Source organism: Streptomyces sp. NPDC104831, from assembly GCF_055583025.1.
The window spans coordinates 166,089-259,116 of sequence record NZ_JBVJOT010000003.1; the positions used below are offsets into that span (position 1 = coordinate 166,089).

The 93,028-nt window shown below is 71.3% G+C and carries 72 protein-coding genes and 2 pseudogenes; 39 read left to right on the forward strand and 35 right to left on the reverse strand.

What is annotated here, in order from left to right; genetic code table 11:
• Positions 1–428 precede the first annotated feature (428 nt).
• The 8 genes from ACZ63H_RS03385 to ACZ63H_RS03420 all read left to right on the forward strand — a co-directional run bounded on the left by ACZ63H_RS03385 (position 429) and on the right by ACZ63H_RS03420 (position 12,598).
• Complete coding sequence (locus tag ACZ63H_RS03385) at positions 429–854, forward strand: carboxymuconolactone decarboxylase family protein (RefSeq protein ID WP_469861661.1); 426 nt, start codon at positions 429–431, stop codon at positions 852–854.
• Positions 855–921: 67 nt separating this feature from the next.
• Complete coding sequence (locus ACZ63H_RS03390) at positions 922–2,208, forward strand: acyltransferase domain-containing protein (protein ID WP_469861662.1); 1,287 nt, start codon at positions 922–924, stop codon at positions 2,206–2,208.
• Complete coding sequence (locus tag ACZ63H_RS03395) at positions 2,205–7,100, forward strand: SDR family oxidoreductase (protein ID WP_469861664.1); 4,896 nt, start codon at positions 2,205–2,207, stop codon at positions 7,098–7,100. Before ACZ63H_RS03390 ends, ACZ63H_RS03395 begins: the two co-directional genes overlap by 4 nt.
• The gene (locus tag ACZ63H_RS03400; RefSeq protein WP_469861666.1) at positions 7,097–8,008 is read left to right on the forward strand and encodes an SDR family NAD(P)-dependent oxidoreductase; all 912 of its coding nucleotides are present in this window, start codon (positions 7,097–7,099) and stop codon (positions 8,006–8,008) included. The genes ACZ63H_RS03395 and ACZ63H_RS03400 overlap by 4 nt, the downstream gene beginning before the upstream one ends.
• Positions 8,009–8,045: 37 nt before the next feature.
• Positions 8,046–9,443 carry a wax ester/triacylglycerol synthase domain-containing protein gene (locus tag ACZ63H_RS03405; protein ID WP_469861667.1) on the forward strand — a complete coding sequence of 466 codons (1,398 nt, stop codon included), beginning with the start codon at positions 8,046–8,048 and terminating at the stop codon, positions 9,441–9,443.
• Positions 9,444–9,452: 9 nt separating this feature from the next.
• Positions 9,453–10,088: a maleylpyruvate isomerase mycothiol-dependent enzyme family protein gene (locus tag ACZ63H_RS03410; RefSeq protein WP_469861669.1), complete on the forward strand. Its 636-nt coding sequence runs from the start codon at positions 9,453–9,455 to the stop codon at positions 10,086–10,088.
• Entirely contained in the window at positions 10,085–10,954 is an 870-nt protein-coding gene (locus ACZ63H_RS03415; RefSeq protein ID WP_469861671.1) for an alpha/beta fold hydrolase, read from the forward strand. Before ACZ63H_RS03410 ends, ACZ63H_RS03415 begins: the two co-directional genes overlap by 4 nt.
• Positions 10,955–10,987: 33 nt before the next feature.
• The gene (locus ACZ63H_RS03420; RefSeq protein ID WP_469861673.1) at positions 10,988–12,598 is read left to right on the forward strand and encodes a GMC oxidoreductase; all 1,611 of its coding nucleotides are present in this window, start codon (positions 10,988–10,990) and stop codon (positions 12,596–12,598) included.
• Between the two features lie 213 nt (positions 12,599–12,811).
• Here the strand turns inward: ACZ63H_RS03420 and ACZ63H_RS03425 are convergent, their stop codons facing one another.
• The 14 genes from ACZ63H_RS03425 to ACZ63H_RS03490 are packed head-to-tail and all read right to left on the reverse strand — an operon-like array spanning position 12,812 to position 28,622.
• Complete coding sequence (locus tag ACZ63H_RS03425) at positions 12,812–13,996, reverse strand: class-II aminoacyl-tRNA synthetase family protein (RefSeq protein WP_469861675.1); 1,185 nt, start codon at positions 13,994–13,996, stop codon at positions 12,812–12,814.
• 37 nt (positions 13,997–14,033) lie between these two features.
• Positions 14,034–15,182 carry an acyl-CoA dehydrogenase family protein gene (locus ACZ63H_RS03430; RefSeq protein WP_469861677.1) on the reverse strand — a complete coding sequence of 383 codons (1,149 nt, stop codon included), beginning with the start codon at positions 15,180–15,182 and terminating at the stop codon, positions 14,034–14,036.
• Entirely contained in the window at positions 15,182–15,436 is a 255-nt protein-coding gene (locus tag ACZ63H_RS03435) for a phosphopantetheine-binding protein (RefSeq protein ID WP_469861679.1), read from the reverse strand. Before ACZ63H_RS03435 ends, ACZ63H_RS03430 begins: the two co-directional genes overlap by 1 nt.
• Positions 15,433–15,870 carry a cupin domain-containing protein gene (locus ACZ63H_RS03440; protein WP_469861681.1) on the reverse strand — a complete coding sequence of 146 codons (438 nt, stop codon included), beginning with the start codon at positions 15,868–15,870 and terminating at the stop codon, positions 15,433–15,435. Before ACZ63H_RS03440 ends, ACZ63H_RS03435 begins: the two co-directional genes overlap by 4 nt.
• A 2-nt stretch (positions 15,871–15,872) precedes the next feature.
• Positions 15,873–17,144 carry a condensation domain-containing protein gene (locus tag ACZ63H_RS03445; RefSeq protein ID WP_469861683.1) on the reverse strand — a complete coding sequence of 424 codons (1,272 nt, stop codon included), beginning with the start codon at positions 17,142–17,144 and terminating at the stop codon, positions 15,873–15,875.
• Positions 17,141–18,868, reverse strand: a complete 1,728-nt coding sequence (locus ACZ63H_RS03450; protein ID WP_469861685.1) for an ATP-binding cassette domain-containing protein — start codon at positions 18,866–18,868, stop codon at positions 17,141–17,143. Before ACZ63H_RS03450 ends, ACZ63H_RS03445 begins: the two co-directional genes overlap by 4 nt.
• A complete protein-coding gene (locus ACZ63H_RS03455; protein ID WP_469861687.1) occupies positions 18,865–20,568 on the reverse strand; it encodes an ATP-binding cassette domain-containing protein in 1,704 nt (567 codons plus the stop codon). The genes ACZ63H_RS03450 and ACZ63H_RS03455 overlap by 4 nt, the downstream gene beginning before the upstream one ends.
• Positions 20,559–21,941, reverse strand: a complete 1,383-nt coding sequence (locus tag ACZ63H_RS03460) for an SGNH/GDSL hydrolase family protein (protein ID WP_469861689.1) — start codon at positions 21,939–21,941, stop codon at positions 20,559–20,561. Before ACZ63H_RS03460 ends, ACZ63H_RS03455 begins: the two co-directional genes overlap by 10 nt.
• On the reverse strand, positions 21,938–22,729 hold the full coding sequence (locus tag ACZ63H_RS03465) for a nucleoside-diphosphate kinase (RefSeq protein WP_469861691.1): 792 nt from the start codon (positions 22,727–22,729) through the stop codon (positions 21,938–21,940). Before ACZ63H_RS03465 ends, ACZ63H_RS03460 begins: the two co-directional genes overlap by 4 nt.
• The gene (locus ACZ63H_RS03470; RefSeq protein ID WP_469861692.1) at positions 22,726–23,178 is read right to left on the reverse strand and encodes a CYTH domain-containing protein; all 453 of its coding nucleotides are present in this window, start codon (positions 23,176–23,178) and stop codon (positions 22,726–22,728) included. The genes ACZ63H_RS03465 and ACZ63H_RS03470 overlap by 4 nt, the downstream gene beginning before the upstream one ends.
• Complete coding sequence (locus tag ACZ63H_RS03475) at positions 23,175–24,497, reverse strand: histidine phosphatase family protein (RefSeq protein WP_469861694.1); 1,323 nt, start codon at positions 24,495–24,497, stop codon at positions 23,175–23,177. Before ACZ63H_RS03475 ends, ACZ63H_RS03470 begins: the two co-directional genes overlap by 4 nt.
• Positions 24,494–25,966 carry a B12-binding domain-containing radical SAM protein gene (locus ACZ63H_RS03480; RefSeq protein ID WP_469861696.1) on the reverse strand — a complete coding sequence of 491 codons (1,473 nt, stop codon included), beginning with the start codon at positions 25,964–25,966 and terminating at the stop codon, positions 24,494–24,496. The genes ACZ63H_RS03475 and ACZ63H_RS03480 overlap by 4 nt, the downstream gene beginning before the upstream one ends.
• A gap of 14 nt (positions 25,967–25,980) precedes the next feature.
• Complete coding sequence (locus tag ACZ63H_RS03485; protein WP_469861698.1) at positions 25,981–27,465, reverse strand: radical SAM protein; 1,485 nt, start codon at positions 27,463–27,465, stop codon at positions 25,981–25,983.
• 56 nt (positions 27,466–27,521) lie between these two features.
• The gene (locus ACZ63H_RS03490; RefSeq protein ID WP_469861700.1) at positions 27,522–28,622 is read right to left on the reverse strand and encodes a nucleotidyltransferase domain-containing protein; all 1,101 of its coding nucleotides are present in this window, start codon (positions 28,620–28,622) and stop codon (positions 27,522–27,524) included.
• A gap of 447 nt (positions 28,623–29,069) precedes the next feature.
• Between ACZ63H_RS03490 and ACZ63H_RS03495 the strand changes: the two genes are divergently transcribed.
• On the forward strand, positions 29,070–30,053 hold the full coding sequence (locus tag ACZ63H_RS03495) for a TauD/TfdA family dioxygenase (RefSeq protein ID WP_469861702.1): 984 nt from the start codon (positions 29,070–29,072) through the stop codon (positions 30,051–30,053).
• 32 nt (positions 30,054–30,085) lie between these two features.
• Positions 30,086–30,721 carry a hypothetical protein gene (locus ACZ63H_RS03500; protein WP_469861704.1) on the forward strand — a complete coding sequence of 212 codons (636 nt, stop codon included), beginning with the start codon at positions 30,086–30,088 and terminating at the stop codon, positions 30,719–30,721.
• Between the two features lie 98 nt (positions 30,722–30,819).
• Here ACZ63H_RS03500 and ACZ63H_RS03505 read toward each other — a convergent pair whose 3' ends face one another.
• Positions 30,820–31,926, reverse strand: a complete 1,107-nt coding sequence (locus ACZ63H_RS03505; RefSeq protein ID WP_469861706.1) for an RICIN domain-containing protein — start codon at positions 31,924–31,926, stop codon at positions 30,820–30,822.
• A 277-nt stretch (positions 31,927–32,203) separates the two neighbouring features.
• Between ACZ63H_RS03505 and ACZ63H_RS03510 the strand changes: the two are divergent.
• Positions 32,204–32,570 (forward strand): annotated as a pseudogene (locus tag ACZ63H_RS03510) (VOC family protein); the annotation flags it as partial.
• A 177-nt stretch (positions 32,571–32,747) separates the two neighbouring features.
• On the opposite strand, the gene ACZ63H_RS03515 reads toward ACZ63H_RS03510, so the two are convergent.
• On the reverse strand, positions 32,748–34,166 hold the full coding sequence (locus ACZ63H_RS03515) for a glycoside hydrolase family 43 protein (protein WP_469861708.1): 1,419 nt from the start codon (positions 34,164–34,166) through the stop codon (positions 32,748–32,750).
• Positions 34,167–34,773: 607 nt separating this feature from the next.
• On the opposite strand from ACZ63H_RS03515, the gene ACZ63H_RS03520 reads away from it, so the two are divergent.
• The 4 genes from ACZ63H_RS03520 to ACZ63H_RS03535 all read left to right on the forward strand — a co-directional run bounded on the left by ACZ63H_RS03520 (position 34,774) and on the right by ACZ63H_RS03535 (position 40,739).
• The gene (locus tag ACZ63H_RS03520; RefSeq protein WP_469861710.1) at positions 34,774–35,880 is read left to right on the forward strand and encodes a ricin-type beta-trefoil lectin domain protein; all 1,107 of its coding nucleotides are present in this window, start codon (positions 34,774–34,776) and stop codon (positions 35,878–35,880) included.
• A 1,203-nt stretch (positions 35,881–37,083) separates the two neighbouring features.
• Positions 37,084–38,442, forward strand: a complete 1,359-nt coding sequence (locus ACZ63H_RS03525; protein WP_469861816.1) for a cytochrome P450 — start codon at positions 37,084–37,086, stop codon at positions 38,440–38,442.
• A gap of 31 nt (positions 38,443–38,473) precedes the next feature.
• Complete coding sequence (locus ACZ63H_RS03530) at positions 38,474–39,475, forward strand: terpene synthase family protein (protein WP_469861712.1); 1,002 nt, start codon at positions 38,474–38,476, stop codon at positions 39,473–39,475.
• A gap of 64 nt (positions 39,476–39,539) precedes the next feature.
• The gene (locus ACZ63H_RS03535) at positions 39,540–40,739 is read left to right on the forward strand and encodes a cytochrome P450 (RefSeq protein ID WP_469861714.1); all 1,200 of its coding nucleotides are present in this window, start codon (positions 39,540–39,542) and stop codon (positions 40,737–40,739) included.
• Positions 40,740–41,091: 352 nt separating this feature from the next.
• On the opposite strand, the gene ACZ63H_RS03540 is transcribed toward ACZ63H_RS03535, so the two are convergent.
• Complete coding sequence (locus tag ACZ63H_RS03540; RefSeq protein WP_469861716.1) at positions 41,092–41,316, reverse strand: helix-turn-helix domain-containing protein; 225 nt, start codon at positions 41,314–41,316, stop codon at positions 41,092–41,094.
• Between the two features lie 248 nt (positions 41,317–41,564).
• Positions 41,565–42,476 (reverse strand): glyoxalase III HchA, encoded by a 912-nt coding sequence (hchA, locus tag ACZ63H_RS03545; protein WP_469861718.1) that lies wholly within the window; start codon positions 42,474–42,476, stop codon positions 41,565–41,567.
• Positions 42,477–43,136: 660 nt separating this feature from the next.
• Between hchA and ACZ63H_RS03550 the strand changes: the two genes are divergently transcribed.
• The 9 genes from ACZ63H_RS03550 (at position 43,137) to ACZ63H_RS03590 (ending at position 58,128) form a co-directional block, all read left to right on the forward strand.
• Positions 43,137–44,975 carry a cholesterol oxidase substrate-binding domain-containing protein gene (locus tag ACZ63H_RS03550; protein ID WP_469861720.1) on the forward strand — a complete coding sequence of 613 codons (1,839 nt, stop codon included), beginning with the start codon at positions 43,137–43,139 and terminating at the stop codon, positions 44,973–44,975.
• A gap of 560 nt (positions 44,976–45,535) precedes the next feature.
• Positions 45,536–47,185 carry a purine-cytosine permease family protein gene (locus ACZ63H_RS03555; protein WP_469861722.1) on the forward strand — a complete coding sequence of 550 codons (1,650 nt, stop codon included), beginning with the start codon at positions 45,536–45,538 and terminating at the stop codon, positions 47,183–47,185.
• A gap of 500 nt (positions 47,186–47,685) precedes the next feature.
• The gene (locus tag ACZ63H_RS03560) at positions 47,686–48,345 is read left to right on the forward strand and encodes a CBM20 domain-containing protein (RefSeq protein ID WP_469861724.1); all 660 of its coding nucleotides are present in this window, start codon (positions 47,686–47,688) and stop codon (positions 48,343–48,345) included.
• A gap of 350 nt (positions 48,346–48,695) precedes the next feature.
• Positions 48,696–51,311: a SpoIIE family protein phosphatase gene (locus ACZ63H_RS03565; protein WP_469861726.1), complete on the forward strand. Its 2,616-nt coding sequence runs from the start codon at positions 48,696–48,698 to the stop codon at positions 51,309–51,311.
• A 281-nt stretch (positions 51,312–51,592) separates the two neighbouring features.
• Entirely contained in the window at positions 51,593–52,027 is a 435-nt protein-coding gene (locus tag ACZ63H_RS03570) for a DUF8189 domain-containing protein (protein WP_469861728.1), read from the forward strand.
• A 722-nt stretch (positions 52,028–52,749) separates the two neighbouring features.
• The gene (locus tag ACZ63H_RS03575; protein WP_469861729.1) at positions 52,750–53,139 is read left to right on the forward strand and encodes a peptidase inhibitor family I36 protein; all 390 of its coding nucleotides are present in this window, start codon (positions 52,750–52,752) and stop codon (positions 53,137–53,139) included.
• Positions 53,140–53,488: 349 nt separating this feature from the next.
• Positions 53,489–55,123, forward strand: coding sequence for a ribosomal protection-like ABC-F family protein (gene abc-f / locus ACZ63H_RS03580; RefSeq protein ID WP_469861731.1), 1,635 nt, complete (start codon positions 53,489–53,491; stop codon positions 55,121–55,123).
• 78 nt (positions 55,124–55,201) lie between these two features.
• Positions 55,202–56,884, forward strand: coding sequence for an ABC-F family ATP-binding cassette domain-containing protein (locus ACZ63H_RS03585; RefSeq protein ID WP_469861733.1), 1,683 nt, complete (start codon positions 55,202–55,204; stop codon positions 56,882–56,884).
• Positions 56,885–57,120: 236 nt separating this feature from the next.
• Complete coding sequence (locus ACZ63H_RS03590) at positions 57,121–58,128, forward strand: LLM class flavin-dependent oxidoreductase (RefSeq protein WP_469861735.1); 1,008 nt, start codon at positions 57,121–57,123, stop codon at positions 58,126–58,128.
• A gap of 144 nt (positions 58,129–58,272) precedes the next feature.
• On the opposite strand, the gene ACZ63H_RS03595 is transcribed toward ACZ63H_RS03590, so the two are convergent.
• The 10 genes from ACZ63H_RS03595 to ACZ63H_RS03640 all read right to left on the reverse strand — a co-directional run bounded on the left by ACZ63H_RS03595 (position 58,273) and on the right by ACZ63H_RS03640 (position 67,380).
• Positions 58,273–58,740: an NUDIX hydrolase gene (locus ACZ63H_RS03595; protein WP_469861737.1), complete on the reverse strand. Its 468-nt coding sequence runs from the start codon at positions 58,738–58,740 to the stop codon at positions 58,273–58,275.
• A 108-nt stretch (positions 58,741–58,848) separates the two neighbouring features.
• Positions 58,849–59,340, reverse strand: coding sequence for an NUDIX hydrolase (locus ACZ63H_RS03600; RefSeq protein ID WP_469861739.1), 492 nt, complete (start codon positions 59,338–59,340; stop codon positions 58,849–58,851).
• Positions 59,341–59,369: 29 nt separating this feature from the next.
• Complete coding sequence (locus tag ACZ63H_RS03605; RefSeq protein ID WP_469861741.1) at positions 59,370–60,647, reverse strand: DegT/DnrJ/EryC1/StrS family aminotransferase; 1,278 nt, start codon at positions 60,645–60,647, stop codon at positions 59,370–59,372.
• Positions 60,640–61,203 (reverse strand): P-loop NTPase family protein, encoded by a 564-nt coding sequence (locus ACZ63H_RS03610; protein ID WP_469861743.1) that lies wholly within the window; start codon positions 61,201–61,203, stop codon positions 60,640–60,642. Before ACZ63H_RS03610 ends, ACZ63H_RS03605 begins: the two co-directional genes overlap by 8 nt.
• Entirely contained in the window at positions 61,200–62,222 is a 1,023-nt protein-coding gene (locus tag ACZ63H_RS03615) for a hypothetical protein (protein WP_469861745.1), read from the reverse strand. Before ACZ63H_RS03615 ends, ACZ63H_RS03610 begins: the two co-directional genes overlap by 4 nt.
• Entirely contained in the window at positions 62,216–63,409 is a 1,194-nt protein-coding gene (locus ACZ63H_RS03620) for a methionine adenosyltransferase (protein WP_469861747.1), read from the reverse strand. Before ACZ63H_RS03620 ends, ACZ63H_RS03615 begins: the two co-directional genes overlap by 7 nt.
• Before the next feature lie 67 nt (positions 63,410–63,476).
• Positions 63,477–64,280 carry a histidinol-phosphatase gene (locus ACZ63H_RS03625; protein WP_469861749.1) on the reverse strand — a complete coding sequence of 268 codons (804 nt, stop codon included), beginning with the start codon at positions 64,278–64,280 and terminating at the stop codon, positions 63,477–63,479.
• Positions 64,281–64,284: 4 nt separating this feature from the next.
• The gene (locus tag ACZ63H_RS03630; RefSeq protein WP_469861751.1) at positions 64,285–65,307 is read right to left on the reverse strand and encodes an inositol-3-phosphate synthase; all 1,023 of its coding nucleotides are present in this window, start codon (positions 65,305–65,307) and stop codon (positions 64,285–64,287) included.
• A gap of 111 nt (positions 65,308–65,418) precedes the next feature.
• Positions 65,419–66,189, reverse strand: a complete 771-nt coding sequence (locus tag ACZ63H_RS03635) for an SDR family NAD(P)-dependent oxidoreductase (RefSeq protein WP_469861753.1) — start codon at positions 66,187–66,189, stop codon at positions 65,419–65,421.
• Between the two features lie 204 nt (positions 66,190–66,393).
• Positions 66,394–67,380 carry an aldo/keto reductase gene (locus ACZ63H_RS03640; RefSeq protein WP_469861755.1) on the reverse strand — a complete coding sequence of 329 codons (987 nt, stop codon included), beginning with the start codon at positions 67,378–67,380 and terminating at the stop codon, positions 66,394–66,396.
• A gap of 396 nt (positions 67,381–67,776) precedes the next feature.
• Here ACZ63H_RS03640 and ACZ63H_RS03645 point away from each other — a divergent pair, with 396 nt between their 5' ends.
• Genes ACZ63H_RS03645 through ACZ63H_RS03680 form a run of 8 tightly spaced genes read left to right on the forward strand, consistent with a single transcriptional unit; the run spans position 67,777 to position 76,200 of the window.
• Positions 67,777–68,577, forward strand: a complete 801-nt coding sequence (locus ACZ63H_RS03645) for a phosphoenolpyruvate carboxykinase (ATP) (protein WP_469861757.1) — start codon at positions 67,777–67,779, stop codon at positions 68,575–68,577.
• On the forward strand, positions 68,574–69,350 hold the full coding sequence (locus ACZ63H_RS03650) for a class I SAM-dependent methyltransferase (RefSeq protein ID WP_469861759.1): 777 nt from the start codon (positions 68,574–68,576) through the stop codon (positions 69,348–69,350). The genes ACZ63H_RS03645 and ACZ63H_RS03650 overlap by 4 nt, the downstream gene beginning before the upstream one ends.
• Before the next feature lie 42 nt (positions 69,351–69,392).
• On the forward strand, positions 69,393–70,031 hold the full coding sequence (locus ACZ63H_RS03655) for a hypothetical protein (protein ID WP_469861761.1): 639 nt from the start codon (positions 69,393–69,395) through the stop codon (positions 70,029–70,031).
• 24 nt (positions 70,032–70,055) lie between these two features.
• Positions 70,056–71,231, forward strand: coding sequence for a hypothetical protein (locus ACZ63H_RS03660; protein WP_469861763.1), 1,176 nt, complete (start codon positions 70,056–70,058; stop codon positions 71,229–71,231).
• Positions 71,228–72,292, forward strand: coding sequence for a phosphotransferase enzyme family protein (locus ACZ63H_RS03665; protein ID WP_469861765.1), 1,065 nt, complete (start codon positions 71,228–71,230; stop codon positions 72,290–72,292). Before ACZ63H_RS03660 ends, ACZ63H_RS03665 begins: the two co-directional genes overlap by 4 nt.
• A complete protein-coding gene (locus ACZ63H_RS03670) occupies positions 72,289–73,782 on the forward strand; it encodes a class I adenylate-forming enzyme family protein (RefSeq protein WP_469861767.1) in 1,494 nt (497 codons plus the stop codon). The genes ACZ63H_RS03665 and ACZ63H_RS03670 overlap by 4 nt, the downstream gene beginning before the upstream one ends.
• Positions 73,775–75,019, forward strand: coding sequence for a type III PLP-dependent enzyme domain-containing protein (locus tag ACZ63H_RS03675; protein WP_469861769.1), 1,245 nt, complete (start codon positions 73,775–73,777; stop codon positions 75,017–75,019). Before ACZ63H_RS03670 ends, ACZ63H_RS03675 begins: the two co-directional genes overlap by 8 nt.
• A complete protein-coding gene (locus ACZ63H_RS03680) occupies positions 75,016–76,200 on the forward strand; it encodes an acyl-CoA dehydrogenase family protein (RefSeq protein ID WP_469861771.1) in 1,185 nt (394 codons plus the stop codon). The genes ACZ63H_RS03675 and ACZ63H_RS03680 overlap by 4 nt, the downstream gene beginning before the upstream one ends.
• Before the next feature lie 42 nt (positions 76,201–76,242).
• On the opposite strand, the gene ACZ63H_RS03685 is transcribed toward ACZ63H_RS03680, so the two are convergent.
• Together ACZ63H_RS03685 and ACZ63H_RS03690 are read right to left on the reverse strand one after the other, a co-directional pair.
• Entirely contained in the window at positions 76,243–77,376 is a 1,134-nt protein-coding gene (locus ACZ63H_RS03685) for a nucleotidyltransferase family protein (RefSeq protein WP_469861773.1), read from the reverse strand.
• Positions 77,377–77,698: 322 nt separating this feature from the next.
• The gene (locus ACZ63H_RS03690; protein ID WP_469861775.1) at positions 77,699–77,950 is read right to left on the reverse strand and encodes an acyl carrier protein; all 252 of its coding nucleotides are present in this window, start codon (positions 77,948–77,950) and stop codon (positions 77,699–77,701) included.
• 289 nt (positions 77,951–78,239) lie between these two features.
• On the opposite strand from ACZ63H_RS03690, the gene ACZ63H_RS03695 reads away from it, so the two are divergent.
• The 4 genes from ACZ63H_RS03695 to ACZ63H_RS03710 all read left to right on the forward strand — a co-directional run bounded on the left by ACZ63H_RS03695 (position 78,240) and on the right by ACZ63H_RS03710 (position 84,421).
• The gene (locus ACZ63H_RS03695; protein WP_469861777.1) at positions 78,240–79,115 is read left to right on the forward strand and encodes an HAD family hydrolase; all 876 of its coding nucleotides are present in this window, start codon (positions 78,240–78,242) and stop codon (positions 79,113–79,115) included.
• A gap of 163 nt (positions 79,116–79,278) precedes the next feature.
• Positions 79,279–81,210, forward strand: a complete 1,932-nt coding sequence (locus ACZ63H_RS03700) for an ABC transporter ATP-binding protein (protein ID WP_469861779.1) — start codon at positions 79,279–79,281, stop codon at positions 81,208–81,210.
• Positions 81,207–83,027: an ABC transporter ATP-binding protein gene (locus tag ACZ63H_RS03705; protein ID WP_469861780.1), complete on the forward strand. Its 1,821-nt coding sequence runs from the start codon at positions 81,207–81,209 to the stop codon at positions 83,025–83,027. Before ACZ63H_RS03700 ends, ACZ63H_RS03705 begins: the two co-directional genes overlap by 4 nt.
• Positions 83,027–84,421 (forward strand): condensation domain-containing protein, encoded by a 1,395-nt coding sequence (locus ACZ63H_RS03710; RefSeq protein WP_469861782.1) that lies wholly within the window; start codon positions 83,027–83,029, stop codon positions 84,419–84,421. The genes ACZ63H_RS03705 and ACZ63H_RS03710 overlap by 1 nt, the downstream gene beginning before the upstream one ends.
• A gap of 145 nt (positions 84,422–84,566) precedes the next feature.
• On the opposite strand, the gene ACZ63H_RS03715 is transcribed toward ACZ63H_RS03710, so the two are convergent.
• Together ACZ63H_RS03715 and ACZ63H_RS03720 are read right to left on the reverse strand one after the other, a co-directional pair.
• The gene (locus ACZ63H_RS03715) at positions 84,567–85,457 is read right to left on the reverse strand and encodes a phytanoyl-CoA dioxygenase family protein (RefSeq protein WP_469861784.1); all 891 of its coding nucleotides are present in this window, start codon (positions 85,455–85,457) and stop codon (positions 84,567–84,569) included.
• Positions 85,458–85,559: 102 nt separating this feature from the next.
• Entirely contained in the window at positions 85,560–86,294 is a 735-nt protein-coding gene (locus ACZ63H_RS03720; protein WP_469861786.1) for a class I SAM-dependent methyltransferase, read from the reverse strand.
• Between the two features lie 373 nt (positions 86,295–86,667).
• On the opposite strand from ACZ63H_RS03720, the pseudogene ACZ63H_RS03725 reads away from it, so the two are divergent.
• Positions 86,668–86,953, forward strand: a pseudogene (locus ACZ63H_RS03725) (transposase); the annotation flags it as partial.
• A gap of 218 nt (positions 86,954–87,171) precedes the next feature.
• On the opposite strand, the gene ACZ63H_RS03730 reads toward ACZ63H_RS03725, so the two are convergent.
• The 3 genes from ACZ63H_RS03730 to ACZ63H_RS03740 form a co-directional block, all read right to left on the reverse strand.
• Complete coding sequence (locus tag ACZ63H_RS03730; RefSeq protein WP_469861787.1) at positions 87,172–87,594, reverse strand: TipAS antibiotic-recognition domain-containing protein; 423 nt, start codon at positions 87,592–87,594, stop codon at positions 87,172–87,174.
• 153 nt (positions 87,595–87,747) lie between these two features.
• A complete protein-coding gene (locus ACZ63H_RS03735) occupies positions 87,748–87,909 on the reverse strand; it encodes a hypothetical protein (protein WP_469861788.1) in 162 nt (53 codons plus the stop codon).
• Between the two features lie 151 nt (positions 87,910–88,060).
• Positions 88,061–89,014 carry a LysR family transcriptional regulator gene (locus tag ACZ63H_RS03740; RefSeq protein ID WP_469861790.1) on the reverse strand — a complete coding sequence of 318 codons (954 nt, stop codon included), beginning with the start codon at positions 89,012–89,014 and terminating at the stop codon, positions 88,061–88,063.
• A 268-nt stretch (positions 89,015–89,282) separates the two neighbouring features.
• Between ACZ63H_RS03740 and ACZ63H_RS03745 the strand changes: the two genes are divergently transcribed.
• Together ACZ63H_RS03745 and ACZ63H_RS03750 are read left to right on the forward strand one after the other, a co-directional pair.
• The gene (locus tag ACZ63H_RS03745) at positions 89,283–90,308 is read left to right on the forward strand and encodes a zinc-binding alcohol dehydrogenase family protein (protein ID WP_469861792.1); all 1,026 of its coding nucleotides are present in this window, start codon (positions 89,283–89,285) and stop codon (positions 90,306–90,308) included.
• 404 nt (positions 90,309–90,712) lie between these two features.
• The gene (locus ACZ63H_RS03750) at positions 90,713–92,953 is read left to right on the forward strand and encodes a glycoside hydrolase family 9 protein (protein ID WP_469861794.1); all 2,241 of its coding nucleotides are present in this window, start codon (positions 90,713–90,715) and stop codon (positions 92,951–92,953) included.
• The last annotated feature ends 75 nt before the right edge of the window (positions 92,954–93,028 follow it).

Sequence of the window (93,028 nt, forward strand, 5' to 3'; positions counted from 1 at the left end):
ATCGTCGGTGCGACCGGAGGTGTGCTGTGCGCACTCCGGGAGAGACGCAGTACGTCGCCGCCGGGCAGAGCGGCCGATGGACGGAAACGGTTGGTGACGCGAGCACCCCCGGCCCGGTGAGCATGGTGGTCGGCTCCACGTCGGCGAAAGCTATGCGCGCCGCTTCTGCATGCCCTGGAACATTCGATACGAAAAAGCGTCCCCTTGTTCGCCGCAATACGCTCTTCCGGCAAAGTGGCGCAGGCCCTTCCCGTCACCGGGAAGACTGAGTAACGTGCACTCGAGGGCGCCGCTCCCGGTAGCGGCTTCTCGCGAGTTCCGCCCGCCCTCCCGACGACAGACGTATCCACTCTCTTCGATCACCTCTTTTTCCTGGCCGATGCGCGAGGTGACCGGAAAGGAGAGCAGTCCATGATTGCGGAGCACACGTGACGAGCGGAGAAGATCTTGACTCCGGGCCCGCGGATCCGTCGGCCGCCTATCGGATCGCGGCAGCGGTGGCGGGCGAAGAAGCAGTTCAGAGGTTCATCGAAGCACTGGGACCGGTCGGAGGTCATGTGGCCGACCTCGTGATCGACTTGGTCTTCGGAAGGCTGCACGGACGGCCGGCGATGAGTCACGCGGAACGGGAGATGGTCACTCTCGCCGTCATCGCGGCGCTAGGAGGGGCGGAAGAACAACTGACCATACACCTCCGCATTTCTCACCGCTTGGGAATTACCCCGGAGAAGGTCATAGAGATTTTTACGCACATCGGTGCCTACGCAGGATTTCCGCGCACACTGAGCGCCGTCGAGGCGGCCAAGGCGTTCTATGAGGAAATCGGCGTTCTGCCGCTGCAACAAGACTGTTAGACGCCGTCAAATCCCCCTGTCACCCCGCCAGAGAAAGAGTTTCTTCATGTCATTACGGACCGCGATCTTGTTTCCTGGACAAGGCGCTTACCTGCCGGGCGTCCTCGCCGACCGGGCGGATTGTGTTCCCCAAGCCGCCCACACGCTGGAAGCGATCGACGAAGTGGTCACCGCCCAGGGGCACGCTCCGATCACCCCTCTTCTCCTGGACCGGGACGCGCCGTCCCTCCAGGACCTCCTGGAGAACGACAGCGACCGGCTCGATCTGGCGATCTTCGCCATCAACGCCGTGGCGGCCCAGTTGCTCGCCGGTGTGGGGGTGCGCGGCGATGTCCTGATGGGCCACAGCTTCGGGGAGTTCGCCGCACTGTCCACCGCCAAGGCGGTGTCCGTCACCGACGTCGCGCGCATGGCATGCGCGCGGATCGAGGCGTTCCGCCGAGCCGCCCCGGAGGAGGGGGGCCTGGTGGCGCTCGACATCCCCGCCTGGCGGGCCGACCACCTGGTGGGCGTCCTGGACGAACCCGGTCTGCGGACGGCGATCGACAACGGCCCGGAACAGACGGTCGTCTCGGGGCCGTCGGCGTCCCTCGACAGGGTGGAGAAGATCGCTGTGGACCTGAATGTCCGGGCCACTCGGCTGCGGGCGAGGTACGCCTTCCACAATCCCCTGCTGAACGACGCGGCGGACTACTTCCGGCAAGCCACGGCGGACGTGGCCGTCGTGGCACCCCGCACGGCCGTCTTCTCCCCCGTGCTGGGGCGGTACGTCTCCAGCGTCGCGGACGTCCGGGAAGTCGTCGAACGGAACATGATCGCTCCCGTTCCCTTCTACGACGCGCTGTTCACCGTGTTCCGGCAGGGCACTCGCGTGTTCATCGAGGCCGGAGCGCGGCAGGCGCTCACCGGAATCGTGCGCTCCTCCCTTCCTGCCTCCGTCACGGCGATCCCGCTCCTCGCGAGCCGGGGTGACATGGAGTCCGTCGTAGCGGCGCTCGGGGCCGCCGGTGTGCGGGCCCGCTTCCTGCCCGAGGAGAGCCGTCCGGGCGACGAGGTGGCCGACGGGCCGCGGGAGGACGAGGTACTCGCGCCCCGCGGCGGGGATTCCGGCGCGCGCTCCCGACTGCTGGCCGGACTCACCGCGCTGTACGCCGAGGAACTCGGCTTCCCGGCCGAGATGCTGACCGCCGACGTCGATCTGGAGGCGGATCTGGGCGTCGACTCGGCCAAGCAGATCGCGCTTTTCGAACGCGTCCGACAGCAGTACGACCTGCCCGAGGTTCCCGGTGAACGCCGCAACGAGGCGACCACTTTGGAGCGCATCGCCGATCTGGTCGAGGAACTGCGCGGATGACGACGCCGGACAACGCCGAGGATCTCGTCGCCGTGGTGGGCATCGGACTCGCGGTGCCCGGAGCCAACAGTCCCGCGGAGCTCTGGCGGCTGCTCAACGGAAGCCACGACGCCTTCGGCGAACCACACGACCGCTTCCGCCTCGACCACTTCTGGTCCGCCGACCCGCGGGAGGAGGACAAGACCTACGCACGCCGCGCGGGTTTCCTGCACGGCTTCCGTCCCCACCCGGAGCTGCGGGAAGAAGAGCGCGCGGGGGCCGGACGGGACGACGCGTCACGGTGGCTGCGGCACGCGTTGCTCCAGGCACGCGAGCACGTCCGCACAGGAGCCGACCGCAGGTGCGCGGCCTACATAGGCGGCTGGCCGGGGGGCAGCCAGAGCCTCGTCGAATCGGTCCTCGTGGACGTCGTCACCCGCTCCCTGCCGGACGAGCAGGAAGCGGAGCAGGTTCGCAAGGCCCTGTTCGAGCACTACCGGCACGCGCTGCCGGCGAGCGAGGCGGCCACGCCCGACGCGGTCGTCCGGGAGGTGTTCTCCCGGCTGCCCGAATCGCTGACGGAGTCGTGCGTCGTGGACACCGCGTGCGCGTCGTCGCTCTACGCCGTGGACCTCGGGGTCAAAGCTCTCCTGGCCGGCGCGTGCGAGATCGCCTACTGCGGCGGCGTGACCGTGGTCGACCCGACGATGGCAGTGATGTTCGCGAAGCTGAACGGCCTGTCACGGCACGGGCGCGTCCGTGCCTTCACCGAGGCGGCGGACGGGACCCTGTTCAGCGACGGGGCCGGTGTCGTCGCTCTCAAGACGCTGCGGCAGGCGATGTGCGACGGCGACACGGTGCACGGGGTGCTGCTGGGCTTCGGAGGGGCCGCGGACGGTCGCGGCAAGTCGATCTCCGCTCCCAACCCGGCCGGGCAGCGCCGCGCGATAGAGCGCGCCCGCTCCGTCAACTCCGTGACGCCCGAACAGGTCGACTGGGTCGTCGCGCACGGGACCGGCACGGCCGCCGGTGACCGCGTCGAGTCACAGGTCCTGTCCGCCCTCGGGCCGTCCTCGGGACAGCTCTGCACCAGCAACAAGCCGGTCTTCGGTCACACCGGGTGGACGGCGGGGGTGGTGTCCCTGGCCCACGCGCTGCTCGGGCTCCGGCACGGCTGGGTCCCGGCCCAGCTGGGCGCCCGGGAGAACCCGCAGGAGTCCTCCGGCGGTCTGCGCGTGCCGCCCGGTCCCGTCCGGCTGCGCCCGCGGCACGAGGGACGCCGCACCGTCGGCGTCTCGGCGTTCGGCTTCGGGGGGACCAACGCCCACCTGCTGGTCGCCGACCGTTGCGAACGGCCCGGCCTGCGCTCCGCGCCGCACGGGTCCGCCGACGAGGGCATGGTCCTGGTGGCCTGGTCCGCGCACCTGCCCGGTGCTCCGTCCCGGTCCGCTCTGCGCGACTGGCTGCGCGGCTCGGTCCCCGCGCCGGACGCGTCGTTCCCGGACGCGTACCCCGTCCCGCAGCCGGCCGAAGTGAGGCTGTCGGCCCGTACCCTGCCCGTCGTCGATCCCGGGCAGCTGATGGGCCTTCAGGCGGCCGCCCGTTTCGTCGACGACCACGGCGAGATCTGGGCGGAACTGCGGGAGACGACCGGAGTGATAGCCGCGCACACCGGCATGCCGCGCGGGCTTGTCGGCACCGCCGTCCGGTGTTACGCCGACGACGCGGGCGCGGTTCTGCGGGCGCACGCCTCCGAACCGGGTTTCACCGCGGCCGTCGCGCGGCTGGAGGCGGCTCGTCAGTCCTCCCCAGCGTGCACGGAGGACTCCCAGGCCGGTGTGCTGCCCAATGTCATCGCCTCCCGGCTCGCCGCCCGGTACGACCTGCACGGACCCACCATGGCCGTGGACTGCGGGGTGGACAGCACGCTCACGGCGCTCCGCGTGGCACAGCGGTACCTGCGCACGGGCGAACTCGACCTCGCCCTGGTCCTGGCCGTCAACGGCAACGCCACGGCCACCAACGCCGCGGTGACGCGAACCGGAGCGACAACGCTCGCCGAGGGCGCCTTCCTCCTCGCCGTCACCACCGAACGGCTCGCCGAACGCCACGGTTGGCAGGCCCTGGCGCGGATGTCCTTCGCGGACCAGGAGGCCGAGGACGAGAGCGCGGACATCCCGGAGACTCCCGCACGCAGTTACCTGGCCGCCGACCAGGCGGTCGCCCTGTTGCGCGCGGCGGAGTCGGAGGACACCGCCGTCCGGCTGCGTGCCCGCCACCACGACGCGGCACTCGTCGTCGCACCGGTCCACGCCGGACGCCCCGCCTCCCCCGCGCCCTCCGCACCGTCCTCGCCCCACACGACCACGCGGTACGCGCGCCACCTGGTACGCGAACCGCTGCCCGCGCCCCGGGGCCGGACCTCGTCCGCGCACCTGCCACCGCGGGGCCTCGTGCTGGCAGGCACCGCCGAAGTCGCGGCCGCGGTGAGGGCCGAGGCGGAGGCGACCGGGTCCACGGTGCTGGTCCTGCCGTCCCGCGCCGGCACGCGCGTACCCGACCGGGACCGCGAGGCGCTCCTGGCTGCCGCCGACCGGTCCGCACCGCACCTGACCGTGATCGGCGACCTCGCCGCCCTGACCCTGGACCGTGCCCTCGCCCTGCACGAGATGACCTTCCTGGCCGTGCAGCGCCTGTGGGCACGCCCACGACCGGACGGTTCCCTGATCGTCCTGCTGCGTGGTGCGACGGATCCGGGCCCGGGGGCCGGTGTCGCGGCCCTCTTCGAAGGAATGGTCAAGAGCCTGCGCTGGGAACGCCCCGACGCGGTGGCGGCCACCGTGACCTCGGACGAGACCGCGGTCGCCGCACTGCTCGCCCGCGCGGCGGCCGAGCGCGCCACCCGGCCCGGCCCTCCCCCAGTCGTACGGTACGCGAACGGCGAACGCCGGATCGAGACACTGCTTCCCGCTCCGCTGCCCGCCGCGGCACCCGCCGTCGACCTGCTTCCGGACGACTGCGTCGGCGTCGTCACCGGGGGGTCGAGCGGCATCGCCCGGGCCCTGCTCACCGCGCTGCCGCAACGCCTGCGCCCGCGCCTGTGGCTCTTGGGGCGCACCCCCGTGGACGGCTCGCGGTACACCGGTGAAACCGGCACCGAGCCGGGACGACGCACACGGTCCGCCCTCCTCCGGCGGGTTCGACGGGAGCACCCCGACCTGCCGATGCGAGCCGTCGTGGCCCGGGTGGACGGCATCCTGAGGCAACGTCAGGTGAACGAGACCCTGGAGGCGCTCCGGGCACGCTTCGGGGACGATCGTGTGCACTACGCGACCTGCGACGTGACCGACGAGGGGTCCGTCCACGAGGTGATCGGAGAAGTCCTGCGCACCGAGGGCCGGGTCGACTTCGTCCTCCACGCCGCGGGACAGGTGGCCTCCGCCCTGCTGCGGAACAAGTCGCTCGAGGCGTTCCGCGCGGTCCGGGACACCAAGGTCCTCGGGCACCGTCATCTGGCCGGTGCCCTGGCATCCCGTCCGCCCCGTTGGTGGTGCAACATCGGTTCCTACTCCGGCACCGCCGGCGCGCCCGGAGACACGGACTACGCCTCCGCCAACGCCTACCTGGCCGCCGTGGCCGAGGCAGCGGCGGGAGGCGCTCAGACGACCATCGGGTTCACCATGTGGCGGCAGACCGGCATGGGCGCCGACGAACTCTTCCAGGAGCACGTCGCGCGCCAGGGCCGGTTCACCCCGGTCTCCACCGAGGAGGGCGCCGCGCAGTTCGCGGCGGAGATGCGGGCGGCACCACTGGCCGGCGGTGCGTCGGTCTATCTGGGCCGCGCGGAACGGGACCGGCTGCGCCGGCACCTGCCTGGCTTCGTTCGCGACGAGCCGCTCCGGCCCCTCGCGGTCCGCCGGCGGCCGTCCTGGTGGACGCGGCCCGCGGAAACTCCCCACGGTGCCGAATGGGCGTACCCGGTCGACCCGCGCGTGGAACGGCACCTCTTCGACCACCTGGTCGGCGGAAAACCGACCGTACCGGCGACCTTCATCCTGGACCTCGCCGCGCAGGCGGCCGAGGCCCTGGTGCCCGGCGCCGTCACGACGGGGTTCCGCGAGGCGTCTTTCGACACCTTCATCCGTCCGTTCAACCGCAAGGCGCCCTCGCCGCTGCGCATCCGGGCGCGGACGATCCCTCCGCAACCGCCGGAGACCGGCACGCCTCGCTCCGCCGTCCGGGTGACCATCCACTCGGACACCCTCGACCCCCGCGGCGGGATGCGACCGGGTGCGCTGCGGCACTTCCAGGCGGTCGTGCTGCTGGACCGGCATGAGCGGAGGCAGGCCCCACGACAGGACACCCGACCCCCGCGGTCGCCGATGCCGGCACAGGACCCCTACTCGCCCCTGCACGCACCGGTCTCCCTGCGCGGCCCGTTCCGCAACCTGTCGGACTGCCTGGTGGACTCGACGGCGGCGCGCGGCACCTGGACGCCCTCACTCGCCGGACACCCCGGGCTGCGCACCATGACAACGCCGGCGCTCCTCCTGTGCGCCGCCCTGCGCACCCTCGCTCTCAGGCCGGACCCCGTCGACCACCAGCCGCTGTTCGTGCCCCGTTCGATCGGACGCATCGAGCTGTACGCGGACGGAGCCAACGACCACGACCTGCTGCTGCGCTACGGGCACTGCCTCGGCGTGTCGACCGACGACACCGGCGTGTGCGGCGCGGCCACGCCCGACGGACGCCTGCTGGCACTCCTGTCGGAGGTCGAACTCGTCGACGTCGCGGATCCGCCGCAGACGGCGGACGCGAACCCGAACGCCTCCACCCGGCACCGGTCCGGACCACCGAGGCGGACGGCCGGGCACGCCACACGGCCCCTGGGAAGCAACGGAACGGCGTCATGAGGGGTTCACACTGTGTCGTCACCGGGGCGACCTCCGGCATCGGCAGGGAGATCGCCCACGGCCTGGCCGCCGCCGGAGCCGGACTGGCCCTGGTGTGCCGCGACCGCCACAAGGGTGCGGCCACGGTCGCCGAGTTGACCGCCCTGTGGCCGGGCGCGGACGTCCGGCTGTTCACCGCCGACCTCGCCGCTCTCGCCGAGGTGCGGGCCGTGGCACGGGAGATCCGACGTCACTGGGGACACGTGGACGTGCTCGTCAACAACGCCGGCACGCACGACCTGCGGCCCGGGGTGAGTCCCGATGGGTACGACCGGATGATCGCCACCAACCATCTCGGGCCGTTCCTGCTCACCCGGCTCCTCCTCGATCCGCTCCGGCGGGGAGCCCCTTCCCGGATCGTCACGGTGGCGTCCGAGGCGCACCGCAGCGTCCTGCGTCTCGATCCCTCCTCCTTCGCCGAGCCCCGGCCCTACGGGCCGATCGGGTCGTGGACCGTCTACGCGCGCTCGAAACTGCTGAACGTGCTCACCACGCAGGAGGCGGCACGCAGGTGGGCACGACACGGGATCACCTCCCACGCCTACTGCCCGGGGCTGGTGTCCACCGCCCTTGTCAGGAACATCCCCCTGATGCCCCGCCTGCTCGCCGCCGCCGAGCACACGCCCCTGGTCCACAGCGCGGCGGAGGGTGCGCGGCCGGCCCTCCGCCTCGCCGGGGATCCCGAGTTCGCGTTCCGAGGCGGTGGATTCCACTCCTGGATGCCCGGTGTCCGTCTGCTCCCGCCGGCCCCCTTACGGTTCCACCCCAGCCTGCAACGTGCTGTGTGGGAACGGTCGGAGGAACTGGTGGGGCTGCGACGCACCGGGCACGGCGGACCTGTTCGAGGAGAGGACGCCCCTGATGAATGACCCCCGTCCCGACGGCGGGTGGAGCTCGCCCGGTCCCATGAACGGTACGGACACCCTCTTCTGGCGGTTGAGCGGCAGTGCGCTGACCCGCCCCCATGTCACCTGGGCCTGGCTCCTGACGAGCACTCCGGACTGGGACCTGTTCGTGCGCGCCTGTGAGGGTGCCGTCGGCCGGCTTCCCCGGCTGACGCACCGTGTGGTGGATTCACCCCTGCGGACAGGGCCGCCCTCTTGGACCGCGGACCCGGACTTCCGGCTTTCCCGGCACGTGCACCGCATGCGGCTGCCGGCCCCCGGAGGGCCGCGCGAGTTGCTGGACATGGTCGAGTGGCGGATCTCGGCGGCCTTCGATCCCCTCCACCCCCCGTGGGAGATCACACTCGTCGAAGACTACGAGACCGATCGTGCCGCCGTGGTCCTCAAGTGGCATCACAGCCTCGCGGACGCGGTGACCATCGTGGCGGCGGTCCGTCGCCTCATGGAGAACCCGCCCCCGGCGGTCCGGTCGAATGCCGCACCACCACCGCCCGGCCCCGGAAGGCCGGCCGAGACGTCACACGAGGACCGTTCCGGCATTCCCCAGGTCATAGGAGCCCTCACCGAGGCCGCTCGAACGGCGGTGCGGAGCAGCGCCCGCGTCCTGTCCGGACCCGGGCCCGCCGGCGACGGGGCACAGTCCGCCGGCCGCACCGCTTCCCGGCTGCTGCCACCGGCCTCTCCTTCGCCTCTGCTCGCGAGGCGCAGTCCGGCGATCGACTGCGGCATGACGACGGTGTCCCTGGCCGGGCTCAAGGCCGCCGGGAAGAGCGCCGGAGCATCGGTGACGTCCGCCTACGTGTCGGCGGTCCTCGGCGCTTTCCACCGCTATCACGACCACCACGGGCTGGTCCGCGCGACCCTGCCGGTCCTCGTTCCCGTCAGCTTCCGGGAGGCGCACGAGACCGGCGCCGGCAATCTGATAGCCGGAGTCCTGATCGCCGGACCGATCGGTGACATGTCCGCCCGGTCCCGCATGGTCTCCGTGCACACCGCGGTCGCCGAAGCCCGCGGCTCGGCGGCCAGGGGGCTCTACACGGTGATGGCCGACCTGGGCGCCCTCGTGCCCGAACCGGTGTACAGGCACCTCGCACCCGCACTGCTGAGGAGGATCGACGTCGTGGTCACCAGCGTCCCCGGGCTGCCGGGGACCGCACAGGTCGCCGGATCGCGCGTGGTGAACGCGGTCCCCTGGGCTCCCCGCGGTGGCGCCGCCGCCAACATATCGATGGCCTCGCACGGTGACTTGTGCGGCATCGGCACGAACCTCGACCCGGCCGCGATCACGGACGCCCGGCTCTTCCACCGTTTCCTCGCGGACAGCTTCGAGGAAACGATCGGGTGCGCCCGGCACCCCGCCGGACCACCGCGGTCGGCACGGACCGGGGCCGACGGCTAGGAGAATGCGGTGCGACTCCCCCTGGAAGCGGAACTGCGGGCGGAGAGGAAACGCCTGCTGCGTACCCTGGACGCCCTGCCCGACGACGTCTTCGACGAGGGCCCCACGCTCTGCGCCGCCTGGTCGCCGCGAGACGTGCTCGGGCATCTCATCGGCGTGGACCACCCCATGACCCATTACCGCCCGTGGCTTGGCCTCGCAGCCGTCAACGACCGGCACGTGCGACGTGTCCGCCACCTCCCACGGCGCCGGCTCATGGCGGAGGCCCGTGAGTGGGCCGAACGCCCGGCCTGGAGCAGCCGCCTGGCCGTCCTCGTCTCCCTGGGAGACCTTTCGGTCCACCACCAGGACATCGTGCGCGGCCTCGGCCTCGTACGGGACATGCCCCCTTCCGTGCCCTCGTTCATCCTCTGGGACGGTGCCATGCTCAGTACCCACTCGAACCTGCGGATCCTCAGATACCGCGTCATCCCCACGGACGGACACCCCCCGCTCGGAGCCCCCGGTTTCCTGCGTCCCACGGAGGTCCTGGGCACGAGAGAGGCCCTGGGCATGTGGCTGGCGGGACGTGACGCGGTGGCCGGGGAACTGCGCTTCACCCCGGCCGGACGCGACCACGCAACGGATCGGAGTGCGGACCGGTGAGAGAACGGGAGATCAAGACCCGACGCGTGCTGGTCAACGGCATCTCCACCCGCTACTACGAGTACGGCGAAGGGCAACCGGTACTGCTGGTGGCAGGGGCCGCGTCGAGCGCCCGCGACTGGTTTCCCGTGATGCTGGACCTCGGTGACGCCTGCCGTGTCATCGCTCCCGTGCTGCCCGGGTTCAGCGGCACCGGCTCCCTTCCCGACGTCAAGCCGGCGCACATGGCCGCCTTCCTCGCCGATCTCCTCGACACGTTGCACATCGACGGCGTCGTCGCCATCGGACACTCCTACGGCGGGTGCGTGGCCGCGGAACTGGCCATCGCGCATCCGGAACTCGTACGACGCCTCGCACTGGTCGACGCCAGCGGTCTGGGCCGCGCGGCCCATCCGGCCGCCATCGCGCTGGCGATACTGCCGCCCCGCGTGGCGGATCTGCTGTCCGCGCTCGCCTCCCTGCCCGGAAGCGAGGTCGTCCTGGCCTGCTCCACCCTGCTGCTGTTACGACAGCCATGGCGCGTGCCCCTGGGGACATGGCTGGCCCAGGCGCGACTGGCCCGTTCACGGAAGTCTCTGCGGACCTCCCTGGAGATCTTCCGGGAGTGCGCGGACATCACCGGTCAGCGTCCCGGCATCCTCGTCGTGGACCGGCTCGCCCGGCTCCCGACGCCGGTGCTGATCGTGTGGGGGGACACCGACACCCTCCTGCCGGCCTGGCAAGGACGTGCGGCGGCACGCCGGTTGCCGGCCGGAAAGTTCGTACTGCTCACCGGTGCCGGCCATGTCTCCTATCTCGACAGCCACACCGACTTCATGGACGCTATCGGTCCCTTCGTGCGCGACAGCGCCGATCGCGTGCCGTGACTCTCCGCCCGCAGACGGAACAAGGGGAATCGTGTGACCGGCAAAGACACCGACGACTTCGCGCAGGCGCCTCGGCACACGCCCGCCGGCCCGAAGGGCGAACCGTCCGGGACGATCCGGCCGCCCTCGGCGGCCCGGCCGGACCGCGAGGAACGGCACGAGGTCGTGATCGTGGGCGCCGGTCTGGGCGGAAGCATCGCCGCCTACCGGCTCTCCGAGGCCGGCGTGCGCAACGTGGTACTGGAACGCGGACGGCGCTGGCCCGTCGATCCGGCGGGTACGACCTTTCCCGCCTTTCCCTCCGTGGACAAAAGGCTCATCTGGCTCGACGACGAGTCCACGCCCCTGCCCCCACTGCGCTCGACACCATGGGCGCGCCTCCTCGAAGCGATGGAGGCGGTCCTCCCGCGTTCGACCGGGCTCCTGGACGTCATCACCGAGGATGACGCGGTCGTCGTATGCGGTGCCGGCGTAGGGGGCAGCACCCTCGTCTACGGCGGAGTGCTGGCGCAACCACGGCCCGAGGCGTTCCACCGGATCTTCCCGGCGGGTCCCGACTTCGAACTGCTGGACCGCGTCCACTACCCCAGAGCGCGCCGCCGGTTGGGGGGAGCGCCGTTTCCCGCGGACCTCCTCGGCCACGAGCCGTACCGCGCGCACCGGCTGTGGGACCGAGCCGTGCGCGCCTCCGGCCTGCCGGCGGAGACGATCCGCAGCGGTTTCGACTTCGACGCCGTACGGGACGAACTCCGCGGCGACCGTCCGGCCGCCGCCGTCATCGGCCAGTACCACTTCACCGGATGCAACAGCGGGGCCAGGATCAGCGTGGACCGCACCTACCTGGCTCGGGCGGAGGCCACCGGAAGGACGTCCCTGCGGCCGCTGCACAAGGTGACGGGCCTCTCCGCCGACCGGTCCGGCCGGTACCGGGTGCTCACCGAGCGCCTGGGCGAGGACGCAACGGTGCGCGAACGCGTGGCCTTCTCGTGTGACCGGCTCGTGCTGGCCGCCGGTGTCCACACCCCCCGGCTGCTGCTGGCGGCCCGCGAGACCGGCGGTCTGACACGTCTGCACGCGTCCGTCGGAGAAGGCTGGAGCGCGAACGGCGACCACATCACCGTGCTGAGGTCGACGAGGCTGCCCGCGGGCACGCCCCAGGGCGGACCGTCCTCCAGCATGGTGCACAACGCCGCCGGCACGGTGGGGCTCATGCATTCGCCGGTCCCCCTCCCCCTGGGCGGGCGGGACTTCATGTGCCTCGGCATGAGCATCCCGGAACGCCACGGCAAGTGGCTGTGGACCTCGGACGGCCGCATCCGGCTCCAGTGGAACGCGCGCTACGACGCCGGGACACGGAGGCAGGTCGAGGAACTGATCCAGAAGGTGGCACGGAACCTGCCCGACGCCACCGGACTCGTCCTGCCGGAGTCCCGGCCACTCGTCGCCCATCCCGTGGGCGGCACCTGGCTCGGCAGAGCCACCGACCCGTACGGGAGGCTGCACGGTCATCCCGGCCTGTACTGCCTGGACGGCGCGCTCATGCCGGGAAGCACCGGCGCCGTCAATCCGGCCCTGACCATAGCCGCGGTGGTGGAGTACTGCCTGGACCACATCACCTCCGACTTCCTGGACGACACCCCGTGAACACCCTCGGCGTGACCTGGCACACGGTCAGACACCGGGGAGGCTCGGCGCCGTACGGCGGGCACGCGTGGGACTACCCACTCCGGGCGACTACCCCCTCGTTCCCGACGGAGTACCGGAGCCCCGGCAGCCATCGGCCAGGGATCCGGAGGCCGGGCCAGGGATCCGCTGCCGCCGGGCGCCGTGTCGGACCAACCAGTACGTACCGGAATGTCAGGTGCTCCACGGCCGGCGCACCTCCGGCCAGTTGCGGGGATCGGTGCCGTGCTGGTGCACGAAGGCATAGGCGAGCCGTTCCAGGCCCACGGCGACGCAGCCGGTGGAGGCCGGGGACCCGTTCGACGTGGTGATGCCGAATGCCTCGGCCAGGTGGGTGCCGTGGACGTTCACCGACGCGGCCGCGACGGTACGTCCCTCCGCGACGGGCAGCCGCAACTCGTACTTGAGCTCCATCAGGCGCTGGGACCAGACCTGGCGGGCGGTGTCGGGGGTGGCGAAGAACGGGTCGTTGGCGGATTCGAGGTGCCCTGCCAGACCCCAGTTCGTCACGATGGCCCGCAGCGCGGTCAGATAGGCCTCGCGAGCGGCGAGGACCTTGTCCTGTTCACCGAGGAGAACGGTCTCGCGCATCGTGAAGTCCCAGAGGCGTTCCAGGGAATGACAGTAGCGGGACTCGTGGCGGAAGCAGCGGGCGCGGGCGGTCACCGCGGTCAGGGGGGCGGTCAGCGCGCGGTCGCTGTGGCGGGCGTAGGTGTGGTAGCAGACAGCGGGCGGTACCGCGAGTCCCGCGTGCGTGGTGTGCGCGTCGACCACGTCGCAGGGCGGTGCCCCGCGGCCGATCGCGCGGGTGAACGCGCGATAGCCGTCGAGGTGGGGGTGGACCCGTGAGGTCAGCAGGACATGCTGGGGGAACGACCCCAGATAGCCGGCGCGGGCCAGGGTGGCGGTGGGGATGAGCTGGGGGTATTCGTGTTCCTCGGCGCCGAAGTGGTCCCGGGCCAGGTCCAGCAGCGCCCGGTCGAGATCCCGCACGAGGCCCAGCAGGGGTTCCGCGACCGTGACCTGTCCGGGCGCGCTCTCGTGCACGGCACCGCTGGCCAGCAGGTCCTGGTAGACGTTCGCGCGGCGAGCGGGACGGTGCGGGGAGCGCCACAGGAGCCGGGGGGCGACCACCCGCTGGGGCAGGACGTCGGACCGGACGAGGTCCCCGATCCTGCGGTGCAACTCCGCGGCGGCGACCGGGAGATCGGTGGTGAGCACCACTTCCGCGACGTCGGTTCCCTCGTCGGGCAGGGTGAACCCGGTGATGCGCTCGTCGGCGTGGTAGAGCCGGCTCGCCAGCTCCCCGGCCAGGGCGGCGGGCACCGGAGTGGTCAGTGGCACCGTGTACGTGGGCATTCGCAATCCCCTCGGAGCGGCCGGTCGCAAGGACGCGTCACAGCAGTCGGACGGTGGGGTCGAGCAGGGTGAGCGCACCGGTGGCCGGCCATATGCGGTCGTTGGAGTGGTTCAGCGGCGCCGAGGACAGGTCCCGGTGCAGGCGGGTGACCTGGGGGCGGTCCGCGTAGCCGGTCATGCCCGTGGCGCGCAGCAGTGCCTCGGCGACGCGCGCCGCGGTCTCCGACACCGCCAGTTTGAGCGAGTTGAGCCGTACCTGGGCGAGCGGCGTGCTCAAGGGCGCGCCGTGCCGCCGCGCGTCCTCGGTGAACTCGACCACCCGGTTCAGGTAGGTGCTCGCGAGGTCGAGGTCCACGCGCATCCGGGCGAGCCGCTCGCGTGCCACCTCCCCCGGTGGTGTCCCGGCCCCGCGCAGGTCGCGGAGCAGGGCGGCGAACCCCGCGTGCGCGGCCCCCAGCCAGCACGCCGCCCAGCCGATGTGCGCGGTGGGCACCATGCTCTCGCGCGCGATGTCACCGAACCTGCCGGGGTCCCCGACGATGTTGTGCGCGGGCACCGCGCCGGAGAGCACCAGGCCCCCGCTCTCGGTGCCGCGCATGCCCAGCGGGTCCCATGCGCCGGCCGTGGACAGGCGCAGGTCCGCGCGGTCGGCGTAGACCAGGGACACCGATCCGGGTGCGGCGTCGGGAGCCGATCGGAGGGTGATCAGGAATCCGTCGGCGTGCCGGCCCCCGGTGACGACCGGGGCGTGCCGGCCGGTGAAGCGGACCAGGCCGTCGTGGGCGGTCAGCGGGGTCTGCGCGGTGAACAGGTCGGAGCCGCGTCCGGTCTCGGTGGTGACCGATGCCAGGTAGAGCCGTCCGGACGTGAGGAGTGGCAGCAGGTCCGTGCGCAGAGCGGGTCCGGCGAACCGCAGCAGTGCGTCGGTCTGGGAGATGTGCATGGCCCACACCAGCGCCGTGGACAGGCAGGAGCCGGCCAGCCTCCGGGCGATCGCGGCGACATCGGACAGGTTTCCGCCGAGCCCGCCGTGCCGGGTGGGGACGAGCAGTGCGAGGAGCCCGCTTTCCCGCAGCACGGACAGGTTCTCCTCGGGCAGCACGGCGTCGCGGTCGGCGCGGTCGGCGTTGGCCCGCAGGGTCTGCGCGATCTCGTCGAGGGCGGGCAGGGCGGTGCTCGTCGTCATCAGGCCCCTCCCCCGCGCACCTTCTCCAGCACCGCCCACAGGGCTCCGGGCGTGGCGAAGTTGGCGTACTGGAGCAGTTCGTCCGGCATGACGATGCCGTAGGCGGTCTCGATGCGCATGATGAGCGCGACGACTTCGACGGAGTCCAGACCGTGGGCGGACAGGTCGGTGTCGGTGTCCAGGGGGATGTCGGTGGGCAGCCGGGAGGCCGCGCCGCGCACCAGTGCCTCGAACTCCTCGTCCCAGCCCGTCATGCCGGGCGGAGGGTCTCGTCGCGCACGACGGTCATGCGCTCCGCCGAGTCGATGGGGTGGTGCGGGGTGCTGAACGACAGGACGCGCAACCGCTCGCCGCCGTCGGGGCCGCGCAGCCCGTGCGGGTAGACGGCGGGCACGAAGATGGACTGGCCGCGCCGCAGCCGGTAGTCCACGCCGTCGATGTGGAGGGCGCCGGTGCCCTCCAGGACGTAGAGCAGGTGGTCGCCCTCGTGCACGTGCAGGGGGAAGGAGCTGCCGGAGCGCAGTTCCAGCAGGTCCAGTCCCATGCTGCGACCGAACGCGCTGGTCGCGGCGGCACCGGAGGCCCCGGTGATGCCGCGCACGGGTATGCCGATGTCGTCGATCACCTGCTTCTGCTCGGCGGCGGACAGGTCGATCAGGTGCTGGGCGAGGTCGAAGAGGTCTGCCATGGTCATCCTCCGGTGGGGGACGCCGCCGCGGCGGCGAGGTGGGAGACACGGTCGGTGAGTGTGTGCAGCAGGTCGTGGGCGAAGGCCCGGGTGGCGATCCCGTCCTGCCAGAGCAGGTGCAGGAGCGCGCGGTCGTGGTAGCGGTAGACCTTGAGGACGAACGGCCTGCCCCGCCGCCGGTCGCGGTCGGGGTGGATGGTCCCGTCGGGCGGGGCCGCGAGGGGTGCGGGCAGCAGGGGCGGCGGTTCGGCGGGGGTCAGCCGTTCCTGGTAGTTGAACCAGGCGGCGGTGGTGACCGGGCTCGGGTGGGCGGGCAGCAGTTCCTCCCGCAGGTCTTCCACGCGCAGCCGGTCGGCGTTGGCGGTCACCGCGCCGCGCAGCAGCCGGGGCACGAGCACGGCGGGCGCGTCGTCGCGGTGGACCAGCATCGGGGCGCGCAGGAACAGGCACGCCGCGGCCCGGCGCTGGGCGGCGCCGTGCCGGTTCGCCACGTGGGCCTGCAGCCCGGCGACGGTTTCCCCGGTGAGGTCGCACAGTGCGGAACCGTACGCGGCGGCGAACACCGCGGACACCGGGACACCGTGTCCGGCGGCCGCCGCCTCGGCGGCGCGGCCCAGTGCGGTGGACTCGGTGAAACAGGCGGAGAAGGCGGGGGCGCCGGCGGCCACCGGTGCCGGGGCGTGGTCACGCAGCGCCGTCAGGTGCGCTCGCCATCCGGCGAGTGCGGTACCGAGGTGCCTGCGGCCCGCGGGCGAGTCCTCCCAAGCGACCACGTCCCGCGGCTGGGCGACCTCGGCGGGCAGCCGCTCGCCGCGCAGCAGCCGCACCAGGTCGTCGCAGAGCACCCGCACCCCCCATCCGTCGACGACGAGGTGGTCCGCGACGACTCCGACGCTGCGGACCGTGCCGTGGGCGCAGCCCAGGACCACCCGCACCGCCCAGCCGTCGGCGAGGACGAAATCGGTGGTCAGCCACTGCCGGAACACCGTCCGCGCCTCGTCCTCGGGGGCGGCGAGGGTGATGCGGTCGACGTCGGCGGTGGTCACGGGGAGCACCTGCTGGGTGGCGTCCTCGGTGAACCGGGAGCGCAGGGCGGAGTGCCGGGTGACCAGTTCGGTGACGGCGGCGCGGGCCTGCCGGAGGGTGGTGCCCGCGGGCGCCGGGGCGGCGGTGGCCATGTTGTACTCGTGCGGGTCGACGTGGGCGAGCGTCGGGTGCTGACCGATGCGCCATCCCGCGTGCCAGTCGAGCTGTGGCCAGTTGAGCCTGGTCACCGGTACCCCCTTGCCTGGGCCGTGTAGAGGTGGGCGTAGCGGCCGCCCGCGGCCATGAGTTCGCTGTGAGTGCCCTGTTCGGCGACGGTGCCGTGGGCGAGGACGACGACGAGGTCCGCGTCGCGGACGGTGGCCAGGCGGTGGGACACCAGGACGGTGACCGTGCCGTGAAGGGCGCCGGCCTCCTTGGCGTACGAGGTGAAACGGTCGAGCAGGTCGTGTTCGGCACGCGGGTCGAGCGCGGCGCTGGGCTCGTCCAGCACCAGCAGCAACGGGGCGGGGCGGATGGCGGCGCGGGCCAGGGCGAGCCGCTGCCACTGTCCCCGGGACAGCCCGCTGCCGCCCGCCCCGAGCCGGGTGTCGAGGCCCTGCGGAAGGGCGCCGGCCAGTGACCGGGCACCGGCCACGGCCAGGGCGCCTTGGACGCGGGACTCGTCGGGCAGCCAGGGCGGGTGACCGATGCCCACGTTCTCCCGGAGCGTGAAATCGAAGGTGGCGTACTCCTGGCGGACCGCGGCGACCCGGGCCTCGAAGCCGGTCAGCGCGGTGAGCGGGACACCGTCGACGAGCACCCGGCCCGCGCCGGGGGTGCGCAGCCCGCTCAGCACGTCGACCAAAGTCGTCTTGCCCGCGCCGTTCTCCCCGACCAGTGCGACCACCGAGCCCGCCGGCAGGTGCAGACTCACCCCGTTCAGCACCCGGTGGCGCCCGCGGTCCACGCCGACTCCTTCGAGGGTGATCCCATGACCGAGCCGCTCCGGGGGCCGTGGTCCGTCGGGCCGTGCGGTGCGCGCCGCGCGCAGCCACGCGTAGTGGCGGACCACGTTTCCCGCGGCGGCAAGTCCGCGCAGACCGTCCACGACCCCCGCCGCCTGGGTCCGCAGGCCGATTCCGAGACCGGCGACGAGCAGGACGTCCCCCGGTGAGCCGGTGCCGGCGGCGACGGCCAGTCCCGCGGCGAACAGCACGGAGAATCCCGTCCAGCCCGCGCAACGCAGGAGCGCGGCGGCCGCTTCGGCCCTGTCGCGGCGTCGGTGCACTTGGGCGGCCAGGGTGTCGGCACGGGCGTCGAGCAGGTCGGCGATACCGGAGACCGCGATGTCGCGTGCGGCGGACCGGTCGAGGAACAGCGCGTGCAGGGCGTCCTCGACCCGCCGGTCGGCGGTGGTGTCCGCGACCGACCGCCGTACCAGGCGGGCGCCACGCACCCCGAGCCACAGCGGCGGCAGCGCGGCCGGTGCCAGCAGGGCCAGCAGCGGGTGCACCCCGGCGAGCAGCCACACGGAGAGGGCGACACCGACCACGGCGGCGGCCGTCTCCAGCCACACCCAGCACACCGAGGCCAGGGCTTCGGTCTCGGTGCGCAGCAGGTGCAGCCGGTCCAGGACGGCGGGGTCGTCGAGATCGTCGATCGCGGGGACGGCGGTGGCCAGCGCCATCATTTCGGCGCCGAGCTCGATGGTCGTGCGGTGGGTCAGATCGACCCGGAAGTTGTGCGCCTGACGGAGTCCGACGGCCAGGATGGCGTAGCCCAGCGAGCCCAGTGCCGCGGCGGCGAGCACCTGCCCCGGGGTGATGGCGCGCAGGAGCGCCCGTTGCGCGAGCCCGGTCAGCGGCAGGACGGCCGCCTGGAGCAGGATCAGCGCCGCGGTCAGGCAGGTGGTGCGGGGATCGAGACGGTAGGAGGTGGCCAGCACCCGGCCGGCGGTGGTGAGGCGGGTCACGCTGCCTCCCCGGCGAAGCGAGCGGCCTGGGTGCGGAAGAGCTCGGCGTACAGGCCGCCCGCGGCCAGCAGTGTCGCGTGCGGACCGGACTCGGCGACCCGGCCGCCGTCGAGCACGACGATGCGGTCCGCGCGGCGCAGGGTGGCGATCCGGTGGCTCACCAGCAGCAGGGTGGTCCCGGGCAGCGCGGTGACGACACGGTCGAAGAACGCGGCCTCCGCACGGACGTCCAGGTGCGCCGTGGGCTCGTCGAGCGCGATCAGGTCGCACCCGCCGCGCGCCGCGGCGATGGCCCTGGCCAGGGCGAGTTGCTGCCACTGGCCGCCGGACAGGTTGGCGCGGCCCGCCAGCAGCGGGGTGTCGGGGGTGTGCCCCAGCGTCGCGCCGGCGGCCGCCAGCGCCGCCTCCGCGAGATCGGGGTGAGCGGGGCTGACGTTCTCGGCGACGGTGAGCGGGTAGCGGGCGAAGTCCTGGAAGACCAGGCCGATCCGCTCTCGCCAGGAACGGGGGTCGAGCAGGGTGATGTCCACGCCGTCGGCGGTGATCCGTCCCGTCGTGGGCCGGCGCAGGCCGGCCAGCAGGGTCAGCAGTGTCGTCTTGCCCGCGCCGTTCACGCCGACCAGACCGATCACCTCACCGGGACGGATTTCGAGGTCCAGTCCGGCGAGGACCGGCGCGTGGCCACGGTGGGCGAAACCGACGCCCTCGAACCGGATCAGTGGCGCGGCGGGGGCCCGGCGGCCCGACGGGGGCCGTCCCACCGCGGTGCGCAGGCGGTCCGCCGCGGCTCGTACGTCGCGGCCGTGGTCGATGTCGAAGGCCTCCGGCCCGGGGTAGGCGATGCGGAACACACCGGTTCCCGCGACTACCGACGTGGCCAGTGCTCCGGCCTGGGGCGCGGCCAGGCCGGGTACCGCGTAGGCGGCGAACGCGGCGCCGAGCGCGACCGCCAGCAGCCATGCCTGGCGGCGGTACAGCGCGTGCCGCAGGGTCAGCACGCCGGCGAGCCCGCCGCCCGCGATACGGGCGCGTCGCCGGACGAGCCAGCGGCCGAGCCCCAGCAGCCTTACCTCGGCGGCCGGTTCGGGCTCCAGCGTCAGCCCGAGCAGGTAGTCGGCCTCGCGGGCGGCCGGGGCGGAGGCGGTCTGGGCACGCAGTACCCGGAGCCAGTCGCGGCGGGCGGCCTCGCGCATGGCGAACGCGGCGGTGAGGAGACCGGCGCCGAGCCAGGGCGAGATCCGTGCGACGACCACCGCGCAGGCCACCGCGCCGCCCGCGCGGGCGAGCAGGGCCACCCGGGCCACGGCGGCGCTCCCCCCGGTGCGCACCCGGCCGAGTCCACCGGGGGCGCCGATCAGCGTCGCGTCGCCGAGTACGGCCACGTCGTCGAGGTGAGCGGTGGTGGCGGGGGTCGTCAGCAGGGTGCGGACCAGGCGGCGCAGGCCGCGGTCGATACGCCGGGCGCAGGCGGCGCCGACGGCCTGTGCGGCCGTCTCGGCGACGGTGTCGAGGATCAACAGCACGCCTACGGACAGCAGCGGTCCGGCCAGGGCCGCGGCGTCGTCTCCGGAGCGGGCGGCGGCGACCACCCCACCGGTGGCCACGGCCAGCGCGGCGGGGACGAGCGCGCCGACGGCGTGTGCGGCCGTCAGGGCGGTGCCGAGCCGGCCGGCGCCGACGCCCGCGATCCCTACCGGCACGGGCGGCCGATGGCGTCGGCCAGGGCACGGCCGAGCAGAGCCGCTCCGTGGGCGGTCGGGTGCACCCCGTCGATCAGGCATGGCTCCGTCTCCTCGGTGAACGCCGTGGACAGGTCCAGGAAGACAGCGGCCGGGAAGCGCGCCGCGAGTTGCTTCAGTCCGTCCCGGTAGGTGCGGTACACGATGTCGATCGTCTCGGCGTAGTCGTCGAAGACGGTGGCACGGTCGGTGAAGGGGTGGTCGTAGTGACGCCGCACCCACCTGCGGGTGAACTCCTCGCCCAGGGCCGGGTGCAGCAGGGAGTGGGGCTGCAGCGCGCAGACGTAGCGGATGCCGTCCCGGGCGCAGGCGGCCGCCATCAGCGCCTGGTTCTCCAGCCACAGGCCGGCGCGCAGTTCCGGGCCGGAGGCGGGGAAGGACAGCGAGTCGAGAGGCAGTCCGCGGGTGACGGACGGTTTGCGGGCGAACGGCACCCCGACGTCCCGGCCCTCCCGTGGGGCATGCACCCGCAGGAAGTGCTGGTGGTCGTGGAAGGTCCAGTTCAGCATCGCCGCTCCGGGCCCGTTCACCAGGCTCATGGCGAAGAGGTTGTTGAAGTCGTTCCAGCCGGAGAGGCTGACGGCCACGTCGGGCCGGCAGTACCGCAGCCGGTAGAGGAGCAGCGCGGACTCGCCGCGTGACCACTCGCCGGGAGCGGCGAAACAGAGGACCTCGCTGTCGGACAGGTGCCGGTGCACCGCCGCGGGGATGGTGCGCGAGTTGTCGGGTTGCCCGAGCCCGTAGAGCACGCTGCCGCCGAGCAGCACGATTCGATGCCGTTGCCCGGGTTCCAGGGAGGCCGGTTCGGCCATGCCCGGGATGCGCAGGAATCCCAGCGGGCTGACGTCGAGTGTGCCGAGGGCGTCCACGCCCGCGAAGGCGCCACCACGCGGCAGGGCACGGCCGGTCACCGGGTCGAACAGTTCCGGTGGCTCCGGTGCCGCGGGTACGTTCCGGCCGAGCAGCGCGCCCAGCAGCGCGCCCCGTCCCATGCGCCGCCCGTCCGGCAGCAGCAGCTCCCGGGCTCCGGTACGGGCGGCGGCCCGTACGGCCGCGGCCTGGTCGAGCCGGTTGCCGTCCGCGCGGAACGCGGCGACCCCGGTGACGCCCGCGGCGCGGATGCGGTAGACCGACCGCACCGACAGCGCGCCGCTGTCCAGTTCGGTCCAGGGCACGCCGAGGACGGCACGGGCGCCGGGGTTCTGCTCCCGCCATCGGCCGGCCAGTTCGGCGGGCAGCACCAGCGGTCCCGGCTCCCGGCCCGCGGCGCGGACCCTTCGCACGGCGGCGTCGAGACCGCGCGGCCAGCCCGGGCACAGGAGTGCCGTGGTCATCGGACCTCCTCCGTGGTGTGCGCGCGGTGCCGGTCGGGCCCCGTGGCCAGCAGCCCGAACTCCCGCACGCTGCGGGCGATCCTCGCGGCCTCCCGCCCGGCGGCCGGCGTGGCGAGTCCGCCCGGGTCGTACAGGGCGGCCAGGGTGGCCCGTACGCCGAAACCCGGGTCGTCGGTGTGGAGCAGGCGAGCGAGGAAGACCGCGATGTCGTCGAAGGCGATCACCCAGCGGCTGGGGACGGTGATCCGCAGGCCCGCGGCCCGGGCCCAGGGCGACCAGCGCGCGGGCCGGGTCAGTCCGCGGCCGGGCACGTCGGCCCACACTGCTTCCAGGGCCCGTTCGCAGTCGGCCACCGGCCAACCGCGCCACCGCGTGCCCGTGGGGCGGAAGCCGGGGCCGGCACCGTCCCCGGTGAGGACCTCGATCTGCCGCTCCGCCTCGTCGAGGCTGTCGGGGCAGTGCACGAAGTTGCCGTAGATGAATCCGCCGAGCCGGGCACGGGTGGCGGACTTGTACTCCAGCAGCCGGGCCAGTGCGTCCGGCCCCTCGACCACCGCCGCCTCGACCGTCCGGCCGACCAGGTAGCGGCGCAGCAGCCCTGCGGTGAGGGCCCGTTCGTCGGGCAGGATCCGGAAGTACAGGCCGGCCAGGTGGGCCTCGGTCAGCTCGAGGCGGCGCCGGGTCGCGACCCGCAGCCCGGCCGCGCGCAGGTCCGCGATGCCCTGTTCGACCATGCCGTGTGCCACCGCGTCCGGTTTGAAGAGCAGCAACGACCGCTGTGCGCTCATTCCGCCGGCTCCCGTGCCAGTGCGTGGTCGGCGTACGCCGGGTCGCCGGTGACCTCCGCGCCGCACCACGCGGGCACGGCCAGCGCTTCGTCGGCCGCCAGGAGCTCGACCTCGGCGAGCACCGGCCCGCCATGGTGCACGTCGACCAGCCACACACGGCCGGCGTACGGGATCCGGTGGCGGCGCTTGACCGAGCGACGGACGGACGGGGCGGTGAACAGGGCCATGCCGAACTCCTCGGGCAGCGCGGTGTGGTGTTCGCGGCGCACCAGGCCGCTGCCGCTGTCCTTGACGGTGAGCCGCCAGGCCCCGTGCCGGCGGCCCACGCGCACTACGGTGCGCTCGTCGGTGAACACATAGGCCTGGACGATCTCGATGCCTTCGCTGCCCCGCACGACCGAGTGGTCGCGGACCAGGAACCGGCGCTCCACCTCCAGCCGCGCCCTCATGCGACGGCTCCTGCCGTCCAGTCGGCCACGGCGTCGCGGTAGAGCCGTGTGTAGTGCCCGACGGAGGCGGTGGCCCGGGGGCCGGTGAGGAAGTGGGCGAGGCCCAGCAGCAGCCGGACCAGCACCAGGACGCGCAGACGGCCGCCGGTCCCGTCGTGCGGGCGGCGCCCGGCGCCGCCCGCCGGGTAGAGGGCACTCGCGCCCACCAGGGAGCATGCCTCGGCCCAGCCGTCGGGCCCCAGGCACAGCCCGTCGAAGTCGATCTTGTACAGTCGGCCGCCGTCGCTGAGCGTGTTGTCGCGGTGCAGGTCGAAGTCGGCCACCGCCGCCTGCTCGGCCAGCAGGCGCGTGACCCGGGAGTCGGCGGTGAGCGCCCGCAGGGCGGCCGCCGCCTCGGTGTCCGGCCCGGCCAGCACCCGCGCGACCCGGTCCGCCAACCGGGGCAGGCCGGCGCGCAGCTCACCCGTCACGTTGGCGGCGATCCGCGCGCTGACGGCGCGATAGTGCGCCAGCAGTCGCCACTCCGTCGCGGGAGCGACGCGGTGCGGCACCGGGGCACCGGGCAGGTGACGCAGCACCACGACCGCGTCGTCCGGGCCGGGGGCGGCGGCCAGGACGGGCGCCCCGGCCGCCTGTTGGATCCGCAGGTAGCGGTCCGGTTCGCCGGTCCTGACGCGCTTGGTCACGTACCGGCCACCGGGGCCCGTGTCCACGGCGTGCACGTCGGGCCGCCACGGCTGTCCCAGCGGTACCGGACCGAGCCGCTGCCACGGATCCACCAGTTCGTGCGTGTCGCCGTGGCCGACGGCGACCGGGAGGGTACGGTCCCGGCGCGCGGCGGTGTTGACCAGGCAGCGCAGGAACGCCGCGTGGGTGACGGCGAGATGGCGTCCGCCCAGGCCGCCGACCAGGGCGAGGAACGCCACCGCCCGCGCCTGTACCCGCTCCCCCGGCTCGGCACCGGGGACGGCGTCGAGGTCGCCCCGCGCCAGCCAGACCCGGTGCGCCAGGGGATGGCCGGCCCGGGCCTCGGCGTGGGAGAGGCCCTCCAGGATCCCGGCGCCCACTTCGGCCAGAACCGGGTTGACCCGCACGGGGAGCCCCAGCCGGTCCGCGACGATGCCCGCGGTCACCTGTGCGCGCACGGCGTCGCTGCTCCACAGCACGTCGGCCGAACCCGGTGCCAGCCGGCCGGCCCAGGCGCGTGCCTCGGCCCGCCCGGCGGCGGTGAGGTCACCGTCGGCACGCCGGCCCTGGATGCGCCGGGCGGCGTTGGCGAGGGACTCGGCGTGCCGACGCAGCACGAGCACGCCGCTCACGCGCCCGCGCCCAACGGTGCGCCGGAGTGCTCCTGCCACACCTGGTGGCCGGCCGCGTGCCCCATGGTGATGAAGGCAGCCGCCGCCGACCGGCCGTTCGCCGGGTCGGCCAGCGCGGCGCGCACGTCCCGGTCGAGGACGTCGAAGCCGGGGGCGGTGCCGTCCCGCTCACGCAGATGGGAGTGGCGGGAGGTGATGCCGCCCGCGTACACCAGCATGTCGCGCAGCTCGCGCTCGTCGAAGCTGCTGGCCGACACCACGCGCAGCCGGTCGTCCGCCTTGATCCAGATGTCGTCCTCGGTTCGGTCGAGCAGCTCGAAGAGCTTGGTCTCGGGGATCGCCGTGAGGTGGTACGAGTGCACCGACCAGGGACGCAGCTCGTCGATGGTGAACCGCAGCGATTCGCGCAGCCCGTCCATGTCGTCGCCGGGCAGGCCCACGATCAGCTCGGCCCGCCACGGCACCCCGCGCGCGGCCAGGTGCGGCACGAACCGCATGATCTTCTCGAAGTGGTTGCCGCGCACGTGCTTGGGCACGTTGGGGTTGGTGGTCTGCAGGCCCATCAGCAGCTCATGGATGTTGGACTCCACCAGCAGCTCCACGAACTCGTCGTCGAGGAACTCCGGGCGCATGTAAGCGGTGAGGGCGATCTCGGGGGCGAGATCGCGGAAGGCGCGCAGGACTTCCTTGCCCCGTGCCGCCTTGCCGCCGAGGATGGGGTCGATCAGGAAGAGCCGGCGGATCCCGCGCTCGCGCATGTTCCGGATCTCGGTGCGCACGAAGTCGGTGTCGAAGGTGGCGAAGAACGGCAGCGTGTTGTGCCCGCAGAACGAGCAGTCGTAGATGCACCCGCGCGCCGTCTCGTACCAGGCGAAGTCCGTGTCGAGCGGGTCGCCGTCGAGCATGGCGTCGAACTCGGAGGAGAACAGGGCGACACCCCGCGGGAGGCTGCGGTCGCCTCGGTCGGGTACGGCGTACCGATAGGCGCGGATGCGGTCCCGGGTCGCCGAGTACACCGGCTGTGCGCAGTCCGCCTCGAGGGCCCGGCCGGCGAACGCGGGGTCCGCCGCCCGGCGTTCGCAGAGCCAGAGCAGGGATTCCTCGCCCTGGCCCATGACGTGGACGGTGTCCTGCGGCCATCGGGAGTAGTCCATCGCCCGGGTCTCCGGGCCGCCGCACACCACCAACGGGGCGTCGGCGGCGGCGCAGAGCCGCTCGGTGAGCTGCCTGGCCCGTTCCAGGGTCCAGAGATACGCGGGCACCCCGACCACGTCGAAGCCCTCGGCGAGCAGGGCCGCCGCCGCCTCGGACGCGCGGTAGCCTCGCTCGTCGAACGCGCGCAGCCGTACCTCCCACTCGGGATGAGCGGTGCGCAGGTAGGCGCCCAGCCGCATCGCCCCCAGCGAGTGGGTGATCGGGTACTCGTCGAAGCGCAGTGAGTCGAAATAGCTGACGATCGCCACCCTCATGCCCTCGCCCCCCGTCACAGCGAGTGCCGCACGGCGATCTCACGGAACGAGGAGAGCTCGTCCGGGGCCGTCGTGGGGGCGGGCAGGGCCTTCTCCGGATGGCGGGACAGGTAGTCCCTCGTGCACAGCGGGTCCTTGACGGCGCCGAACTCGCCCGTGGTCCGCTCGGGGTCGAAGCGCCCTATCTGTACGATGCGCCGGGTCGTCGATCCCGAGCGGCAGGAGTTGTGCAGGTCGCAGTCCGTGCAGCCGGCGGGCTTGCTCAGTTCCCGGCGGAAGTCCTCCAGTTGGCCCGAGCCGTTCCAGAAGTCGCGTAATCCGGTGAACTCGGAGTCGATGTTGCCCAGTTTGCGCGGGTGCATCAGGCAGGGGGTGACGCTGCCGTCGGGGTTGAGCGCGATGAGTTCCTGCCCGCCGATGCAGCCGGTGAGCCCCGGTATGCCGATGTCTCCGCACCCCGCCATGGGGTTGGAGACGTTGGTGATGCCGATGCGATCGCCATACCGGCGCTGGAGTTCCGAGATGAACTCGATCGTGTCGTAATAGGCGTCCACCTGCTGTGCGTAGAAGCCCTCCTCGTGGTGCAGGCAGCGCTCCGGGTTGGCGAACTTGACGACGTCGGCGCCGAGTTCGATGCCCAGCAGGACCAGGGCCTCCAGTTCGGACCTGGGTGTGGTGGGTTCGTAGGTGGGCTTGATGCACACCCGGGTGGACGAACCGGTCTCGTCCCGGCGGGCGACGGTCCTGCGCACCGCGGCCACGGTGCGGTCGAACAGCCCGGCGCCACGGACGGCACCGTGGGTCGCCTCGGACGCGCCGTCGATGCTGAAACTCACGGACTTCAGCCGGTTGCGGAAGATGATGTCGAGTACGGCGTCGTCGATCAGCAGGCCGTTGGTCGCCATCGAGGTGTACAGGCCGTTCTCGGTGGCCGAGTCCAGGTAGTTGGCCAGGGCCCGCTTGTTGATCGTGGGCTCGCCGCCCGCCAGGTGGACGCGCATCACGCCCCACTGGGCGAGTTCCGCCATGACCTCGCGGACCCGCTGCTCACGCAGTGTGGTGGGGCCCAGGAACTCGGCGGCGTAGCAGAAGGAGTCCTGGCCGCACTTGTGCCGGGCCAGGTTGCACAGCCAGGTGTAGTCGAAGTAGATCTCCAGTGGCCCGCTGAGCCGGTCCCGGTAGGGTGAGCGGATCTCCCGCAGACTGCCGTCGAAGCCGAGTTCCCGCAGGTCCCCGATGAGCCGGGATGACAGTCCGATCGTCCAGTCGAGGCCCTCGACGTGCCGGCGCACCGCTTCGGTGACGGCCTGGTTGTCCGCGCTGTCGCGCGACAGGAAGAACGCGTGCCTCCTGTCGCTCCACAGCAGCGGGCCGCAGAATTCGTGCCGGACCACGACATCGGTGTGCTCGACGGGGGACGCCGATGCGGTCGCGTCCAGCCGTGGACGCACGCCGAGCGGCACGGAAACGGGTGCGGACGCAGGGGTGGGGGTGGGCATGATGCTCCTCGGGCTGGGCTGGTGGGGGCCGCGGGCCGGCTGCGAGCCTTGGGGGGTCAGGTGAGAGGAATGGAGGAGGTGGCCGCCACCCGGTCCTGGCGTGAGACGTCGAAGAGACGGTCCAGGAACGGCGCCGTCCACGGGCCGGGCTTGCCGTCGAAGGTCCCGTACTCGTCCAGATAGGCGGTCTCCGCCGGCCGGAAATGGGCCAGTTCGACGGAGGGCACGGCCTCCGGGTAGAGCAACGACACGTGATGGAGAGCGTAATAGACGCTGCGCTCGGCGCCGTAGCGGAACGCGGCCGCGCGGACTGCCGGCCACTGGTTTTCGTCCGTGACCGAAAGTGCCGCGAGGGCGACATCATGAAACTTCAGCAATTCGAGATCGGAGCCGTTCTCGATGTAGTACAGACTGGTGGACTCCTTGTGCAGGTGGGTGCACAGATCAATGAAACGGTCGGCCGGGCCGAGAGCCGGGCCCGTTCGGCCGAACATGGGAAACGGAACGGAGTTCGCCAGCATTTCTTTCGTCGGGCGACCATCCCCCGAGCGCGCCGGGAAGATGTCGAAGCAGATGTCCAGGCGGTAGCTCTCGACCAATTCCCGGTTCGCCAGCTTGACCAGCGGCAACGCGTTGGGGAGGTTCACCTGCCAGAACATCCGGGTGGTGCGGCGGTAGTCCAGCAGCCGGGTGCCGGTCTCGTCGGGCCAGCCCTGCCGGTATCCCAGACCCACCAGGACGTCCACCAGGGCCGGCAGATCGGCCCGGTCGATCAGCAGGTCCAGGTCGTTGGAGCGGCGCAGCCCGGGGTCGCCGTAGAGACGGGCGACCGTCGGCCCCTTGCGGACCGCGAAGGGCGGCCCCTGCGTGGCCAAGGCGCCGATGACCGCCCCGTATTCTTCCGCCAGGACTGCCGCGCGGTCCCGGGTGGCGAGATAGGCCGCCTCGTAGACCCAGTGGTACGGGATGACGGGCATCCCGGGTTCGCCGTGGAAGAGCCGGTGCCGGGTGATGTGCCTGCCGACCAGGGGAAGCAGGCGGTGCCGCGCGGCCCGGTCGATGAAATAACCCCAGTCGAACCTCCGGGCGTCCTCGGTGAGCAGCGCCCGGCAGTCCGCCAGCGTCCTTTCGTCGAGGACCAGCCTGGCGAGAGCCAATAAGAGAGATAATTCGCCCCGCATACGGAGAACACCTTCCCAGGGTTTTCGCACGTCGGCAACGGCAGGACAACGAGGGCGGGCGCAGTTTTCACGCAAGCCCGTCGAGTAAAAGCGGAAACAGGTCGCGAACCCGACGGTGAACCAGGTCGATGCCCGGCTGTTCGACAACCCGAACGGGGGCCGTACGCTTGTGGAAGTCTGACACCCGCCCGGAAGAGGGGTCAACCCTGCCGATTGCCGGTACATGAACCAGAAACACTGCGTTAATAAAAGCCGGGCGGTCTTGACCGGCTGGAATGTCCCTGCTTGCATTGCTGGATGCACACTGCAAGCAGTAAATGCCGGGTAAATTTTTCGGCGCTGCCCACGCCTTGACGGAGTGAAACCTTGTCTCAGCAAGTTTTTACGGAAGCCCTCCCCCGCGTCCCGTTGAACGGTCCCGCGGTGTGGCGGGGAGCCGACCTGACCGCCGCACCGGAGCGATGGCTGGTGGAACTGGACGGGCACGACCTGGCCGAGCTGGAGCGATTACCCGATGTGGACGGCCCGCTGCATCTCGTCGACCCCGCCGCCTTGCGCCTGCCCCGCATCAAGGAGAAGGCGCGGCTGTGGCGCCGGACGCTGGAGGACGGCCCCGGGGTACTGCTGGTCCGCGGCCTCCCGGTGGCGGACCTGCCCACGCGTCGCTCGGCGGTGCTGTACTGGGCGCTGGGGCTGGCCGTGGGCATCCCGACACCGCAGGACAAGCGCGCGCTCTACCTGGCCGATGTCAAGGAGGACGGAGCACCCGGCCCGGACAGGTTCGCCTACCAGACCTCGGTGGAGCTCCCCTTCCACACGGACTGGTGCGATGTGGTCTCCCTGCTCTGCCTGGCCAAGTCCCGGTCGGGCGGAACCTCGCGCATCGCCAGTTCCGCGCTGGTCTTCAACGAGATCCTGCGCCGTCGCCCGGACCTCGTCGGCGCACTGGCCGAACCGCTGTGGATGAACAACCGCGATGAGGCCGACGGCGACGTCCTCCCCTACTACCCCGCCTCCCATGTCTCCTGGGCGGACGGCAAGCTCTCCTTCCGCCGGCGCCCGTCCTGGCGCAGGCGCGCGGCATCCGCGGGCAGGCCCGAATACCTCCAGGAGCCGACGGCCGACGGCCCACCGCCGCCGAGTCCCGCCCAGACCGAGGTCATGGAGCTGGTGGACCGGATCGCCGCCGAGGACGGTGTCGCGCTGACCATGGACTTCCGTGTCGGCGACGCCCAGTTCATCAACAACCACGCGGTTCTGCACGCCCGCGACGCCTTCGTCGACGGCACGGCCCCCGATGAACAGCGCCATCTGCTGCGGTTGTGGCTCACCCTGCCGGAGGGCCGTGCGCTGACTCCCGGTTACGCGGCCGGGATCGCCCGCCAGTACCACCTGCCGGCGACATGAGCGCCACGGCTGCGTGGAGGGCCCTTTCCGCCGTGGACTGGGCCGACCCGACGCACGTGGAGACGGCGCTGCGTTCCGCGTTGCTGCTGCTGCGCGACTTCGACACGCTGAACGGACTCCTCGCCGCGGCGTGCCGGGACGACCGGCTCCTGAGCCTGTCCGAAGTCCGCCCCTGGGGCAACCGCCTCACCGTCTACGACGATCCCGGCAACGGCGTCCGCCTCCGGCTGCAGCACTGGCTCGGCGGCCGCACCGACCCCCACGCCAGACCGCACAACCACCGCTGGTCCTTCGCCTCCACGATCCTGCGGGGCTCCTACGAACATCACCTCTACGGGACGGTCGACGAGGTGACCGACCGGCTGGCGGCGGGACCGGTACGCCCCTTGCACGTCAGGACCGAGGCGACGGGGAGCCTGTACGTCCTGCGCGCCGATCACGTGCACGCCGCCACCGCGGTACCCGGGACTCTCTCCTTGCTGCTGCGCGGCCCCGCCACCAGCGACCACGCGGTGCGCCTCGACCGGGACCACGCCGCCTTGTCGGAACGCAAACGCGGCGCGTCCGCCGAAAGCCCCGCCGAACGGCCGGAAGCGCAGTTCACCACCCGGCAAGCGGTCCGGCTCGCCACGGAACTGACCTCTGTCCGAGACGCGGCCGGCCACTGAGCGCTTCCCGACCGATCGGACACTCGTGCGGGACGCGGCAAGGCCGACGAACTCTTTCCGACCGCGCCCGGAACGGTGGTCGAGCGGCCTGCTCCCCACTACTCGAGGCGTGGTCCGTTGGTGGGGATGTCCTCGGTGCACTGGACGAGGTGATCACGGAACCGCGCGTGTGCGACGGGACCGACACGTCCGCTTTGATCAACATAGTAGGCGTAGTGGTTGACATTCGATTCGCTCGGCAGCATGGAGCTGTTGGGGCGGTTCGGAGCCTCTTTGCCGCCGTTGCGGAAGTCGATCCAGCCGTTCTCCGAGTTGATGTAACCCGTGTGGTACGGGTCGACGGAGATGCCCCAGCCCGGCTGCGTCCAGCTCTGACCGGAGTTGCCCGCACCCCACAGGCCGGCGTGGGCGCCTGGTGGTACCCACCCGACGACATGGTCCTGCTTGGTGTAGCCGACGACCAGTTTGGTGCCGTCGGCCAGCCGGTATTCGTTCCGCGGCGCGCGTACGCTCAGGGTGCGCCACCACGTCTTGCCCGCGGTCCCGAATTTGCCGATGGAACAGCCGACCCACAGGTGGGGCCTGCTCAGCGCCCGTTTGATGTAGAACCGCTGGTTGTCCGCGTGGTGCTCGCCATGCAACAGGATCCTCGCACCCTGGTGTGTGCTGCCACGCTCGACGTCCATCACCTGGCTGGTGTGGTAGTGGCGGATGCTGAACGTTCCGTCGCCGTGCGGTTCGAGCTCCCAGATGGCGGCCCGGTTCCGGTCATTGCCCTCGGTGCAGTCCACGAGGTGCACTTGGGAACCCGCGTGCCCGGCCCCCAGGCAGCGTCGGGGGTCCTCGGCCGATTTCAGCAAGACGACGTGCTTGTGCATCCGGCTGACGACGAACATCTGGTTCTTCCCGCCGTTGAGCGGGAACTGGATGGCGTTGTGTCCGCCGGCGATGTCCACGACCGGATTGCCGGCGTTGTGCTTGGGCACCAGTTGGTACGCCATCCCGTTGACGACCTCGTCGCTCCAGTGCTGGGCGGTGTGGGCGGCCGGAGCGGCCCCGGCCGGACCCGGCGTGAAAGGGGCGAGCTGGATGCCGCAGGCGAGCGCCGCGGCGCCGGCACCGAGAGCCGCCCTACGCGTCACACACCTGGCCGAAGAGGACCATGCTGCTGGCATCGCGGAGCCTTTCGCCGCGCCGGGCAGCAAGACCCGGCGTCCTCCCGAGACCCGTATTTCCACAGTAAGCCCCTCGCCGGGCAACCGCAGCAGCGGGACGTGTCGTCGTCCCGGTGGTCCCGGAGCGCCGTGGAAGCACCGCCCACCGACGCCGCCCAGGCCGCGATCCCCGCTCCGACGGGACGCCGCACCACCCGGGCCGGGTTGACCAGGTCTGCCGGCGCGGTGAGTCCGGTGCGGAAGCGGGCCGGGTGGAGGTCGTCGGGATCCGCGCCGTGGCACGCCGGTTGAGTTCTCGGCGACCGGGATCAGGACCAGCGCCCGATGCCGCCCGGTCGCTTGGGTTTCGGGTCTCGGCCTCGATGTCCTGTATCGGCATGCAGCGGACGGCGGCCCGGGTCGGAGTTCGCTCCTGATGGTCGGCTGGCCCGGGGCCGGCTGGCATCTCGAACTCGTGCACGATCCTGCCGCTCCCTTGGACCCACGGCCGACCGCTGAAGACCTGCTGGTCGTTTACCTCGGCGAACCGGTGTCCGACTCTCTCGTGGAGCAGCTCGAACGGCACGGCGGGAAGAGAGTGCCCGCCCATAAATCCGTACTGGGGCACCTGGGGCATGACGTTCCGGGACCCCGACGGCTACTTGCCGGTGCTGTCCAGTCGCGACTGGTCCAACCACCGCGCGAGTGCCCCAGCCGTGATCAACGGACTCGGTGGACAGGCCGCCGGGGAGGTGTCTTCCGCGGGTCGCCCCGGTTCCGGGCCCCGGCCGCATGCGGGTGGGCGCGGCAGAGCGTGGAGTCGACGTTCAGGTTCCGCGTGATCGCGTGTTCGGGCATCGCCCGATGCCAGGTCAGGGCGTGGCAGGGGTGAACTGCCACCAGTTGACGTTCAGCAGGTAGCCGCTGCCGCCGGTGAACCGGAGGTAGAGGTCCTGGGTGCCCGTGGCACCGCTGACCGGGCACGTCACCGATGTCCAGGTCTGCCAGCCCCCGGTGGGGGGCACGCCGCACCGGCCCACGACCGTTCCGCTCGCAGAGCCCAGCCGCAGTTCGACGGTGCCGCCGCCGCTGCCCGAGGCCACACGCGCGGTGAAGGAGGAAGCACCCGCCCCGAAGGCCACGCCCTTGACCTTGATGTAGTCGCCGTTGTCGATCCAGCCGACATCCATTCCTCCCTCGCCGGCCGGTTCCGTCTCGATGCCGGATCCCCAGGCGATCGTCTCGGCCTCCTGGCGTACGTACGGGTTGAGCGTGCCGACCTGCGGTGCGCCGGCGTTCGTCATGCCGATCGTCGGGATCGTGCCGTCGGCGTTGTAGGAGAACCGCTCCACCGCGACCGAGCGGGTGAAGCCGCCGCCGCCCGACAACGCGCCGTTGTGGTAGAAGAAATAGGAACCGCCCTTGAAGTCCACGATCCCGGGGTGGTTGGTGAAGCTGCTGCCCTGTGTGGGCATGACCGTTCCACGGTAGGTCCAGGGACCCGTCGGACCGGGCGCCGTGGAGTAGGCGATGAACTCCGAGCAGCACCTGGCCGCGAACACCAGGTAGTACAGACCGTTCCGCTTGTAGACCCAGGGCCCCTCCTCGTACAGCGTGGGACGGTCGGTATCGCCGGTACGGGTGCCGAACCCCGCGGTGGTGAGCGGGATCCTGGTGGGGCTGCCCGAATAGGAGGTCATGTCGGCGTTCAGCTTGACGTACCACAGGTTCGGGTTGCCCCAGTACAGATAGGCCTGCCCGTCGTCGTCGATGAAGACGGTCGGGTCGATCTCGCCGTTCTCCACCAGCGGGTGGCCGAGGGCGTCCCGGAACGGGCCGGTGGGACTGTCCGACACCGCCACGCCGATGGCCATCCGGCCGGTGGCCCGGTTCTTCACCGGCACGTACCAGTAGAACCGGCCGTTGCGCTGCACGGCCTGGCCCGCCCAGGCGTCGGCGGACGCCCAACTGAAGGTGGCCAGACTGAGCGGTGAGCCGTGATCGGTCCAGTTGACCATGTCGGCGGAGGACCACACACGCCAGTCCTTCATGGTGTAGTAGGTGGAACCGTCCTCGTCGTGTCCGGTGTAGAGGTAGACCCGTCCGTCATGGACCAGCGGGGCCGGATCCGCGGTGTAGATGTGCTGCACGATGGGGTTGTCGGCCCTGGCCGCCGTGGGCCGCACCGCGGCGGGGACGACGGCGAACACCAGCAGAAGGGCCGCGGTCCGGGCAACTGCCCGGCCGAGCCTCGTGCCGACGGCGGACGACCCTCGAACGGGGAGTGGCATCGTGGCCTCCTCAGGACGTTTCCGGACGGCTTGGCGTCGGCCGGGCACAGGCCCACCGCCACCGAACCGTCCGCCGACGGCGTGGCGAACACGGAACAGCCGCCCACCTGATCGTCTGAACACCAAGGCTCCTTCCCGGGAGGACACCACGCCACGAGCGGGTGATGCGCCAGGGACGCGGATCAAAATGTCAGGCCCGTGACATATCAATGCCAGAGGTTCGCAATTTCGAACAGCATTCGGAAAGTCGGCACCTCACGGATACTAGAGAGACCTCCGGGCATGTCAACACCGCCCATTTCGAGGCTCGTTGTGGAGCATGCGAGGAGACTTGACGAGCTCCGCCGGCCCTCTATCATCCAGGGTGCTCGCTATATCAATCAACATTCGGTATGTCGAACGTGCGGAGTCGAGCGGGTCGCGTGGTATCCCCGCGCGCTTGTGAGGCCCGTCAACGCGCGCACCGCAAGAGATCCCCCTGCACGCCGCTCTGTCCGTACGTCAGGCGGCCGTCGGCGCCGGCGGAAAGACGCCGCGGCCGAGTCGCCGGTACCCACAGTGGGCAGCCACGCCGGCCCGACCATCACTCGCAGAAGAGGACGGCCATATGAGAAAGCCCTGGATCCTCACCCTGGTCACACTCGTCGCCGCCGCGCTCGGGGTCATGACAGGAGGCGTGAGCCGTGCCTCCGCCGCCTCGAACACACCCTTGCGCGTCATGCCGTTGGGCGACTCCATAACCTGGGGTGTGGGGAGCAGTACGGGCAACGGCTACCGGGGGCCGTTATGGAGCAGGCTCTCCGCGGACGGCCATCCGCTGGACTTCGTGGGCACGTTGCGCAACGGTCCGATGGCCGACCCCGACAACGAGGGCCACTCCGGGTACAAGATCCACCAGATCGCCGCGCTCGCCGACACCTCGCTGACCCGCTACCGGCCCAACGTCGTAACGCTGCATATCGGCACCAACGACCTCAACGAGAGTTACCAGGTCTCCACCGCCACCGCCCGCCTGAGGTCGCTGGTCGACCAGGTCACCGCCGCCGCTCCCGACGCGACTGTCCTCGTGGCCTCCCTGGTCGTGTCCACCAGCGGCTCGGAGGAGCGGTACCGTGCCGCGTACAACCAGGCCGTCCCGCAACTCGTGAGAGACGAACAGGCCGCGGGCAAGCATGTCGCCTACGTCGACATGAGCGGCCTGACCACGGCCGATCTCGCCGACGCCCTGCACCCCAACGACACGGGCTACCAGAAGATGGCCGACGCCTTCCACCGCGGCATCCGGTCCGCGGACGACGCCGGGTGGCTGCGGAACCCCGCCCCCGCCCCCGCACGCGTGCAGTCCGGGATCCCCGGCAAGTGCCTGGACGTCAACGGCGCCGGCAGTGCCGACGGGACCGCCGTGCAGATCTGGGGCTGCGGCGACGGTGCCAACCAGGTCTGGTCCGCCTACACCGACGGCACCCTGCGCTCCATGGGCAAGTGCCTCGACGCCGCCGGCAAGGGCACGGCCAACGGCACCAAGGTGCAGATCTGGTCCTGCCACGGCGACGCCAACCAGGTCTGGCAGCCCTACAACGGCGGCTACCGCAACCCCGCCTCCGGCCGCTGCCTCGACGATCCGGGCTTCTCGACGGCCGACGGCACCCAGCTCCAGCTGTGGGACTGCACCGGCGGCGCCAACCAGAAGTGGACCACGCTGAGCGCCGGCTGACGGCCTGTGCCCCGGGACGGGGTCGGCCCGCAACTCCTCGTCGAGGACCGCGGCGGCCTCCGCACACGCCTGCGGCGCAGCCCCGCCGGCCTCCAGCGGGGCAAGGCGTCTGCGCCAGGGGAAGCGGTTCAGGGCATGCAGGGGTCTGCCCTCTCGGGGCAGGAGAGGCCCTGGCAGGCGCCGCCGGATCTCTGCCACGGTGAGCGGGGCGAGGGCCGATCCGTTTCCGCTGCTCCCCCCTTGCGGTGCCGTCCGGCTGGGAGGTGAAGGCAGCCGGGAAGGGTGTGGGCGAGCACGGTCAGGGCGAGGTACCGGTACCAGTCGATGGGGCGGCGGGCCACATGCCTGCCGGGCCCCCAGTCGTTCTCCGCGGCCTGCACGCGCTCCTCGGTTGCCCAGCGCTGCCGGCGTTCCGGACCAGGTCGGCGTCCTGCACGCCGGGCGGGTGCGTGGGCGAGGTGGCAGGCGGCCTCCCCCGGGCCGGACAGGCTACGGCGGAACATCCACCCAGCGGTGACATGCGGCGCGCCGGGATCGAAGGTCAGGCCGGCGGGCAGCGGCGGACGATGTCCCGGACCTGCCGCCCCTTGGAACACGAACCCCCGTTCGCCGGGGATCGCCGCCGCCAGCCCGGCACCGCTCGCGGTCGATGGTCCAGGGCCGGGGCAGTAGGACTCCCGGTCGGCCAGGGCCCGCCCCGGCCGACGTGCTGCCCTTCTTGATGCAGCCGGTGTCCTCGGTGATCGGCGCCCGTCGCGGTGGCGGCCCACCCGGCAGGCTGCCGGGCGTTCTTCCGGTCGACCGGCGCCGGCAGAGCACGCGGGCAGGTCCCGGGCCCGTCGGCGCGGATCCGCTCGGGTGACCGGCCCTGCCACCCGAGCGCACACGGACTCCGGCTCGCTGTGCCACCGGTCGGCTTCAGCTGCCGCCATACCGGGGCGGCGACGACGGCCGACCCGGGGCGCGCCATCCGCGGACGGCACCTGCCCGGACCCACCGGCAGCCTCGATCACCGGGCCCATGACCTACTGCCCGACTCACTCCGGTGTGCTCCGCCGGCCCGCTCCCGCAGTCACATGACGGATGCCCCGACGGGTCGCCGCGGAACACAGTTGGGCCGACGTCGTCGCCGTACGGCCACGCCGGAACGGGATACCGGTGGCGAACGCGGGTTTCCGGTTCCCTTCGGAGAGGTCCATGCTCATGCGCTCTACCACCGCTCCAGCGGCGGCACCCGTTGTGCCGGGCCGCCTTCCCTTGCTCGGCCATCTGCCCCAACTGATCTCCAGACGGGTGGACTTCCTGCAATCGGTCAGGGCGCAGGGCGACATCGTGAGGATATTCCTCGGGAACCGTCCGGTGTTCGTGCTGAACTCCCCGGAGGCCGTCCACGAGGTTCTCGTCACACAGAGCAGGAAGTTCGGCAAAGGGCTGCTGTTCGACGTCGCGCGGCCCTTCATCGGGAACGGCATCATCACGTCCGAGCGTGATGTCCACCGGCGTCAACGGCGGGCGCTGCAGCCCGCGTTCCACCGTGACAGCATCACCGCGTGCGTCGGCACGATGACCGGCGTCGCGGAGGGAGAGGTGTCGGCGTGGAAACCGGGCGAGGTGATCGCCATGGACCTGGTGCTGCGCCGGATGATGACGGGCATGCTCGTCGCGACCCTGTTCGGCACGGGACGCCCGGACGGCGCCGCGGGCGTGGCCGAGTTGGGTGAGCGGGTCGCGGAACACCTGACCACGGTGATGCGCGGGGTCTTCGTGGGCACCGTCCTGCCCGCGCCGATCGCGTCCTCGCCTGTGCTGGGGCACCGCAAGTACCTGTCCGCGGCCGCGGCGCTGCGCGAACTCGCCGACGCCGCCGTCCGGCAGGCCCGGCAGGACCCCGCCGGTCGCGGCGGCCTGCTGTCGGTCATGTTCGCCGGCACCCCCGGCAATCCGCGGGGGATGACCGACGCGGAGGCCCGCGACGAGTTGCTGTCCCTGCTCATGGCCGGCGCCGAGACCACGTCGACCACGCTGTCGTGGGCGCTCCACGAACTCGGCAGGCGCCCGGAGATCACCGAGCGGATCAAAGCCGAGTGCGAGGCGCTGCCCGCGGGCGCCCTGCCCAGCGCGGCGACGCTTGCCTTCACCGACCGGTTCCTCCGCGAGGTGCTCCGTCTGCACCAGCCCAACTGGCTGCTCATGCGGCGTGCGTCGGAGCCGGTGCGGGTGCGCGGCGTCGGGCTTCCGCAGGGAGCCGAGCTGATCTACAGCGCGGTGACGATGCACCGGGACCCGGCGTACTTCCCGGATCCCCTGCGCTTCGATCCGGACCGGTGGCTCAGCCGTACCGAGAAGGATCTACCACCGGGCGCCTACGTCCCGTTCGCCCTGGGCAACCGGAAGTGCATCGGGGACCACTTCGCGATGACCGAGATGCTGGTCGTCCTCCGCTCCATCGTCTCGCGGTGGCGACCGCGGCCGGTGGCGGGGCACAGGGTCCGGCCGGTCGTCCAAGCGCTGATCCGGCCCAATGCGCTGCCCATGCGTGTCTCGCCCTGGCCGGCCCGCTGAACCGGCCCCGATTCCGGAGGTGCGCCCCATCATGACATCGACGGCAGAGGCGGCCGTGTCCGCGACCGGGTCCGTGAACGAGGACGGTTCCGGGCCCCCGACCCCAATCCGCGTCCCCTTCCCCCGCCGGATCAGTACGGACTTCCGGCGCGCCCAGGAACGCCACCTCGCCTGGCCGAAGTCCTTCGGCTTCCTGTCTTCGGGAGAGGAGGAGACCCATCACCTGAAGGGCCAGTTCCCGCTGATAGCGGCCATGTTCTATCCGAACGCGACCGGAGACGAGCTGGACCTCGGGGTGGACCAGCAGAGTTGGTACTTCCTGTTCGACGACGCACTCGACGCGCAGTGGGGACGGTCGCCCGAGCGGGTCCGCCACGTCGTCGAGCTCGTCAAGGAGGGCATCGGCGGCGAGGCGTCCCCACTGCCCCTGGCCGGCGCCTTCGCGGACATGCGACGGCGCAGCTGCCGGGACATGCCCGGGGACTGGATCCAGCGGTCCGCGGCCCACTGGTCCTCCTACCTCGACCACCATGTCCACGAGGCGCTCAGCCGGCAGACCGGCACCCCCATGTCCCTGAACGCGTACCTGCGCGTCCGGCGCCACACCATCGGCGTGGCACCGGTCATCGATCTCGCCGAGCGCCTGTCCTCGTGCGTCCTCCCCGACCACCTGTACGCGCTGCCGCACCTGTCGATCATGCGCGAGATGACGAAGACGTTCATCATCTGCGACAACGACATCGTCTCCCTGGACAAGGACGCGGCTCTGGGGGAACAGGACAACCTCGTGCTCTGCCTGGAACGGGAGTACGGGATCTCCCGGCCGGAAGCGATCGGGAGGGCCCTCCGCCGCCAGGACGAAGCCCTGGAACTGTTCACCGGCGCCCACCGCGCCCTTCTCGGTGGCCCGGCCACGAGCGACCTCGACCCGGCCGAACGCGACCTGCTGCGGCGCTACTGCACCGAGGCACTGCAGACCACCATCCGCGGCGCCTACGACTGGCACCACGCCTCCACCCGGTACCGCGTATAGGCCGACGCGGGTCATCACCACGAGACCGCGTTCCCCGGATCGACACAGTTGAGGAGCATGCAGCATGCCCGATCGGCGTTCAGCGTCCTTCGTAGCCTCCGAACGGGACCGGACCTGCCCGTTCGACCCGTCGCCGGACCTCCTGCGCATGCGCGACGAGGGCGGCCCCCGGCGGCTGCGCGTCTTCCATCCGGTGCGCGGCGAGATCGAAGCCGTAGTCCTCACCAGGTACAGCGACGTCCGGGCCGCCTTCGCGGACGAGCGCCTGGTGACGGGCAACGGCATCGACCCGTCGCTGCCGCGCACCCTGTTCAACCACCCGGGTTTCCTGCCCGCGTACAGCGGTCCCGATCACGCCCGCCTCCGCCGCATGCTCACCGGCAGCTTCACCGTCCGCCGGATCGAGCGGCTGCGGCCCGCGATCGAGACGATCGTCTCCGACCACCTCGACGCCATGGTGGACCACGGCCCCGTCGTCGACCTGGTCGAGACGTTCGCCCTGCCCATCGCTTCGCTGGCGATCTGCGAACTGCTCGACGTCCCGTACGGGACACGGTCCATGTTCCAGCGCTGCTCCCAAGTGATCATGGACGGGACGGCCGACGCCGACCGCCTGGTGGCCGCCTCGGCCGAACTGAACACGGCCATGGCGCACATCGTCACCCGCAACCGGGCCACCCCCGGGAGCGGAGTGCTCGGCACGGTGGTGCGGGAGCACGGCGCGGAGCTCACCGACGACGAACTCATAGGATTCGGCACCACTCTCCTCGTCGGGGGACACGAGACCACGGCGACCATGCTTGCCCTGAGCGTGCTGGCCTTGCTCCGCGATCCCGCCCAACTCGCCTCCCTCCGCGACGACCCCACGGTGGTGGGGACGGCCGTGGAGGAACTCCTGCGCCATCTCGCCATCCCGGCACCGCTCCTGCGCACGGCCGTGGCCGACATCGACCTGGACGGGAACAGGATCAACGCGGGCGAGCACGTGTTGCTCTCTCCGCTGACCGCCAACCGTGACCCCGACCTCGTTCCCGAACGCCCCGACGGCCTCGACCTCCGTCGCCGCCCGGTCGCCCAGTTGTCCTTCGGCTTCGGTATCCACCAGTGCATCGGCCAGCAACTGGCCCGGCTGGAGATGAAGGTCGCCCTGCCGGCCCTGCTCCGCCGCTTTCCCGCCCTCGGACTCGCCGTCCCCGAAACGGCCCTCCGCTTCCGCCAGGGCTCGACGGTCTACGGCGTGGAGGCACTCCCGGTCACCTGGTGACCGCCGGCCCCGCCGGCCCACCCTGGCCCTCCGCGTTGCGCGAGTACGAGCCGCAGGACGCCGGCGGGACCATCCCGATTCACGGGTATCTCCGCGTGCGGACCGGCGCCCCGGCTCACCGGGATCGCCGGATCGCCGCCGGCCGAAGACGGACCCCGGCCGGGAAGGTCACCGACCTGTCCTGCTACGGCCGCGCGCCCGTACCGCTACCACATCGACCGGCTGAGCGCGCCGTTCGGTTCGCCGGGTTCCCCGGATGGCACGGCGGCAGCCGGCCGGCGGGGGTCCATCACCGCACCGGCGCGGCGGGCCGCCCGTCGCGGACGACTCGCCGCCGCCCGGCGGAGGACGGCTACCGGCCCGAGTGGGCGGGCGTGCCGAGGCGCCGCCGCGGCTGATCCCCGCCCCGGGCGCGCAGGGAGACGTCCGTCTCGGTGAGGACGCGGTGCACGAACCCGTACGACCGGCCGTATGCCTCGGCGATGGCCCGTATGGACCTGCCGCCCTCGTACTGCTCCTTCATCTGCCGCGCGAGCTCCTCACGGGCCTCCCCGGTGATCTGTTCGCCCTTCCGCATGGCTCGTCTCCTTCCGCGATCGGTTCCCCGGTTGTGATCGCCGTCTACCCCGGAAAGGACGCGATGCCCCTGGCCGCCACGTTCTTCCGCGGAACGGTCACCGCCCGGGGCCCGCAGCGTGTGGGCGCCGGCACCGCGCGAGCAGTGGAACAGATCGTGCGCCTCACGCGCGTACCACTGGGCTTTCTCGGCACAGTCGCCGACGCCTGTGGTGGCGGCGTGTCACCGGACGGTTGCCGAGCGCTCCCTCAGCTGCGGCTCGCGTTCGTGCCTGACGTCCGTCCGCCCGATCCGGCCGCCTCGACGAGTGCCTCGGCGGCGAGCAGACCGAGCTTGTGGGAGGCGAGAGGGCTGTCACCGGTCAGGAGCTTGCGGTCCTGGTGGATCCTGCCGGTCATGTCGTCGTTGACGACGTTCAGACCTCGCTTGCTCAGCAGATCGGCCACCAGCCAGGGCAGGCGGCCGGGAAGGTAGCCGATCTCCAGGTTCGGCCCTTCGTCGAGTGCGTCGGGAAAGACACAGAGCGAGTACCCCTGGAACGGCGACTCGTCCGCGCCGGGCGAGGCAGCGAGCAGCGCCGCCGGGCCATGGCACAGGGTGATGACGAACTTGTCGTTGGACAGGGCCCACTCGAGCGTCCGGCCCACTTCCTCGCTGGCCGGCAGCCCGACGACGGCCCCGTGCCCGCCCGGAATGAAGACGGCTATGTAATCCGACTCGTCCCCGAGGTGCCCGGCGACGATCTCGGAGAGCTTTCTCGGCTGCTTGAGCCGCGGTTTGAGGGCTTCGTACGTGCTCATGACCGCTTGGTCCTCGCGCGGCATCGCCCACAGTTCCAGCTTCGCCGGATAGCCCTCCAGCGTGGCGACGTCGACACCGAAGCCCGCCTCCATCATGTGATGAAGGGGGAGCAGCATCTCGACCGGATGATTTCCGGTGGAGAACATCTTGCCGTTCTCCAGCAGGACGTAGCGCTCCCCCGCCGCGATCACGAGCACCTTCCACTTCCCCTGGGTGTACGCGCCCTTGTGCCGCACGCCGTCGAAGTCGGTCTTCGGCGACGTGTACCGACTGAGTGAGTACGGCGACGGGAAGTACGCGTTGTCCTCGGCCGTGTCCGGCGTGGGGGTCTTGCTCAGCTCTTTCTCGGTCCGGGACATGAGGGCCCACTTTCCCTAGCAGAGATCCGAGTGCGGGTGCGCCGCCGCGTGGAGGCGGACGGCACCCGTTCGCATCGGCACTCCGCACACTGTCCAGCGCCCCCGCCTCCACGCGACACCAGCCGAGGTCCGGCCGGCTGCGCGCCGGGCCGCCGGCGGGTCCGTCCGGACGCGGCTCCTCCCCCTCAGAATCACACTGCGGCGTTTTCCCTGCATCCCGGACGACGCGCTTCCGACGAACCGCGCGCCGCCCCGTGGCGTCCGTGTGTCCGTGACCGCCGCAGAAGCGGAATCCAGGCGCCTCAGGCGGGTCGCGCAAAGTGTGTGCGGTGAGGTCCGCGAGGGCCTTGCCTTCCAGGACGGTGAACCGGATCATCTCCGGGGCGGCATGGTCGCGCCCTCCGCCTCCAGCCCCTCGCGGACCGCCGGGCACACCCGGCGCGGGACCTCTTCGACGGCACCACCTCGTGCGGCGGACGGGACGAGCCGCACCGCGTGGCGGGCGTCCGCGGTCACCGTGCGACCCGGGCCGCCGGATGAGCGGCGGTTCCAGTGGTGAAACCGCCCAACACCCGGGAGTCGAAGGCTGGTTACGGGGTAGCGTGTGCACGTGACCGGCTCGGCACGGCTGAGTCCGGCGGGACAGGGGAGGTCTCACGGATGGCGGGCGACTCTTCGGTTCGCGGCGGTGGGCTGTCGCGACGCGCACTGCTCGCGTCGTCGGCCGCCGCGGGTGGCGCGGTGTGGCTGTTGCGCGGACTGGTCCGCCCGGACGGCGCGCACGCCGCCGACGCGGTACCCGCACCGCCGGGTTTCCCGGCCGGCCCCGACGTCTACCGACGCGTCTACGAGAACTGGGCCGGTGAAATCCACACCGACCAGTTGTGGACGTGCGCTCCGCGCCACCCCCAGGACGTGCTCGACGTCGTCAACTGGGCGCACAGCGCGGGCTGGACGGTGCGCGCGCAAGGCAAACGGCACGGCTGGGCGCCGCTCACGGTGGCCGACGGCACACCCGCCGCGACCCGGGTCGTCCTGCTGGACACCACCGCACACCTCACCGCCATGTCGCTGGAGCGGCGGTCCGCCGACGGCTCGGCCGAGGTCCGCGTCCAGACCGGGGCCACCCTGGAGGACCTGCTCGCGTTCGCCGGCGGCGCCGGTCACGGCGTCACCGCCGCGCCGGCACCCGGGCAGCTGTCGGTCGGCGGCGCGCTCGCCATCGGCGCGCACGGTACGGCCGTCCCCGCCGTCGGCGAGAACCCACCGCCCGGCCACGGCTACGGCTCGCTGAGCAACCTGGTCACCGAACTGACCGCGGTCGTCTGGGACGAGGGCGCCGGCCGCTACGTCCTGCGGACCGTCGGCCGGGCGGAACCCGACTGCGACGCGCTCCTCACCCACCTGGGCCGTTCCCTCGTCACCGAGGCCGTCCTGCGCGTGGGCGCCGACCAGAACCTGCGCTGCCAGTCCTTCCTGGACATCCCGGCCACCGAACTGTTCGCCGCCCCGGGCACCGCGGCCGGGAAGCGGACCCTGGCCGACTTCGTGGACCGGACCGGCCGCGTGGAGGCGATCTGGTTCGCCTTCACCGACAAGCCCTGGCTGAAGGTCTGGAGCGTCGCTCCGCGACGCCCGCTGGGCTCCCGCGCGGTCGACGAGCCGTACAACTATCCGTTCTCCGACTCCCTCCCCGAGCCCGTCGCCCGGCTGGCCGGTTCCCTGGTCTCGGGGGCCTGGGCGAGCGCGCCGCTCTTCGGGCGCGTGCAGTACCTGCTGGCCAAGGTCGCGCTGACCAACGACATCACCGATGTCCTGCTCTCCGACGACCTCGTGCGGGAGGTGCTGACCGGTGACCTCCTGACCCAGCTGCTGGCGGGCGGGTTGCGGTCGGACCTGTGGGGCGCCTCCCGCAACCTGCTGGAGTACATACGGCCCACCACGCTGCGCGAGACGGCCAACGGCTATGCCGTCCTCGTCCGTCGCGCCGATCTGCAATGGGTGGTCAGCCGGTTCGCCGACTTCTACCGCACGCTGCTCGCCGAGTACGCGGCACGCGGCGAGTACCCGGTCAACGGCCAGGTGGAGATCCGCGTGACCGGCCTGGAGGACCCGTCCGTCTGCGGCGTACCCGGCGCACGGCCACCCCTGCTGTCCGCGCTGCGACCGCGCCCCGACCGGCCGGACGCCGACACCGCGGTGTGGATCGACATCCTCTCCCTGCCGACCACGCCCGGCCTGCACCGCTTCTACCGGGAAGTCGAGCAGTTCCTGTTCGCCCTGGACGGGGACAGGGCGACGGTCCGGGCGGAGTGGTCCAAGGGCTGGGCCTACACCGACACCGCCGCGTGGTCCGACCCGGACGTCCTCTCCCGCACCGTCCCCGCCGGCCTGCGCGCCGGAGGCGGGCCGGGTTGGGACACGGCCGTCGCGGTCCTGGACCGGCTCGACCCCCACCATGTGATGTCGAGCCCGTTCCTCGACACCCTGCTGCGCTGATCCGCGGGCCTGCCGGGGCCGGACCGGCGAATGCGGCCTCACCGGCGAGCCCGGGTGCGCTCCGCCGGATGAGGCCATGTCCGATCCCCCGGCGGGGCGAGCACCTGGCCGGGGCGTCGAAGGCATCGCTCACGGCGGCGACGCCGACCGTTCCGGTGCGGCCGGTGAAGACGCGGTCGAGGGCCTCCACGACGGGGGTCCGTGGCGTCGTAGACGTCCTGCCCCGGCCACCGCGCGGCGTTCGATGCCCCCATGTCGTACGGCCACGTCGATGAGGAAGGTCCGGTCGGGCCGTCCATTCGCTCCGGTCGCGGCCGGGGCGCCGGGGGGCGCGACGTCACGGACGGCTTCTGCACCCACGGAAACATCGTGTTCACGTCAAGAGGAATCGCCGGTAACACCCGCTTTCTAGTGTGACCGGCCGTGGGATCACAGTCGTATACAGGGCCGCCGGAACGACTCACGACGGCCCGCACGGCTCCCCCGTTTCGCCGATGACGCCGCTCGGGGCTCACCACCGCTTCACCGCACCCGCACCCAGCCCCACCGGGAGACGTGGCATGAGTACAACCGAGTCACGACAGACGACGCCGGAACCGACGAGGAGCACCGCCGAGCAGGCGGCCGACGAGACACTGGAGGACTACACCCTCCGTTTCGCGCCCCGCAGCTACCGCCGCTGGACCCCGATGGTCGTCGCCACGACGGCACTGGGCGGCATCGCCTACATGGCCGACTTCTCCATCGGCGCCGGTATCGGCCTGGCGCACGGCACCGGCAACGCGCTCATGGCGATCGCGGTCGCCGCCGTCGTCATCTTCGTCACCGGCTTCCCCCTGGCGTACTACGGCGCGCGCTACAACATCGACCTGGACCTGATCACCCGCGGTTCCGGTTTCGGTTACTACGGCTCGGTCCTCACCAGCGTCATCTTCGCCAGCTTCACCTTCATCTTCTTCGCCCTCGAAGGCTCGATCATGGCGCAGGGCCTGAAGCTCGGCCTCGGGCTCCCGCTCTGGCTGGGCTACCTGGTCTCCACCCTGATGGTCATCCCGCTGGTGGTCTACGGCATGAAGGCACTCAGCAAGCTCCAGGTGTGGACGACCCCGATCTGGCTGCTGCTGATGGTCGGCCCGCTGGTCTACCTGATCGCCACCGACCCGGGCACGGTCGACCGTTTCCTCGCCTACGCCGGCACCGACGGCGACGGCGGCGTCGACACCGCCTCCGTGCTGCTCGGCGCGGGCGTGTGCCTGTCCCTCATCGCACAGATCGGCGAGCAGATCGACTACCTGCGCTTCATGCCCCCGAAGACCGAGGCGAACAGGCGCGCCTGGTGGACCGCGGTCATCATGGCCGGTCCCGGCTGGGTGGTGCTCGGCGCGCTCAAACAGGCCATCGGCGTCTTCCTCGCCGTGTACATCCTCGCCGAGGTCGGGCCGGACGTCGCTCCGGAGCCGATCCAGCAGTTCAAGGGCGCCTTCGACGCGATGATGCCGGCCTGGCTGGTGCTCCCGCTGGCCGTGGTCCTGGTCGTCATCAGCCAGATCAAGATCAACGTGACCAACGCCTACTCGGGCTCCCTCGCCTGGACCAATTCCTTCACCCGCCTCACCAAGCACTACCCCGGCCGCATGGTCTTCGTCCTCGTCAATCTCGGTTTCGCGCTCGCCCTGATGGAAGCCGACATGTTCAGCTTCCTCAACAGCATCCTGGGCTTCTACTCCAACTGCGCCATCGCCTGGGTCGTCACCGTGGCCACCGACATAGGCATCAACAAGTACCTGCTCGAACTCTCCCCGCACGCCCCCGAGTTCCGCCGCGGCATGCTCTATGCCGTCAACCCGGTCGGTGTCACGGCCTTCGTCGCCGCGTCCGGCCTGTCCATCGCCATGTACTTCCACGCCCTCGGCGACACCCTCCAGCCCTACTCACCCGTCGCCGCCGCCGTCATCGCCTTCGTCCTCACCCCGCTCATGGCGATCGCCACCAAGGGCAAGTACTACCTGCGCCGCACGGACGACGGCATCGACGAGCCCATGCTCGACCGGGACGGCAACCCCAGCGCCCTCACCCTCGACTGCCACGTCTGCCACCAGCCCTACGAGCGCCCGGACCTGGCCGCCTGTGCCGCCCACGACGCGGTGATCTGCTCCCTGTGCCTCAGCACGGACAAGGTCGGCGACCACGTCCTGCCCGCCACCGCGTAGACACCCGGCCGGCCGCAAGGCGCCTCCCGTACGCCCCTTCGCTCACGGCACGCGTCGTCGGGGCCTATGACCAGCGGATCACGGAGCCTCTCCCCCGACGACAGCCGGCACTGGCCGCTCTCCGACTGAAAGATTTTGCGTCAACTTGCGCAAGAGGCGGACGCCGCCTGGGGAGCGGGCTAACGGCCGGGCCGGGCCTGCGACTGCGAGCCCGAGGAGCCTTTCGAAGGTGCCCGCACGCGGACGACCAGCAGGAGAGAGCCCGCTCCCGGTCGTCCGTCATTCTGTTCAATTCTTTAATGAAGTGCCTGGATTAATCCATGCAATGTGGCCGAATCGTATGACTCACTGAACACGTGAAACACTCTCGGTCACTGAGTGACTTCAACTTGTGTTGGGATGTGCATCGACGCGGCGGCGTCCGCGACCGCTTCCACCACACAAGGGGTGACGTCTTGTTGATACGTAACCGGGTAGCTTCCACCCGTCGGTCAGTGCTCATGTTCGGCTTGCTCATCGCCTGTCTGCTCACCGTCACGGCCCCCCGTGCCCAGGCAGCCACGGCGCAGGACGTCTCCGTCTCCTTCGGGGTGCGGGCCACCACCGACGGCGAGACCCTCCTGGTGTCCGGCAGTGCCCCGCAGCTGGGTGCCTGGGACCCGGCCAGGGCCGTTCCTCTGGGCACCACGGCGAGCGCATACCCGCACTGGTCGGCCGACGTCCGGCTGCCCACAGGCCTCACGGTGCAGTACAAGTACATCAAGCGCTCGCCCACCGGCACCCTGACCTGGGAAAGCATTCCCAACCGCACCCTGACCGTCTCCCAGGACGGGCCGGGCAACGACGACCGCTGGAACGTGACCCCCGTGGCGGCCACCTTCCAGGCCACCGCCACCACCGCCTGGGGCCAGAACCTCTACGTCTCCGGCAACGTCGCCGACCTCGGATCCTGGGACCCGGCCAAGGCCCTCCCCCTGACCACCGACTCCGCCACCTATCCGCTGTGGTCCGGAACCCACCAGCTGCCACCCAGCACCACCATCCAGTACAAGTACCTGAAGAAGAACCCCGACGGCACCGTCACCTGGGAGAACGGCGACAACCGCACCGTCTTCACCACATCGACCGGCAGCGTGACGCTCAACGACATCTGGCGCTGAGGTCCCGGCGCCGGCGGCCCGTGCGGCCGGTTCCGAGGAGCCGACCGCACGGGCGGAGGGGCCCGTCTCATCCCCGCCGACGCGCGCCGGGCTGGACACCGCTGAAGTGACGCGCGCGTGCCGGGGCCGATCGCGGGTGCGCCGGGGCCTGGTCGGCCGGCGGGACGCCCGGATGGGTGACTTCGTCCTTCGCGCACGCGAGCGGGGTCCTGCATGCGTGAAGCCGGACGATCCGGACCGGCTGTGGGAGGTCTCGAAGCCTGGCAGGCGCTGCCGCCGCACTTCGGCATCTCGTGGATCACGTCGTACGGGCAAGTTAGACTTCAGTCCTTATAGGGATTGATAGTGCTATGGATAGCTCTAGTCCGTCCGGAGTCCTCTTTCGACTCCTTCCTCCGGAGGCGCGCAGTGTGCCGCTGGCCCGGCGGTTCGTGCGGTCGGCGTTGCGTGGTGTCGCGCCGGAGGCGGTGGACACCGCCGAGCTGCTGACCAGTGAGCTGGTGACCAACGCGGTGCTGCACGCGCGTACCGAGGTGGAGGTGCGGGTCTGGTCCCACGAAGGGCAGGTGCACGTACGAGTCGGCGACGGCCGGCCGGACCGCCCGCTCGTGCCGCGGGAGGCCAGGCCGTATGCCGGGGCGGGGCGGGGCCTTGCCGTGGTCGAGGAACTGGCGTCCAGCCATGGAGCCCACGTCGGCGAAGGGCGCAAGACGGTCTGGTTCGAGCTATGGCCCAAGGCTCCGGCGCCGCCGACGTCGGGGTGGGAGTCCGTGCCCGTGTGCGGGCGAACCGCGACCGTGACACTGATCGACATGCCGTACATCGTCTTCCGCGCGGCGCAGCAGCACGGTGACGAGATGCTGCGGGAGCTGATGCTGACGACACGCGTCGAGGAGCGCACTGGAGTGTCGAACCCGGAGCTGCTCGTCGCCTGCGATGTAGCCAACGTGATCAACGCGTGTACGACATCCGCGCTGGAGGAGACGGTCACCAGCGGCGCCACGATGACCCTGGAGATCGCGTTCCCGCTGGACGCCGCGCCCGCCGTCGACACGTTGCGGCACGTGTGCGAACAAGGCGACGCGGCGGCGCAGCTGGGAACGCTGCTCACCCTCCCGGCCGCTCCGCACGTGCGGAGCCACTACCAGTGGGTGCTCGACCAGTTGGTCACTCAACTGTCCGGGGGTCCGCCCACCGCGTGGACGCTGCTGCCCGGCGTGCCGGACACGACCTCCGTCGAACTGGCCCCCTGGGACGCCGGCGACGTGGAGGACAGCGGTGTCCCGACGGTCGCGGCCGACGACGACGGCCGGATCATCGCGGCCAACGCCGCTCTCGCCGACCTGCTGGGATGGCAGACCGACGAGCTGATCGGCCGGCCGTTGACCGTGCTGATTCCCGAGCATCTGCGCGAGCGGCATCGGGCCGGGTTCACCGCCCTCCGGCTGACCGGCCGGTCCCGCATCATGGGCCGCTCCATTCCACTGCCGGCGTTGCACCGGGACGGCAGCCTGGTCCATGTACGTCTGCAGGTCCGCAGTCAGGAGGCGGTGGACGGCCGCACGGTACGGGTCGGTCACTTCATGCCCAGGGCGACGGCTCCCGGGGAGGACCGGCCGGCATCGCGTCCCGATCCCGTGCCCTCGGTGCGGCTGCACACCGATGCGGCCGCGGCGCCACGGGCGGGCGATGAGAAGGCGGCACGGGCCTGGGAACGCCTGACCCTGCTGGCCGACACCACCAGTGCGCTGTCGAGCACACTCGACCTGCGCGAGGGACTGCGTCGAGTGTGCCAAGTCCTCACCCGGCAGATGGCCACCTGGTGCGTGGTCGACCTGCTCGACGAGCACGGGGACGCCGAACGGGTCTGCGTCGTCCACCGCGATCCCCGGGCACTGAGCGTCGGGGTGGACCTCGGCAGACTGCCCCCGGTGTCCGAGAACGCGCGGGGACCGCTGGCCCGGGTACTGAACGGCGCGGGCCCTCTGCTGATCACCGACATCCCCTCACCGGACCAGGCGGAAAGCGCCCTGGACGCCCGGCAGCTGAGGCTGTTCGAGCGGTTGGGCGCCACCAGCACGATCATGGCCCCGCTCCGGGCCCGACGCGAGGTGCTGGGCGCCCTCATCGTCGTACGCACCGGCCACGACGACCCCTTCACCGAACAGGACGCGCTGCTCGTCGCCGACCTCGTGAAGGGCATTTCGCTGAATGTCGACAACGCCCGTCTGCACCAGCACACCCGTACCGCGGCCGAGCGCCTTCAGCGCTCCCTGCTCCCCCGCCTCCCCCACATCCCGTCCATGGAGATCACCGCCCGCTACGCCCCGTCCAGTACCACCGCCCAGGTCGGCGGCGACTGGTTCGACGCCTTCACCCTGCCCGACGGCGACACGGCATTGGTCATCGGAGACGTGTCCGGGCACGACCTGAACGCCGCCGTGACGATGAGCCAACTGCGCAACATGCTCCGCGGCATCGCCGTCGACTGCCAGGACCGGCCTTCGGAGGTACTGCGCCGTCTCGACCTCGCGACCCTCACGCTGTACCCGTACTCCACCGCGACCTGCGCCTACGCCGTCGTCAAAGGGCCTCGCAACGGCCCGTGGGAAGTGCACCACTCCTCCGCCGGACACCTCCCTGTGCTGCTGACGTGTCCCGACGGAGACACCCACTACCTGGACTCCGCCTCCGGCCTCCTCATCGGTGTGGACAGCACCCTGCCCAGGACCACCGCCCACGACCTCTTGCCGGCCCACTCCACCCTGCTCATGTTCACCGACGGCCTGATCGAACGCCCGGGGGAATCCCTCAGCGACGCCTTGGACCGCCTGCGCCGGCACACCGCCGCTCTCGCCCGGGCCACTCTCGACGTCTTCTGCGACGAGCTGATCCTCAGCCTCGGTGCCGGCAGCACCGACGACATCGCCCTCCTCGCCCTGCGTCCCACCCCGCCGGGCACCTGACCGGCGGCCGGCCCCGATGGCGCAGCCTTCTCTCACCTCGGCCACCGGGCACCGCACGAGAAAGGCCCGCGCCCCGCGAGCCGAAGCGCCGCCCAGGGACGCGGTGCCCTGGCGAGCGCCGCCGCCACGACCACCGCGGCCTGCGCCGTCGCGGCACTACTTCTGCCGGTGGTTCCGCATGGTCCGCCCTCGTACGCCCGTGATCGACTGACCGGAGGCGCTGGGGGCGGCGGATCCTCCCTTCGCCGTCAGGACCGACCAGTCGACGAAGGAGCACGCACATGACCGGATGCAGGAGTGTCCTCGGGGCAGTCACCGCCCTGGCCGCGTTCGCAGGGACGGGGATCGCGGCGGCGCCGGCGCAGGCCGCGACCTACTGCACGACCAAGGGCCAGAAGTACTTCTGCGAGTACGCCATCGCGACCACGAAGATGGCCAACGGGACGAAGGAGGAGTTCGTCGTCGGCAGCGATCACGCGGTGTGGACGAACTGGACCTACCCCGACGGCTCCTGGAACGGATGGGTCTCCATGGGCGGCTGGGTCCAGAGCCGCGTCGAGGCCGACCCTCAGCAGAAAACCAGCGACTCCCTCGTCTTCATCTCGGCCCTCGGAGCGGACGGGAACAGGTGGTTCCGGGCTCGCTACGCCAACGGTGCGTGGTCCGAGTGGCAGGTGAGCTGCCTCGTCGAACCCGACGGCCGTTTCTGCCCGTGACCGTCGTGCGCGCCCGCCCGTGGCGGAACGGGGCGGCCCCGCCCACGACCCACCGCACCACCTGCCTCCTTGCGTCAGCACTGTCGTGCCGTCGACACATGTGAGTCACCGCCTTGACGGGTGACGAAGGAAGCTGCCACGATAGCGTCACCATTTCAACCGGTGACGCGTGAAGCGTCCTCGACGAGGTGGGCGCAGGCCTGTTCACACCAGATGGGGAGCCCGGCCGTGGCCTCAACGCCGCGACGGTCACCCGACCCCCCTTGACGGCGGGTCCCGTGCCACTTCCCCCGGCACGGGGCCCGCTCCCTTCTCCTCCCGCCGCACCCGCACCGCCGACTGAAGAGCGAGGACAGGACATGGCCTCCCACACGCACCCATTCCCCCTGAAGACCGGACACCACCGCTCCGTCGCCGCGCACCCGGCATCACTACCGCTGTGGACCTGGTCGGCGAGCGCGGCGCTGTCGGGATACGGCCCGACCGCTTCGGACTTCCTGTGATGCCGGGCCCGCCGAGCGTCCCCGTTGTCATGGGCGTGGACCACCCGGCCCGGCGCGGGGGCACAACGGCACGCCCGACATCGTCGGCGACGGGGAGCGGGCCGCATTCTTCGCCCACCCCGACACCACGGCCCCACGACACCGACACCCTGCACGGAACACGTGTGTCCACTGCAAGCGGCGGACCGTCGTGTCACACCTCTGACCGGAAGGACTGCCATGCCCGTTCGTTCCCTCACTGCTCTGGCCTGCGGCGCTGTCGCGGCCTTGGCCCTCGGCGTCTCCCCCGCCGCGGCGGCGCCCGCCGCGAGCTGCGACGGCGCCCTCGTACTCTGGGACAACGTCAACTACAACGGCACCCACATCTGCTTCGGTTACTGGGAATCGGAGAGCGACCTGGGCAAGGTCTCGGCGCTTCCCAGCGGCAGCATGCAGGACAAGACCTCGTCGGTACAGAACCTCACCGACTCGGCCTTCTGCCTGTACGTCGACAACAACTACTCGGGCGACAAGTTCACGGTCTACGCCCACACCTCGATCGTCGACATGAGGGTGCCGAACTCCTATTGGAACGACAAGATCAGTTCACTGCGGCCCGGCGCCTGCTGACGGCCACGTGACAGCGCCACAGCTCCCACGCAGGCCACGGGCTCCGTCGACCTGCCGCGCAAGCTGCGGCGGACAAGACACCGAACGCCCGCACACGTGTGGAGAGGCGGACGGACCGAGCAGGCGTGGGAGCGGCAGCTGGTAAGCTGTCGCTGACCTGAATCGAGTGATCGAGGAGACGCAGACGTGGTGGGTGAAGACGACATCTCCGGGTGAGATCCGGATCTGACGGCCACCGGCCGGCGTACAGGAGCGCCGACGCCGACGTGGCCCGAATCGTCGTACCCCTTCCCCATGTCTGCCCAGGGCAGAAGTCTCTGTTCTGCCCCCGTGCCTTCGAGGTCCCTTCATGTCCGACGCTGCCATCGTCTGCTCCGGCCTCTCCTTCGCCTGGCCCGACGACACCCCCGTCTTCCACGACCTGTCCTTCACCGTGGCCACCGGCCGCACCGGACTGGTCGCCCCCAACGGCTCCGGCAAGAGCACCCTGCTCAAGCTCATCGCCGGGGAACTCCAGCCGGCCACCGGCTCGGTGTCCGTCGGCGGCACCCTCGGCTACCTCCCCCAGACCCTCCCCCTGACCGGCGACCTCACCGTCGCCGAGGTCCTCGGGGTGGCCGAGGTGATCCGCGCCCTGGACGCCGTCGAGTCCGGCGACGTCGGCGAGGAGCACTTCGCCACCATCGGCGACGACTGGGACATCGAGGAGCGCACCCGCGCCCAGCTCGACCGCCTCGGGCTGGCCGGACTCGCCCTCGACCGCAGCCTGAGCACCCTCAGCGGCGGCCAGGTCGTCTCCCTCGGCCTCGCCGCCCAGCTGCTCAGGCGCCCCGACGTCCTCCTGCTCGACGAGCCGACCAACAACCTCGACGCCGAGGCCCGCCACAAGCTCTACGACGTCCTCTCGGACTTCACCGGCTGCCTGCTGCTGGTCAGCCACGACCGTGCCCTGCTCGACCGCATGGATCGCATCGCCGAACTCGGCGGCGGCGAACTACGCCTCTACGGCGGCAACTTCACCGACTACGAGGAGGCCGTGCGCGCCGAGCAGGAGGTCGCGGAGAAGAACATCCGCAACGCCGAGCAGGAACTCAAGCGGGAGAAGCGGGAGATGCAGCAGGCCCGCGAACGCGCCGAGCGCCGCATGAGCAACGCCTCCAAGAACCTCAAGAACGCCGGTCTGCCGAAGATCTTCGCCGGCAACATGAAGCGCGGCGCGCAGGAGGCGGCCGGCAAGTCCGGTCAGACGCACGCCTCCCGCGTCAGTGAGGCCAAGTCCCGCCTCGACGAGGCCGGACGCGCGCTGCGCGACGAACAGCGCCTCACCCTGGAACTGCCCGACACCAACGTGCCCGCCGGCCGCAACCTCTTCCTCGGCGAGGGCATGCAAGTGCACCACGCCGGCCGCGCCGTCTTCACCGACGGCGGCATCGACCTGACCGTCCGCGGCCCCGAGCGCATCGCGCTCACCGGGCCCAACGGCGCCGGCAAGTCCACCCTGCTCCGGCTGATCACCGGAGAACTCGCCCCGGACGGCGGGGAGATCAGGCGCAACGACGGCCGGATCGCCTATCTCTCGCAGCGCCTGGACCTGCTCGACCTGGACCGCACCGTGGCGGAGAACTTCGCCGCGTTCGCCCCCGAGCGGCCCGAGGCGGAGCGGATGAACCTGCTCGCCCGTTTCCTCTTCCGGGGAGCCCGCGCCCACCTGCCCGTCGGCGTCCTCTCCGGCGGCGAACGGCTGCGCGCCACCCTGGCCTGCGTCCTGTGCGCCAAGCCGGCCCCCCATCTCCTCCTCCTCGACGAGCCGACCAACAACCTCGACCTGGTCAGCGCGGGCCAGCTGGAGAGCGCGCTCAACTCCTACCAGGGTGCCTTCGTGGTGGTCAGCCACGACGAGCGGTTCCTCGCCGGGATCGGCGTGAACCGCTGGCTGCGGCTGGCCGACGGCACGCTGAGGGAGACGGGAGCCCCCGTGGGGTGAACCCCGGCGTGTCACGTGGCCCGCGTCCGAGGCTCCGCGCCCGGCGGGCCGACCATCGAACACGTTGGACGGTTCCCCATGCCCCAGCCCGCTCTGCTCGCCCGTGACCTCGTCCGCGTCCTGGGCGGCCGGCGCGTCCTCGACGGCGTCTCCCTGACCGCCGCCCCCGGCCACCGCGTCGGCCTGATCGGAGAGAACGGTGTCGGCAAGTCCACCCTGCTGCGGGTGCTCGCCGGCGTCGACGCACCCGACGCGGGAAGCGTCTCCCGCCCCGCCGAACCGGGCTTCCTCCACCAGGAGATGCCCTACGACTCCGATGCCACCGTCGCCGCGGTGCTGGACGAGGCGTTGCGCGAGGCCCGCGAGGACCTCGCCGAACTGGAACGGCTCGGCGGGGAACTCGCCCGCGCCCCGCAGGAAGACCCCGGCCACCAGGAACTCCTCGACGCCTACGGCAGGCGGCTGGAGCAGGCCCAGGACCGGGAGTCCTGGGACGCCGACCGCCGCGCCGCCCTCGTGCTGGACGGGCTGGGCCTCGGCACGGTCGGCCGCGACCGCGTGCTGGGCTCGCTGTCCGGCGGGCAGCGCGGCCGGCTCGCCCTGGCCGCGCTGCTCGTGCGCCGCCCGTCCGCGCTGCTGCTCGACGAGCCGACCAACCACCTCGACGACGGCGCCGCCGCCTTCCTGGAGGAGCAGCTCCGCGCCCTGCCCGGAGCGGTCGTGGTCGCCAGTCACGACCGGGCGTTCCTCGACGCCGTCTGCACGGACCTCGTCGACCTCGACCCGGCGGTGGACGGCCCGGTCCGCTACGGCGGCAACTACTCCGCCTACCTGCGCGAGAAGCGCGCCGAGCGGGAGCGCTGGGCGCGCCGGTACGCCGAGGAACAGCAGGAACTGGCGGAGCTGCGCAAGGCGGCGGGCGTGACCGCCCACCGGGTCGCCCCGGACCGGGGCCGCACCGACAACGAGAAGATGGGCTACGGCCACCGGGCGGGCCGGGTGCAGAACCAGATCTCCCGCCGGGTGCGCAACGCCACCCGGCGGCTGGCGGAGCTGGAGCGCACCCAGGTCGCCGAGCCGCCGCGCCCGCTGCGGTTCGCGGCCGGGGAGCTGGCCGCACGGGTCGAGGAGGGGCCGCGGCCGCTGGTGGCCCTGCGGGACGTCCGGGTGCCCGGCCGGCTCGCGCTGGACACGCTGGAGATCCCGGCCACCGACCGGCTGCTGGTCACCGGCGGCAACGGGGCGGGCAAGTCCACGCTGCTCGCCGTGCTCGCCGGACGGGTGGCGGCCGGGGGCGAGGTGCGCAGGCGGCCCGGGCTGACGGTGGGACTGCTCACCCAGGACACCGTCTTCGACCGGCCCGAACGCACGGTCCGTGACACCTACGAGACGTCGCTGGGCCCGGTACGGGCCGAGCAGGTGCCGCTCGCCTCGCTCGGACTGCTGCACGAGGCGGACGCGGACAAGCCCGTCGGGCAACTGTCCGTCGGGCAGCGGCGGCGGCTCGCACTGGCACTGCTGGTGGCCCGCCCGCCCCAGTTGCTGTTGCTCGACGAGCCCACCAACCATCTCTCCCCGCGGCTGTGCGACGAACTGGAGGAGGCTTTGGGCTCCGGCCCCGGTGCCATCGTCGTCGCCAGCCACGACCGCTGGCTGCGACGCCGGTGGCAGGGCCGGGAGCTCCGTCTGGAGCAGGGAGGCCGGCCGGACGCGGGACGCGGCCGGCGAGAGGATGCGGCCACGGTCCGGTCGGGGGCCTGAGCCGGAGGCGCCGCAGATGGTGGTGCCACCGGCACCACCCGCACCTGTCAGGACGGCGATGCGACGCGCGGGCCCCCGGCGCTCGACTTCGCGGCCACTTCGCGGGCCCCGGCCCTCGGCCCGGTTCGAGGTGTTCGTGACGCCGGACCGCCCGCCGTCGTCACAACCATCTGATCCGTTTCGGCGGGAGTTCCCCTGGCAATGAAGGTGATCATCCACGAGTATCGGGGAACACTATGACTCGACAAGACTTCAGTGTCTACGGAACGGCCTACTCGCCGAACTGGGAAGAGACGGACCCGAAGGGACGCATCGTCACGCTCGCGCAACGAGCCGAGGCGTACGGCATGGACGGGCTTCTGGTCTTCTACAACCACCAGAACTTCGACCCATGGGTGATCGCCGCGACCGTTCTCGAGCACACCAGCGACATCACGCCGCTGGTCGCCCTGCAGCCCTACGCATTACCGCCTTTCACCGCGGCCAAGCTCATACACAACCTGACGGTGCTCCACGGCCGCCGGCTCGACCTGAACCTGATCACCGGCGCGGCCAAGGACGAGCTCGGACAAGTGACGGACCAGCTCGGCCACGACGAGCGCTATCAGCGGGCGGTCGAGTACGCGACGGTGGTACGCGGCCTCCTCGGCTCGAACGAGCCGTTCTCCCACGAGGGCGTCTTCTACCAGTACCGGGGGCTCAGAACACGGACGGAGCTGCCTCCCGAGCACCGGCCGCGTCTTTTCGTGGCCGGTTCCTCCGAGGCCGGGCGCAAGGCGGCGGCGGAGGTGGCCGACGTCTCCGTGACGCATCCGGAACCCGTCACGTCGTTCGCCGGTGATTTCGCGACGCCGGCGCGAGCCGGACTCAGGACCGGCATCAGGGTCGGGCTCCTGGCCAGGGCCACGGACGAGGAGGCGTGGCTCGCGGCCCGGGAACAGTACCCCAGCGACCGGCTCTCGCATCTGAAGACGGTCATGCGTCAGAAGTCGGAGTCCGACTGGAGCCGGCGGCTGGCGCGTCTGGCACTGTCCGAAGAGACCCACGACGACGTGTACTGGACCGGCGCCTACCGTGCCGGCAAGGGTTCCGCGCCCCTGCTCGTGGGGAGCTATGAGCGGGTGGCCGAATACCTCGACCGCTATCTGGAGCTCGGCGTTTCCTACGTGCTGCTGGGAGGCATCTTCACCGACGAGGAATTCCGCCACAACGCCGCGGTTCTCTCGCGGTTGCGCTCACGGTAACGAGCGGAGCGACGGGCCGGGAGATCCCGTACTGAGGTGGAATCACCCGGCCCGCGGATGTGGTGACGAAGACAGGGCCCCTCGTCGCCGGCGTGGTGGTTCCACAGGTCACGACGACGAGAGGCCCTGACGGTTCCGTACGGCTCAGTGCCGAACGAGATCTCCGACCGGGACGGGCGGCACATGGCCCGTCGCCGGAGTGGTCCGTGCCAAAGTGATGCCGACGTCGACCAGGGACGACCGGCACAGCCCGGCCACCGCGTCGAACGGCGTCCACACCGACTCGGCGGTCTCGCCGTTGGGCTCGGGACGCAACTCACCTCCGGTGATGCGGACCTGGTAGAAGATGCCGACGTTCTGGTGCTTCACGCCCGCCCGCGCGATCTCGGCCGGAATCACCCGTGAGTCCACGCCCAGCAGGCGCTCGACCACCGCCTCCAGGCCGGTCTCCTCCGCGACCTCCCGGATCACCGCGTCGAACGGATCCTCCGCATGCTCCACGCGGCCGCCGGGAAGCGTCCAGGTCGTGTCGCCTTCCGGCCCCACATGACGGGCCAGCAGCACTCGGTCCTCTTCCACGCACACGGCGTACGCCGCCAATCGGAAACTCATACCTGCACCTTATCCATGATTTCTGTTCCCTCTGCCGGGGAACGACGACCGAAACGAGGCGCGCGATTTCCGCACCACGCAGCGGAAATGCCACGGCCCCAATAGGGCTCAGGAAATTCGCAAGGGGCCGGAGGGCGGCCCGTCGGCCAGCACCGCCCGGACGAGACCGGCGAACCCGGGCGGACGGATCACCTCGACGGAGGCGGACAACTCCTCCAGCGGCCACCAGCGGGCCTCTTTGATGACTCCGCGCTCGCTCTCGGTGAGAAAGGCCCGGGACGTTTCGGTCTCGTCGCTCCGACAGAGGAAGTAGCGTTCATGGCTGAGTATCCGCCCGTGCTTCGGCAGATCCAGCTCCAGCTCGCGCAGCCATAGTTCCGCCCCGATCGACACCCGCGTCAGGCCGGTCTCCTCGTGCAGTTCCCGGGCGAGCGCCGCCTTCGCGCTCTCACCGTCCTTCACGCCCCCGCCGGGGGTCACCCAGTAGTGCAGGATGTGCGGATTGGCCGGGTCGACCGGCGCCGGATCCTCCGCACGCAACAGCAGGACCTCGTCCCGCGCGTTGAGCACCAGTCCCCGCGCCGAGCGCCGTACACGCATGGCCGTCCCAACCTTTCCTCGCTCCTCGCTCACCGGGCTGTGACGTTACCGTGCCGGCGCAGCTCGTCCGCGCCTTTCGCCACCTTGCGGAACGCCTCCGCGAACCCGGCCAGTTCCTCCGTCGACAGCGGCTGCGGGTAGGCGGGCAGCCGCCAGGCGGACGCCACATACCCTTCGCTGCGGGGCAGTTCACCGGCGCGGTACAGGTGCCGGCCCGGGTCGACCGCGAACGTCTCGATGCCCGTCTCCGCGTGGGTGAAGAACGCCTCGCGGTGCAGCGGCAGCGATGTCGGCACGGTGGCCGGCACGCCCTCGGCCCGCAGTGCGTCGACGAACAGCGAGCGGGGCAGACCGCCCCATGCCTCCGGGTCGTACAACGGCTGGTAGCTGTAACCGCCGTGGCGTGTCACATGAGCCTGGCGCGGCGCCGGGGCGAAGCCGGGCGTCGCGCGCAGCAGTTCGTCGTAGGCGGCGAACGTGGCCGCGCGCCGGTCGAGATGCTGATCGAGCCGCTCCATCTGCCCGAGTGCGAGTGCCGCTCCGAGCGGATGCATCCGGTAGTTGAGGCCGTAGCCGAGTTTCGCGAACGGCACTCGCCCCGGCGCGCGCACCTCCTGCTCCGACCGGGCGGCGAAATGACCGAGCATGACCGCGCGTTCGTACACGTCGGTGTCGGAGGTGGTGAGCATCCCGCCCTCGCCCGCGGCGACCAGCTTGCGGCCCTGAAGGCTGAACGCCGCGACGTCGCCGCGGGTGCCGACCTCCGCCCCGGCGCTCGACGCACCGTGCGCCTGTGAGCAGTCCTCCACCACTTTCAGACCGTGCCGCCGCGCGAATCGCATGGCGCGCTCCATGTCGACCGGGTGCCCGGACAGATGGGTCACCACCATCGCCCGCGTCCGCGCCGTGACGTGCCGTTCCGCGTCATCGAGATCGATGTTGCCGGTGTCCGGCTCCGCGTCGACGAGCACCGGGGTCGCGTTGCACGCCACGATCGGCATGACGGTCGCCAGATACGTGTACGTCGGCGCCAGCACCTCGTCGCCCCGCCCGAGGCCCAGTCCGAAGAAAGCGGAGTGCAGCGCCGCCGTGCCCGAACTGGTGGCCAGCGCGTGCGGCCGTCCCAGCCGGGCTTTGAACACGCCCTCCAGCTCGGCGACGAGGCCCTCGCTGGCGTCGTAGGAGATCTCGCCGCGACGGGCGGCGTCGGCGACGCGCGTCACATCGGCGTCGGTGATGACCGGCCACGTCATCGTGACGGGTGCGCGAAGGGCGGGTTCCCCGCCGAAGAGGGCCAGATCACTCATCTGTGGGCTCCTTTCGCCGGGCCGCAGCCCGCAACGCGTCGGCCAAGGCGTCCGGCTGCGGCCGCCGGACACGGATCAGTACGACATCGAGCGACGCCAGGCGCCGGAAGAGTTCCTCGTTCGCCCGACGCTGTGCGCGGTGCACGCAGAGCGCGTACCAGATGACCGATTCGCTGCCGAGCGCGTGCCGCCAGGACTCGGTGTTGCCGGCCGACCACATCGGCTCCCGCCGCCATGCGCGGCTCAGCGTGCGTCGGACCAGGCGCGGCAGGCTCACCCACAGCGGCGGGTCGACCCAGACGACCGCGTGGGTCCGGTTCGCGTGCTCGGCGACCGCGCTGCCGTACTGGCCGTCCGCGATCCACCCCGACCCGTCGAGCATCCGGGCGACCGCGCCGAGGAACGTCTCCGGGGGCGCCGGCTGCCAGCCCGCTGCCCAGAACGGATCGTCCAGTTCGACGTGCCGGACATCGAGTGCGGCCGCCAACTGCCGGGCGAGGGTGGACTTCCCGGCGCCGGGCGTCCCGACCACCCAGAAGCGCCCGGTTCCCGTCACCGCGGCTCCAGCGCCGTGACGAACCGCTCCGCGTCCGCCCAGTCCAGGTCTTCGGTCAGCTCGAACAGCGGCCCCGCGTCCGGTCCGGCCTCGATGTACGGGTCCCCGGCCGTCCACGCCACCCGCTCCGCGGAGAGACCGGCCGCCAGCAGCCTGCGGCCGAACGCGGTTTCCTCCGGGCGGATCACGGAGCCGCCCGCCGAGAAGTAGCGCGCGATCGTGGCCATACCCTCGACCGCGCCGGGAGAGACGTGCACGGCGTTGTGGCGGGTCGAGATCCGGCCCAGTCCGAGCGCGGCGGCTTCTCGACGAAGGATGCCCTTCAGCGACTCCGGCTCCGCGTCCAGCGGATCGGTCGTGCCGATGAGCGTGCGCCGGATCACCGGAAGTGCCAGCTCCGACCAGCACTCCAGCAGGGCGATGGCACCGCCGGCCGCGGTGAAGTGCGCGACCTGCTGGGGGTGGAACGGGTTGAGGATGACCAGATCCTCGCCGTCGACTTGTGCGCGGATCGCGTACGTGCCGGTGCCCAGCTTGTGCACCGGGCGGTTCCGCGTCAGCAGTTCCAGCGCGAACGGCGTCATGTCGGGGCTCTCGCCGAGGAGTTCGTAGGCTCCGACCACACGGCCCCCCGCGGCACGGAAGCCGGGGTGGGCCGCGTCCAGCCGGGTGGCGGCTGCCGGGGTGAGCGCGGCGAGGCCGGAGCGGGCGATGCGGTTCAGTGCCGGGTAGTGCGACTCGACCACGGCGTGGCGCGCCACGAAGGAGCCGGAGAGGACACGGACCGCGCCGACAGCCACGCCGCGGTCGGCCAGGACTCCGAGCACGCGGGTGAGAGGGCGCACGCCGTCGCCGGACGGGGGAAGCACCAGCTCGGGCTTCAGCATCACCAGGAACTGATGCCGGTCCGGGGAGGCCACCGGTGTGTACGGACGCACCCAGGTCTCGATCTCCGCCGACGGTTCGGCGGCGCACCGCCGGACGGCGGCGGCGATCTCGGAGGCGAGGGAAGTCACCACATCGTGATCCCCTCGAACACGAGCTGACGGGTCACGTCGCCCATGGCCGCCAGTCGCTTGGTCACGAGGGCGTGTGCGCGGGCTCGGCGCTCCTCGTCCACCTCGCCGTGCACCTCGACCACCACCTCGTCCGGCTGGTCGAGGCGCGCCTCTTTGGAGGTGAAGATGTGGGTGTCCACCGGCAGGCCGAGGGCTTCGCCGATCTCCTGGGCCAGCTGATGGGCGAGGACTCCGTACAGTTTGCCGGTGTGGTCGAGCGGGTTCTTGCCCGCCGGCGCCTCGATGCTCATCGAACGCATCGGTGTGATGAGGCCGTTGATGCGGTTGCCGCGGCCGACGACGCCGACATCCCCGGTGTCCGCGACCGAGCCGAGGGCGGTCAGGTACGGCCGGTTGTTCCGGTCCGTGGGGTTGAACAGCAGATCGGGTACCAGGCCGAAGGTCGTGTCCAGGTATTCCGCGACCTGCGCGCGGCATTCGGCCTTGCGCCGCAGGTACGTCGCCATCGAATCGATGTGGCGCGCCAGGAACGGCATGTTGACGATCATGCGGTACTCGTGGCCGCGGCGGCTGCCGAAGACCTTCACGTCCCACCCGGTGTCGGGATTGTCCGCCTTGAACTGGGCACCGTTGATGAGCTGTTCGGCGCCGTGCACCATCGCCTCGAGCTTGCTCAAGGGGTAGTAGCCGTGCAGTAGGTTGCAGTCGTTGGACACCAGGCTGGTGTCACCGATCTCCGTCAGGTCCTCCAGCGTCTGCGGCCGGTAACGCGAGTGGCCGCGCCCCGAGCCCTGGTGGTCCACGACTTCGCACCGGACCGTGAGGTGGCGCTCCGGGACGAAGCCGGTGGTGACCTCCGCGAGCGTGTCCGCGGCCGCCCGGAAGAGGATTTCTTCGAGTGGGATGGGCCGGTCACCGAAGCGGTAGGCGCCTTTTCCCGCGTACAGCACGGTGTAGGGCTTCGTCAGTTCTCCCTCGCCGAAATCGATGGTGGCCTCGCCTCCGAAGAGGACGACCTTGTCGAACCAGTGGTGGGCGACCCGGCCGAAGTGCTCGACGCAGTACTGCGAGTAGTACCGCGAGGCGCGCTCGGCTATCGCGTCGCACATCGTGTCCGGGTGGCCGACGCCCTTTCTCTCGACGAGTTCGTAGACGGGATCGCCGTCGCTCCGCGCGGCTTTGGACATGACGGACACATAGGTTTCGGGCACCGGGTTTTCTCCAGGGTTGGGCCGAACGGGAAATATGTTTCGCTTACAGCGGGAGTGCGATCCGGCGACGTCGTTCGAAGATGTACCAGTGCCGGTATCCGAGGTCGCGGAGTGTGCGGCGGACTTCCGCCTGATCCTCACCGACCCGCTGCGGGGTGTGCGCGTCGGACCCGAAGGTCACCTTGACGCCGTAATGGGCGGCCATCTCCAGGAGCGCGAGGTCCGGATACCAGCCACCGCACGCCTTGGTGCGGCCGGACGTGTTGATCTCGATCACCACGTCGGCGTCGGCGATCGCCCGCAGCATGCGCTCGGTGGCCGGCGTCGTGATGGACGACATGACCGGGCAGGCCGCCTTCACCACGTCGATGTGGCCGAGGATGTCGAACAGGCCGCTGCGGGCCGACCGGGTCACCAGGTCGCAGTACTGCTCCTTGGCGCGCAGCAGATCGTCCTCGGTGGCGCCCGCCCAGCGCTCGGGCCGGAACAGGTCGACACCGTCCATGACGTGCACCGACCCGATGACGTAGTCGAAGTCGTGGCGCGCCAGCGCCTCACGGTAGAGCCCGGCGTGCTCGGGGAAGAAGTCGGACTCGACTCCGATGAGGATGCGGATGCGGTCCGCGTACTCCTCGCGGAGGCGCCGCGCCTCCGCGACGTACCGGGGGAACTCGCTCTTCGCCATGGCGACCCACGGACGATGGTGGTCCTCGGGCTCCGCGAAGAACGGCGAGTGGTCGGAGAAACCCAGGGTGTGCAGTCCGGCGTCGATCGCCGCGTGTACGTAGTCCCGGAGCGTTCCTTGTGCGTGCCCACACCGCTCGTGGTGCGTGTGGAGGTCGAACATGCGGTCAGTCCCGGGCGACGCTGTCGACGTACGCACGGAACCGGCGGGTGCCGACGGAGTCCGTGGCCCCGACACGTGGGTTCTTGAACAGGAAGGCGCAGGCGTCGTGGACCGATCCGGCGTGGCCGTGCTCGGCGGCGGTCTTCGCGATGCGGACCGCGTTGACCAGCACGCCGGTCGCGTTCGGGCTGTCCTCGACCTGCATCCGGATGTCGAGTGTGAGTTTGGAGTTGAGGACCGAGTCCGCCTCGATGCGGATCATGCAGACCTTCTCGTCGCCCAGGTACTCCACGAATCCGTTGGGACCGGCCGAGACGGTACCGGCGTCGATGCCGGCCGCCTGCAGCGCGCTGCGCTTGGTGTGCGTCTTCCGGGCGGCGCGGCGCGGATCGGTCAGGTTCAGGAAGTCGGTGTTTCCGCCGACGTTGAGCTGGTACGTGTTGACGACGCTGAGACCGCGTGACTGCAGCAGCTCGATCAGCGCGGTGTGCAGCGTCGTGGCGCCGAGATGGCTGCGGAGGTCGTCACCGAGGAGCGGCACGCCCCGTTCGGCGAACGCCGCCGCGAGCGCGGGCTCGTGGACGACCCTCTCCGGGGTCGCGTTGATGAAGGCGACCCCGGCCCGCACGGCGGCGCGGGCATAGGACTGCACGGCCTCGGTCGCGCCGGTCGGGAGGAGACAGACCAGTACGTCCGCGCGGACCTCGGTGAGGCGTTCGGCGACGGCGTCCGTCGTCGTCTCCCGGCTCGCGGGGTGCGGTTCGATGACACCGACGAGGTTGCCGCCGATGCCGTCGAGCAGCGGACCTGCCTCGACGGAGACACCCGTCGGCTCGATATCGGTGTGCAGCACCGCGGCCACCGGTGGCGTGATGACCGCCTTCGCGAGGTCGAGGCCGACCTTCCGGCTGTCGACGTCGAAGGCGGCGACGAACCGTAAGTCGCTCACGCGGTAGCCACCGATGCGCTCGTACATGATGCCGTTGAGCGCCGCCTCGTCCCGCCGGACGAAGTCAGCCGTCTGCACGAGACTCGAAGCGCAGGAGCCTACGCCCGCGAGAGCAACTCTGATTTCGCCCATGGGTCCTCTCCGACCGATGAAGAAAATGAAGTGGGAAGCTGTGCCGGCCGGTGCCGGTCACATCGCGGTGTAACCGCCGTCGATCATCAGGTTCTCGCCGGTGACGAAACTGGCGTCGTCCGACAGGAGGAAGGCAATGGGGCCTGCGATCTCCTCAGGGTCCGCCACCCTTTTCAGCATGTGTCTGCCACCGATGTCCGGGTCCTTCTCGGCCTGCTGACGTGTCATTTTCAGCACCTCACGGTGGAAGCGCTCGTTGTTGGCGTTCCACACCGTTCCGGGGTTGACGGCATTGACTCGGATCCGCTGTTCGGCGAGATCCAGGGCCATACAGCGAGTCATGTTCGCGACAGCGGCTTTGGCGGCGTTGTAGACGACGTAGCCCGGCTGCGCGATGTGCCCGGAAATCGAGGCGATGTTGACGATGGCACCGCCCTGCACGGCCATGTGCGGCACGACGTGTTTGACGCACAGCGCCTGGCCCATGATGTTGACGTCGTTGCTGCGGCGCCACTCCTCGACCGTGGCTTCCACTCCTCGCATGACGAATACGGCGGCGCAGTTCACCAGGTAGTCGATCCGGCCGAATCGCCGCACCGTTTCCTCGACCGCGGAGACCACCTCCTCCTCCACGGACACGTCGACCTGGGCGTGCCATGCACGGCCGCCTCCGGCGCTCACCTCGGCCGCGGCCGAGGGCCCGAACTCCGGGTGTTTGTCGGCGATCGTGACGGTGACGCCTTCCTGTACGAGCCGGTTGACGACTGCCCGCCCGATTCCCTGGGCGCCGCCCGTGACGATGGCGACCTTCCCGTCCAACCCTCGCATGGCGAGGCCTCCTTGTTTCTCACCGGTCGCAGCTTGCGCCGCGGGCGCGGTGTCAACGTACCTACGTTTGCCGGACAATGTAAATACTGTTGATGCACCCTCCATCTTCTTGTCGTTTCTTTGCTCGTAAATGACAGGAAGAGGGGGGCGGGGTTCGGTCAGTGCGGTGTCCGGCGAATTCGCCCATCTGCGTTGATCACTCGGTCACCGCATCCATGCCTCGGGTGCCGGGCCCCCCGCTCCGACCGGGGGGAAGAGCATGTCGAGCCGGTCCAGGACGTCCTTGCCCAGCTCCACCGACAGGGCCCGCACCGACAGGTCCAACTGCTCCCCGGTCCTGGGCCCGATGAGGGGTGCGGTCACTCCCGGCCGCCCGAGCAACCAGGCCAGCGCCACCACCGAGGGGTCTTCTCCGAGTTCCGCGCAGAGATCCTCGTACCGGGCGATCGCGCGTCTCCCCCGTGCCAGGCCGCCGGCGACGCGGTCGCTCGTGGAGCGGACCGTGGTGCGGGCGGCCCGTCGTCTCAGCACACCGGACAGGAGCCCGCCGTGCAGTGGCGACCACGGCAGAATGCCGAGACCGAGTGCCGAGGCGGCCGGGATGACGTCGAGTTCCGCATCCCGGACGAGGAGGTTGTAGTGACACTGCTCGGAAACCAACCCGAAAAGGTGCCGTGTGTCGGCCGCGGCCTGCGCGGACACCAGATGCCAACCGGCGAAATTACAGGAACCCGTGTAGCGCACTTTGCCTTGCGTCACGAGTGTTCCCATGGCTTGCCAGATCTCTTCCCACGGGGTCGACCGGTCGACGTGGTGCATCTGGTAGACGTCGATCCAGTCGGTGCCGAGCCGTTTCAGCGACGCATTGCACGCCTGGATGAGATGGTGTGCGGAAAGGCCGCGGCCGTTCGGACCGTCGGCAGTCCGACCGTACACTTTGGTGGCGAGTATTACTTTGTCGCGGCGGCCACCGCGTTGAGCCAACCACCGCCCGATGAGCGCCTCCGTCCCTCCGCGACCGGCTTTACGTCCGTAGATATCGGCCGTATCGAATAAGTTGATGCCGAGTTCGAGTGCACGGTCCATCATTGCGTGGCTATCGGCTTCGGAGGTGTGCGAGCCGAGATTCATGGTGCCCAGTCCGAGTCGGCTAACAAGGAGTCCGGTACGTCCGAGATGCACGTATTCCATCAGTCCCGTACCACCAGTGAGTAATTTCAAACATGAGCTTTTCCCGTCGGGACGGCTCAGGTCGACGTAGAAGAGTGTCGCATTGGCTCGTGCGGCTGGACAAGACCACCTGGGAGGGCCTGCCGAGGCTGTCCAACAAGACGGCCCATGGTCTAGAGTCCCGACATCGGCGCACCGCCGACTCCCCGACGAAGGGATTTCTCGGTGTACCCGGAAGCTACCGTCACCGTTCGATGCGCTGGTGGGGTCGCAGGGACGGTTGAAGCCGAGGTGCCGGCCGGTATCTGGCCAACCATCGAAGGACACCTATCCGGATTCGTTGCCATGGAGCCACCGAGCCCCACGGGCGAAACTTGGCGCGTCGCTCTTTCCATGAAAATGGATGAAAATCGGACAATGGGTGCGCACTACGGCGACTACGACGACACCCTTGTCTGGCGGGAAATCGACGCCGAAAGGCGCGTGGTCCACCTCACCGCGGACTCCTTATCCCCCTACGCGCCGGTCCATGTGGTCCGAAACATCCGCACCCTGCTCCGCCTCGAAACGGCCGAATATGATGCGTCGGCGCTCTTCCTCCACGCCGGCATGGTCGCGTGGCACGGACACGGGGTCGCGGTCGTCGGCAACAAGCGCAGCGGGAAGACCTCGACCGTGCTGGCCGCCGCCGGCGCCGGCGCGGACTTCGTCAGCAACGACGACCTCTCCGTCCACCAGGGGGCCGACGGGCCTGTCGGACACGGCTGGCCGCGTTCGGTCTCCGTCCGCCTCGACACCCTGGGCCCGCTCGGACTCACACTTCCCGCCGGCACCACCCACCCGGCGAACCGTCATCGCACGGACGCACAACTGCTGATGCCCGAGGAGATCGGCCGCATGCTCGGCTGCCGCATCGCGCCGAGCGCCCCCCTGAAAGCCCTGCTCTTCCCCTCGTTCACGGAGGACGAGAAGTTCGTACTGCGGCGGTTGGACGGGGCGGAGGCGGCCGAGCGACTGCTCGCCAACCTCCTGACGCCGCCGGTGAAGGACGACGCTCTCTCCGCGTGTTTCACCCCGCCTCCACCACGACGACTGGCCGACCGGGCACGGCAGCTCGGCGCCACGGTGCCCGCCTTCGCGCTGTGCCAGAGCCTCGCCGGACTGGGCCTGCGCGCGGAGCTGGCGGACATGCTCGACCGGGTGGTGTCGGCGCCGTGACCGGCCCGGCCGAAGACAGCGCGCTGCGGTACGTGGACAACCTCTACTACGACGGCCCGCACTACGACCAGCGTTACGCCACGTACACCCACGACATCGGCTTCTGGTGCGACCTCGCCCGTACCAACGGCGGCCCCGTCCTCGAACTCGCGGCGGGAACAGGCCGGCTGAGTCTCCCTGTCGCACGCCTCGGCATCGATGTCGTCGGCCTGGAAGTGTCACCCAGCATGATCCAGCAGGCGCTCCGCAAGCGCGGACCGGCCGGCCCGCCGGCGTTCCGGCTGGGCGACATGCGCTCCTTCGACCTGGGGCGGCGCTTCGCCCTGGTGATGCTCGCGTGCAGCAGCGTCTGTCATCTGCTCACCGACGAGGACGCGGTGAGCTGCTTCACCGCCGTCGCGGCGCACCTGCGGCCGGATGGCGTCTTCGCGCTCGACGTCGCGTCGCCCGGGCACGAATCGGCACGGGCCGACGGCGTCTGGAGAGACCGCTTCGGCTACCCCGACCCGACGACCGGCGGCGGCGTCACGGTCCGGGGCCGGCGCACGTACGACCCCGTGACCCGGCGTCTGACCGACGACATGGCCTACACGTTCACGGCGGACGGCAGGACGGAGTACGTGCACCGCACGAGCCGGATGTACACGGTCGGGCAGCTGAGCGTACTCCTGGCCCGGGCCGGGCTGCGGGTGGCACGGGCGTACGGGGACTTCGACGGACACCCGCTCACGGACGACTCCGACACACAGATCGTCCTCTGCGAGCACGCGTGAACGTCGTCCCGGTTCCCGAAGGCCTCTACGGAAGGACACGACATGCTGTCTGAACTCGCCGGCTACCACGTCGACTGGACCGACCTCGACAAGGCCCACCAGAACAACGCGGCCTTCCTCGCCGCGTTGTCGGCGGACACCGACGCCCTGCGACACCTCGTCGACGGGGTGCGCACCGACCCGCGCCTGTGGGACATGTGTGAGCACAACCGGCTCTTCGACAAACTCGTGCTGCACGACGCCCCGGAGCGCAACTTCCGCATCCGGTTGCACGTCTGGTCGGACATGGAGGTCGCCGCGCCCCACGACCACCGCTGGTCGTTCACCACCCGGCTGCTGGTCGGCGGCTACGAGCACGTGCTCTACCACGTCATCGAGGACTCGGACGACGACACACCGGCTTTCGAGCCCCGTTTCCGCACCACGGAGCGCTCCGGCGACTCGTACACGATCCACCACGACGTGGTGCACGCCACGACCACGCAGGCACACACCGTCTCACTGCTGGTGCGGGGGCCGGCGGAGAAGAGCGTGTCGCGGCGGATGGACCCTGCCACCGGGCGGCTGTGGTTCGGCTTGGGCCGCAAGGACCAGACGGAGGCGGATATCGCCAGGCGGCGGATGACGGCCGAGCGGTTCGAGGTCGTCCGCGCCCGACTCGCCGAGACCGGCGTCATCTGAACCCCCGCTTCCAGGAGGCTCTCCATGGGTTTCTACTCGTCGCTGACCGGCCGGGCGGAACGGGACACCACCCCTGTGACGCTCACCGTGGAGTGGTACCGCACCCGGCTGCGGATACACACCCCTGACCCGGATGTCCACCGCTACCTCGCGAGTCAGCACCACAACGTCGCTTCGGACACCGCCGTGCCCGAGCCGCTCCCGGCGGCCGATCTGTGGGTCCTCGCCGACGCCGGCCCGTTCGCCGAAGGGCACCTGGGCGCACGTACCGGCCGCCGTCAGGCGTTCACCGGCGAGTGGTACGCCGAGCACCGCGGCGCCGACGGCGAGACGGTGCTGGTCGCGGAGGACACCACCACACATCCGCACGCACTGATCACACCGGACTTCCGGTCCTGGGCGCTGGTCTCCCCCGCCCCGAAGAGCCTCGGCCTCCTCGCCACCCGCACCATTCGGGAGCTGGTGCGCGAGGCGGTCCTCCATGACGGCGCCCTGATGTTCCACGGCGCGGCGGCCCAACGGCCCAACGGGCGTGGGGTGGTCCTCGTCGGTGACGCGGGGGCGGGAAAGACGTCCTCGGCAGTGTGGCTGGGCCGCGGGGGCGGCCGCGTGGTGGGGACCGACCGCACGTTCCTGGCGCCCACCGCGGCCGGATGGTGCGCCGTCGGTCTGCCGGTGTCCACACGGCTCGGCGCGGGCTCCGTCGCGGCGCTCGGCATCCTCGATGCGCTGCGCGGCCACGCGCCGGTACGGGCCATCAACCCCTTCCGATCGGGGGCGGACGCCACATCCGCCCGACGCCCGGAGCCCGGGCTTCCCCTGGACAAGGTCTGGCTGAGCAACAGCGAGGTGGACGACCTCCTCGGGGTGCCTTTCACCGCGGCCGCCCACGCGGACACCCTCGTCGTCCTGGAGCCGGCGGCGGGCGGCGAGCCGTCCGTCGCGCGGCTGGACGCCGCCGAGGCCGCCGCGGCGCTGCACCCGTACCTGCTGGCCCCGGACCCCGACTACCGGAGCCGGTGGCTGGCCGCGGACCCGGCACCCGAACGGGCGGAGACGGCGCGGGCCGGCTTGGCCGGACTCGTCCGCGAGTGCCCTGTCTTCCGCCTCCGCTGGGATCCGGCCGCCCACTGCGACGCCCGCGTGCACGACCTGGTGGCCGCGATGGACGCCACCGGGACCACGGCGGCCGGCGTATGAGCGGCTGGGACGCGGACCCCGGCCGCACGGTGCCCGAGGTCGTCGAGGCGCAGTACGGCATCCGGCCGCTGGTGGTCGAGCGGCTGGTACGCGAGAGCCTGAACGAGGTCTGGCGGTTCACCTCGGCGGACGGCCACTACACGCTCAAGCGGCTGGGGCGGCCCGGGGCGGCGTCCTGGCTGGCGTTCCAGGACGCGGCCGTCACCCGGGCCGCGGCACACGGCGTGCCGGTCGAACCCCTGCTGCACACCCTGGACGGCCTGCCCCATGCCTCCGTGGACGGTGTGCTGTGGCAGCTGCGCCGGTACGTGCACGGCCGCCACTGCACCGACGGCTCCGCCGAGGACCTGCGCGCCGCGGCCGAGCTGATCGCCGCCGTCCACGCGGTGCCGGTCGAGGGCCTGCCGGAGCCCGGCGCGAACCCGATCCAGGACATGGAGTTCTGGCTCGACGCCGATGCGAGCGCCCTCGACGTCCTCGGTGCCCTGGTCTCCGAGGCCGCCGGCCCGGCCGTGTGGGACGAGACGGGGGACGCCTACCGCGGCGCCTACCACCGTGCCCGGGCCGAACTGGACCTGGCGGCCTACCAGGCGCTGCCCGCCACGCTGACACACGGCGAACTCGCCGGTTCCAACCTCGTCTTCGACGACGACGGCACACTGATCTCCCTTCTCGACTGGGACGGCGTCGACATCCGGCCACGCGTCTACGACCTCGCCCGGGCACTGCTCTTCCTCGCCCGTACCGGCCGGGGCAGTTTCCGCGTCCATCACGGCCTCGGAGTCGACCTGCTGCTCCGCGCCGCGGGCGGACAGCCGCTGCGTCCCGCCGAATTGCGCGCCGTCGTCCCGATCCTGGAGTTGTACTTCGTGCCGACCCCGCACTACGTGCGGCAGCTGGCGGCGAGCAGTCCCGCGACGCTGCGCTGGTACCTGGGCTGGGCGGCGGACGGGGCGCGTGCGGTCCGCGCGAACGTGCGGGGGGTCGTCGCCGCGCTCGCGCCGCACGCCGGGCGGCCGGGGGCCCGCGGGCGCGCCGTACCGCTCCGGGAGGGCTCATGACCGCAGGGGCGGCGGGCACGTCGACCGAGTGTGTCCACGACCTGCTGGCCTGCGCCGCCCGGACCCGGCCCGGCCACCCGGCCGTGCGTGACCGCGGTGGCGTCTGGTCGTACGCGGAGCTGGCCGAGCAGGCGCGCCGCGCGGCCGGCTGGCTCGACGGGATCGGGGCCGGGCGCGGAACGCGGCTGCTGTGCGCGCTGCCCGGCGGCCGCGACTTCGCGGCGCTGCTCTTCGGCGCGGTTTCCCGCGGCGTCGTCGTCGTACCCGTCGCCGAGGACGCCTCCGCCTACCAGCTGCGGCATCTGCTGGACGATGCGCGACCCGCCGTGGTCGTCACCACCGAACGCCGTGTCCCCGCGCTCGCCGCCCTGACCTCGGTCCCGGTCGCGAGCCGGGAGTGGGCCGCTGTGCCGCCGGCCGCGGCCGCACCGGCGGCACGCCCGGACGATCCGGCGATGCTGCTCTACACCTCCGGGACCACCTCCCGGCCCAAGGGCATCGTCTGCCCCCACCGCGCGATCGTATGGGTCGCGCGGGCGATAGCCGAACGGGTCGGCTACGGACCGGCCGACATCGTGTACTGCCGGGTTCCGGTCTCCTTCGACTACGGTCTCTACCAGCTCTTCCTCGCCGTGCTCGCCGGAGCCGAGGTGGTGTACCCGCCGGGCAGGGCATCCGCGCGCGAGCTGATCGAGATCCGGGAGAGCAACGCCACGGTGGTGCCCGTGGTGCCGACCCTCGCGCTGCTCCTGGCGCGACTCGCCGCGCGCGACCGCCGTCCGACCTCGGTGCGGCTGCTGACCAACACCGGTGCCGCCCTCGTGGGGCCCGACGCCGCCCGGGTCCGCGCCGCCTTCCCGGGCGCCGCCCTGATCTGCATGTACGGCATGAGCGAATGCAAGCGGATCACAGTGGCCGCCCCGGACGAGGACCTCGCCCACCCCGGGACGGTCGGCCGCCCGCTGCGCGGTACCCGGCTCTTCCTCCTCGGCCCGGACGGCGTGCCGGTCCCGCCCGGCGCCACTGGCGAGATCTTCGTCGCCGGGCCCCATGTGATGGACGGGTACTGGGGCGACGCGGCCGCCACACGGCAGGACGAACGCTTCGTCACCGCTCCGGACGGCGCCGGACGGGCCCTGCGCACCGGCGACTTCGGGCACCTCGACGCGGAGGGGCGGCTCTACTTCGACGGGCGGCGCGACGATCTCTTCAAGCGCCGCGGCCGGCGGATGAGCTGCCAGGAGGTGGAGAGCGCCGCCCTGGACGTTCCCGGCGTCGAGCAGGCGGCCTGCCGTCCGCCGGGTCCCGACGGGCGCCTGACCCTCTGGATCACCGGTACCGCCGCTCCGGACGCGGTCCTCCACGGCATCGCCGCGTGCCTGGGACCGGCCGGCCGCCCCGACACGTGTGTGCGCATCGCGCGCATGCCGCTCACACCGAACGGAAAGATCGACCGCGCGGCGCTGGAGGAGGGCACGGAAGGTGACTGACCGCCGGTTCCTGACCGAACTCGCCGCCAGATACGGCACACCCCTGTACGTCTACGACCTGGCGGCGGTACGCCGCGCGGCGACCGCGTTGCGCGACGACCTTCCGGCCGGCGCACGCACGTACTACTCGCTCAAGGCCAACCCTCATCCGCGGGTGGTCGAGGCGCTGCGTACGGAGGGCTACGAGGCCGAGGTGAGTTCGGTCGGCGAACTGCGCGCCGCCCGTGCCGCCGGGCACATCGCCGACCGGATCCTGTACACCGGGCCGGGGAAGTCCGTCAGCGCGCTGCGGGACGCGTTGGCCGCCGGGGTACGCACCTTCTCCGTGGAATCGGTGACCGACCGGGCACGGCTCGACGCCCTGGCCGGGGAGGCGGGTGTCGTCTGCTCGCATCTGGTCCGCCTGAACGGCCCGGCGGGCAGCGCGAGCGGTTCGCTGAGGATGACGGGCGGCGCCTCGCCGTTCGGGGTCGACGTCGCCGACACCGCGGCGGTCCGCTCACTGCTGACGCCGCGCGACCACACCCACCCGGTCGGCCTGCACACCTACTTCGCCACCAATGTCGCCGACGAGGACGGGCTGATCGCCGAGTTCGACCAGGCGTTGCGGACGGCGGCGGCCGTCGGCCGGGACACCGGCTTCGTCCCCCGTGTCCTCGACCTCGGCGGCGGCTTCGCCGCGCCGCAGGCGGTACCCGGCGAGCCGATCCGCCACCCCCGGCTGGCCGCGGCCCTCGGGAGCGCCTTCGCGGCCCACTTCCCCGGCGGCGAGGCGCGCGGTACGCGGCTCGCCTTCGAGTCCGGACGCTATCTGGTGGCCGCGGCGGGGACGCTCGTCACCGAGGTGCTCGACGTGAAGGAAACCCGGGGGCGGGTCTTCGCCGTCCTCGACGCGGGAGTCCACACCCTCGGCGGCATGTCGGGCCTGGGCCGGCTGCGGGCGCCCGACGCCCGCCCGTACGGACTCGGCCGCTCCGCGGACGGTCCACGGGGCGCCGAGCCGTCGCCGGTCTCACTGGTGGGCCCGTTGTGCACGCCCCTGGACGTGCTGAACCGGTCCGCCGTCGTCGGGGACGCCCGACCCGGCGACCTGCTCGCCGTGCCGAACGTCGGCGCGTACGGCCTGACCGCCAGCCTGGTCGCGTTCCTGAGCCATCCGCTGCCCGTGGAGGTCGTCCACGACGGCGGCACCGTCACGTCCGTCCGACGCCTCGGGCTGGAGGAGACGCGCTTATGACACGGAAGGAAGAGGAGCCGGTGCTGAACAGTGACGACGTGGCGGAGGCGGTGGCTGTGCTGAGCGCGCACGCCGCCGACGTGGACGTGCGAAGCCGCTTCCCGACCGAGAGCTTCGCCCATCTGCGCCGCCGTGGCTACCTCGGCCTCCTGGTCCCCGCGGAGTACGGCGGCATGGGTGCGGGCCTGACCGAGTTGACCGCGCTGGCCCAACGGTTCGCGGGCGGCTGTCTGTCCACCGCGATGATCTGGGCCATGCACTGCCAGCAGACCGACCTCGTCGTCCGGCACGCCACACCGGAGTTGCGGGCCCGGCTGCTGCCACGCATCGCCGCCGGCGAAGCCTACCTCGCCTCGGTCACCACCGAGTCCGGCAAGGGCGGGCACCTGCTGTCCGCCCACGACGCCCTGCGGGAGGCCGACGGCCTCGCTCTCGACCGCGAGGCACCGGTGGTCACCGGGGGCATGCACGCGGACGGATTCCTCATCACCGTGCGCGACGGGCCCGACGCCGCGGAACACGAGGTGACGCTCGTCTACGCCGACAGCGAAGACCTGAAGATCGAACAGATCGCCGCCTGGCGGACGATGGGCATGCGCGGTACGCACAGCGTGGGGGTGCGGCTCACCGGGAAGGTGGCGCCGGACTGCGTGGTGGGGGAACGGGGCAAGTTCCGTCAGGTGGCGGCGGACAGCATGGTGCCGGTCGGGCACCTCGCGTGGAGTGCCTGCTGGCTCGGCGCGGCGCGCACGGCGTTCGGACAGCTCGTCCGCCGGATGACGGCGCGCGGTCAGAAGCCCGGCGGCCCGGACATCGCCTCTCCGCTCGTCCAGGAACGCGTCGCCCGCATCAGGCTGGACCTGGAGCTGGTCAGTGCCTATCTGGGGAAGGTCACCGAGGAGGTGAGCCGGATCCGGGCTCGCGGCGGCCGGCTCGACCTCCCCGCCGTCCAGATCCATCTGAACACCCTCAAGCTGGCCGCGTCCGAGCTGACGTTCCGCGCCGCGGACCGGATGGTGCAGCTCGCCGGGCTCGCCACCGGCTATGGCACCGCCTCGCCGCTGCCGCTGGAACGGACCTTCCGCGACCTGCGCTCTGCCGCGCTCAACTACTCCAACGACCGGCTGTGGACCGCGAACGGCACGCTCTCCTGGGCGGACCGTGCGGTGACGCTGCTGTAGAGGCGGGACGACATGACGTGTGCGCAGACCGCCGCAGGCCCCTCACGATGCCGCCCGCGCTTCGAAGGTGCACGGGGCGGGCGTCCGCAGCCGCTCGCGGATGTCCCCGCTCCACACGAGCCGCCGCCCCGGTCCTCCGCCAGCGCTCGCCAGCCACTCCGGGCGGGCCTCGGCGGTGAGTTCCAGTTCCTCGACGAGGTCGCTGCCGAAGAGCTCGTCGGTGTGGGCGCCCACCCAGGCGATCGGGGCGCCCAGACCGTACTCCGCGACGGCGGCGGCGATGGCCCGGCGGACCGTCGTCGGCTGCTGCGTCCAGTGGCGGAGGATGTCGACGAACTGCGCCAGCGAGACGTCCTTGCGGCGTGCGGTGCGCACGGTCCAGCCCTCCCGGAACACGTGCAGGCACAGGAAGAGGAAGGTGTGCACCGGCGACAGTGTCGGCAGCGTCACCTCGTCGGTGACGGCGGCCGGCACCACGCCGTCCATCACCGCGTCCATCGGCACCTGCCACTCGCTGCCGTGCCAGGTCAGGCTGTTGGCGACGTCCACGGCCACGTCCGGCACGCCCAGGTCGCCGGTGAGACGGTGGAAGTGCGGCCAGTGGTCCGGCGACAGCTGGTACATCCGCTCGTCGCTCCGGGCGAGGGGCCTGAGGTTCTTGGTCCCGGGATCGAACTCGGTGCTCGCCGCGAACCCGGCTTCCAGCAGCGCCGCACGGACGGACTCACGGTCACCGGGCGCGATCATCAGGTCGATGTCGTTGAAATTCCGGATGCCGGGCACGTCGTAGAGGCTGTTCTGGAGCACGACACCCTTGGTGAAGGCCAGGGTGAGGCCCGCGTCCGCCAGCGCCGCGGCCACCCGCGCGGCCTCGGTGGTGAGGAAGTGGGCGCGGTACTCGCTGTGGCGGAGGGCGGACATGACGGGAGCCCGGAGTCGCGCCGGAAGGTCGCGTCGGAGCCCGTGGCGGTTGAGGAAGTCGGCGAGCGCGGCCAGCAGCCCGTGCCGCATCGCCTGCTCGACCAGCCGTCCGTGGTCGAAATCCGGTCGTCTGATCAGTTCTGCTCGTTCGTCCGGCGGGGCGTCGAGGCCTTGATGTGTGGCGAGCAGTTCGATAAAGCTCCACACCTCGTCGTCGGGCCGCCCTATCGCTGACTGATGCTCTTCCACTGCCACCTGTTTTCCTCCGCTGCTCGATATGTTTTCGCGCACGGTTATCCCGCCGTCGCTGCCGCGCCGTGGACTTCGCTTATGTTCCGCGCGTCCGCGTGACACTTGCCACGACTTCTGTCGGAAAATGCACGACAGTGAAATGTTTGACACGCCCGGAAACCACGGGAGGGAACGCGTACGCAATAAGTAGGAGAACTTCCGGCGACGCGGACAATGGTGAGGTGTCGAGCGGGGCAGTGTTCCGGCGTAGTCGGCACATACTCGGCCAGGCCCTCGCCCGGACACGGTGCAGGCCCGCAGGCCAACGGCTTGACCTGCGGTTTTGTCAGCCTACTTCCTGGAGCTTCTTGTCCAGCAGGTTCACGATGCTGTCGATGGTCTCGAAGTGTTCCAGGCTGATCTCGTCGTCCGCGAAGGTGAGTTGGAATTCATCCTCGAGTACCAGCGTCAATTGGATGCTGGTCAGGGAATCGAGGCCGTGGTCCGCGAGGAGATCGGTGCCCGGGAACTCGGCCTGCGTGTTGAGTATGTTGCCGACCTGATGACGCACCTGGCGCGCTATGTCGCTTCTGTTCATGAGATCCTTACGGTCGTTCTTCGTCGATCCCGGCCGTCGTACGCCAACGCACAATGCATCTCTGGCAGTCGAGGATACTGTGGCGTCAACTGGGTTGCAATGCCTGGAAGTTGTCGACAGCGGGCACGTATGATGTGCAAATAACTCTACCCAAACGATCCAGGGCGAACGCATGAATGCGGATACCGGCCCGATGCTCCACCCAAAGGCGACTGCCCCGTTCCGCCTCCAGCCGGCGGTCACGACCCGCTCCGACCGATCCGTCCGCGCCCGACCCGGCGTACGGCCCGTGAGAGAACCGAGAAGGAGGCAGACCATCAGCGCCGACAGTGCGGACCTGGCGAACGGCGTCCCCGCGGACCCGCGCCTCGTCACGTCCCCCCGGAACGACGGCCCGCGCTTTGCCGCCTTCGACTTGGACGGCACCCTGCTCGACGCGGCGGGCACGGTGCCGCGGGCGGTGGTGGCCGGGATCGCCCGGCTGCGGGGGCACGGTCTCCTGCCCCTGCTCGTCACCGGGCGGTCGCTGCCGTCGTTCAGGCGTCTGACGGACATCGGCCCGCTGCTCGCCCTCTGCCACCCCGAAGTGCTGCTGGAGGAGGGCGACCTCGTGTTCGACCACAGCGCGGACCGCCATCGCCCGACCACGCGGATCCCCCCGCCCGCGGTGGAACGCGTGCGGCGCGACTGCGTGGACGTCGTCGCCTCGTGCGACGGCCGTCTCCTCGCCTCCACGCGCCGGGCGGCCGTCGCCTACGCCATGGCGTACGGCATACCGCGCGCCGCCGTGGACATCGGGGCGCCGGACGGGCCGAGCACGCGGCTGGTGGTGTTCGGCGAGACGCCGCCCGAACTGCCCGGCACGGACAGGCACGTGCTCCGCGCGTACGGCGCCACTCTGCTCACGGCGGCAGGGCGGGGCAAGGCCGTCGGCCTGGCCGCCCTGCTCGCCCTGCGGTTCGGTGAACGGGACCTCTCCCGCGTGATGGCCTTCGGGGACGGCGACAACGACGCCGGCCTGCTCGCCGCGGCCCGGCCCGGGATCGCGGTTCAGGGCGCCTCACCCGCCGCGCGCGCCGCCGCGCGCCTCCACCTGGAAGAACCCCTGGGCTCATACCTGGAGGCGATGGAGCTGCCGGGGTCCGGACGGAGCGATGCCCGGTGACCGGGCGGCCGAGCCCCGCCGCACGCTCCGGGAATCCGGCCCTCGCCGCTCCGGCGGCCGCCACGGTCCGCGCGGAGCCGACGCCGCGCCGGCAGGACTCGGGGACGGGACGGCAACACCTTCCGCACATCAGCAACGTCACAAGGGAGCGTGCGCTGCGAACATGGACGCCAAGACACATCGGACCCCGGCGGGCGCGGTGACCGGGGCCGTCTCGCTCGTCACCGAGCGGCTGCGGTTGCTGCGCATGGCGCTCGGCACCCGTCCCAGAGTCCTGACCGTCGCCCTGGTGGCCAGTCACACACTGACCATGCTGTGGCCCACCACCAGCGCCCTCGCCACCGGTTGGCTGGCCGCCGAGACCGCGACCGTGCTCCGGCACGACGCCTCCCCCGCCGCGGTCGGCTGGCCCCTGGCGGTGCTCGGCGCACTCCTCCTCGCCGACGAGGTCTCCGTCGCCTTCCGGGACACCGTTCAGCGGCTGGTGGCCGGGCGCCTCGACGGCCAGGCCCTGCGAGAGACGCGCCGACTCGTCCTCGGGGCACGTGACGCGTCGCTGCCACTCGTCCAGGCCGACGAGGTCAGCCGCGCATCGGACATCGGCCCGGGCGCCCGCCGCTCACCGGGCGCAGCCGCCGTCGGCCAGCTCACACTGACGTTCCGTGTCCTGTCCGCCGTCGTCGCCACCGCCCTGCTCGCGCGGTTCTTCCCGCTCACGGCCCTGTTGCTGCTCGCCGCCTCGCTGACGGCCCGCGCCACCGTGCGCCGCCAGTGGATGGGTCTGGCCGCGGTCCGCAACGCCCGCGAGGGCGAGGCACGGCGCACGCAGTACTGGTCGGACATCGGCGCGGGCCGGGCGGCGGCCAAGGAAGTCCGGCTGTTCGCCCTGGCCGGCTTCGTGGTCCGCCGCCGGACCCGCGAGGCACTGTCCTGGGCGGGCGACGTCTGGCTGGCCCGCCGCACCATCCTTGTGCGGCAGTGGGTGACCATCTGTCTGGCTCTCGCCTCGGCCGCCGCGGGCATGGCCGTCCCAGGGCTGGCCGCCCTCCACGGCGAGCTGAGCACCGGAGAACTGGTCACCTGCCTCGTCGCGGTCACCGTCGTCTTCCGCATCAGCTCGATGGGCATGGAGGCATACGACATCGCGAACGGCCTGGAGGCGGTGCGCGCCCTCGACGCGCTGCGCGCCCAGGCGGCCTCCGGACCCGCCGCGCCGGCCACCGCCGCTCTTCCGCCCGCGGCCGGGGGCCATCCGCCCGACATCCGGTTCGAGGGACTGAGCTTCCGTTACCCCGGCTCGGAGCGGCCCGTCCTCGACGGGCTCGACCTGCGCATGCGGCCCGGGGAGACGCTGGCCATCGTCGGTGACAGCGGCGCGGGCAAGACCACGCTCATCAAGCTCCTCGCCGGCCTGTACGTCCCGACGGCCGGCCGTATCACCGTCGACGGCACCGACCTCGCCTCGCTCGACCAAGACGCGTGGCGACGCCGTCTCGGCATCGTCTTCCAGGACTTCAACCGCTATCCGCTCAGCCTCGCCGACAATGTCGCGCTCGGCGCACCCGAGCACCGGGGCGACCTCGGCGGTGTCGACCGGGCCCTGCGCCGGGCCGACGCCGCGCCCCTGGCCGACGGTCTCCCGGAGAAGGAGGCCACCCGGCTGTCCGGTGAGTTCCGGGGCGGAGTGGACCTCTCCGGCGGGCAGTGGCAGCGCCTGGCCATCGCCCGTGCCCTCTTCGCCACCGCGCACGGCCGCGACGTCCTCGTCCTCGACGAGCCCACGGCACACCTCGACGTCGAATCGGAGGCCGAGTTCCATCAGCGCGTCTCGGCCGCCGCCCAGGACACCACCGTCGTCCTCATCTCGCACCGGCTGTCCACGGTCCGCCGCGCCGACCGCATCGTACGGATCGCGGACGGCCGGGTCGTGGAGGAAGGCGGCCACGACGCGCTGATGGCGGCGGAAGGCGGTTACGCCCGGCTCTTCCGACTCCAGGCAGCCAGGTTCGGCAAGGATCCGGCCGGGGCGCCGTTCCCCGCGCCCCACGACGCGGGTCCGGACCGGGACCGCAACACCGCGAAGGCGACGCCATGACCACTGACACCGCTCGCCTGGCCGGGCGCGGCGCCGTCCTGCGCCACCTCATGCGCCTGACCTGGCGCACGAACCGCACGATGACGCTGCTGCTGGCCGCACTGATGTGCAGTCAGACGGTCGCGGTCGCCCTCACTGGGCTGAGCCAGCGCTGGCTCGTGGACTCCGTCGGCCTCGGCACCCGCACCGGACTCGTGGCCGCGGTCGCCGCCGGGGCGGTCGGCTACGCGCTGACCGCCGCCTGCGGACGCATCCAGGCGAACCTCCTCGTCGACCTCTCCGACCGCGTGGACGTCAAGATCAACGAGGAGGTACTGACGGCCATCGCGACCATCCCCACCACGGACCACCTGGAGACACCCGAGTACCTCAACCGCCTCGGCGTGCTGCGCCGGGGCACGAGGGCCCTGTCCGGCTCCGCCTGGCGGCTGGCCGACGCGGGTGCCACGGTCGCGAGCGTGGCACTCTCCGTCTGGCTGCTCATGGACGTCTCCCCCCTGATGGGCCTCCTCGCGCTGCTGACCCTGCCACCGCTGTGGACCGGTCGGCGTGCGCAGGCCGTGCTCCGTGCGGCCCGGGACGCCTGCGCCGAGCACCAACGCCTGGAACGCGCGCTGCACGAACTGTGCGTGGACGCCGGGACCAGTCAGGAGGTGCGGATCACCGGCGCGGGGCCCGTGCTCGACGAGGAGGCCGACCGCGCCTGGACGGCCTCCGTCCGCATGATGTGCAGCGCCGACCTCGTCGCCTCCTGCTGGCGGCTGGCCGGATGGGCCTGCTTCACCGCCGGCTATCTGGGTGCCCTGGCACTCGTCCTGCACCTGGTGCTCCAGGGCTCCGCGACCCTGGGCGACCTGATGCTCGTCCTCACGCTGGGCAGCAGGCTCCGTACCCAGGTCCGCATCACGGTCGACAGCCTCGGCAAGGTCTCCGAGGCGGGCCAGGCGATCACGCACTACCTCTGGCTGCGCGTCTACGCCCGCGAGTCCGCACGCCACGGCGCCACCGCCCCGCACACGCTCACCGACGGCGTCCGCCTGGAGAAGGTGTCCTTCACCTACCCTGGCGCCGCCGCACCCGCACTGCGCGACGTCGACCTCACGCTGCGGCCGGGAACCACCGTGGCCCTGGTGGGAGACAACGGCGCGGGCAAGTCGACCCTGGTGAACCTGCTGATCGGGATGCACGAGCCCACCACGGGAAGCATGACCGTCGATGGGATCTCCGCCACCGGGCTCGCCCCGGAGACGTGGCGCGACCGCTGTTCGGGAGCGTTCCAGGACTTCGTCGCCTTCGAACTGCCCGTCCGCGAGGGCGTCGCCATCGGCGCGCCGGGGGATGCCGGTGCCTCTCCCGACACAGTGGAGGACGCGCTGCGACGCGCGGGCGCGGACCGCTTCGTCGCGGCCCTCCCGGACGGCGATGACACGCCACTCGGCCGCGTCCACGGCGGCGTCGAGCTGTCCCGCGGGCAGTGGCAGCGCATCGCCCTCGCCCGCGCGTTCGTCCGCCGCGACGCGGCCCTGATGGTCCTCGACGAACCCACGGCCGCCCTCGATCCGCAGGCCGAACACGACCTGTACGAGCGGTTCACCGAGGAGACCGAGGGCCGCGACGACGGCATCACCGTGCTGGTCACGCACCGCTTCTCCACCGTGTACATGGCGGACCACATCGTCGTCCTGGAGCGGGGCCGCATCGTCGAACAGGGCACACACGCCGCCCTCATGGACCGGCGGGGCCGCTATTGGAAGCTCTACACCACCCAGGCGCGCGGCTACGCGCTTCCGGAGGCCGACCAATCGGGAGAACGGTGATGGACACAGTGCACCCGGCCGAAGTCCGCCACGTCGCCTTCGACGGCGCCGCCCACGGGACTCACGGCCTGACGTGGAGTCAGGAGCGCTTCCGGCGCATGATGCTGGACCGCCCCGAGGGCCGGCACATCTACGTACCGCTGCACCTGTCGTTGCCCGGGGCCCTGCGCCCGGGGGTCGAGGAGACGCTGCGCTGTCTGCGCACCCTGCTGATCCGGCACGACGCACTGCGCACCACCTACGGTGTGAGCGCGGCGGGTGACCCGGTGCAGACCGTCGCGGGCGCGGGCACGCTGCCCGTCGAGATCTGGCCGGTGCCGGAGACGGGGGCAGCGGGGGTGCACCGGTACCTGTACGAGGGGATGCGGGAGAAGCTCTTCACCCTGGACGCACCTCCGCTTCGCGCCGCGTTGTTCACCGAAGGCGACACCGTCCGGCGCGTGGCCCTCCTGTTCAGCCCGATCACCGTCGACGACTGGGGCCTCAGCCTCGTCGAGGAGGAACTGCTCGCCCTGCTGCGGCACGAGGACGGCGCGTTGCCGCCCCGTCCCTGGCAACCGGCGCAGCAGCGCACGTGGGAGCAGAGCCCCGAGGGGCGGCGTCGCTCCGAGAGCGCGATGGCCTATTGGGCACGCCTGTTGTCGCTGCCGGCGCCGCCCCTCTTCCCGGACCATCACGGCGCCGTGCCGTCCGGCGGCCACGGCTTCCACGAGACGGTCTTCGAGTCGCCCGCTGTGTCCTGGGCGGTGCGCGAGGTGGCCGGGCACTACCGGACCTCGGTCTACACCGTACTGATGGCGGCCGTCCTGGCCGCGCTGTCGGCCCGGTCCGGGCCGGCGCACCAGCATTTCGGCACCTACGTCCACAACCGCTTCGCGCCCCGCTCCCGGAGCATGATCGGCCCGCTGTCGCAGTCCGTCACCGTCGGCGTGGAAGCGGGCGGCAAGAGTTTCGCGGACGTGGTCGGCGCGACGGCCCGGGCCTTGCTGCCCGCGTACCGCAACGCGGCGTACGACCTGGGTGCCCTGGACTCGCTGCGTGAGCGGCTACGGGAAGAGAAGGGGGAACCGGCCGCCCCGCGGTTGTTCCTCAACCTCACCAACAGCAAGAACGGTTCGGCCGCCCCGGGCCCCGGGGCCGGGGAATCCGCCGAGGAACTGGTGGCACGCTCGCGCTTCCGCCGGATCGCCCAGCCGGTGGCGGGCTGGACGGATCTCTACCTCGGGATCCGTCCCTACCGGGAGCACACCGGATTCTTCGTTCGGGTCGACAGCCGGGCCGTGCCCCGCCCCGCCGTCGACACACTGTTGCGCGGCGTCGAGACGCTGCTCGTGGCGGAGGCCGGGGGGCGGCGTCTGACCCCGGCCGACCTGCGGGCGATCGCGGGAACCTGAGGGTGGCGCCGGCCGGTGAGGGCGCGGTCCGCCGGTGCCGACCGCCTCGGCAACCAGGAGCCGGCGCGTGGCTCGGTGCGGTTCCCGGCACCCGCGGACCGGAAAGGGGCGGGCGGGAATACGCCTGCCCCTCCTCCCTGCCCGGTTACTTGTCGGCGCCGGCCGTGGAACGGCGCAGGTCGTGCGAGATGCGCATCCGCCGACGCGCCTCGGCGCGGTCGATGGGGTGGGCGTCGTCCCATTCGATCGCCTTGCGCATCAGTGCGGCGAGCGCTGGGTCGACGCTCTCCAGGTAGCCCGGTTCCCGCATGTAGGAGTAGGACGTCTGGCCGCCGGTCTCCTCCTCCATGGACTGGACGTTCATGTGGAGTGTCCGGCGGAACCGATCCGGTTCGCACGAGCCCCGGTGCACCATGTGGTGGTTCATGTAGATGACGTCACCGGCTTCGCATTCCACTCGCACCTCACCGTCCAGGGGGGCGGAGCTGTCGGTGGTGACCGCCGCGCGTTCGGCCTCGGTCAGCGGCCGGCGGTGGGAGCCGGGGACGGCCCGGAACGAGGTGTCCTCGGTGAGGCACACATTGAACTGCACGTGCCGTGACCTGCCGGCCGGGTCGTACTGCTCGTTGTCGTGCTGGTCCTTGTGCCAGCCGAGTTGATAGCTCGTCCGCTCCGGCGACCAGAGCAGATGTGCGGCCCAGAAACGCAGGTGGGGGCCGAGGACGGCATGGCTGAATTCCATGAACTTCTCGTGTCCGAAAATCGCGCCCAACTCCGGTTCGTACAGTCGGGGCGCGAACATGTTGTCGACGCCCCATGTGTCCAGCACACCTTCCGTCCGGTCGGTGTAGCGGGGGACGGTCGGGGCGTCGAAGGACTTCGGGTCCGCGCGGACCTTGCTGACGACGCGCTCGCTGGCGGCGAGCATGCGTGCCACCTCATCGGGGGTGAAAACACCTCGCATAACGGTGAACCCCTGGAGAGTGAATCGCTCCACATGGGATTCCAGGGTTTCCTCGGCAGCTACCGCAACCATGATGAGCCGTCGCCTCCATGGGGGGGGGAATGGTCGATGATCCACAGTTTGTTACCGCCGAGCACGCGCCTTACTCACTGTTCATGCGCTGCGCAGACGGCGTCATCGGGCGATGAAGGTGAACTCGAACATGTCGTTCAGTCCGCGCCGGAGAAAGCCCGCACACTCCGTGTAATGCGCGACCTGCTTTTCGTATTCCGCCACTCCCGCGAGGGCTACCGCCTTCTCCTTGTTGCGCTTGAGATTCGCGACGAAGTGTTCCAGGGTCCGGGTGTAGTGGGATGCCAAGGATTCGGAGACGCCGACGTCGAACCCGGCGCGCTCGCCGTACTCGACGATCTTGTCCCTGGGGATGACGCGGAAGATCGGGCGGTCCGCGGTCACGGTAAGCATGACCATGACGCCGCCGTCCGGCAGCAGCGAGCGACAGTGCGGCAGGAAGGACTCCTTGTCCTTGAAGATCTCGAAGGCGTTGACGCAGATGATGCGGTCGACCGGTTCGGTGAAATCCTCCCAGCGCTGCAACCGGAAATCAACGCGCCGCTTCTCCGGAATTCCTTCCTGCGTCTTGACGGCGTAGGCGTGCTGCTCGGGGCTCAGTGTGAGGCCGGTGACCCTGCCGTGGTATTCGTCCGCCGCCAGGCGGGCGGCCGCCCCCCATCCGCAGCCGACGTCGAGAACCCGGTCCGACGGCTGGATCCGGCATCTCCGCACTATCTCCGTGTTCTTGCGGAGCTGGGCATCGTCCAGCGACATGGCGTCGTGCTCGAAATATCCCGAGCTGTGGTTCAGCTGTGCGTCCATGTACAACTTGGCGTATTCCGTCTTGATCATCATCGGGAGTGCCTCGTCGGGAAGTCGAGTGGTGGGGGGATCGCGCCGGGGTTCTGTTCCCGGATACGGCGGCGCCCACATGGATGCCGGTGACCGACGGGAGCCGGCGCGGTGAGCCTTGTCCAACCTGACGCGTGCTGGGTCGTTGAGGGCGAGGAGCGGTGCCTGGACATGAAGAAACTTCTGGTGGACGGGTTCACCACCGAGACCGCCGGTTCGCCAGAAGCTTCTGTGTACTTGTCTACCCGTCCGGCATCGATGTGTCCACCATGCACCTTCGCCATCTTCCCGCCGGGCGGCGCGTGTTGCCGGTCCCGCACCTGCGATCGGGTGTGACCTCACCGCGAACTCACCTACGGCACCGGCGACGAGGCTCATGACGCCGAGGCGGCCACCCGTCCGGCCTCGGCGGCGGTTGATCGACGGCATACGGTTCCGGGTCCGGACCGGTGTTCCGTGGCGGGACGTGCCCGCCGAGTACGGACCGGGCCCGGATCTACGACCTGTTCCGCCGACGGCAGCGGAATGACACCTGGCACCGGATCCTCACCCGCCTCCAGTCCCTGGCCGACGCGGAAGGCGCGATCACATGGGACCCGAGCGCCGACTCTACGGTGTGCCGCGCTCATCAGCATGCGGCCGGGGCCCGCAAGCGGGGTGACCCATCAACGAGTGGCTGTGACCCGTGGTCTCACGCAGCGGGATCCACGTTCCACGCCGCGGGCAAAATGCTCCCGCGGAAGACGCAGACGAAGTCGTCCTCACGCACGATGTCGCCTCGGCACCGGCCCGGGACCCCGGTCTCCGCTTCCTCCGCCCAAGGGCTGCGGCAGCCCGGGGGCCCACCCCGTCCATGCATGTCCCGGCCCGTGCCGCCCGGCTACGCCGAAGCCCCGGCCCCTGCGCTGGGGGCGAACCCGCTCCCCTGCTCCGCGAACACCTTGATCGCGGCGCCCAGGAAATCCACCATCCCGGGGTGGTAGGAATCATGGAACGCCCTCATGGCCTCGTCCTCGGCGTAGAAGAGCGACATGCCGACGTAAGCCTCCCTGGAGGGGGTGTAGAACCGGCAGGCGATGTCGAAGTGCCTGCGGACGAGCTCCTGGATCCGCTGGTCCCCTGGCAGGGAGCCGCCGTCCAGCAAAGCCGTGATCTCCCGGTACAGGACGTCCCAGTCCTGGTGGACCCGCTCCCTGTCCACATGTTCCCAGTTGTTGGTCCCGGCAAGGCTCTTCGCCTGCTCCTCGGCCAATGACCGGCGACACTCGTCCTCGTAATTGTTCCCCACGGCACCGGTTCCCATCGTTTCGTCACCTCTCCGGTGGAACCCCGAGAGGCCGCCGACATGTCGACATCGACCGGCCGCCGATGATCAACTGCCGGTTCAGGCCGAACGGTGACACACAGCCACCGGGTCGGCAAGCCATTTCTTGGACCCTCCGGCGCTCCGTCCCGGTCAGCCGACGGCGAAAAGGCGCGGCTCGACCGGCGAGCCGTCGGAACGGGGCGTCCAGCCGCTCGACCGCGCGGCCCGGATTCGCGCGGTGACCTTGCGCGGCAGGACGAGTTCGGCCGGCGCCGGGTCCGGTTCCACGACGGCCGGGCGACCGGTCTCCACGACGACGGAACACCGGTCCGGACGCGGAACCGTATGCCGTCGATCAGCTGCCGTCGGGGCGGCCTCCGGGAGGGACGGCCGGTGTCGTTCCCGCCGGCTCCACCCGGGAGGCTTGAGGGACGGGGGTCGATCGCCGTCTGCGGCCGGCGGCTCACTCCCCCTCCGTCGGCCGGCGGCGGGCGGAACGCCCGGCGGGGCGCAGGCGTCTGGCGACGTGTGCCGGCATCAGCGGGGCGTGTGCGCCCAGGGTCTCCAGGAAGGAGGAGGTGACCGGGTCCGGGCTCGTGCGGGTGTACCCGGTCAGTGGCCGGTGCAGGGGCGGATCGGGACGCAGGACGGCACCGGCGAAATGCGGCGGAATGGTGTTCGCGGGGACGAGTGTGGGACCGAGGCCGGCCGCCGCGTACCCGATGGCCGACGGGGCCTGTTCCGTACGCACCGCGACCCGGGGGCGGAAACCGGCGGCGCCGCAAGCCCCTTCGAGGATGTCGGACAGGCCGCTGTCCGGGGTGAAGTGCACCCACTCCCGCTCGGCGAGATCGGACAGCCGGACGCGCGGTGCCCGGTCCGGGAGCGCCACCGGATCGTCGGACCGGGTGACGACCAGGAACTCCTCGGCCCCGATGTGCCGGGCGGTGCCTTCCCAGCCCTCCGGCAGCGGCCCTACGGCGACGTCGGCCTGGCCCGCGTCCATGGCCTGCGCCATCTCGTCGCTCCGGCGGTGTTCGAACAGCCGGATGCGCACGCCCGGGTGCTTGCGCCGCCACAGGCCCAGGACCGTGGGCAGCACGCCCGAGCTGACCGAGTAGAGCGTCGCCAGGTGCAGCTCACCGGTGGACACGCCGGCGGCACGGCGGGCGGACAGCGTGGCCCGGTCGGCCTCGGCCAACGCGGCCCGGGCGTGGGGCAGCATCGACCGGCCGGCCGGGGTGAGCCGCACGCCGCGCGGCAGCCGTTCCAGCAGCGGCCCGCCGACCTCCCGCTCCAGCGCCTGGAACTGGTGGGAGAGCCCCGGCTGGGTGACGTTCAGGCTCTCCGCGGCGCGGGTGAACGATCCCTCGTCCACGATGGCCACCAGGTATTCCAGCTGTCGCAGCGTTGCCATGCCTTCAGCTTATAGAAAGGATGTCAGAGAGTTCTTGGACTTATGACCGCTACGAGAGCACGATGAACGGGCGCCTGAGAACGGACGGTCCGAAGGGGCCGGAGAACGCCGGGCGCCCGGTCACACCCGGCATGTTTCCGCAGCTCAGGCCGCACGTCCAAGGAGCCGTCATGTCCGCCTCCCGCTGGGCGCCGCCGCGGCGGTCACGCGTCGGGCCCGCCCACCACGACTTCCTGCGAACGTCGGCACCGAAAGCGAAGACAAGCCCATGAACCAGACCACCATGCGGGCCGTCGGCTACCGCGCGAGCCTCCCCGTCGACGACGCGGAGAGCCTGATCGACGTGGAACTGCCCGTCCCCCAGCCCGGCCCGCGCGACCTGCTGGTGAAGGTCGAAGCCGTGGCGGTCAACCCCGTCGACTACAAGATCCGGCAGCACAACGACCCGGGTGGCGAGGTCAAGGTGCTCGGCTGGGACGCGGCGGGCACCGTGGTCGCCGTCGGTGAGGAGGTCGAGCAGTTCGGGGTCGGCGACGAGGTCTACTACGCCGGCGCCCTGGACCGGGCCGGCGCCGACTCCGAGTACCACACGGTCGACGAGCGCATCGTGGCCCTCAAGCCCGCCACGTTGTCCTTCACGGAAGCCGCGGCCCTGCCGCTGACCTCACTGACCGCCTGGGAGGGCCTGTTCGAGCACCTCGGCCTGGAGAACGGCGGCCTGAACCAGGACGGCGCCCTGCTGATCACCGCCGCGGCCGGAGGCGTCGGTTCCGTCACGGCCCAGTTGGCGCGTGCCCTGACCAGCCTGACCGTCATCGGCACCGCCTCCCGTCCCGAGAGCGTCGAGTTCGCCACCCGCATGGGTGTACGGCACGTCATCGACCACCGCGAGCCCTTGGTCGGGCAGATCGCCGAGGTGGCCCCGCGCGGCCTGACGCACGTGTTCAGCACCGTCAACACCGACGGCAACCTCGGTGCCTACGCGGAGGCGCTGCGTCCCTTCGGCCGGATCGTCGCCATCGACGACTTCGACTCCCTGCCCATCGGCGTGCTGAAGGCCAAGAGCATCTCCTACCACTGGGAGTTCATGTTCACCCGTTCCCTGTTCCAAACCGCCGACCAGGACCGGCAGGGGCACATCCTGACCCAGGTCGCCCGCCTGGTGGACGCGGGCGTCATCACCACCACCGCCGTGAAGGACCTCGGCCGGATCAACGCGGCGAACCTCCGCGAGGCGCACCGCGTCATGGAGTCCGGCACCGCCATCGGCAAGATCACCCTCACCGGCTTCTGAGCCGACCACCACCGACGGGCCCGCCCCTCCCGTGGCCCGTCGCGCACGGTGCACGGCGGCTCCCCGCAGGCCGCCGGCGCCGAGCGGCATGACGACCCGGTCGGGCTGGCGGCCCACCGGGCGGTGGCGAATCGTGCCGTACCCGATGACCAGGAGGCCGGCAAGAGGCATGATCGCCGGGTGGGCGACGGCACGGATCCTGCCTCCTCTCCCCAGGCCGGGCAAGGGCTCCTCGGGTCGGGCAGGCGTACGGGCCGGCCGGGAAACAGTCCCGTCCGCACCGTTGACGGAGCGTCATGACTGCAACAACGATGTTCCTCATCCGCGCTTGGGAGCGCTCCCATAGCTTGTTCGGGAGCGCTCTCGTCGCCGAGCGTCACCCGCACTCCCCGAGGAGCACAGACGTGAAACGACGCAGAACCGCCCTGCTGCCCCTGACCGCGCTGCTGGCCGCGGCGTTCACCGCCCTGCCCGCCCAGCAGGCCGGCGCCGACGAGGTCGAGCAGGTCAGGAACGGCGCCTTCGACGCCGGCACCGAGGAGTGGTGGACCAGCAACGTCACCGCCGGCCCCGACGGCGGACGGCTGTGCGCCGACGTGCCCGGCGGCACCGCCAACCGCTGGGACGCCGCCGTCGGCCAGAACGACATCACCCTGGCCAAGGGCGAGTCGTACCGCTTCTCCTTCGCCGCCTCCGGCGTCCCCGAGGGGCACACCGTGCGGGCGCTGGTGGGGCTGCAGACGGCGCCGTACGACACCTGGTACGAGGCGAGCCCGCAGCTCAGCCAGGACGGCAGCACCTACAGTTACACCTTCACCTCCCCGGTCGACAGCGCCCAGGCCCAAGTCGCCTTCCAGGTCGGCGGATCGGCCGAGCCCTGGCGGTTCTGCGTGGACGACGTGTCCCTGCTCGGCGGGGTCGCCCCGGCGCCGTACGAGCCCGACACCGGCCCGCGGGTCCGCGTCAACCAGGTCGCCTACCTGCCCGCCGGGCCGAAGAACGCCACCCTCGTCACCGATGCCACGGCCCGGCTGCCGTGGCAGCTGAAGAACGCCCGCGGCGCCACGGTGGCCCACGGCTGGACCGTGCCCCGCGGCACAGACGTCTCCTCCGGGCAGAACGTGCACTCCGTCGACTTCGGCGCCTACCGGGGGAACGGCACCGGCTTCACCCTGGTCGCGGACGGCGAGACGAGCCGCCCCTTCGACATCGGTGCGGCCGCCTACGAGCGGCTGCGGCTGGACGCGTTGAAGTACTACTACACCCAGCGCAGCGGCACCGCCGTCCGCGACGACCTGCGTCCCGGTTACGGCCGCGCGGCCGGCCACGTCGACGTCGCCCCCAACCAGGGCGACGGGAACGTGCCCTGCCAGCCCGGCGTGTGCGACTACCGCCTCGATGTCACGGGCGGCTGGTACGACGCCGGTGACCACGGCAAGTACGTCGTCAACGGCGGCGTCACCACCTGGGAGCTCCTGAGCACCTACGAGCGCGAGGCACTGGCCCGCACCGGGCAGGCGGAAAAACTGCGCGACGGCACCCTCGCCCTGCCCGAGAGCGGCAACAAGGTGCCCGACATCCTCGACGAGGCCCGCTGGGAACTGGAGTTCCTGCTGAAGATGCAGGTGCCCGCCGGGCAGCCGCTGGCCGGCATGGCCCACCACAAGGTCCACGACGAGCAGTGGACCGGCCTGCCGCTGCTGCCGAGCGCCGACCCGCAGAAGCGCGAACTGCACCCGCCGACCACCGCCGCGACCCTCAACCTGGCCGCGACCGCCGCCCAGGCCGCCCGCCTCTACCGGGCCCACGACCCGGCCTTCGCCGCGCGGACCCTGGCCGCCGCCCGCACCGCCTGGACCGCGGCCCTCGCCCACCCGGACGTGTACGCGGACCCGAACGACGCCACCGGCGGCGGCGCGTACAACGACAACGACGTGCGGGACGAGTTCTACTGGGCCGCGGCCGAGCTGTACCTCACCACGGGGGAGAAGCAGTACGAGACGTACGTCCTCACCTCACCCCTCCACAACGCCGACATCTTCGGACCCGCCGGCTTCGACTGGGCCCGTACGGCCACCCCGGCCCGCCTCGACCTCGCCACCGTGCCGAGCCGGCTGCCCGGCCGCGACAAGGTGCGCCAGTCCGTCGTCCGGGGCGCCGACCGCTACCTGGCCACGCTGAAGGCACAGCCGTACGGCATGCCCTACGCGCCGGACAACAACCTCTACGACTGGGGCTCCAACCACCAGGTCCTCAACAACGCCGTCGTCCTCGCCACGGCCTACGACATCACCGGCGGCGCCAAGTACCGCGACGGGGCCGTGCAGAGCATGGACTACATCCTCGGCCGCAACGCCCTGAACATGTCCTACGTCACCGGGTACGGGGAGGTCAGCTCCCACAACCAGCACAGCCGCTGGTACGCCCACGAGCTGGACGCGTCCCTGCCGAACCCGCCGGCCGGAACGCTGGCGGGCGGGCCCAACTCGAGCATCCAGGACCCGTACGCGCAGTCGAAACTGACCGGCTGCACCGGCCAGTTCTGCTACATCGACGACATCCAGTCCTGGTCGACCAACGAGACCGCGATCAACTGGAACGCGGCCCTGGCCCGGATGGCGTCCTTCGTGGCGGACCAGGGATAGCGGTCCCCCGACTCCGTCCCGTGGGGGGGGGGGGGGGGGGGGGGGGGGGGGGGGTGGGGGGGGGGGGGGGGGGGG

Coding starts and splice junctions, on each gene's coding strand:
- ACZ63H_RS03555 (WP_469861722.1), top strand. CDS start 45,536: ATGAGTACAACCGAGTCACGACAGACGACGCCGGAACCGACGAGGAGC.
- ACZ63H_RS03520 (WP_469861710.1), top strand. CDS start 34,774: ATGAGAAAGCCCTGGATCCTCACCCTGGTCACACTCGTCGCCGCCGCG.
- ACZ63H_RS03575 (WP_469861729.1), top strand. CDS start 52,750: ATGCCCGTTCGTTCCCTCACTGCTCTGGCCTGCGGCGCTGTCGCGGCC.
- ACZ63H_RS03465 (WP_469861691.1), bottom strand. CDS start 22,729: ATGAGCGCACAGCGGTCGTTGCTGCTCTTCAAACCGGACGCGGTGGCA.
- ACZ63H_RS03665 (WP_469861765.1), top strand. CDS start 71,228: ATGAGCGGCTGGGACGCGGACCCCGGCCGCACGGTGCCCGAGGTCGTC.
- ACZ63H_RS03590 (WP_469861735.1), top strand. CDS start 57,121: ATGACTCGACAAGACTTCAGTGTCTACGGAACGGCCTACTCGCCGAAC.
- ACZ63H_RS03530 (WP_469861712.1), top strand. CDS start 38,474: ATGACATCGACGGCAGAGGCGGCCGTGTCCGCGACCGGGTCCGTGAAC.
- ACZ63H_RS03595 (WP_469861737.1), bottom strand. CDS start 58,740: ATGAGTTTCCGATTGGCGGCGTACGCCGTGTGCGTGGAAGAGGACCGA.
- ACZ63H_RS03585 (WP_469861733.1), top strand. CDS start 55,202: ATGCCCCAGCCCGCTCTGCTCGCCCGTGACCTCGTCCGCGTCCTGGGC.
- ACZ63H_RS03700 (WP_469861779.1), top strand. CDS start 79,279: ATGGACGCCAAGACACATCGGACCCCGGCGGGCGCGGTGACCGGGGCC.
- ACZ63H_RS03625 (WP_469861749.1), bottom strand. CDS start 64,280: ATGTTCGACCTCCACACGCACCACGAGCGGTGTGGGCACGCACAAGGA.
- ACZ63H_RS03525 (WP_469861816.1), top strand. CDS start 37,084: ATGCGCTCTACCACCGCTCCAGCGGCGGCACCCGTTGTGCCGGGCCGC.
- ACZ63H_RS03740 (WP_469861790.1), bottom strand. CDS start 89,014: ATGGCAACGCTGCGACAGCTGGAATACCTGGTGGCCATCGTGGACGAG.
- ACZ63H_RS03710 (WP_469861782.1), top strand. CDS start 83,027: ATGGACACAGTGCACCCGGCCGAAGTCCGCCACGTCGCCTTCGACGGC.
- ACZ63H_RS03440 (WP_469861681.1), bottom strand. CDS start 15,870: ATGGCAGACCTCTTCGACCTCGCCCAGCACCTGATCGACCTGTCCGCC.
- ACZ63H_RS03425 (WP_469861675.1), bottom strand. CDS start 13,996: ATGCCCACGTACACGGTGCCACTGACCACTCCGGTGCCCGCCGCCCTG.
- ACZ63H_RS03470 (WP_469861692.1), bottom strand. CDS start 23,178: ATGAGGGCGCGGCTGGAGGTGGAGCGCCGGTTCCTGGTCCGCGACCAC.
- ACZ63H_RS03655 (WP_469861761.1), top strand. CDS start 69,393: ATGCTGTCTGAACTCGCCGGCTACCACGTCGACTGGACCGACCTCGAC.
- ACZ63H_RS03605 (WP_469861741.1), bottom strand. CDS start 60,647: ATGAGTGATCTGGCCCTCTTCGGCGGGGAACCCGCCCTTCGCGCACCC.
- abc-f (WP_469861731.1), top strand. CDS start 53,489: ATGTCCGACGCTGCCATCGTCTGCTCCGGCCTCTCCTTCGCCTGGCCC.
- ACZ63H_RS03620 (WP_469861747.1), bottom strand. CDS start 63,409: ATGTCCAAAGCCGCGCGGAGCGACGGCGATCCCGTCTACGAACTCGTC.
- ACZ63H_RS03690 (WP_469861775.1), bottom strand. CDS start 77,950: ATGAACAGAAGCGACATAGCGCGCCAGGTGCGTCATCAGGTCGGCAAC.
- ACZ63H_RS03480 (WP_469861696.1), bottom strand. CDS start 25,966: ATGAGGGTGGCGATCGTCAGCTATTTCGACTCACTGCGCTTCGACGAG.
- ACZ63H_RS03720 (WP_469861786.1), bottom strand. CDS start 86,294: ATGATGATCAAGACGGAATACGCCAAGTTGTACATGGACGCACAGCTG.
- ACZ63H_RS03535 (WP_469861714.1), top strand. CDS start 39,540: ATGCCCGATCGGCGTTCAGCGTCCTTCGTAGCCTCCGAACGGGACCGG.
- ACZ63H_RS03400 (WP_469861666.1), top strand. CDS start 7,097: ATGAGGGGTTCACACTGTGTCGTCACCGGGGCGACCTCCGGCATCGGC.
- ACZ63H_RS03680 (WP_469861771.1), top strand. CDS start 75,016: ATGACACGGAAGGAAGAGGAGCCGGTGCTGAACAGTGACGACGTGGCG.
- ACZ63H_RS03645 (WP_469861757.1), top strand. CDS start 67,777: ATGGGTGCGCACTACGGCGACTACGACGACACCCTTGTCTGGCGGGAA.
- ACZ63H_RS03715 (WP_469861784.1), bottom strand. CDS start 85,457: ATGGTTGCGGTAGCTGCCGAGGAAACCCTGGAATCCCATGTGGAGCGA.
- ACZ63H_RS03550 (WP_469861720.1), top strand. CDS start 43,137: ATGGCGGGCGACTCTTCGGTTCGCGGCGGTGGGCTGTCGCGACGCGCA.
- ACZ63H_RS03730 (WP_469861787.1), bottom strand. CDS start 87,594: ATGGGAACCGGTGCCGTGGGGAACAATTACGAGGACGAGTGTCGCCGG.
- ACZ63H_RS03660 (WP_469861763.1), top strand. CDS start 70,056: ATGGGTTTCTACTCGTCGCTGACCGGCCGGGCGGAACGGGACACCACC.
- ACZ63H_RS03405 (WP_469861667.1), top strand. CDS start 8,046: ATGAACGGTACGGACACCCTCTTCTGGCGGTTGAGCGGCAGTGCGCTG.
- ACZ63H_RS03560 (WP_469861724.1), top strand. CDS start 47,686: ATGTTCGGCTTGCTCATCGCCTGTCTGCTCACCGTCACGGCCCCCCGT.
- ACZ63H_RS03570 (WP_469861728.1), top strand. CDS start 51,593: ATGACCGGATGCAGGAGTGTCCTCGGGGCAGTCACCGCCCTGGCCGCG.
- ACZ63H_RS03705 (WP_469861780.1), top strand. CDS start 81,207: ATGACCACTGACACCGCTCGCCTGGCCGGGCGCGGCGCCGTCCTGCGC.
- ACZ63H_RS03565 (WP_469861726.1), top strand. CDS start 48,696: ATGGATAGCTCTAGTCCGTCCGGAGTCCTCTTTCGACTCCTTCCTCCG.
- ACZ63H_RS03600 (WP_469861739.1), bottom strand. CDS start 59,340: ATGCGTGTACGGCGCTCGGCGCGGGGACTGGTGCTCAACGCGCGGGAC.
- ACZ63H_RS03435 (WP_469861679.1), bottom strand. CDS start 15,436: ATGACGGGCTGGGACGAGGAGTTCGAGGCACTGGTGCGCGGCGCGGCC.
- ACZ63H_RS03670 (WP_469861767.1), top strand. CDS start 72,289: ATGACCGCAGGGGCGGCGGGCACGTCGACCGAGTGTGTCCACGACCTG.
- ACZ63H_RS03460 (WP_469861689.1), bottom strand. CDS start 21,941: ATGACCACGGCACTCCTGTGCCCGGGCTGGCCGCGCGGTCTCGACGCC.
- ACZ63H_RS03515 (WP_469861708.1), bottom strand. CDS start 34,166: ATGCCACTCCCCGTTCGAGGGTCGTCCGCCGTCGGCACGAGGCTCGGC.
- ACZ63H_RS03635 (WP_469861753.1), bottom strand. CDS start 66,189: ATGCGAGGGTTGGACGGGAAGGTCGCCATCGTCACGGGCGGCGCCCAG.
- ACZ63H_RS03540 (WP_469861716.1), bottom strand. CDS start 41,316: ATGCGGAAGGGCGAACAGATCACCGGGGAGGCCCGTGAGGAGCTCGCG.
- ACZ63H_RS03430 (WP_469861677.1), bottom strand. CDS start 15,182: ATGACGACGAGCACCGCCCTGCCCGCCCTCGACGAGATCGCGCAGACC.
- ACZ63H_RS03395 (WP_469861664.1), top strand. CDS start 2,205: ATGACGACGCCGGACAACGCCGAGGATCTCGTCGCCGTGGTGGGCATC.
- ACZ63H_RS03745 (WP_469861792.1), top strand. CDS start 89,283: ATGAACCAGACCACCATGCGGGCCGTCGGCTACCGCGCGAGCCTCCCC.
- ACZ63H_RS03640 (WP_469861755.1), bottom strand. CDS start 67,380: ATGGAATACGTGCATCTCGGACGTACCGGACTCCTTGTTAGCCGACTC.
- hchA (WP_469861718.1), bottom strand. CDS start 42,476: ATGTCCCGGACCGAGAAAGAGCTGAGCAAGACCCCCACGCCGGACACG.
- ACZ63H_RS03485 (WP_469861698.1), bottom strand. CDS start 27,465: ATGCCCACCCCCACCCCTGCGTCCGCACCCGTTTCCGTGCCGCTCGGC.